The organism is Nonomuraea sp. NPDC049129, from assembly GCF_040648495.1.
GTDB lineage: Bacteria > Actinomycetota > Actinomycetes > Streptosporangiales > Streptosporangiaceae > Nonomuraea.
The window spans coordinates 115,344-229,686 of sequence record NZ_JBEZDU010000014.1 but is presented as its reverse complement, the minus strand read 5'-3'; the positions used below and the strand labels follow the sequence as shown (position 1 = coordinate 229,686).

General features: G+C 70.0%; 100 protein-coding genes (1 of these 100 running past the window's edge). 43 read left to right on the top strand and 57 right to left on the bottom strand.

All coding sequences use genetic code 11. The features are described from left to right. Both rraA and AB0B64_RS37065 read right to left on the bottom strand, forming a co-directional pair. Positions 1–162: the 5' portion of a ribonuclease E activity regulator RraA gene (gene rraA, locus AB0B64_RS37070; protein WP_358183423.1), read on the bottom strand. 318 nt of this gene lie to the left of the window's left edge; the window shows 162 of its 480 coding nt (coding positions 1–162); the start codon lies at positions 160–162; the stop codon falls past the left edge of the window. Between the two features lie 102 nt (positions 163–264). After that, entirely contained in the window at positions 265–465 is a 201-nt protein-coding gene (locus AB0B64_RS37065) for a hypothetical protein (RefSeq protein WP_358183420.1), read from the bottom strand. A gap of 240 nt (positions 466–705) precedes the next feature. Here AB0B64_RS37065 and AB0B64_RS37060 point away from each other — a divergent pair, with 240 nt between their 5' ends. Genes AB0B64_RS37060 through AB0B64_RS37050 form a run of 3 tightly spaced genes read left to right on the top strand, consistent with a single transcriptional unit; the run spans position 706 to position 3,349 of the window. Then, the gene (locus AB0B64_RS37060) at positions 706–1,539 is read left to right on the top strand and encodes a type II CAAX endopeptidase family protein (protein WP_357953789.1); all 834 of its coding nucleotides are present in this window, start codon (positions 706–708) and stop codon (positions 1,537–1,539) included. Then, positions 1,536–2,690 (top strand): histidine kinase, encoded by a 1,155-nt coding sequence (locus AB0B64_RS37055; protein WP_357953787.1) that lies wholly within the window; start codon positions 1,536–1,538, stop codon positions 2,688–2,690. Before AB0B64_RS37060 ends, AB0B64_RS37055 begins: the two co-directional genes overlap by 4 nt. Further along, positions 2,687–3,349 (top strand): response regulator transcription factor, encoded by a 663-nt coding sequence (locus AB0B64_RS37050; RefSeq protein WP_358183417.1) that lies wholly within the window; start codon positions 2,687–2,689, stop codon positions 3,347–3,349. The genes AB0B64_RS37055 and AB0B64_RS37050 overlap by 4 nt, the downstream gene beginning before the upstream one ends. A gap of 43 nt (positions 3,350–3,392) precedes the next feature. On the opposite strand, the gene AB0B64_RS37045 is transcribed toward AB0B64_RS37050, so the two are convergent. Continuing rightward, positions 3,393–3,692, bottom strand: a complete 300-nt coding sequence (locus AB0B64_RS37045; protein WP_358183414.1) for an SDR family oxidoreductase — start codon at positions 3,690–3,692, stop codon at positions 3,393–3,395. Between AB0B64_RS37045 and AB0B64_RS37040 the strand changes: the two genes are divergently transcribed. Next, positions 3,691–3,888: a hypothetical protein gene (locus tag AB0B64_RS37040; RefSeq protein ID WP_358183411.1), complete on the top strand. Its 198-nt coding sequence runs from the start codon at positions 3,691–3,693 to the stop codon at positions 3,886–3,888. The genes AB0B64_RS37045 and AB0B64_RS37040 overlap by 2 nt on opposite strands. Positions 3,889–4,116: 228 nt before the next feature. Then, a complete protein-coding gene (locus tag AB0B64_RS37035; protein ID WP_358183408.1) occupies positions 4,117–5,508 on the top strand; it encodes a three-helix bundle dimerization domain-containing protein in 1,392 nt (463 codons plus the stop codon). Positions 5,509–5,609: 101 nt separating this feature from the next. Here AB0B64_RS37035 and AB0B64_RS37030 read toward each other — a convergent pair whose 3' ends face one another. The 6 genes from AB0B64_RS37030 to AB0B64_RS37005 all read right to left on the bottom strand — a co-directional run bounded on the left by AB0B64_RS37030 (position 5,610) and on the right by AB0B64_RS37005 (position 13,361). Further along, positions 5,610–8,546 (bottom strand): CBM35 domain-containing protein, encoded by a 2,937-nt coding sequence (locus AB0B64_RS37030; RefSeq protein ID WP_358183405.1) that lies wholly within the window; start codon positions 8,544–8,546, stop codon positions 5,610–5,612. Between the two features lie 32 nt (positions 8,547–8,578). Then, on the bottom strand, positions 8,579–9,802 hold the full coding sequence (locus AB0B64_RS37025) for an extracellular solute-binding protein (protein ID WP_358183402.1): 1,224 nt from the start codon (positions 9,800–9,802) through the stop codon (positions 8,579–8,581). Beyond that, positions 9,799–10,620, bottom strand: a complete 822-nt coding sequence (locus AB0B64_RS37020; RefSeq protein WP_357953773.1) for a carbohydrate ABC transporter permease — start codon at positions 10,618–10,620, stop codon at positions 9,799–9,801. The genes AB0B64_RS37025 and AB0B64_RS37020 overlap by 4 nt, the downstream gene beginning before the upstream one ends. Continuing rightward, on the bottom strand, positions 10,617–11,546 hold the full coding sequence (locus tag AB0B64_RS37015) for a sugar ABC transporter permease (protein ID WP_358183399.1): 930 nt from the start codon (positions 11,544–11,546) through the stop codon (positions 10,617–10,619). The genes AB0B64_RS37020 and AB0B64_RS37015 overlap by 4 nt, the downstream gene beginning before the upstream one ends. Positions 11,547–11,631: 85 nt before the next feature. Continuing rightward, complete coding sequence (locus AB0B64_RS37010) at positions 11,632–12,645, bottom strand: Gfo/Idh/MocA family oxidoreductase (protein WP_358183396.1); 1,014 nt, start codon at positions 12,643–12,645, stop codon at positions 11,632–11,634. Then, positions 12,615–13,361, bottom strand: coding sequence for a ThuA domain-containing protein (locus AB0B64_RS37005; protein WP_358183393.1), 747 nt, complete (start codon positions 13,359–13,361; stop codon positions 12,615–12,617). The genes AB0B64_RS37010 and AB0B64_RS37005 overlap by 31 nt, the downstream gene beginning before the upstream one ends. Positions 13,362–13,547: 186 nt before the next feature. On the opposite strand from AB0B64_RS37005, the gene AB0B64_RS37000 reads away from it, so the two are divergent. Next, on the top strand, positions 13,548–15,716 hold the full coding sequence (locus tag AB0B64_RS37000; RefSeq protein WP_358183390.1) for an alpha-galactosidase: 2,169 nt from the start codon (positions 13,548–13,550) through the stop codon (positions 15,714–15,716). Then, positions 15,713–16,942: an ROK family protein gene (locus AB0B64_RS36995; protein WP_358183387.1), complete on the top strand. Its 1,230-nt coding sequence runs from the start codon at positions 15,713–15,715 to the stop codon at positions 16,940–16,942. Before AB0B64_RS37000 ends, AB0B64_RS36995 begins: the two co-directional genes overlap by 4 nt. On the opposite strand, the gene AB0B64_RS36990 is transcribed toward AB0B64_RS36995, so the two are convergent. Next, positions 16,929–17,162 (bottom strand): hypothetical protein, encoded by a 234-nt coding sequence (locus AB0B64_RS36990; RefSeq protein WP_357953761.1) that lies wholly within the window; start codon positions 17,160–17,162, stop codon positions 16,929–16,931. The genes AB0B64_RS36995 and AB0B64_RS36990 overlap by 14 nt on opposite strands. Positions 17,163–17,406: 244 nt before the next feature. Between AB0B64_RS36990 and AB0B64_RS36985 the strand changes: the two genes are divergently transcribed. Beyond that, the gene (locus AB0B64_RS36985; RefSeq protein WP_358183384.1) at positions 17,407–18,714 is read left to right on the top strand and encodes a cellulose binding domain-containing protein; all 1,308 of its coding nucleotides are present in this window, start codon (positions 17,407–17,409) and stop codon (positions 18,712–18,714) included. A gap of 9 nt (positions 18,715–18,723) precedes the next feature. Here AB0B64_RS36985 and AB0B64_RS36980 read toward each other — a convergent pair whose 3' ends face one another. After that, positions 18,724–21,561, bottom strand: a complete 2,838-nt coding sequence (locus AB0B64_RS36980; protein WP_358183381.1) for a beta-L-arabinofuranosidase domain-containing protein — start codon at positions 21,559–21,561, stop codon at positions 18,724–18,726. 248 nt (positions 21,562–21,809) lie between these two features. On the opposite strand from AB0B64_RS36980, the gene AB0B64_RS36975 reads away from it, so the two are divergent. Continuing rightward, positions 21,810–22,040, top strand: a complete 231-nt coding sequence (locus AB0B64_RS36975; RefSeq protein ID WP_225292445.1) for a DUF6289 family protein — start codon at positions 21,810–21,812, stop codon at positions 22,038–22,040. 28 nt (positions 22,041–22,068) lie between these two features. Here the strand turns inward: AB0B64_RS36975 and AB0B64_RS36970 are convergent, their stop codons facing one another. The 5 genes from AB0B64_RS36970 to AB0B64_RS36950 form a co-directional block, all read right to left on the bottom strand. Continuing rightward, positions 22,069–23,736, bottom strand: coding sequence for a glycosyl hydrolase family 28-related protein (locus tag AB0B64_RS36970; RefSeq protein WP_358183376.1), 1,668 nt, complete (start codon positions 23,734–23,736; stop codon positions 22,069–22,071). Between the two features lie 79 nt (positions 23,737–23,815). Next, positions 23,816–24,949 (bottom strand): FAD-binding oxidoreductase, encoded by a 1,134-nt coding sequence (locus tag AB0B64_RS36965; RefSeq protein WP_357953751.1) that lies wholly within the window; start codon positions 24,947–24,949, stop codon positions 23,816–23,818. 77 nt (positions 24,950–25,026) lie between these two features. Next, on the bottom strand, positions 25,027–25,791 hold the full coding sequence (locus tag AB0B64_RS36960; protein ID WP_357953749.1) for an amino acid ABC transporter ATP-binding protein: 765 nt from the start codon (positions 25,789–25,791) through the stop codon (positions 25,027–25,029). After that, positions 25,788–26,639 (bottom strand): amino acid ABC transporter permease, encoded by an 852-nt coding sequence (locus AB0B64_RS36955; protein WP_358183373.1) that lies wholly within the window; start codon positions 26,637–26,639, stop codon positions 25,788–25,790. The genes AB0B64_RS36960 and AB0B64_RS36955 overlap by 4 nt, the downstream gene beginning before the upstream one ends. Next, positions 26,636–27,523 carry an ABC transporter substrate-binding protein gene (locus tag AB0B64_RS36950; RefSeq protein WP_357953745.1) on the bottom strand — a complete coding sequence of 296 codons (888 nt, stop codon included), beginning with the start codon at positions 27,521–27,523 and terminating at the stop codon, positions 26,636–26,638. Before AB0B64_RS36950 ends, AB0B64_RS36955 begins: the two co-directional genes overlap by 4 nt. A gap of 231 nt (positions 27,524–27,754) precedes the next feature. Between AB0B64_RS36950 and AB0B64_RS36945 the strand changes: the two genes are divergently transcribed. After that, positions 27,755–28,681, top strand: a complete 927-nt coding sequence (locus tag AB0B64_RS36945) for a LysR family transcriptional regulator (RefSeq protein WP_357953743.1) — start codon at positions 27,755–27,757, stop codon at positions 28,679–28,681. Positions 28,682–28,738: 57 nt separating this feature from the next. On the opposite strand, the gene AB0B64_RS36940 is transcribed toward AB0B64_RS36945, so the two are convergent. Further along, entirely contained in the window at positions 28,739–29,074 is a 336-nt protein-coding gene (locus AB0B64_RS36940; protein WP_358183370.1) for a hypothetical protein, read from the bottom strand. Between the two features lie 39 nt (positions 29,075–29,113). Next, on the bottom strand, positions 29,114–30,013 hold the full coding sequence (locus tag AB0B64_RS36935; protein ID WP_358183368.1) for an ADP-ribosylglycohydrolase family protein: 900 nt from the start codon (positions 30,011–30,013) through the stop codon (positions 29,114–29,116). A gap of 428 nt (positions 30,014–30,441) precedes the next feature. On the opposite strand from AB0B64_RS36935, the gene AB0B64_RS36930 reads away from it, so the two are divergent. After that, a complete protein-coding gene (locus AB0B64_RS36930) occupies positions 30,442–30,873 on the top strand; it encodes a calmodulin-binding protein (RefSeq protein ID WP_358183365.1) in 432 nt (143 codons plus the stop codon). A gap of 204 nt (positions 30,874–31,077) precedes the next feature. Here the strand turns inward: AB0B64_RS36930 and AB0B64_RS36925 are convergent, their stop codons facing one another. The 4 genes from AB0B64_RS36925 to AB0B64_RS36910 all read right to left on the bottom strand — a co-directional run bounded on the left by AB0B64_RS36925 (position 31,078) and on the right by AB0B64_RS36910 (position 35,007). After that, positions 31,078–31,929, bottom strand: a complete 852-nt coding sequence (locus tag AB0B64_RS36925) for a DUF4352 domain-containing protein (protein WP_358183362.1) — start codon at positions 31,927–31,929, stop codon at positions 31,078–31,080. Between the two features lie 389 nt (positions 31,930–32,318). Further along, complete coding sequence (locus AB0B64_RS36920; RefSeq protein WP_358183359.1) at positions 32,319–32,519, bottom strand: ferredoxin; 201 nt, start codon at positions 32,517–32,519, stop codon at positions 32,319–32,321. Between the two features lie 28 nt (positions 32,520–32,547). Further along, positions 32,548–33,762, bottom strand: coding sequence for a cytochrome P450 (locus tag AB0B64_RS36915; protein ID WP_358183356.1), 1,215 nt, complete (start codon positions 33,760–33,762; stop codon positions 32,548–32,550). Positions 33,763–33,813: 51 nt separating this feature from the next. Beyond that, the gene (locus tag AB0B64_RS36910; protein WP_358183353.1) at positions 33,814–35,007 is read right to left on the bottom strand and encodes an FAD-dependent oxidoreductase; all 1,194 of its coding nucleotides are present in this window, start codon (positions 35,005–35,007) and stop codon (positions 33,814–33,816) included. Between the two features lie 124 nt (positions 35,008–35,131). Here AB0B64_RS36910 and AB0B64_RS36905 point away from each other — a divergent pair, with 124 nt between their 5' ends. Together AB0B64_RS36905 and AB0B64_RS36900 are read left to right on the top strand one after the other, a co-directional pair. Continuing rightward, complete coding sequence (locus tag AB0B64_RS36905) at positions 35,132–35,758, top strand: TetR/AcrR family transcriptional regulator (RefSeq protein WP_357953727.1); 627 nt, start codon at positions 35,132–35,134, stop codon at positions 35,756–35,758. A gap of 119 nt (positions 35,759–35,877) precedes the next feature. Further along, on the top strand, positions 35,878–36,738 hold the full coding sequence (locus AB0B64_RS36900; RefSeq protein ID WP_358183350.1) for an SDR family oxidoreductase: 861 nt from the start codon (positions 35,878–35,880) through the stop codon (positions 36,736–36,738). A 9-nt stretch (positions 36,739–36,747) separates the two neighbouring features. On the opposite strand, the gene AB0B64_RS36895 is transcribed toward AB0B64_RS36900, so the two are convergent. Together AB0B64_RS36895 and AB0B64_RS36890 are read right to left on the bottom strand one after the other, a co-directional pair. Then, on the bottom strand, positions 36,748–37,710 hold the full coding sequence (locus AB0B64_RS36895) for a DUF6461 domain-containing protein (protein ID WP_358183348.1): 963 nt from the start codon (positions 37,708–37,710) through the stop codon (positions 36,748–36,750). Between the two features lie 78 nt (positions 37,711–37,788). After that, positions 37,789–38,940, bottom strand: coding sequence for an NAD(P)/FAD-dependent oxidoreductase (locus AB0B64_RS36890; protein WP_358183345.1), 1,152 nt, complete (start codon positions 38,938–38,940; stop codon positions 37,789–37,791). Between the two features lie 127 nt (positions 38,941–39,067). Here AB0B64_RS36890 and AB0B64_RS36885 point away from each other — a divergent pair, with 127 nt between their 5' ends. Further along, positions 39,068–39,733, top strand: a complete 666-nt coding sequence (locus AB0B64_RS36885; protein WP_358183342.1) for a TetR family transcriptional regulator — start codon at positions 39,068–39,070, stop codon at positions 39,731–39,733. Here the strand turns inward: AB0B64_RS36885 and AB0B64_RS36880 are convergent. After that, positions 39,681–40,844 (bottom strand): hypothetical protein, encoded by a 1,164-nt coding sequence (locus tag AB0B64_RS36880; RefSeq protein ID WP_358183339.1) that lies wholly within the window; start codon positions 40,842–40,844, stop codon positions 39,681–39,683. The genes AB0B64_RS36885 and AB0B64_RS36880 overlap by 53 nt on opposite strands. Between AB0B64_RS36880 and AB0B64_RS36875 the strand changes: the two genes are divergently transcribed. Further along, positions 40,830–41,147, top strand: a complete 318-nt coding sequence (locus tag AB0B64_RS36875; RefSeq protein ID WP_358183336.1) for a hypothetical protein — start codon at positions 40,830–40,832, stop codon at positions 41,145–41,147. The two genes, AB0B64_RS36880 and AB0B64_RS36875, sit on opposite strands and share 15 nt — an antisense overlap. Positions 41,148–41,195: 48 nt before the next feature. Here the strand turns inward: AB0B64_RS36875 and AB0B64_RS36870 are convergent, their stop codons facing one another. Next, entirely contained in the window at positions 41,196–42,035 is an 840-nt protein-coding gene (locus tag AB0B64_RS36870; protein WP_357953715.1) for a calcium-binding protein, read from the bottom strand. A gap of 263 nt (positions 42,036–42,298) precedes the next feature. On the opposite strand from AB0B64_RS36870, the gene AB0B64_RS36865 reads away from it, so the two are divergent. From AB0B64_RS36865 to AB0B64_RS36855, 3 genes are all read left to right on the top strand, one after another. After that, positions 42,299–47,002 (top strand): amino acid adenylation domain-containing protein, encoded by a 4,704-nt coding sequence (locus AB0B64_RS36865; RefSeq protein ID WP_357953713.1) that lies wholly within the window; start codon positions 42,299–42,301, stop codon positions 47,000–47,002. Beyond that, positions 46,999–56,676 (top strand): amino acid adenylation domain-containing protein, encoded by a 9,678-nt coding sequence (locus tag AB0B64_RS36860; RefSeq protein ID WP_358183333.1) that lies wholly within the window; start codon positions 46,999–47,001, stop codon positions 56,674–56,676. Before AB0B64_RS36865 ends, AB0B64_RS36860 begins: the two co-directional genes overlap by 4 nt. A gap of 130 nt (positions 56,677–56,806) precedes the next feature. Then, positions 56,807–58,138 (top strand): M1 family metallopeptidase, encoded by a 1,332-nt coding sequence (locus AB0B64_RS36855; protein WP_358183330.1) that lies wholly within the window; start codon positions 56,807–56,809, stop codon positions 58,136–58,138. Positions 58,139–58,545: 407 nt separating this feature from the next. On the opposite strand, the gene AB0B64_RS36850 is transcribed toward AB0B64_RS36855, so the two are convergent. The 6 genes from AB0B64_RS36850 to AB0B64_RS36825 all read right to left on the bottom strand — a co-directional run bounded on the left by AB0B64_RS36850 (position 58,546) and on the right by AB0B64_RS36825 (position 64,492). Beyond that, entirely contained in the window at positions 58,546–58,695 is a 150-nt protein-coding gene (locus AB0B64_RS36850; RefSeq protein ID WP_357953707.1) for a hypothetical protein, read from the bottom strand. 180 nt (positions 58,696–58,875) lie between these two features. Then, a complete protein-coding gene (locus AB0B64_RS36845) occupies positions 58,876–59,592 on the bottom strand; it encodes a lasso peptide biosynthesis B2 protein (protein WP_358183327.1) in 717 nt (238 codons plus the stop codon). Beyond that, entirely contained in the window at positions 59,586–61,229 is a 1,644-nt protein-coding gene (locus AB0B64_RS36840; protein WP_358183324.1) for an asparagine synthase-related protein, read from the bottom strand. Before AB0B64_RS36840 ends, AB0B64_RS36845 begins: the two co-directional genes overlap by 7 nt. Before the next feature lie 88 nt (positions 61,230–61,317). Then, positions 61,318–61,452 (bottom strand): lasso RiPP family leader peptide-containing protein, encoded by a 135-nt coding sequence (locus tag AB0B64_RS36835; protein WP_357953947.1) that lies wholly within the window; start codon positions 61,450–61,452, stop codon positions 61,318–61,320. A gap of 127 nt (positions 61,453–61,579) precedes the next feature. Beyond that, positions 61,580–62,770, bottom strand: coding sequence for an ROK family protein (locus AB0B64_RS36830; protein WP_358183319.1), 1,191 nt, complete (start codon positions 62,768–62,770; stop codon positions 61,580–61,582). A 555-nt stretch (positions 62,771–63,325) separates the two neighbouring features. Beyond that, positions 63,326–64,492, bottom strand: a complete 1,167-nt coding sequence (locus tag AB0B64_RS36825) for an acyl-CoA dehydrogenase family protein (protein ID WP_358183316.1) — start codon at positions 64,490–64,492, stop codon at positions 63,326–63,328. Positions 64,493–64,654: 162 nt separating this feature from the next. Here AB0B64_RS36825 and AB0B64_RS36820 point away from each other — a divergent pair, with 162 nt between their 5' ends. Both AB0B64_RS36820 and AB0B64_RS36815 read left to right on the top strand, forming a co-directional pair. Beyond that, positions 64,655–65,533 carry an alpha/beta fold hydrolase gene (locus AB0B64_RS36820; RefSeq protein ID WP_357953700.1) on the top strand — a complete coding sequence of 293 codons (879 nt, stop codon included), beginning with the start codon at positions 64,655–64,657 and terminating at the stop codon, positions 65,531–65,533. A gap of 106 nt (positions 65,534–65,639) precedes the next feature. Further along, positions 65,640–66,572, top strand: a complete 933-nt coding sequence (locus tag AB0B64_RS36815; RefSeq protein WP_357953698.1) for a GNAT family N-acetyltransferase — start codon at positions 65,640–65,642, stop codon at positions 66,570–66,572. Between the two features lie 25 nt (positions 66,573–66,597). On the opposite strand, the gene AB0B64_RS36810 is transcribed toward AB0B64_RS36815, so the two are convergent. Next, positions 66,598–68,037, bottom strand: coding sequence for an MFS transporter (locus AB0B64_RS36810; protein ID WP_357953696.1), 1,440 nt, complete (start codon positions 68,035–68,037; stop codon positions 66,598–66,600). 83 nt (positions 68,038–68,120) lie between these two features. Between AB0B64_RS36810 and AB0B64_RS36805 the strand changes: the two genes are divergently transcribed. Then, positions 68,121–68,609 (top strand): hypothetical protein, encoded by a 489-nt coding sequence (locus AB0B64_RS36805; RefSeq protein WP_357953694.1) that lies wholly within the window; start codon positions 68,121–68,123, stop codon positions 68,607–68,609. 7 nt (positions 68,610–68,616) lie between these two features. Here the strand turns inward: AB0B64_RS36805 and AB0B64_RS36800 are convergent, their stop codons facing one another. Together AB0B64_RS36800 and AB0B64_RS36795 are read right to left on the bottom strand one after the other, a co-directional pair. Beyond that, positions 68,617–69,297, bottom strand: coding sequence for a phosphatase PAP2 family protein (locus tag AB0B64_RS36800; protein WP_357953692.1), 681 nt, complete (start codon positions 69,295–69,297; stop codon positions 68,617–68,619). Further along, a complete protein-coding gene (locus tag AB0B64_RS36795; RefSeq protein ID WP_358183310.1) occupies positions 69,284–70,030 on the bottom strand; it encodes a phosphatase PAP2 family protein in 747 nt (248 codons plus the stop codon). Before AB0B64_RS36795 ends, AB0B64_RS36800 begins: the two co-directional genes overlap by 14 nt. Positions 70,031–70,128: 98 nt before the next feature. Here AB0B64_RS36795 and AB0B64_RS36790 point away from each other — a divergent pair, with 98 nt between their 5' ends. Continuing rightward, a complete protein-coding gene (locus AB0B64_RS36790; RefSeq protein WP_358183506.1) occupies positions 70,129–71,037 on the top strand; it encodes a diacylglycerol kinase family protein in 909 nt (302 codons plus the stop codon). A gap of 3 nt (positions 71,038–71,040) precedes the next feature. Here AB0B64_RS36790 and AB0B64_RS36785 read toward each other — a convergent pair whose 3' ends face one another. The 3 genes from AB0B64_RS36785 to AB0B64_RS36775 form a co-directional block, all read right to left on the bottom strand. After that, on the bottom strand, positions 71,041–72,252 hold the full coding sequence (locus tag AB0B64_RS36785) for a dipeptidase (RefSeq protein WP_358183307.1): 1,212 nt from the start codon (positions 72,250–72,252) through the stop codon (positions 71,041–71,043). Positions 72,253–72,363: 111 nt separating this feature from the next. Then, entirely contained in the window at positions 72,364–73,155 is a 792-nt protein-coding gene (locus tag AB0B64_RS36780) for a DUF1206 domain-containing protein (RefSeq protein ID WP_357953686.1), read from the bottom strand. 86 nt (positions 73,156–73,241) lie between these two features. Further along, complete coding sequence (locus AB0B64_RS36775; RefSeq protein ID WP_357953684.1) at positions 73,242–74,129, bottom strand: hypothetical protein; 888 nt, start codon at positions 74,127–74,129, stop codon at positions 73,242–73,244. Positions 74,130–74,303: 174 nt separating this feature from the next. Between AB0B64_RS36775 and AB0B64_RS36770 the strand changes: the two genes are divergently transcribed. Further along, the gene (locus tag AB0B64_RS36770; protein WP_358183305.1) at positions 74,304–74,561 is read left to right on the top strand and encodes an antitoxin; all 258 of its coding nucleotides are present in this window, start codon (positions 74,304–74,306) and stop codon (positions 74,559–74,561) included. 63 nt (positions 74,562–74,624) lie between these two features. Here AB0B64_RS36770 and AB0B64_RS36765 read toward each other — a convergent pair whose 3' ends face one another. Further along, positions 74,625–76,793: a helicase-associated domain-containing protein gene (locus AB0B64_RS36765; protein WP_358183302.1), complete on the bottom strand. Its 2,169-nt coding sequence runs from the start codon at positions 76,791–76,793 to the stop codon at positions 74,625–74,627. 113 nt (positions 76,794–76,906) lie between these two features. Between AB0B64_RS36765 and AB0B64_RS36760 the strand changes: the two genes are divergently transcribed. Beyond that, a complete protein-coding gene (locus tag AB0B64_RS36760) occupies positions 76,907–78,142 on the top strand; it encodes a PP2C family protein-serine/threonine phosphatase (protein ID WP_357953679.1) in 1,236 nt (411 codons plus the stop codon). A 56-nt stretch (positions 78,143–78,198) separates the two neighbouring features. Continuing rightward, on the top strand, positions 78,199–79,683 hold the full coding sequence (locus AB0B64_RS36755; protein ID WP_358183502.1) for a cobyric acid synthase: 1,485 nt from the start codon (positions 78,199–78,201) through the stop codon (positions 79,681–79,683). Here AB0B64_RS36755 and AB0B64_RS36750 read toward each other — a convergent pair. Both AB0B64_RS36750 and AB0B64_RS36745 read right to left on the bottom strand, forming a co-directional pair. Then, positions 79,670–80,680 (bottom strand): 1-acyl-sn-glycerol-3-phosphate acyltransferase, encoded by a 1,011-nt coding sequence (locus tag AB0B64_RS36750; protein ID WP_358183299.1) that lies wholly within the window; start codon positions 80,678–80,680, stop codon positions 79,670–79,672. The genes AB0B64_RS36755 and AB0B64_RS36750 overlap by 14 nt on opposite strands. Positions 80,681–80,709: 29 nt before the next feature. Next, complete coding sequence (locus tag AB0B64_RS36745) at positions 80,710–81,522, bottom strand: patatin-like phospholipase family protein (protein WP_358183295.1); 813 nt, start codon at positions 81,520–81,522, stop codon at positions 80,710–80,712. A 359-nt stretch (positions 81,523–81,881) separates the two neighbouring features. Here AB0B64_RS36745 and stsA point away from each other — a divergent pair, with 359 nt between their 5' ends. The 6 genes from stsA (at position 81,882) to AB0B64_RS36715 (ending at position 86,480) form a co-directional block, all read left to right on the top strand. After that, positions 81,882–82,001, top strand: coding sequence for a StsA family sactipeptide RiPP (gene stsA, locus AB0B64_RS36740; RefSeq protein ID WP_357953671.1), 120 nt, complete (start codon positions 81,882–81,884; stop codon positions 81,999–82,001). Between the two features lie 179 nt (positions 82,002–82,180). Beyond that, positions 82,181–83,626, top strand: a complete 1,446-nt coding sequence (stsB, locus tag AB0B64_RS36735) for a StsB family radical SAM/SPASM domain sactipeptide maturase (RefSeq protein ID WP_358183292.1) — start codon at positions 82,181–82,183, stop codon at positions 83,624–83,626. Further along, positions 83,623–83,937 (top strand): PqqD family protein, encoded by a 315-nt coding sequence (locus AB0B64_RS36730; RefSeq protein ID WP_357953667.1) that lies wholly within the window; start codon positions 83,623–83,625, stop codon positions 83,935–83,937. Before stsB ends, AB0B64_RS36730 begins: the two co-directional genes overlap by 4 nt. 19 nt (positions 83,938–83,956) lie before the next feature. Then, positions 83,957–84,706, top strand: coding sequence for a S24 family peptidase (locus AB0B64_RS36725; RefSeq protein WP_358183289.1), 750 nt, complete (start codon positions 83,957–83,959; stop codon positions 84,704–84,706). After that, positions 84,703–85,656 carry an ABC transporter ATP-binding protein gene (locus AB0B64_RS36720; protein ID WP_358183286.1) on the top strand — a complete coding sequence of 318 codons (954 nt, stop codon included), beginning with the start codon at positions 84,703–84,705 and terminating at the stop codon, positions 85,654–85,656. Before AB0B64_RS36725 ends, AB0B64_RS36720 begins: the two co-directional genes overlap by 4 nt. After that, entirely contained in the window at positions 85,653–86,480 is an 828-nt protein-coding gene (locus AB0B64_RS36715) for an ABC transporter permease (RefSeq protein WP_357953661.1), read from the top strand. The genes AB0B64_RS36720 and AB0B64_RS36715 overlap by 4 nt, the downstream gene beginning before the upstream one ends. Before the next feature lie 264 nt (positions 86,481–86,744). On the opposite strand, the gene AB0B64_RS36710 is transcribed toward AB0B64_RS36715, so the two are convergent. The 4 genes from AB0B64_RS36710 to AB0B64_RS36695 all read right to left on the bottom strand — a co-directional run bounded on the left by AB0B64_RS36710 (position 86,745) and on the right by AB0B64_RS36695 (position 90,600). Further along, the gene (locus AB0B64_RS36710) at positions 86,745–87,041 is read right to left on the bottom strand and encodes a LysE family transporter (RefSeq protein WP_358183282.1); all 297 of its coding nucleotides are present in this window, start codon (positions 87,039–87,041) and stop codon (positions 86,745–86,747) included. An 18-nt stretch (positions 87,042–87,059) separates the two neighbouring features. Next, positions 87,060–88,007, bottom strand: a complete 948-nt coding sequence (locus AB0B64_RS36705; protein WP_357953656.1) for a quinone oxidoreductase — start codon at positions 88,005–88,007, stop codon at positions 87,060–87,062. 61 nt (positions 88,008–88,068) lie between these two features. Beyond that, entirely contained in the window at positions 88,069–88,923 is an 855-nt protein-coding gene (locus AB0B64_RS36700) for a virginiamycin B lyase (RefSeq protein ID WP_357953653.1), read from the bottom strand. Positions 88,924–88,929: 6 nt separating this feature from the next. Next, on the bottom strand, positions 88,930–90,600 hold the full coding sequence (locus AB0B64_RS36695) for a serine/threonine-protein kinase (RefSeq protein ID WP_357953651.1): 1,671 nt from the start codon (positions 90,598–90,600) through the stop codon (positions 88,930–88,932). A 172-nt stretch (positions 90,601–90,772) separates the two neighbouring features. Between AB0B64_RS36695 and AB0B64_RS36690 the strand changes: the two genes are divergently transcribed. Together AB0B64_RS36690 and AB0B64_RS36685 are read left to right on the top strand one after the other, a co-directional pair. Beyond that, positions 90,773–91,144: a type II toxin-antitoxin system RelE/ParE family toxin gene (locus AB0B64_RS36690; RefSeq protein WP_358183279.1), complete on the top strand. Its 372-nt coding sequence runs from the start codon at positions 90,773–90,775 to the stop codon at positions 91,142–91,144. Continuing rightward, positions 91,141–91,476 (top strand): helix-turn-helix transcriptional regulator, encoded by a 336-nt coding sequence (locus tag AB0B64_RS36685; protein WP_358183277.1) that lies wholly within the window; start codon positions 91,141–91,143, stop codon positions 91,474–91,476. Before AB0B64_RS36690 ends, AB0B64_RS36685 begins: the two co-directional genes overlap by 4 nt. A gap of 127 nt (positions 91,477–91,603) precedes the next feature. Here the strand turns inward: AB0B64_RS36685 and AB0B64_RS36680 are convergent, their stop codons facing one another. From AB0B64_RS36680 to AB0B64_RS36660, 5 genes are read right to left on the bottom strand one after another with little or no spacing between them, the layout of a single operon-like run. Continuing rightward, positions 91,604–92,248, bottom strand: a complete 645-nt coding sequence (locus tag AB0B64_RS36680) for an HAD family phosphatase (RefSeq protein ID WP_358183274.1) — start codon at positions 92,246–92,248, stop codon at positions 91,604–91,606. A gap of 46 nt (positions 92,249–92,294) precedes the next feature. Then, complete coding sequence (locus AB0B64_RS36675) at positions 92,295–93,371, bottom strand: ABC transporter ATP-binding protein (RefSeq protein ID WP_358183271.1); 1,077 nt, start codon at positions 93,369–93,371, stop codon at positions 92,295–92,297. Then, a complete protein-coding gene (locus AB0B64_RS36670) occupies positions 93,368–94,219 on the bottom strand; it encodes an ABC transporter permease subunit (RefSeq protein WP_358183268.1) in 852 nt (283 codons plus the stop codon). The genes AB0B64_RS36675 and AB0B64_RS36670 overlap by 4 nt, the downstream gene beginning before the upstream one ends. Continuing rightward, positions 94,207–95,025, bottom strand: a complete 819-nt coding sequence (locus tag AB0B64_RS36665; protein ID WP_358183265.1) for an ABC transporter permease — start codon at positions 95,023–95,025, stop codon at positions 94,207–94,209. Before AB0B64_RS36665 ends, AB0B64_RS36670 begins: the two co-directional genes overlap by 13 nt. Continuing rightward, the gene (locus AB0B64_RS36660; protein WP_357953635.1) at positions 95,022–96,173 is read right to left on the bottom strand and encodes an ABC transporter substrate-binding protein; all 1,152 of its coding nucleotides are present in this window, start codon (positions 96,171–96,173) and stop codon (positions 95,022–95,024) included. The genes AB0B64_RS36665 and AB0B64_RS36660 overlap by 4 nt, the downstream gene beginning before the upstream one ends. A gap of 112 nt (positions 96,174–96,285) precedes the next feature. Between AB0B64_RS36660 and AB0B64_RS36655 the strand changes: the two genes are divergently transcribed. From AB0B64_RS36655 to dnaE, 3 genes are all read left to right on the top strand, one after another. After that, entirely contained in the window at positions 96,286–97,032 is a 747-nt protein-coding gene (locus tag AB0B64_RS36655; protein ID WP_357953633.1) for a GntR family transcriptional regulator, read from the top strand. Positions 97,033–97,111: 79 nt separating this feature from the next. Then, positions 97,112–97,378: a DUF6504 family protein gene (locus tag AB0B64_RS36650; protein WP_357953631.1), complete on the top strand. Its 267-nt coding sequence runs from the start codon at positions 97,112–97,114 to the stop codon at positions 97,376–97,378. Continuing rightward, positions 97,378–100,968, top strand: a complete 3,591-nt coding sequence (gene dnaE, locus AB0B64_RS36645) for a DNA polymerase III subunit alpha (protein WP_358183500.1) — start codon at positions 97,378–97,380, stop codon at positions 100,966–100,968. The genes AB0B64_RS36650 and dnaE overlap by 1 nt, the downstream gene beginning before the upstream one ends. A gap of 171 nt (positions 100,969–101,139) precedes the next feature. On the opposite strand, the gene AB0B64_RS36640 is transcribed toward dnaE, so the two are convergent. Beyond that, complete coding sequence (locus tag AB0B64_RS36640; RefSeq protein ID WP_358183262.1) at positions 101,140–101,871, bottom strand: DUF4328 domain-containing protein; 732 nt, start codon at positions 101,869–101,871, stop codon at positions 101,140–101,142. Between the two features lie 63 nt (positions 101,872–101,934). Further along, positions 101,935–102,585 carry a response regulator transcription factor gene (locus AB0B64_RS36635; RefSeq protein ID WP_358183259.1) on the bottom strand — a complete coding sequence of 217 codons (651 nt, stop codon included), beginning with the start codon at positions 102,583–102,585 and terminating at the stop codon, positions 101,935–101,937. A gap of 134 nt (positions 102,586–102,719) precedes the next feature. On the opposite strand from AB0B64_RS36635, the gene AB0B64_RS36630 reads away from it, so the two are divergent. Continuing rightward, positions 102,720–103,397 carry an ABC transporter ATP-binding protein gene (locus tag AB0B64_RS36630; protein ID WP_358183256.1) on the top strand — a complete coding sequence of 226 codons (678 nt, stop codon included), beginning with the start codon at positions 102,720–102,722 and terminating at the stop codon, positions 103,395–103,397. Next, complete coding sequence (locus tag AB0B64_RS36625) at positions 103,394–105,346, top strand: ABC transporter permease (RefSeq protein WP_358183253.1); 1,953 nt, start codon at positions 103,394–103,396, stop codon at positions 105,344–105,346. Before AB0B64_RS36630 ends, AB0B64_RS36625 begins: the two co-directional genes overlap by 4 nt. Positions 105,347–105,436: 90 nt before the next feature. Here the strand turns inward: AB0B64_RS36625 and AB0B64_RS36620 are convergent, their stop codons facing one another. After that, entirely contained in the window at positions 105,437–106,438 is a 1,002-nt protein-coding gene (locus AB0B64_RS36620) for an LLM class F420-dependent oxidoreductase (RefSeq protein WP_358183249.1), read from the bottom strand. Positions 106,439–106,636: 198 nt separating this feature from the next. On the opposite strand from AB0B64_RS36620, the gene AB0B64_RS36615 reads away from it, so the two are divergent. Beyond that, positions 106,637–107,962 (top strand): sulfatase, encoded by a 1,326-nt coding sequence (locus tag AB0B64_RS36615; protein ID WP_358183246.1) that lies wholly within the window; start codon positions 106,637–106,639, stop codon positions 107,960–107,962. Here the strand turns inward: AB0B64_RS36615 and AB0B64_RS36610 are convergent. Then, positions 107,951–108,712 (bottom strand): helix-turn-helix domain-containing protein, encoded by a 762-nt coding sequence (locus tag AB0B64_RS36610; RefSeq protein WP_358183243.1) that lies wholly within the window; start codon positions 108,710–108,712, stop codon positions 107,951–107,953. The two genes, AB0B64_RS36615 and AB0B64_RS36610, sit on opposite strands and share 12 nt — an antisense overlap. 52 nt (positions 108,713–108,764) lie before the next feature. Between AB0B64_RS36610 and AB0B64_RS36605 the strand changes: the two genes are divergently transcribed. After that, positions 108,765–109,607 (top strand): NAD(P)H-binding protein, encoded by an 843-nt coding sequence (locus tag AB0B64_RS36605; protein ID WP_357953616.1) that lies wholly within the window; start codon positions 108,765–108,767, stop codon positions 109,605–109,607. On the opposite strand, the gene AB0B64_RS36600 is transcribed toward AB0B64_RS36605, so the two are convergent. Further along, positions 109,600–110,292: a FadR/GntR family transcriptional regulator gene (locus AB0B64_RS36600; RefSeq protein ID WP_357644562.1), complete on the bottom strand. Its 693-nt coding sequence runs from the start codon at positions 110,290–110,292 to the stop codon at positions 109,600–109,602. The genes AB0B64_RS36605 and AB0B64_RS36600 overlap by 8 nt on opposite strands. Before the next feature lie 69 nt (positions 110,293–110,361). Between AB0B64_RS36600 and AB0B64_RS36595 the strand changes: the two genes are divergently transcribed. Genes AB0B64_RS36595 through AB0B64_RS36585 form a run of 3 tightly spaced genes read left to right on the top strand, consistent with a single transcriptional unit; the run spans position 110,362 to position 113,058 of the window. After that, entirely contained in the window at positions 110,362–111,099 is a 738-nt protein-coding gene (locus AB0B64_RS36595) for a (Fe-S)-binding protein (protein WP_357953613.1), read from the top strand. Continuing rightward, on the top strand, positions 111,096–112,487 hold the full coding sequence (locus AB0B64_RS36590) for a lactate utilization protein B (protein ID WP_358183240.1): 1,392 nt from the start codon (positions 111,096–111,098) through the stop codon (positions 112,485–112,487). Before AB0B64_RS36595 ends, AB0B64_RS36590 begins: the two co-directional genes overlap by 4 nt. Then, a complete protein-coding gene (locus AB0B64_RS36585) occupies positions 112,474–113,058 on the top strand; it encodes a lactate utilization protein C (RefSeq protein WP_358183237.1) in 585 nt (194 codons plus the stop codon). The genes AB0B64_RS36590 and AB0B64_RS36585 overlap by 14 nt, the downstream gene beginning before the upstream one ends. Here AB0B64_RS36585 and AB0B64_RS36580 read toward each other — a convergent pair. Both AB0B64_RS36580 and AB0B64_RS36575 read right to left on the bottom strand, forming a co-directional pair. Beyond that, the gene (locus AB0B64_RS36580) at positions 113,048–114,061 is read right to left on the bottom strand and encodes a Vms1/Ankzf1 family peptidyl-tRNA hydrolase (RefSeq protein WP_358183234.1); all 1,014 of its coding nucleotides are present in this window, start codon (positions 114,059–114,061) and stop codon (positions 113,048–113,050) included. The genes AB0B64_RS36585 and AB0B64_RS36580 overlap by 11 nt on opposite strands. Before the next feature lie 3 nt (positions 114,062–114,064). Further along, on the bottom strand, positions 114,065–114,334 hold the full coding sequence (locus tag AB0B64_RS36575; protein ID WP_357953607.1) for a DUF2795 domain-containing protein: 270 nt from the start codon (positions 114,332–114,334) through the stop codon (positions 114,065–114,067). Positions 114,335–114,343 lie beyond the last annotated feature (9 nt).

Sequence of the window (114,343 nt, the reverse complement as noted above, 5' to 3'; positions counted from 1 at the left end):
CTCTCCCAGGACGGACTTGAGCAGCGCGTTGTCCTCGTGGCAGCGGACGGTGACGACCGTGCCGGCGAAGGCCCGGCGGCCGCCGTATTGGGAGAGCTGAAGGTCGCAGGAGTCGAGCTCGTCGCCCCGCTCGTCGTAGAGGTCTGCGGTCACGATGGTCACAGCGCGGCCTTTCTGCGAATCGGCAGGATACGAGTGGCGAATTGCCGCCGCTGGCACTCCGCCGTTGTGGTTTGGGCACATCTGTCGCGACTGTACAGGCGGTCAGTCGTCAGGGCCTTCCATCTCGCCGCTCCGGGGGTTGGGGCCCTGCGGGTTGGGGCCGGGGCCGGAGGCGGGCAGGCCGAGGGCGCGCTTGACGCCCGCGTTGTCGGCCGACCGGCGTCCCCGCTTGTCGTAGACCCAGGCGTCGAAGTAGTTGATCGGCGGGACGAGCGTGACGTCGAAGTCGGCGAGGACCTTCATCAATTTGGGGACCTCGGCGGCGTCGAAGGCGGCCTGGCCGCACTGCTGGATGCCATCGCGGCCCGGATCGCGCCCCGGCGTCCCGGCTGAGGTCGTGCGCGGCGCGCTTGTCCCCCGTGCGAGCTACCCGCGAGTGTCCACCGCGCGGTGACGATTCCCGGTCGGCACATCCCTAGCGTTCTCGGCGTAGCCGCGGCGCTCCGGTCGCGGAAGCTCGTGGAATCTCGCAGAGGAGTCGTCATGCGGCTGTTGAAGCAGCTCGTGGCCGTCGCGGTGGTCGCCTTCGTCGGCAGCCTGGGTGTGGGCGCGGTACAGGGGAACGCGTTTCTCACCCTGGTTCTCGGTGTCGCGACGGCCGTGCTCGCGGTGTTCGTGTACGCCCGGGTGGTGCGGTGGTCCGAACGCCGCGAGCCGGTGGAGGTGGCCGCGAAAGGCGCCGCCACCGCCGTCGGCCGAGGGGTTCTGATCGGCATCGGGTTGTTCACGGCCGTCATCGTGAACATCGCCTTCATGGGCGGCTACCGCGTCGACGGCGGCGGCTCGCTGGCGGGCGCTATCGGGCTGGTCGGGTTCATGGCCGCCGCCGCCGTGACGGAGGAGCTGCTCTTTCGCGGCGTTCTGTTCCGGATCGTCGAGGAACGCACCGGTACGTGGATAGCGCTGACGCTGACGGGTCTGGTGTTCGGCATGGCGCATCTGTTCAACCAGCACGCCAGCCTGTGGGGCGCGCTCGCCATCGCGATCGAGGGCGGTGGCATGCTCGCCGCGGCGTACGTCGCCACCCGCACCCTGTGGGTGCCGATCGGCCTGCACTTCGGCTGGAACTTCGCCGCGGCCGGCATCTTCAGCACCGAGGTCTCCGGCAACGGCGCGACGGAAGGGCTGCTGCACGGGGTGACGTCAGGTCCGGCCCTGCTCACCGGTGGCGACTTCGGGCCGGAGGGCAGCCCGTACTCGGTGGTCTTCTGCGTGCTGGCGACGATCGCGTTCATGTGGCTGGCCCGCCGTCGCGGCAACCTGGTCCCTCGCCGGCGCGCCGCCCGGCCCGGCACGACCGCTACGCTCTCCCAGTGATCGGTCTCCATCGGGTCCCGGATCTGTGGCGGCGGTGTGACGTCACGGTCCGGGATTCTCCGCTCGCGCTGCTGTTGGCCGTCGCGTCGTTCCTGCCGGGATTGCAGAGCGCCGGGACGCAGGTGGGCGACATGCCGCTCCGCCCCTACGACGCGCTGGCCGTCGTGGCGGTCGCCCTTCAGAGCCTTCCGCTCGCCGTGCGCCGGCGGTGGCCGGCCGTCTGTCTCATCCTGGTGTCGCTCGGCTTCGCACTCGACCAGCTGCGCGGCTACCACGCGTTGGCGGGCACCGGGCTGCCCATCGCGCTGATGAGCGCGGGCGCCCATCTGGAGCGTCACCGTCGCGTCATCGTGGTCCTCCTCTCCGTGGCGTACGTGCCGCTGGCGGTCGCGCTGGACCGGCCCGGCGGGCCCGAGAGGCCGGAAGGATTCGTGCTGTTCTACCTGGCGCTCGTTCTCGCTTGGGGCATGGGGGCTTGGCTGCGCTCCACCCGGGCCGCCGAGGCCGAACTCCGCCGCCACGTCGCCGAGGCCACTCGCACCGCCGAGCGCACCCGCATCGCCCGCGAGCTCCACGACGTCGTGACCCACCACGTGACGGCGATGGTCGTGCAGTCCGAGGCGGCCCGCTACCTGACCGCCGTACCCGATCGCCTCGACGAGACGCTGAGCGCCGTCACCGACACCGGCCGGCGGGCCATCGCCGACTTGCGACACCTGCTCGACCTGCTCAACCCCGGCCACGACACCGACGTCAGAACGCCGTCCGTCGGCGAGCTTCACACGCTCGTGGAGCAGACACGTCAGGCCGGGCAGCCGGTGGAGTTCACCGAGGAGGGCCGGCCGGCGGAGTCGGCCGGCAGCGCCGAGTTCGTGACCTACCGGGTCGTGCAGGAGGCTCTGACGAACGCCCTCAAGTACGCCCACGGCAGCCGCACCGTGGTCCGTGTGCGCTATGGCCGGAAGGAGATCAGCGTGGAGGTCACCACCGATGGTTCCGGCGCACGGAGGGGTTCCCCTGGTGGGAGCGGGCGGGGTCTCGCCGGGCTCCGGGAGCGGGTCGACGCCTTGGGGGGCGAGTTCAGCGCGGACCGGCCCACGGGCGGCGGCTTCGTCGTGCGGGCACGGGTCCCCGCGGGGAGCCCGTCGTGAGCGCTCCGGTTGTTCGGGTCCTGATCTGCGACGACCAAGCGCTGATCCGTACCGGGTTCGCGACGATCATCGGTGCGCAGCCCGACCTCGAGGTGGTGGGGGAGTGCGGGGACGGTCGCGCCGCGGTCGACCTCGCCCGCCGGCTGAAGCCGGACATAGTGGTGATGGATGTACGGATGCCGGTGCTCGACGGGATCGAGGCGACCCGCCTGCTGGCCGGTGCCGGGGTGGCGGATCCGATCAAGGTGCTCGTGGTGACGACGTTCAACCTGGACGAGTACGTGTACGAGGCGCTGCGCGCGGGCGCGAGCGGGTTCCTGCTCAAGGACGCCCCACCGGCGCAGCTGCTGAACGGCATCCGCACCGTCGCGACGGGTGCCGCGCTACTGGCACCCGAGGTGACGCGGCGGCTGGTCGGCAGGTACGCGTCGCGGATCCGTCCCGCCGAGGACACGCCGGACGGCATCGCGCTGACCCCGCGCGAACTGGAGGTCCTGCGCCTCATCGCCGACGGCCTGTCCAACAGCGAGATCGCCGCGACCTTGGTGATCAGCCAGGAGACCGTCAAGACGTACGTGTCGCGCATCCTCACCAAGCTCGACCTGCGTGACCGCGTGCAGGCCGTGGTCTACGCCTACCGCAGGGGCCTGGTGACCTGAGACGCACCACGCGGCCATCACGCATGCCGATCCTGTGCGGCCGTCAATGGCCGGCGCTCATACCTCCGTCGACGTGCAGGATCTCGCCGGTGACGAACGGGGCCGTCTCGAGGTAGACCACCGCGTCGGCGATGTCGCTCACCTCGCCCATCCGCCCGACCGGGTGCAGCGCGGCGAGGGTCTGGTGGGTCTTGATCGTGCCCGGTGAGACGGCGTTGACGCGGACGCCACGGGTCGCGTACTCGATGGCCAGGGACTTGGTGGCGGACTGCAGGCCGCCCTTCGTCAGCGAGGCCGGCACGAAGGGGACGTTGGCGCAGATCTTCGGGTCCCAGGTCGACATGGTGGAGAAGGTCGTCACCGAAGCCCGGGAGCGCGGCGAGGTCACGGTCGCCGACGCCCACGAGGCGGCGCGATCCGTCGTCGCTCAGCTCGAAGGTCAGGTGCTCTTCGCCAAGCTCTACAACAACACCCAGCGCCTCGACGCTCTGTGGACGAACTGCCTGGCCCTTCTCGGCGCCACCGCCCCCGCCCGGTGATGAACGGACATAAAACATTTGTGTATTTCGCTTGACGAATGAGCCCGGCGAATATGAACAGATGATTTCCCGGGGTGTGGTCGTATCGCCCTTACCTGCGGGTTTTAAATAACAGCCGACGTGGTTATCAACGCGGCCGAAACCCCCTATATGGTGGGGTCTCGCATGATCGGGCGGGCATGGCGGCTCGCTGCGATAACTGATAATTAATAGGTCGGGGAGTTATTGGTGAGCGGCGATACCCTCCGCGAGGAACAGGCGATCCGCCGGACCACCGACCACCTGGTGCAGGTCTTCGCCGGCACCCATTCCGCCGAGCACGTCGAGAGTGTGATGCAGGCGGCTTATCGCCGCTTCGACGGCCTTCCCGTCCGTGACTTCGTCCCCGTCATGGTCGAACGCATCGCTCGCGGTGAGCTGACGGCACGGGTGGAGGCGCCCGTGCCCACCGAGTCCGCGCCCACCGAGTCCGCACCTACCGAGGCCGCGCCCACCGAGCCTGCGCCCGCAAAGGCCGGTGTGATGGCGAGAATGCCCAGCCGCAAGGTGCTGCTCCCGATCGGCCTGGGTGTCGCGGTCGTCGTGGTCGCCGCTGTGGTGGTCGTGAACCTCGGGAAGCCGGAGGCCCCGCCCCCGACTCCGCCGCTCACGGTCGTGCGTGGCGTGATCGGCTCCGAGAAGAAGGCGTTCTTCGAGGATCCGCAGGTGGTGCGGGCCTTCGCCGACAAGGGCGTGAAGGTCGAGATCGAATCGGCCGGTTCCCGTCAGATCGCCACCTCGGTAGACCTCAGTCGCTTCGACTTCGCGTTCCCGTCGAGTGCGCCGGCGGGTGAGTTCATCCAGCGCAAGCGCAAGGTCAGTACGAAGTACACGCCGTTCTCCTCGCCCATGGCGATCGCGACGTTCCAGCCGATCGCGGACCTGCTCACCAAGGCGGGTGTGGTGAAGCAGGGCCCCGTGCCGACCTTCAACATCGGCCGCTACCTCGAACTGGTCACCACGGACACGAAGTGGGACCAGCTCACGGGCAACTCCGACTACCGCGTCGACAAGAACGTCCTGATCTCCACGACGGACCCGCGCACCTCGAACTCCGCGGCCATGTACCTGGCGATCACCAGCTATGTCGCGAACGGCAGCAAGGTCGTGCACGGCGCCACCGCCGAGAAGAACGTGCTGCCCTTGGTGACCCAGCTCTTCACCAGCCAGGGCTACACCGACAACACCTCCGAGGGTCCGTTCAACGAATACCTCACGGTGGGCATGGGCCCGTCGCCGATGGTCTGGATCTACGAGGCGCAGTTCGTCGACGCCGCCACGCGAGGGCAGATCAAGCCGGGGATGGTGCTGATGTACCCATCCCCGACGGTGATGTCCAAGCACACGCTGGTGCCGCTCAACGCATCAGGCGACCGCGTCGGACGCCTGCTCAGCACCGACTCGCAGCTGCAGCGGCTCGCCGCCGAGCACGGGTTCCGGTCGGCGGACGCCGCCGACTTCGCCAAGGTCGCCGCGGATCACAAGGTAAGCGTCGCGACCGACCTCATCGACGTCGTGGACATCCCCTCCTACGACACCCTTGAGCACCTGCTCGACAGCGTCGGCAAGTCATACGGCTAGCCGCGCCACCGGCCGCCGTTGCTTCCGGGCATGGACCCCGGCGCGGAAGATCCGGCCGGGGTCACGCCTTCTCGCCAGAGATCACCCGAGATAGCCCGAGATCACCCGAGAGAGATGCGGTCCAGGTCCGGGGCCGGGGTCGTGTCGTTGTGGAGCTTGATGGTGTTCGGGCCGGCCTTCAGCGTGACGGGGACGCTGACGGTGTAGAGGGTGTTGTTGCCCGCCCCGTTCACCTTCACCTCGGTCGGCGTGCCGCCGTTGACCGTCACGGAGTACGACTTGGGGCCGTTCACCGTGAAGTCGATGTACAGCGTGTACGCCCGTGCCTCGGGGACCGTGACGTCCTCGAACAGCACGTAGGCGTTCGGCTCGCTGCCCTGGTCCGGCCCACCGCCGATGTTGCGTACCTTCTGACCGCCCGAGCACGCCGCGCAGGCGGTGATCCCGGCTTCGCCGATCTTGTTGCGTGAGTCCTCGGCCTCCCGCATGAACACCCGGTCGGCGGGACGCGGACGCACTCCGACCTGGTTCGTGACCGTGTAGGGGCGGCCGAGCGACTGGAAGGTGGCGGTGATCGGGATGTCTGTCGCGGTCACGTCCTTTCCGGGGGGTGAGGTGAGCGTCCACGAGCCCGCCAGCGTCTGCCCGAGCCGGACGGCCGCCGCCTTGATCGTCTCGCCCTCGACGGTCCAGCCCGCCAGCGTCTGCCCGAGCCGGACGGCCGCCGCCTTGATCGTCTCGCCCTCGACGGTCCAGCCCGCCGGGACGGCCGGGGCGAACGCGACCTGGTCGAGTACGTCCTCACTGTCCAGGCGCAGCGTGGCCGAGACCCGCAGCGACTGCCGGCCGGGGCTGACCCACTGCAGGCCGGCCGGGTCGACGGTCATGGTGGTCTTGGGGGTGTACGAGGCGGGTGGCATCGGGGCGACGGCCAGGCGGTCCACTCCCGCGTCCCCGGACAGGGTGATCGTATTGGTTCCCGCCTTCAGGGTGACGGGCAGGGCGCTGGAGGCGGGGACGCCCTTGTTGTCGCCCGGCACCCGCACCTGGACCGGCGCCGCGCCGTTGACGGCGACCGACAGCGTCGCGGGTGTGGCGGAGGTGTGGTCGATCTGCAGGCGGTACTCGCCCGCCGCCGGGACGCTCACGTCGCGGTAGGTGAGCGTGCCGTCCCGCAGCCCGATCACCTGGGCCCCGCCCGAGCAGGCGGCGCAGGACTCGACGCGGGCCCGGCCCGTCCGCTGCTGCCGCTCCGCCTCAAGCGGCAGGCTGTCGCGCGAGACCGGGTACGAGTCCGCGACCTGGATCTCGTCGATCCGGAGCTTGCGGTGGAAGCGTGGCGCCTGCGCGCCCGCCCAGGTGTTGAGCACCTCCAGCTTCACATAGCGGCCGTGCTGCTCGCCCAGGTCGAGGACCTGCGTGCCGCGGGCGCTGCGCATCGCACCGGCCCGCACCGGCTTGTCCCAGCGGCGGCCGTCGTCGCTGACGTAGACGCGGTAGTCCTTGATCCGGGCGGAGTCCTCGGGCCGCCCGAAGGTCACCCTGGCCAGGACAGGCGACCATTCGCGCTGGTTGACCGCCAGATAGGCCACCTTCTTCCGCTTGCCGAGATCCAGCGTCACCGACACCGGCAGGTTGCCGTCTGAGTCCCAATATTTCGTGAAATCACCGTCTACCAGGGCGGCGGCGGGATGCTCGGCCTGCTCGGCGGACGCGGTGGCCTTGACCCCGGTGAGGAAGCCCTGGCGGCCGGCCGTCTCGACCTTGAACACCGTGTCGTAGTCGTCCCACCGCGTGATGCCGAGGATCGTGAGGGAGCCGCCGGACTGGGTGAACCGCATCCGCTCGCCCGTACGCAGGTCGCTCACCCCGGTGATGCGATAGCCGTTGTCGCGCAGCCGTACGCGGTCGGTGCTGGGCTTGGTCAGCACGTGGACGTACTGGACCTTCCCGCCGTCGTCGCGCCGGACGGTGATCACGCCGTGCGCGCCGTCGTTCCAGAAGCCGGGCTGCAGGCCGCCGTACATGTAGCCGCCGCCCTCGGTGGCGTGCAGTGACTCCTTGATCGGCGGGACCCACGTGGACATGAAGGAGTTGAAGGCCTCCTGCTGCGGCGGGAACCTGCCGTTCACCATCGCGGTCTCCGCCATGAGCGACTTCATCGACGAGCCGGCGTTGGTGATGTACCGGCCGGTGGACAGGCGGGCGTCCACGGGGTGGTCGGCGCCGTCGTACCACCAGTCGCCGACCGTGGGCAGCTTGTAGTCCGCCTCGACCAGGCGCGGCATCGGGGTCCACGCCGCCTGCGGGTAGTCGTAGGCGGGGGTCATGCCGGTCTTCTGCTCGTTGCTGACCGTGTCCATGATCGGGGTGTCGGTGTTGTTGTTGCTCAGCAGCCAGTCCGGGCGCCGTTCACGGACCTTGTCGTACAGGCCGTTCTGCTGCCAGTACTCGTTCTCGTTGTCGATCCAGAACCCCGCCAGGTCCGGATATTTCTCCATGACCTCCAGGAAAAGATCCTGGCTGTACATCCCGAAGCCGGGTCGCGTGGTGATGTCGACCTGCCGGCCCTTGTAGGCGGAGTAGGCGGCCGAGTCGAGCATCTCGACGCCCGTGTTGTTGTGCCATTGCGGGTCGTCGGTCATGTAGAGCATGACCCGCACGCCCTTCGCCTTCCCGGCGTTCACCAGTTCGCCGAGGAAGTCGCGGCGGGTGGCGCAGCTGCCCGGGATCGCGGACGGCCAGGGGCGGGCGTAGCCCAGCGCGCTGTGGAAGGTGGCCAGGACGATGTAGGAGGCGCCGAGGTCGCGGGCCTGGTCGATCCAGTAGTCAGGGGTCCAGCCGCCGTCGGTGACGTCGCGTTCCCATGAGGCGCAATCCAGGTGCCGGGGCGCGGTGAACATGCCCCAGTGCAGGAACAGGCCCGCGGTGGAGTCGCGTAACCACTGCTGGCGAGGATGGACGACTTCGGCGTGGGCCGGCACGGTGGTGAGCAGACCGACCAGCATCGCGAGGGCGAGGATGGCGCGCAGGCGCATACGAATCTCTTCCTACTTGACGCTATTTGGCGCTATTTGGCGACGCGCTGGATGGCGGCGACCGCGGTGGTGGCGGCCTCGCCCGGGGAGGACTGTCCGGCGAGCACGGCGCTCCACGCCTCGGCCACCGGCTTGCGCATCTGCGTCAGCTCGGTGCCGAACCCGGGCAGCAGGTACGGCACGCCGTTCTCCAGTGCCTTGTTGAACTGGGTGTAGATCGGGTCCTTCATGCCCTCGGTGTCGGCCAGGTCCTTGCGCACCGGCATACTGCCCGCCTCCAGAGCGGCGAGCTCGCCCTCCTTGCTGAGGAACATGGCGGCCACGGCGTTGAAAGCGGCGTCCTTGTCCTTGGTGAACGCGCTGACGTGCACGTTGTCGCCGAACTGGTAGACCTTGGCCGGGGCGCTCCCGTTGGGCACGGGCACGACGCCGTACTTGAAGGAGGCGGCCTTCTTGGCGTTGCCGTACTGCCAGTTGCCGCCGAGCACGAAGGCCATGCCACCGGCGGTGAACTTCTGGAAGGCGACGTCAGGGGTCCAGGTGGCGGCGTCCCTGGGCACGTAGCCCTTCTCGGCCCAGCCGCCGACCAGCTTGAGCGAGGTCTCCAGAGCGGCGGCGTCGGGCTTGGCGTAGTCGAAGCCGTACGCGGTGATGAAGGAGAAGGCGTTGACGTCCTGGTCGCCCTGGCCGGGCAGGCCGATGCCGATGTACTTCTTGCCGATCTTCTCCAGAGCGGCGCTCAGCTCGTCCATCGTCGTGGGCGGCGTGATGCCCAGCTCGTCGAGGATCGTCTTGTTGTACCAGAGGGCGGTCGTGTTGTTGAAGCCCTGGACGCCGTAGACCTTGCCGTCCTTCTTGATGACGTTCGCGTCGGGGATCTGCGCCTTGTCGGGGAACTTGTCGAACTGGGGGGTGATGTCGGCGATCGCGCCGGCCTTGATGAGCTGGAGCAGGTCGGCGCCGCCCTGGACGAAGACGTCGGGGCCCTGCTTGGTGGCCGCCGTGGCGATCACCTTCTGGGTGAGCTGCTCGCCGGGTACGTACACGCTGTTCAGTGGCTTGGACAGCTTGGCCTTGGCGTAGATGTCGTTCAGGTCCTTGGTGAACTTCGCGGTGGCGGGGATGCCCTGGGCGTAGTAGTGCCAGAACGTGACCTTGTTGGCGTCGCCCGAGCCGCCGGAGCCGGAGGTGCCGCACGCGGCGAGGGCGCACAGGGCCGCCGCGGCGGCGACGACGCGGAGTCTTGCAGAGATCAACGGACGCTTCCCATCGTGATACCGCCGACCAGCAGGCGCTGCCCGAACAGATAGATCAATACAGTCGGGACCGAGACCAGGACGGAGACCGCCATGAGACCCGGCCAGTTCACCCCGTAGGAGGACATTTGCTGCGCCAGCAGCGCGCTCACCGGGTACTGGCCCGGGTCGTTGAGAAAGGTGATCGCGTACAGGAACTCGCCCCACGCGCCGATGAAGGTGAGGGTGGCCACGGTGGCGATCCCGTTGCGGGTGATCGGCAGCACGATCTTGACGAACCGCTGCCACCTGCTCGCGCCGTCGCTGGCGGCGGCCTCCTCGATGGCGATCGGCACGCCGGTGAAGAACGGCCGCAGCAGCAGCATGCTGAACGGCAGGTTGGTCGCGGCGATGGCGAGCGCGACGCCGTACAGGTTGCCCGTCAGCCCCCATTGGGCCAGCAGCCGGTTCAGGGGGATGAGGGTCGAGGTGGCCGGCACCATCTGCAGGATGATCAGCGCGGCCAGCCCGCCGGTCACGATGGCGCCGTTGAGCCGGGCCAGTCCGTACGAGGTGGGTACGGCGACGACGAGCACGATGACCGTGGTGGACACGGCGATGATCACGGAGTTGACGGCGGAGGTGGCGAAGCCGCCGTTCCACACATCGATGTAGGCCTGGAGCGTGGGCTTGAAGATGACCGCCGCCGATCCGGCGAACACGTCCTTGAGGCTCTTGAACGAGGTGGCCAGCAGCCAGTACAGCGGCAGCGCGTAGATCGCCAGCAGGACGACGCAGCCGAGCACGGTGACCGGCGTGTTGCGCTTGGCGTCGGTCATGCCTGCTCCCGCCGGTTCATCCGCAGGTAGACGGCGCTCAGGAAGAGCACGATGACCAGCGACAACGTCGCGGTGAACGACCCCTGGCCGAACTCGTAGAACTTGAACGCCTGCTGATAGCCCAGGTACGGCAGCGTGGTCGTGGAGGTGCCGGGCCCGCCGCTGGTCATCACGAAGATGAGGTCGAACGAGCGGAAGGCGTTGATCACGACGAGCACGCCGAGGATGGAGATGACCGGGCGCAGCAGCGGCAGCACGATGTGCCTGGTCACCTTCCAGCCGGCCGCGCCGTCGAGCGCGGCGGCCTCCAGCAACTCCTGGGAGACGTCGAGCAGCGCCGCGCGCAGCACGAGCGCGCAGAACGGCACCACCATCCAGGCGTTGACCAGCCCGAGCACGACGATCGCCAGCGTGCCGTTGGCCAGCCAGGGGATCGGCTGCTGGATCAGGTGCAGCCAGAGCAGCACCGAGTTGACCGGCCCGCCCGACTCAAGCAGAAATTTCCACAAATTTCCGGCGACCACCGCCGGCAGCGTCCACACGAACACCATCGCGCCCAGCGTCACGCCGCTCAGCCGGGTACGCGGCCGCAGGATCAGCGCGGCGGCGAACCCGCCGGCCAGCCCGACGACCAGCACGATCACGACGATGGCCAGCGTCTGGAGCACCACATGACCGAACGACGGGTCCTCGATCACCCGCCACATGTTGTCCAGGCCGTTGAACGGCCGCTCGCCCAGCAGGTTCTCCGCGGTCACGTCGGAGAACGCCGTACGGAACAGGTCGATGAGCGGATAGACGGACAGCACCGCGAGATAGATCGCGCCCGGCAGCAGGAACAGCATCGTCTTGGGGCCGAACAGCGTGCTGCCCGCCCGCTGCCGCGCTCTGCGCGCCGCGACCCGGTCGGCGGCGGCCGTCACCATCGCCCGGCCCTCGTCCGCTGCCCAGCACGAGCGGAGGTGAAGACCGTCGCTCGACCCTCGTCCGCTGCCCAAGTACGGGCGGAGGTCACCATTGTTCGACCTTCGTCCGCTCCCCGGTACGGGCGGAGGTCAGCGCGGCCTCCAGCATCGCGACGCTGTGCGCGTTGTCGGCGGCGGGCGAGGTCGGCTCACCGGTGCCCGCCACGGCGTCGACGAACGCCCGCAGCACCCCGGCCCGCTCGAACAGCGGCAGCTCGGGCACCTCGACCGCGCGCACATTCCCGGCCGCGTCGGTGATCGACACGGCCCGGTGGTCGTCCGGCGCGGCCCCCCACGTCAGCAGCCCTTCGTCACCGGAGATCCGCCACACGCCGGGCCACGGCGTCTGCGGGCCGACCCCCTGGCTGGACAGGACGTAGTCGATCGTGAGCCCGCCGTCCAGCTCGACGATGAGGCTGGCTCCGGGGGTGTGATCCTGGGCCGAGCGAACGGGCGTGACCGGTACGCAGGTGATCGCCATCCCCTCCCGCCCGAACAGGTACCGCATCAGGTCGAAGTGGTGAATGGCCAGCTCGATCAGTGAGTTGGCGTCCCGGACACCGGCGTGGTCGCGGTGCCATTCGAGCGAGACCCGGCGGACGGCGCCGACGGCTCGCCGCTCGAGCAGGTCGCGGACGACCGGGGCGCCGGGGAAGATCCGGTAGTTCTGGTCGATGCCGAAGACCAGGCCCTTCCGTTCCGCGAGGCCGGCGAGCTCCCTGGCGGTCGCGGCGTCCAGGGTGAACGGCTTCTCCAGCAGCAGATGCGCGCCGGCCTCCAGGACCTGCCGGGCGACGGCCGCGTGCGCGCCGATCGCGACCGGCGCGATGGCGGCCACGGCGCCGGTGGCCCCCAGCGCCTCCTCAACGGTGGCGAACACGTTGTCGGCGCCGGTCTTGGCGGTGAACGCGGCCCGCGCCTCGGGGGAGGCGTCCACCCAGCCGGTCACCTGGACGTCGGGGAGCCGCGGGAGGATGTTCGCGGCCCAGTCGAGCCCCCAGGGGCCGAGGCCGATCTGGATCAGGTCGGTCATGCCTCGGCCCACCAGTTCCGCGGCCATTCGCCCTTCCTGGTGACCTTCGGCTGGGGCTGGGTGGGCGGCGTCGCCCACTGGACCGCGTTGGCCAGCACGCGCCTGATCTCGGGCTGGAAGTAGATCGGGGACTCCTCGTGGCCGGGGGCGAAGAAGAAGATCCGGCCCTTGCCCCGCTGCCACGCGCAGCCGCTGCGCAGCACCTCGCCGCCCTCGTACGAGCTGATGAAGACGAGCTCGTCCGGCTCGGGGATGTCCATCGGTTCGCCGTACATCTCGCCCTTGGGGATGACGACCGGGTTGGGGACGCCGCGGACGATGTCGTGGCCGGGCAGGATCGTCCAGAGCAGCTCACTGTCGTCGTGCCGCCAGCTGGCGATCTTGCAGGAGGTGCCCAGCAGGGCCTGGGCGACCTTCGACTCGATGGCGGAGTGCAGGATGAGCAGGCCCATGCCGCCGAGCACCCGCCGCCTGACCCGCTCGACGACCTCGTCACTGACCTCGTCGTGCTTGAGATGGCCCCACCAGAGCAGGACGTCGGTCTCGTCCAGTACGGCCTGGGTCAGACCGTGCTCGGGCTCCTCCTGGAGCGCGACCCGTACATGTGCCTCGGGGCCGAGGTGTTCGGCCAGCGCCTGCCCGAGCACGACGTGCAGCCCGTCGGGATACACCGACGAGACGCTGGGATACGTCCGCTCCTCATAGAACTCGTTCCACACGGTCACGTTCATTCGTTCGCGCACCCATCCGATGTTTCTGTGAGCCTGCCTCTATTTATGCAAGGCTTCTGCATATTAAGATGGGGTGACTCTAGGCACAATGCCTGGACTCCAGCAAGGTGAAAGGTCTCACATCCTGAGACTTGTGCCGGTGAGTCCGCTCCTTGTGGGTGCTGGAGACGTCCGATGACATAGCGAAGAAAGGTCAGGATGACGAAGACCTCCGACGTCGCGCGGCACGTTGTTCAGCTCCGAGCCGCCGGCGTGGCCCTGATCCTCGACCTCCGGTCCGCCGGGCTGCCCACCGTCGTCCACTGGGGTGCCGATCCGGGCCCGTGCGACCAGGCCGAGCTGGACGCGATGGCCGAGGCCGCCATCGCGCCGCACGTCATCAACCTCATCGACGGACCCGTCTCGCACTCGGTGCTGCCCGAAGGCCACACAGGATGGTTCGGCATTCCCGGTCTGTCCGGCTCCCGCTCGGGTGCGGCGTGGGCGTCCCGCTTCACCGTGAGCAAGGCCGTCCAGGAGGAGCGTCGGCTCACCGTCGAGGCGGCCGATCCGGGCACCGCGCTCGGGCTGTGCCTCGTCATCGAGCTGACCGGCAGCGGGTTGGTCCGGTTGCGCACGTCCGTACGCAATGACGGGGAGGACGACTACCGGGTGGACGCGGTGTCGGCCGTCCTGCCGGTGCCCGAGCGGGCGGCGGAGCTGTTCGACCTGGCCGGGCGCTGGTCGCGGGAGCGGCAGCCGCAGCGGGGAGCGTTCAACGTGGGCGTGCACCTGCGCGAGGGGCGGCGCGGCCGGACCGGGGCCGACGCCGCGACCGTGGTGGTGGCCGGGGTGCCCGGGTTCGGGTTCCGGTCGGGGGAGGTGTGGGCGGTGCACACGGCCTGGAGCGGCAATCACCGCACCTGGGCCGAGCGTACGGGCGAGGGCTTCAGGACGCTGGGCGGCGGCGAGTCGCTGCTGCCCGGTGAGATCGTGCTGCGGCCGGGGGAGAGCTACGAGTCGCCCGAGCTGTTCTTCGGGTACGCGGACGGGCTCGACGAGCTGGCCGCCCGCTTCCACCGGCACCTCAGGGAACGGCCGAACCATCCCGATTCCCCCCGGCCGGTCAACCTCAACGTGTGGGAGGCCGTGTACTTCGACCATGACCTCGGCAAACTCCTCGCCCTGGCCGAGCGGGGAGCCGCGATCGGGGTGGAGCGGTTCGTGCTGGACGACGGCTGGTTCCACCGCAGGAACGCCTCCGACCGTGGGCTTGGTGATTGGTTCGTGGACGACCAGACCTGGCCGGACGGGCTGCATCCGCTGGTCGACCGGGTCAAGGAGCTCGGCATGACGTTCGGGCTGTGGTTCGAGCCGGAGATGGTCAGCCCGCTCTCGGAGCTCGCCGTCAAGCACCCGGAATGGATCATGCGGGCCCGTCCCCAGCTGCCGCCGGCCTCGCGCTGGCAGCAGGTGCTCGACCTGGCGCACCCGGAGGCGTACGAGCACGTGCTCACCCGTATGTCCGAGGTCATCGCGGAGTACGGCGTCGGCTACCTCAAATGGGACCACAACCGCGACCTGATCGAAGCGCCCCACGTTCACCGGCAGACGCTGGCCGCCTACCGGCTGATGGACGAGTTGCGCGCCACCTTCCCCGGCCTGGAGATCGAGTCGTGTTCGTCCGGGGGCGCCCGCGTCGACCTCGGCGTCCTGGAGCACACCGACCGGGTGTGGGCCTCCGACTGCATCGACCCGCTCGAACGGCAGACCATCCAGCGCTGGACCAGCCAGCTCATCCCGCTCGAACTCATCGGCGGCCACGTCGCCTCCACCGTCTCGCACACCACCGGCCGCCGGCACGACCTCGCCTTCCGGGCGATCACCTCGCTGTTCGCGCACTTCGGGCTGGAACTCGACCTGACCAGGCTGGACGACGCCGAGACCGCGGAGCTGGCCGAGTGGATCGGGATCTACAAGCGCTACCGGGCGCTGCTGCACTCCGGCACACTGGTCCGCGACGAACACCCGAGCACGGGCCGCTGGCTGACCGGCGTGGTGACGCCGCGCCTGGCGCTGTACTCGGTGGCGGCGGTGCGCCGCTCCGACGAGGAGCCCGCGGGGCGGATGACCTTCCCCGGACTCGACCCGGCCCTGCGGTACGCGGTGCGGCTCGTCGGCCCCAACCGGGACGACCTCGGCCCCCGGCCCGGCTGGCTGGACGCGCCGGGCCTGCTCAGCGGCGCGACGCTCGGCACGGTCGGGGTACGGCTGCCCACGCTACGGCCCGAGACCGCCATGCTCATCGAGATCGCGGCACAACCGGCGCTTGACGGGCAAGCTGTAGGCAACGCCGAGTGGGAAACAGAGCAGAAAGCGAACGGATGACCTCCTCCAGGGTTCGGCCGAGCACGAGCACGCAGCTCGGCGGTGACACCTCCGCCCTGCGGACGCTCAACCTGCGCTCTGTGCTGCGCGTGCTCTACGGCGGCGGCAGCCACACGATCGCCTCGATCGCGGCGGCGGCCGGCATCTCGCGCCCGACCACGACCCAGGCGATCTCCGACCTGCTCGCCGCGGGCTGGATCCAGACCGCCGACCAGGTCATCGACAAGGTCGAGAAGAAGGACGGGCGGGGACGGCCGGCACAGCGCTTCGAGTTCCGTCCGGGCGCGGGCCACGTGCTCGGGGTCGACATCGGCGGTCACAAGGTGCTGGTGCTGGTCAGCGACCTGTCCGGGGAGATCGTCGCCGAACGCCGCGAGAGCCTGCGCCCGACCTCCCCACGGTCCAGGCGTCTGACGATCATGAACGAGGCGATCAACGCGGCCCTGGAGGCGGCGGGCCTGTCCGCCGCCGACATCTCATGCGCGGCGATCGCCACCCCCGGCGTCGTCGGCCCGGACGGCAAGGTCGCGCACGCCCCGGCCATCCCCGAATGGGCCGGCGTCGACCTGGGCGGGCACGTACGGAATCGGTTCGGCATCCCGACCCAGGTCTTCAATGACATGCGGATGGCCGCGCTGGCCGAACACTGGAAGGGCGTGGCCCGTGACGCCTCCGACGTGGTGTACGTCCATGTCGGCCGCCGCATGGGCACCGGCCTGCTGGTCGCGGGCAGGCCGCACGCCGGTCGGCACGGCGCGGCGGCCGAGATCGGTCTGTGGCGCGGGTTGCCGTGGGCGCACGCGTACGAACGGCTGCTGGATCTGGCACCGGGGCGAAGTACGGACCACGAGGACGCGATCCAGGCCATCTTCGAGGCGGCCAAGGCGGGCGACGCGGCCGCCCAGGCGGGCATAGACGGGTTCGCCGACCTGCTGGTGGAGGGTTTGGCGCCGGTGATGGTGACGATCGACCCCGAGTTGGTGATCATCGGGGGCGGCATCTCGGCCGCCGGCGAGGCCATCCGCGAGCCGGTACGCGTCCGCGTCGAACGCGAGACGGACTTCCCGCCCAAGGTGGTCTGCTCGGTGCTGGGCGACCATTCCTCCGCGATCGGCGCCGTGCGCTGCGCACTCGATGTCGCGGAGGAACGTCTCTTCGCCGAGCTCAAGCCGGGTCCGGGAACGCCGGCTCAGCAGGGGGCAGGGGTGGCGCTCAGCAGGGGGTGAAGTAGTACTTCGCCTGGCCGTCCGTCGTCCCCCACTGGCCGGGCGGCTGAGAGCATCCGGACCAGCGCTGTCCGACGATCTGGTCGCCCACGAAGTAGCTGATGACGAGGAGGAGGTCGCCCCCCGGCGGGGGAGGGGGAATGGCCTGGGCCGGGGTGGAGCCGAGGGCGAGGGCGCTGAGAGCCAGCGCCACCACTAAAACGCCGCGCTTCATTTTCATGCAGGTTCCTCCAGATCAGCCGATTTTCGGGCCAGAGCGAACGCGAAGCCATTCGCCTGAATGAGATCACGATAAGCGCTGTCGATCAAGGTGTCGGCAGCAGTCGCTTCTCCGCCGCGATTTTCGGGGACTCGATGAAAGTTTCACCATTTTTGGCGAGTTTCCCCAGCTCAGGCGCATCTCGGCTTGACCAGCCGCCGCTCTGCGAGGACGTTCGTGTCGAACCTTCTGAGTTGGGAGTCCGATGAGTCACCCCCGTCGCCGGTTGCTCGCCATTCTGCTCTCCGCTTTCCTGGTCGCGCTGGGCGCCTTGGCGCCCTTCACGGAACAGTCCGCCAGCGCGGTCAGCGACCCGCCCGGCCCGGTGACGGGCAACGCCACCTACTTCGACGGACTCGGCATGCCCTACGGTGGCTGCGGCCTGCCTCAGGCGAACATCGACTCACCGGACTTCGTCGCGCTCAACGTCTACAACACGCCCGGCGACTACTCCTTCTACCCCCGGCCGTTGACCGGGGCCAACCTCAGCAAGGCCGGGTTGTGGAACAACGGCCTGAACTGCGGCCGCTACGTGCAGGTAGAGATCGGCGACTACTGCACGGGCACCAACGACGGCGCGCAGAACCAGGCGTTCTGCCGCAACGGCTCCTGGGTCGCCGACGCGTACAAGGGCGCGAAGCTGACCATGCTGGTCGCCGACAGCTGCGGTGACTCCAACGCCTGGTGCCGCGACGATCCGTACCATCTGGACCTGTCCAAGGACTCGCTCAACCGGTTCGTGAAGAACGGCGCCCCGATCGGGGACATGTATCCCAGCCATTGGAACAACCGGCACGTCACCTGGTCGTTCGTCCCCGCGCCCAACTACAGCGGCGACATCAACATCGGTTTCCTGCAGTCCGCCCAGGTCTGGTGGCCCGCCATCTCCGTCTCGCACCTGGCCAACGGCATTCACGGCGTCGAGTACTTCGCCAATGGGGCGTGGCAGACGGCCCAGATGAATGGTGACATGGGCCAGTCGTACATCATCGGCGGGACCACCTCGGGCGGCAACCAGTACCAGATCCGGGTGCGCGACGTCACGGACACACTGATCAACGGCGGGCGCGTGTACAGTTTCACGCTTCCGTCCACCTGCAACCCGTGCGGCACCCCGTACACCAAGGTCGGCTACACCACCTCAACCGGCTCGACCTCCACGCCCACCCCGACCCCCACCCCCACGCCCACGCCCACTCCCACGGGCGGCACCGGTGTCTCGTGCGGCGTGGACTACCAGGTCCCCAACGCCTGGCAGGGCGGCTTCACGACCAACGTCACCGTACGGAACACGGGCGCCACGACCTGGAACAACTGGACGGTCACGTGGACCATGCCGTCCGGCGTGACCCTGACCAGCGCCTGGAACTCCACCATCACGCCGTCGGGTACCACCTGGACGATCAAGGCCCCGAGCTGGGCCACGACCCTGGCGCCGGGCGCCTCGACCACCTTCGGCTTCCAGGCCAACGGCCCATCGACACCCGGCCCGACCAACATCACCTGCTCCTAGGCCGGGGAGCTATCTGCGGAGCCTGGCCTTGGTGGCAGCGGAGACCACCGCGTTCTTCTCGGCGGTGGTCATCAGCCCGGCCCGGATCCAGTCGTCCGCGGTACGGGTCACCGCCGACACGAAGCAGCCCTGGTTGTCGAAGGGGGCCAGGGCCCAGAGTGCGTCCAGGAAGGTCGCCGAATCCGCTCGCGCGTAGTTCGGCACGCCCGAGTCCACCTTGCCGAAGACGATCTTCGGCTCGACGCGGTGGAAGTAGGCGTGGTAGCGGTCGGTGTCGCCGCTGTAGAACGGCACCAGCGGCAGGCCGTGCGTGGTGAAGGTCATCGGGGCGGTGGACGTCATGGTCTGCGCGAGATCGCCGGACAGTGTGAAGTCCTTGAAGAAGGAGAAGTCGCGGAAGGTGGTCTCGTCGCTCTTGGCGACCATCGGCACCGGGCCGTACGCGATGCTCTGGGTGGTCGGGACGTCCAGCGCCTTCTCCACCCGCAGGGAGAACGGCATCGACACCCTGATCTTGTCGCCGCGCCGCCAGTTCCGGTTGAGCGTCACGTACTCGCCGGGCTTGGCATTGACCTTCTGGTCGGCACCGTTGATCCGGACCGTGAAGCCCTTCTCCACCCAGTAGGGCACGCGTAGCTTCACGGCCAGGCGGCCCGTGCCCTCCACCGTGAGTGTCGTCACCCCCGCCGGGTCGGTCGGGTAGTTCGTGGCCTGTTTGATCGTGAAGCCCTTCTCCGGCCAGCGCAGTTCCGAGGCCAGGTAGAGGTTCACGTAGAGCGCCGAGTCGTCCGCCGACCGGAAGTAGATCGAGTCCTGGAACTTGGTGTGGCTCTCCAGCCCGGTGCCGCCGCAGCAGGTGCCGAGGTTGCCGTAACTGCGGGCGGCGCCCGGCCGCATCGGGATGAAGTAGGTCAGGAGCGGATCCGTGGTGCTGTCGATGTTCCGGCGCGAGGCGAGGATCTGGCCGTAGAGGGCCCGCTCGTAGTACTGCATGTACTTCGGGTTCGCCGTGTGGAAGAACAGGCCCCTGCTCAGTTTCAGCATGTTGTAGACGGGACAGGTCTCGGCGTTGTTGGTGCCCAGGGTGCCGACGATGACGTCGCGGGCGCCGAAGAGCTCGCCGTTGTCGGTCGGTCCGGCCGTGCCGCCGTCGGTGAAGGTGCGATGGGGTACGACCATGTCCCAGAAGTTCACGGCGGCGTCGAAGTAGTGGCGTTCCTGGTCGCGCTCGAAAATGGACAGGTAGCCGATGAACTGGGGGATGTGCTGGTTGGCGTGCTTCCTGTTCAGCGTGTCCTCGTTGTTGACCGTGGCCGTGAGGAGCGCGGTGTTGTCGAAGCACTTGGCCGTCGTCAGGTGTTCCGCCTTGCCGCCGAGGGCGTAGAGGTCGGCCATGACGGTGTTCATGCCGTTGTACTCGCCCGCGATGTAGATGCTCCACATGCGGTTGAGTTGCTCCCGGGGAAGCGAGCCCAGTCGGCTGTGCACCCAGTCGCCCATCTTCATCACGATGGTGCGCGCCTGCTCGTTGCCCGCGTACTGGTAGGCGTCGAGCAGTCCACGCATGATCATGTGGCAGGTGTAGTAGGGCGCCCAGATGGTGGGATAGGTGGCGTACTGCTCCAGCAGGATGAACTGCGTCTCGGGATAAGCGGCCAGGAAGCCGGGGTAGCTCGGCCCGGGATGGCCGGTGGGCTCGGAGACCAGCCGGGCGTCCTTCCCCTTGCCCGAGGAGTCGCCCGCGCTCTCGCCGCTCTCCTCGTCGAAGCGGTACCACGCGACGTCGCCGCCGCCCAGCCCGCCGTCCGCGCTGGTCGTCAGGGCCACGATCTCCGCCTCGGTCAGCGCGCGGCCGTAGATCTGGAACTCGTCCACCGAGCCCTTCAGATACGCGTCGCCGTACTGCGACTTCCCGATCCAGTTGTTTCCGGTCGGGCCGAGGCTGGATGGTTTGAGGGTCATGGCGGTGTTCGTGCCGACCGGTGCGCCGTTCACGTAGAGGGTCCCGGTGCCGCCGGACAGGGTTACCGCCAGGTGGGTCCATTGGCCGGTGGGTAACTGGGCGGTTCCGTTGATGCGCTGCTCGCCGCTGCCGCCGCTGGTGGTGATGGCGAATCTCGGCGCGGCGCCCGCGCTCACGGTCAGGAACATCGTGCGGCTCGTACCGGTGCCGAAATCGAAGATCCGCGACCAGGTGGAGATCGCGGCCGGGTTCAGCCAGACGGCGATGGTGAAGTCGTCGAGGCCGCTCACGATGTCGGCGGGCAGCGACACGTACTGGGGGCCGTCGAGTTTCGCCGCCTTGCCGAACTTCCCCGCCACCCTGACGACCGGGTCCGGAGCCGGCGCGGGCTGCCCGACCCGGGCGGCCAGCGCGTCCTGGCACTCGCCGAGCGCCTTGACCATGTAGTCGACCTTGTCCTTGAAGAAGGTGTCGCCGGAGCCCGCGTAGGCCAGGGCCAGCGCGCTGAGGAAGTGCCCGCTGTAGTGGCCGCGCAGGTTGCCCGTGGCGTCGTCCCAGCTGCCGGGCGGTTGGGCGCCCAGCGTGTCCAGCCCGGCGTTGGCCCGGAAGTTGGCCAGCATCCGGTCGGCGGGATAGGCCCGCAGGAAGTTCAGGATCCGGTCCCGGTTGACGCTGAACAGGCTCTCGCCCAAGGTGACCTGGCTGTTGGCGAACGGTTTCACGATCCAGGCGCCGGGCACCGGCGGGTTATGTTGCGGCGGCGGGGCCAGTGGCGTACGAGCCGCCTGGGCGGTGCCGAGGGGGAGTGAGGCGAGCGCGGAGGGGGTGACGGCCGCCAGCACCGCCAGTCGCAGGGCCTCTCGCCTGGGCATCATGTTCGACATCGCACTGTCCTGTCCATGCTCGGGTCCGATGGATGGTAGCGCTAACATTTCTGGCCGAGCACCCTGGTGGTTGCGTGCTCGGTGGGAGTGTTAACGATCTCGTCGTACCCGTCAAGGCGCCGAGACGGCACTCTCACTCTGACAGTCGTTTTGACCCTTTGAGTACTGGGATTGACCTTATTGATCTATTCACTTCGACGAACGATCATCGAGGGCAGTAGCGCTTCCGCACCTCAGGAAGGATCTTCATGATTCGCCGCGCATCGCTGGCCGTCCTGGTCGCCCTCGGCGCCCTCACCGTCATCAGCTCACCCGCGCACGCCCGCGCCTGCATGATCGACTACCACTGCGAGACGTACTACTACAGCGACTCCGCCCACACCACGCTGGTGGGGGTCAAGTACGAGAACTGCGTCGGGGATGAGGAGTGGGTGGGCAGGCGCGGGTCGTACGCGGTGTTCAACGAGACCCCCTGCTGAGACCTTAAAAAGCCGCAGCCGGCCGCTCTCAGCCCAGGTTGAGGCGGTCGCGCTGGGCCGTGTACAGGTCGGTGACCCGGGGGCGGGTGCCGTGGTCGGCGAGCAGGTTCTCCAGGTCTCCGGTGAAGTCGGGAGCCAGCTCGCCGGCCGTCCCCGTGGTGCCCTGCACCCCGATGGTGAGGCTGCGCGGCGCGACGTCCGCGATCGTGATCGCGTACGGGCTGCCACTGGTGACGCGGATGTTCCAGTGCGCGATCCGCGCCCCGAACAGCGGGCCCGAGGCCGCCGAACCGCCGACCCGGCCGTTGTTGACCAGGGTGATGTTGGTCCGCGCGTTCTCGAACGGCAGCGCCCGGTGCGAGTCGAACGTGCCCTCCGCCATCGTGCCCCGCCGCCAGACGTTCCCGGATGACAGTCCCTCCAGGTTGAGGCCGTGGTGGACGGCCCCTGCGGGGACGGGCACGGTGAACGCCTCGATCTCGAAGTCGTCCACGAGGTTGTCGTGCGACTGCATCCGGCAGGCGAAGCTGTGGTGCGCGGAACGGCCGCCGACCGCGACGCGGGTGAGGGTGTTGGACTTGGCGGTGGTGAAGCCGAAGCCGAGGTCGCAGTTCTCCACGCGTACGTCCCTGGCCCAGCAGTCGTGGACGGCCTGGAAGCACACGCCGTTCGAGCCGGGGTGCTTGTTGTGGGCGGTCATCGGGACCAGGTCGTTGCGGATCGTCAGGTCCTCGACGCCGCTGTCGTGCACGGTGGGGCCGAGGGCGCGCAGCCGGGCGGGCCAGCCGGGGCGCAGGTCGTACCTGATCGGCTGGGCCAGCCTGACGAGGCGGGTGCCCAGAACGGCCTCGATCCGCACCGGCCATTGGAGGAGCGCGTACTGGATGTACTGACCGCCTGATCCGGTGACGAGCTGGGGTGCGCGGCTCGGCCAGTCGTACGACCGAGTGCCCGGAATGTCGCCCGCCAGGTGCTTCAGCAACGTCGCGTCCGGCGGGTTGTCGCATTCGAGCACGACCAGGTCGCCCGCGCGCAGCTTGCTCGTGTCGGACACCAGCAGGGTCCGCTGGCCGCGCGAGGCCGCGCCGACCTCGGCGAGCGTGTCGCCGAGCAGCCAGCCCTCGGTGCCCGCGTAGTCCTCGGACTCGGAGCGGGCGCGCCGCTCGGCCGCGATGAACCAGACCTGGCCGCCGCTCCACGACCAGCGGCTGTTGCCGTTGGACTGCCTGGCCGGCCGGTAGCCGTCGTCCAGAGTGCGGGTGAAGCGCAGGATGGTGGAGTCGCGCCCGGCGCCGCGCAGGACCACGTTCGACCAGTGCATGAACACCGGCGACGACAGAAGGTAGGTCCCGCCCGGCACCAGCACCGCGCCGCCGCCCCGTTCACCGGCGGCCCGGACGGCCGCGTTGAAGGCGGCGGCACAGTCGGTCGTCCCGTCCGCGCGGGCGCCGAAATCGGTAACCTTCGCCACCACCCGAGGTCGCGGTGGCCGGGCCCCGAGCCGGTAGCCGGCCCGCGCGATGTCGGGCACCAGCGGGTGCCCGCCTTCCGCCGCCGCCCACTCCTCCAGCAGCGCCGCCGACGTGTCGCCCTGGGGGGCTCGGGTCTCCGCCTTGGCGGGGGACGGGGGGAGCGCCGGTACGGCGGCGACGCCGCCGATCAATGCTCGGCGGCTCAGCGTGAAAGGCTCAGGCACACATCGGAGGATTACATCAGCAATGATCGCGGTCAAGGTGGTATGGCCGTTGGAACGCGGCAATCCATCGGATGACTCGTCAGGACGTGGTCATGAGGGTGAGGCTTTCGTCCTTCACGGATGCCGTGATGTCGCGGGTGACGCGGTACGGGGCCAGGTCGGGGCCGCCGCCGTTGGTGATCTCCGCGGCCACGAGACGGCCGAGCTCGGGGGCGAGGTTGACGCCGCTGTGGGTGACCAGGTGATAGAGGCCGGGGGCGTCGGGGTGCGTGCCCGCCAGCGGCAGGCCGTCCGTCGGCACCGGCCGGACGCCGAGGCGGACACCGGCCAGCCGGGCGGTGCGCAGCGCGGGCAGGATCCGCTGGCCACTGGCGTGCAGCCGTTCGGCCAGGGCGTCGTCGCCCTGGCCGGGCAGGAGCGCGTCCACGGGCCAGGAGATGGAGCAGATCCGGTCACCGGGTGCGGGGCGCAGGTCCACCTGGGGCGTGGCCAGGATCGCGCCGAGCCGAAGGCCGGGGATGGGGGTGCTCTCTCCGACCAGGCCGGGGATCCGGGTCATGGGGAGGTCGGTGCCGGCGAGCGCCGCGACGCGGTCGGCGTCCGGGCCGGTGCAGTTGACCACCCAGTCGGCCGCCCAGCGTCGCGTACCGGTCTCGACGCCGGTGACGGCGTCGCCGCTGCGGATCAGCGCCTCTGCCCGCAGGCCGTACCTGATGTCGGCGCCGAGCGTGGCGGCACGATCGAGCAGGCGCTCAACGAAGAGCGGGGCGTCGTACCACGCGCTCTGGTCGTGCACGACGAGCTCGCTCGCCGTGCACGCCGCGGGGTCGACGTCGGGGGCGAGTTCGCGCAGCTCGGACGGGTCGGCGATGCGGCAGGCATGCCCCCAGGACTTGAGGCGGACGGCCCGCTCCCTGAGGCTCCGCCGGCTCTCCTCGCTGTCACCCCACTGAATGGCGGGCATGGGGTGCCGCCACGACGGGCCCCCGAGCTCCTCGGCCAGCGTGGTGTGCAGGGCGGAGCTGGCCCGGTTCAGGTCGTAGTAGGTGCGCGGGGTCTTCAGATGGGTGACGTCCATGGAGAAGGTCGCGCTGGAGGTGCCCGCGGCTGGGCCGCCGGCCTCGATGACGACGACCTGGGCCCCTGCGACGGCCAGATGGTAGGCGACGGAGGCACCGAGCACTCCGGCACCGAGAACGATGACGCGGGACACGTGGATATCTTTCCTTCGGAGTCTTCGGGGGCTTCAGGGTCTCTTCGAGGTCTTCGAGAGTCTTCGAGGTCTTCGGGTCAGAGGACCTTGCTGAGGAATGCCCGGGTGCGCTCGTGCCGGGGCTCGCCGAGCACGGCGCTGGGCGGCCCGGATTCGACGACGACCCCGTCGTCCATGAAGACGATGGTGTCGCACACCTCGCGGGCGAAGCCCATCTCGTGGGTGACGATGATCATCGTCATGCCGTCCTCTTTCACCAGGTCGCGCATGACGTCCAGGACCTCGCCCACGAGCTCGGGGTCGAGGGCCGAGGTCGGCTCGTCGAACAGCATGAGACGGGGCCGCATCGCCAGGGCGCGGGCGATGGCGACGCGCTGCTGCTGGCCGCCGGACAGCTGGTCGGGGCGGCTGTGCGCCTTGTCGGCCAGTCCCACCCTGGTCAGCAGGGCGTGGGCGCGCTCGCGTACCTCGGCCTTCGGCTCCTTCTTGACCATGATCGGCGCCGTCATGATGTTCTCGAGCGCGGTCATGTGCGGGAAGAGGTTGAAGCGCTGGAAGACCATCCCGATGTCCACCCGCTGGGCGGCTATCGCCTTGTCGGGCAGCTCGTAGACCTTGCCCTCACGCTCCTCGTAGCCGATCAGGCGCTCGCGGAAGTAGAGGCGGCCGGCGTCGATGCGTTCGAGGTGGTTGACGCAGCGCAGGAAGGTGGACTTGCCGGACCCCGAGGGGCCGATCACGGCCAGCACCTCTCCTTCCGCGACCTCCAGGTCGATGCCTTTGAGCACGTCGACCGTTCCGTAACGCTTGTACACGCCTTCAGCGCGGACGAGGGTCTTCATCGGCTGAACCTGCGTTCGATGTAGTGCTGCCCGGCGTTCAGGACGGTAGTGGCCACGAGGTACCAGAAGCAGGCCACCGTGAGCAGGGCCACCTGCTGGAAGTTCCTGGAGTAGATGCCCTGGATCGAGGTCAGGAGCTCTGGTACGGCGATGGCGAAGACGAGTGAGGTGGTCTTGAGCATGGAGACCACCTGGTTGCCCGTCGGCGGGATGATGACCCGCATGGCCTGCGGAAGAATGATCTTGCGCAGGGTCTGGAAGCGGGTCAGGCCCAGGGCGTGGGCCGCCTCCGTCTGGCCGGGGTCGACGGAGGTGATGCCGGCCCGGACGATCTCCCCCATGTAGGCCGCCTCGTGCAGGCCGAGGCCCAGCACCGCCGCGGTGAGCTGGGTGATGATCATGTTGGTGTCGAACTCGACGAACGTCGGTCCCCAGGGCACGCCGAGCCCGATCGTCGGCACCACCGCGGACAGGAAGTACCAGAACAACAGCTGCACCAGCAGTGGCACGCCGCGGAAGACCCAGATGTAGAACGCGCTCAGCGCCGACAACAAGGGGTTGGGCGACATGCGCAGCACCGCGAGGACGATGCCGCCCGCGACGCCGACGACCATGGCGAGCACCGTGAGCAGCAGCGTGGTGCCGAGCCCGGTCAGTACCGCCGGGGAGAAGAGGTACTCCCCGACCACCTTCCACTCCATGCGCGGGTTGGCCACCCAGCCCTGCAGCAGGAAGATCGCCAGGAAGCCGAGGACGCCCGCGCCCACCCAACGCCCCGGATGACGGAGCGGGACGGCCTGGATCCGCGTCCGCGCATCCGGGCCCGCCGTCTGCCGGGTCGTGGTCACGACTCGCCGCCGTTGATCACCGCTTTGTCGAGGGCGCCCGACGCCATCTCCCACTTGGCGAGGATCTTGGCGTAGGAGCCGTTGTCCATCAGCTTCTGCAGCGCCTGCTGTACGGCCTTGGACAGGTTCTGGTCCTCTTTGTTGACGAGGATCCCGTACGGGAGGAAGCGGTACGGCTGACCCACCTGCTTCATCCGGCCACTGGACTGGGCGGCCTGGTAGGTGATGGTGGGTGTGCCGCCGATGAAGGCGTTGGCCCGGCCGGTGGAGACGGCCTGCAGACAGCCGGCCGTGTCGGGGAACACCAGAACCTTGACCGCCGGCTTGCCCGCGCCCGTGCACTTCGTGTTCTGCTGCTCGGCGTCGTCGGCCTGGGCGGTGCCCTGCTCGACGGCCGCCGTCTTCCCGCAGAGGTCTTCGAGGGACTTGATCGCCTGAGCGTCCTTCTCCTGGACCAGGAGCGAGCTGCTGGTCTTGAAGTAGTCGACGAAGGTGACCTTCTCGCGGCGTTCCGGCTTGTCGAGCATCGCCTGGACGGCCAGGTCGTAGCGGCGGGCCTGCACGCCGGCGATGAGGCTGTCGAAGCTGGCCTGGTTGAAGGTGACCTCGACGCCGAGCACCTGGCCGATGGCCTTCATCAGCTCGGGTTCGAGGCCGATGACCGTCTTGTTGTCGGTGTCGAGATAGACCAGGGGCGGGTAGTTGTGGCCCGCCGCGACGTTGAGCGTGCCACTCTTCTTGATCTTGTCGGGCAGAAGCTCGTGGAGCTCCTGATTCTTCTGCTGCGCTGGCGCGGCCGCCTGGGACGTGCCGCTTCCAGAACAAGCTGTCAGGGACAGGAGTCCCACCAGGCCGAATGCGGCGGCTGTTCGGGTGAACCGCATGGAGCAGGACACCCCCTCTCAGGCGTAGTACGACGTTCCGTAAACACCAATATTGGGGGTCCGTTTGGAAACGACAAGGTGAGCGAGCATTCGCATTGGTGCACAGGCTGTTCAGCCTTGCTTATCCTTTTACCCGGCTCGACCAGCCAGCCGACCCAGGCGGCCGGTCGCATCGCCTCTTGTCGGCTAGTGGTCTGGTGATGCTAGTCGCCGGACTGTTAAGTTGGCCCGATGCTTACCCCGGGCCAGTTGCAGGCCATCCGTGAAGTGGTCGCCACCGGTTCGCTCAGGACTGCCGCCAAACGCCTCGGATTCACCCCGTCGGCCATCTCGCAGCAGGTCTCCTCGCTGGAACGGAGCCTGGGGGTCCAGCTGTTCGAGCGTCTGCCGCGCAGCATCCGGCCCACGGCGGCGGGGGCCGAGCTGGCCCGCAAGGCGGCCAGGCTGCTGGCCGATCTCGAGGCGGCGGAGGAGGAGATGCGGTCTTTCGCCGCTGCCCACCGGGGCAGACTGCGGCTCGGCAGCTTCTGGTCGGCCGGATTCCGGCTGGCGCCCGCCGTACTGGCCGAGTTCCTCCGCGACCACCCCAACGTGGACATCCGCTACGAGGAAGGCGATCCGCACCGGACCATTCCCGCCGTGAACGAGGGGCGGCTCGACCTGGCCGTGGTCTTCGAATACGGCATGGTGCCGCACACCTGGCCGAAGGACCTCAACATGACGTTGATCATGGAGGAGCCGCTGTACGTGCTCGTGCCGACCGGCCATCGGCTGGCCGCCCGCAAGCGCATCCAGTTCGGCGAGCTGTCGGCCGAACGCTGGATCTCCTACACCGAGGGGATGGACGCCTCGCTCAACCTGTCGCACATCTGCGCGGCCAGCGGCTTCGACCCCGACGTGCTGTTCCGGACCAACGACTACAACCTGCCGTTCGAGCTCGTACGCAAAGGGCTGGGGGTGGCGATCGTGCCGGAGCTGGCGATGATCGAGTCGCACGACGTGTGCGTGTTCCGGCTCGGCGACGCCTCCCACATTCGCCGGGTCTTCACCGTGTGCCGCGCCACCGACCCGAACCCGCTGCTCAGCCACGCGACGAGCATGCTGATCAGTGCCGCCGAATCCCTGCACCGGCGGACGGATCTCCCCGTCGCCGTATGAGCCCGGCCGCTTGTTCAACCGCCCTCACGTACCGCTTGTTCAACCGCCCTCGCCGCTTCAGCCGGCGAACCTCTTCGCGACGTCCCGCGCCCATTGCGCGGCCTCGGCCGCCTGGTCGCCGGTGAAGGGCGCGCCGGGCATCCGGCTCAGGCGCTCCACCTGCTCGGCGTAGCGCAGGTGCTCCTGGTGAGCGTGCTCGCGGCAGGTGAGGCAGGTGACGCTCTCCGGACGCGGCGAGGTCATCGCATAGGGCACCTGGAGTCCGCAACCGGTGGTGACGACGCTCGGTGCGTCGGGCACGCGGCCCAGCATCGACACGATCGCATTGCGGTAGGCGGCACCGGCCTGCATCACCTTCTGCTCGACGTGGATGTGCGGATCGGCCTCGCTCATCTGCGTTCGCGCCTCCGTCCGAGTCGTCCGGGAATCAGCCTAACGCGCGGACTCACGTGGGGCGCCTGACCAGTCCGGCAGCGGTTCGCAGCTGCTTCTCCACTGCGGCGGCAGTTGAGTGTTCTCGGCGGCCGCGATGATCCCGCCGACGATGGCGCACGTGGTGTCGACGTCCCCGCCGGCCGCCGCCGTGGTCCACATGGCCGTTGCGAAGTCGTGGCGTTCGCGAGCCGCCACCCAGAGGGTGAACGGGACCGTGTCGTGCGCGCTGACCTGCCGGCCGTTGCCGAGCATCCGGGCGGCCAGCGTGGGGTCGCTGATGGTGAGGAGCTGCCGGGCCTCGGCGATGCCGTCGCGGACCATGCTCGCGGGCACGTGTTCGCTGACCCGATCGAGGAAATGCCCGGCGGACAAGTCGGGCTCTTTTACGGTGACGGCGGTGGCCACGGCGACGGCTATGGCGCCGGCCACCGCTTCGGGATGGGTGTGGGTCACCTGGGCCGACAGGGCGGCCTGCCGTACGACGTGGGTCAGGTCGTCGGCGAGCCAGGCGCCGAGCGGAGCCACGCGCATCGCGGCACCGTTGCCCCACGAGCCCATGCCGTCGAACAGCTCCGCCGAGAGCGTCCGCCAGTCGCCGCCCTCACGCACCAGCCGGAGCATCCGGTTCGTCGCGGGGCCGTAGCCGCGGTCGAAGTCATGACGGGCGGCGAAACTCGCGGCTAGCTCGTCCTGGTCGATGGTGCCGTGGTCGGCCAGGACGCGATAGATGGAGCAGGCCATCTCGGTGTCATCCGTCCACTGCCAAGGGCCGGGCGGAAGGAGGCGGGAGGAGAGGGTGCGCTTGTTGTCCGGTACGAAGAATTGGGCGCCGAAGGCGTCGCCGAGAGCCAGGCCAAGGAGAGAGGCGGTGCTTCGCGCGAAGAGGTGAGCTGACATCACTCCCATTGTGAAGCACGCGGCCGGACGGGCCGCGCTCCAAGGGCCGGAGCGCGGCGCCGACCGGGACCAGCGGGCGGTCATCACGCGAGCCCCTGCCCGATGCGGCCCGCCAGGAGCATGCTCGGGGGGAGCACCGGCGCGTGGGCGGCAAGCAGACCCAGAAGTGGGCGTTCGAAAGGGAGGACGTCCCCGCGCTGGTCCGGGCCGTCCACGCAGAGAACCAGGAGTTGCGCGCGGCTGGAGTTTGCCGACCCGAACGTCACCCCGCTGCACCGCCGACGCTGAAAGGGGGCGCCTCAGGGAAGCCTGGGTGCAGGCGGTGACTGCGTTATCACCGTGACGTTAGGGGTTGTTCTCATCCTCGCATGATTACTTAGCGTATGCGACAGCAACTCAAAGTAATCACGCGTAGTGAAAGGGTCTCCATGCGCCGCATCCTGACCAAGATCCTCACGGTTGGCACCACCATCGCGACAATCGGTGTCGTCGCCCCTGCACCCGCCCAGGCGGCCGACTCGGCCTACTTCGTGATGACCGACGTCACCCGCGCGGAGTTCGTCGTCAAACTCACCGACCCCGGCAAGATCCAGCACGCCCGCGACCTGCTCAGCGGCGCCACCGCGAGCGAACCACACGTCATCGGACGCATCGACAAGAGACCCGCTCCCTACAACTGGCGCTGGAGTTACCATCTGAGGCCCGAAACGGTCGACTTCTTCGACTTCGCCATCGAGGTCTGCGACGCGACCATCCCGTACGTCGAGGATCACCTGGACGAGGCCGGCGGGGCGTTCCTGCCGGGCCTTGTCTGGTGCCCCTGGAGTTCCCAGCTCGTGCGCGAAATCCCGGCGCCATAGCCCCGGACGTCATCTGTCATCGCGGCCCCCGAGACAACCGCTCCGGGGGCTGCCCCATCCGCTGACGCGATCTCCACGGCGAGCAGGCAACGTGAAGTGAAAAGAATGAGAATCCTTCAAAGCCGACGGGCTCGATTGACTACGTGATAATCAAGATGGCCGAGCTCGGTGCTGGTGTGACGACGGTCGATTCGGTGCTGATCGTCAGGCCGGGGACGCCAGCTCACTGTCCTTGACCAGATACATGAACGTCCCATCCGAGCCTTCGGCGCCGAACATGGCGATTACGACGGGCTTGGCTTTCTTCGGCAGGTCGAACACCAGCACCCTCGTGACCTTCTGGGCGGGATTGATCTCGTCGTAAAGGCCCTGGCCGCCCTCCAGGTTCTGGCTGATAGTGGCGTCGGAGTCGACGTTGTACTGCTTGCCGTCGCTATCCAGGATGCCCGAGTCGGTGCCATCGAACGCGGCAGGGCTGTTGCCGGTGTTTTTCACCAGGACCCGCACGACCACGTAGGAACCCTGGGCCTTATGGCTGTCGATCGAGCTGCTCACGGTCTGCTCGCGGCTGACGGACAGGACCTTCAACGAGAATGGCGGCTCTTTGGCGACGGCGCCAAGCGCGAGGGGTTTGGGCGCCTGGCTCTTCGACGGGCTGGGATCGCCCGGCTCTGCGGACGCGGTGGCGGAGGCGACGATCTGGTCGATCTTCGTCGCCGCATCGCCCACGGCATTCACCGTGATGACCAGCCCCCAGGTGGCGAGTGCCATGGAGATCAGGCCGAGTATGGCTCCCGAGAGTGCCGTCCCGCCGTTGGAGGCGGCGCCACGGCCCGCGCGGGCACGGCCGACGAAGCCGAAGATCACCGCCAGCAGGCCGAGAGTGCCGGCGATGAAGAACAGCACCGGGATCAAGCCGACCAGTGCCCCGATGATGCCGATGACCAGCGCGGCGACGCCTAGCCCATTGCGCATCTGCTGATGGTGGTAGGCGGGCCCTGGAGGCATCATTCCGTAGCCTGGAGGCGGCGTACCGTACGCCTGATGGTGCGCCATGTTCGGCGCATGCTGCTGCTGCTCGTATGGGTTGGACATGTCGAATCCCTCCGCGACGGACCGGGTTTGGCCGTGCCACCGCAGAGCGATTCCATCCCCGTATAGACCCCGTGCGATGCGCCTACAAGATCGAATGGCGCGATCCAACAAGCAAAAGGCTTGCGCCGTATTTTGCTGATGGTCAGCCATTGGAGTCGGCAGGAATGAAGCGTCTGCCGCTGGAGTTCATGGCCGCGACTCGCCGAGGCGTCGAATGGACGACAGGACTTCGCGAATTGCGCCATTTCGTTGAACGCCCCCGGATCTCATTCCGGGGACGTTCATGTGGGGGTTACCCCGGCATTCCATCGCGTAATGCACAGTGACGGGGAGTATGGAGCGTTTCGTGCTTACGCCTGCTCGGTTACCTCGATGGCGGCGCCGGGGCAGACGGCGGCGGCCTCTCGGACCGCGCTGTTCTGGTCGGCCGCGGGTTCGGGTTCGAGCAGGATGACGATGCCGTCCTCGTCGCGCTGGTCGAACACCTCCGGCGCGATCAGTACGCACTGCCCGGCGCCGCAGCACTTGACCTCGTCCACGATGACTTTCATCTTGGGTACTCCTCCTTGTCGATCAAGATCACCAACGGACCGGCACCGTACGCAGACCGCCCACCGCCAGCCCTTCCACGCGCTCCAGCTCCTCCACCGGCACCGCCAGCTCCAGCGTGGGCAGCTTGCGCAGCAGTACCTCCAGGACGACCTGCAGCTCGGTGCGGGCCAGCGCCTGACCGAGGCAGGAGTGCGCGCCGGAGCCGAAGGCCAGGTGGGGGTTGGGGCTGCGGGTCAGGTCCATCTGGTCGGCGGCCTCGAACGCGCTCTCGTCCCGGTTGGCGGCGGCCATGCTGCAGATCACGGTGGTGCCCTTGGGCAGTACGGTGCCGCTGACCTCGGTCTCCTCCTTGAGGTAGCGCGGCAGTCCGAAGCCGGAGTTGGCGTCGAGGCGCAGCGTCTCCTCCACCGTGGAGCGGATCAGCGAGGGCTCGGCCAGCAGGCGCTCCCACCGGGTGCGGTCGGCCAGGAGCATGGAGACCATCTTGCCGATCATGTTGGCGGTGGTCTCGTGGCCGGCGACCAGCAGCGCCATGCCGGTGACGAGGATCTGGATCTCGGCCAGGCCGCCGTCTTCGGGGCCGCCGGCCGCGATCAGCTCGCTCAGCAGGTCGTCGCCCGGCTCGGTGCGCTTGGCGGCGAGATGGTCGGACATGTACTGGAAGAACTCGGCCTGGGCGGCCTCGATCTCCTCCTTGCTGTAGCGGGTGAGGTTGAGCAGCGTGTCGGACCAGTACGAGAACCGGTCCCGGTCCTCGGCGGGCACGCCGAGCATGTCGCAGATGACGTACACCGGCAGCGGGAAGCCCAGGCCCGCCCTGAGGTCGCCGGGGGCGCCGCGCTCGACCATGTCGTCGATCAAGCCCTCGGCGATCTGCGCCATCTGGGGCCGCAGGGCGTTCATGCGCTTGGCGGTGAACCACTTGCCGACCAGGCGCCGCCAGTGCAGGTGCTCCTCCCCGCTGTCGGGGATGATCGCCGCCATGTCGCTGTTGAACAGCCCGCCGTCGTCCGTGGCCGACATCCGGGCCGCGTCGGGGGCGTTCAGCAGCCGGGTGAAGCGCGGGTCGGCCAGCACTTCCTTGACGTCCTCATAGCGGGTCAGCAGCGTCGCCTGGTCGCCGCTGGGCAGCTTCACGTGCGCCACCGGGCACTTGCCGCGTAGCTCGGCCCACTCCGCGGGCGGGTCCAGCGCCGCGTCGTTGGGGATCGGATAGCTCAGAACCTGCTCATTGACGCTCAACGGACATCTCCTCGTGGATGGATAGTGGTGGTCTTCTGGTCGTGCGGGTTCTCACGCGGGCGTGAGTGGTGGGGTGGGCTGCCAGGTGCCCAGGAGTCGCTGCCGTAGGAGGCGGGCCTGCTTGGGCATGTTCCAGCCGAGTACGCCGGTGACCTGGCCGCCCTCGCGGTAGACGGCGGCGAAACGGTGCTGCTCCGGGTCGCCCTCGGCGATGGTGACCTCGGCCGCCGGTGAGGGCAGGCCGTGGGCCTGGATCTTGATGTCGTACTGGTCGGTCCAGAAGTACGGGATCGGCGTGTACGGGCGGTCGGCGCCGAGGAGGTTGGCCGCCACCACCTGGGCCTGCTCGGTGGCGTTGGTGCGGTTCTCCAGCCGGAGGCGCCTGCCGAGCCCGGCGTGCTCGAAGGAGGCCACGTCGCCGACGGCGTACACGCCCTCGGCGGCGCGGCAGCGCGCGTCGCATTCCACCCCGTCGCCCAGGGTGAGGCCACTGCCGGTCAGCCAGCCGGTCGACGGGCGGGACCCGATGGCGACCACGACCGCGTCGGCGGGCAGCAATTCGCCGGTGGCCAGCCGCACGCCGGTGACCCGGCCGCCGGCGCCGGTCAGCCCATCGACCGCGACACCGAGCCGCAGCCGGACCCCGCGCTCGGTGTGGGCGCGGTTGAGCAGGCCGCCGACCATGTCGCCGAGCTGCTCGCGCAGCAGCGTCTGCCCCATGCCGACCAGGGTGACCTCCAGGCCCATGGCGCGGGCGGTGGCGGCGAGCTCGGCGCCCAGTACGCCCTCACCGACGACCACGAGCCGGGTGCCGGGGGTCAGGCGAGCGCGCAGGGCGAGCGCGTCGTCGAGGCCGCGCAGCACGTGTACGCCCGTCAGCCCGTCCTGGCCAGGCAGCCGGTACGGCGTCAGACCGGTGGCCACGACCACGGCATCGGCCCGCAGCACGCGGCCGGCGGCAGTGGTGACCGTCCGCTCCGCCGCATCCAGCGCAACGGCGGGCTCGCCCCGGACGAACTCGGCGGCCAGGGCGTCGAGCTGGACCGCGGTACGGAGCTGAGCGCGGGCCGGCTCCCAGACACCGGCCAGGACCTGCTTCGACAGCGGCGGCCGATCGTAGGGGAGGTGGGGCTCGGCGTCCACCAGGGTCAGCCGGCCCTCGTGGCCGAGCCGTCGCAGTGCCTCCGCGGTGCTGAGCCCGGCGGCCGACGCGCCGACGATCAGTACGTGTCCGGGCGAGGTCACGAGGCGCTGCCCGGGGCGAGGGCCTGAGCTGCACTTATGCACATAAGTCGAGATCCCTTCATCGTCCCGGTCACACATTAGCCTACAGCTGCAAGGAAACTTGCACCTGTAGGCGTTCGATAGGATGGCGACTGTGGACACCGCCAGAGAGAGCAAGGCCTCATCAGGTGACCGGCGCGTGCGCCGTACCCGGACAGCGCTGGCACGTGCGCTGATTCAGCTGGTCGAGGAGCAGGACCTGTCCCGGATCAGCGTCTCCGACGTCGCCGAAGGCGCCGGCGTGAGCCGCTCGGCCTTCTACGACCATTACCGCGACGTCCACGAGCTGGCCGAGGACGCCTGCACCGCGATGATCGACGGCTTGATCGAGTCCTTGCCCGCTCCCGAGCTCGATTCGCCGGACCTGGTGCAAGAGGCGATCCGGTCGCTGGCGGCGTTCTTCGCCAGCCTCGCCGAACACGCGGGGTTGTATCGCGCGTTGCTGGGGCTGGAGGGCAGTGCGCGCGTCGTCGGCCACATTCGCCACCGCATGGCCACGGTCATCCGTGATCACCTGGTCGCGGCCGACGCCGGGCAGTGGCCGGAGCTGGTTCCGCATGACGTGACGGCCGCGTTCACCGCCGGGGCGCTCCTCGGTGTGGCCGTCGACTGGCTCGAAGGCGGATGTACCCGCACCCCTGCCGAGATGGCCGAGGCGATCTGGCCGCTCCTGAACGCGCATTACCGCATCAACGAGGGCGGACGGAGATGAGGCCGACGGACCCGTCGGCCTCTGGACCGCTCCGGTCTTACAGATGAGGCCGACGGACCCGTCAGCCTCTGGACCGCTCAGGTCTTACACGCGCACGTTTTCCCCCGAAGGAGAGCACCATGTCCACCGCTGATGTGTCGAGCAGGTCCCTGGCCGAGCTCGTTTCCCTGACGGGCCGCCGCGCGGTCGTGACCGGAGGCGGTCGCGGACTGGGCAAGGCGATCGCGTCACGCCTGGCCGAGGCGGGCGCCGACCTGCTGATCGGCGACATTGACGAAGAGCTCGCCTTGACCGCTGCCGAGCAGCTGGCGCAACGCCACGGTGTACGCGTGATCGGCGCCGCCATGGACGTCACCGACGCGGCGTCCGTCGCCGCTACGGCCGACCGCGCGGTCGCCGATCTCGGCGGCCTGGACATCTGGGTGAACAACGCCGGAATCTTCCCGGCCGTCCCCCTGCTGGAGATGACCGAGGAGACGTGGGACACGGTGTTCGCGGTGAACGCGCGCGGCGTCTTCGTCGGCGCGCGTGAGGCGGCGCGGCGGATGGCGGCCGCGGGCACGGGCGGTGTCATCGTGAACATCGTCTCGACCGCCGGTTTCCGCGGCAGCGCGCCCGGCCTGGCCGCCTACGTCGGATCGAAGCACGCCGTGCGCGGTGTCACGCGCGAGCTGGCCCTCGAACTCGCTCCGCTCGGCATCCGCGTGCTCGGGGTCGCACCGAGCTTCGTCCCCACCGAAGGCAACATGATGGCCGCCGCCGCTGTGATGACCGACGCCGTCCCGCCGACCGACCTCCCGATCCCGCCGACCGAGATCCCACCGACCGAGATCCCGCCGACCGACCTCATGTTGAACGGTCCGATCGGGCGGCTCGGCGTGCCTGATGACATCGCGCGCGTCGTCCTGTTCTGCGCGTCGGACCTGTCGACCTTCATGACGGGCAGCACGCTGCTCGCCGACGGCGGCGACACCGCCTGACCGCCTTGGTCAGTGCCAGTAGTCCCGTTCGGGCAGCCGCAGGTGCATGTCCGGACCGCTGATCGCGCGGGCACTGGTCGGGCGCAGGTCCGCGCCGGCGAAGCAGTAGGCCTCGGCGTGGCCCACGTACAGGTATTTGAGCAGGATCTCCTGGGCCGAGTCATCGCCGGACACGCTGCCACCGCCCGGGTGGGTGTCCCACTCCATGACCTCGCCGTCGCGGTAGACGCAGCCCTGGTTGCCGCTCTTGGGGTTGGCGTACATGCCGTAGGCGACCGTGCCCGCCGACAGCACCTGCATGACGACGGGAGTCGAGGCCATGTAGCCCCATTGCTGGCTGACGAGGCAGCCGCCGGGTACGTCGGTGAAGCCGATGAACTGCATGGCCTCCTCCTCGAACGGGTCTTCCATGGCCTCTTCCAGCTCTTCCTCGCCGACGGGTGTGGCGGCTAAGCGCTGTGCCGCCTCGGCGGCGCTGATGCCGCGTACACACGCCAGGCTGAATCCGTCGTTCACGATGCCGTCCAGCGCGCCGATCAGGCGGTCGGCCTCCGTCACGGCGGCGGTCTCGGCCTCGGTCAGCCTGGCATGACCCGGCGGGAACGGGAAGAACAGGCCGGGCGTGGGGCCCGCCAGGCTGAGCCGGCCGGGCGACCAGCCGGCCATCATGGGCCGCCACGGGTCCGCTCCGGCAGCGACCAGGGCGAGGGCGTTCTCGGGCCGGTCGCTGAAGACCGCACCCCAGAGCGCGGTGCGGCCCTCGCACTCCGCGTCGACGTCATCGACCCGGCCGGCCAGTTCGGCGACCACCTCCGGCGAACCGCGCTCCGCCGCGGCGTGCAGCGGCCGCTCGAAGATGTAGACCCCTTCGTTCGGGTCGGCGCCCGCGTCAAGTTTGGCGCGGACCAGAGCGAGGTGCTCCCAGGAATTCCACCCGAAATCTGACCAATCTGCGCTTTCCTTGGCGGTCATGACAGCCCCCTTCGAGATCACATACGTGGACACGAGCGGGGCCATCATGGCGGAGGGCAAGGACAATTTCGGCGCGCGTCAGCCGGACGTGCCGAACATCTGGGCGGCCATCCGGAGCGAGGCGTCGACGGTGTCGAAACCGCGCGGGATCATGACGCGTTCGTACGCAGCGACCGCGTCGATGAGTGACTTGTCGCCGCGTGCGGCGGCGAGCAGTTCGCCGGCCAGTGTCGCGGCGTCTTGCAGCGCGGTGTTCGCGCCGACGCCGCCGGTCGGCGGCATGGTGTGGATGGCGTCGCCGAGGAGCGTGACCGGGCCGGACGTCCACGGGTCGACCCGCTCACCGGCCCGGATCGTGATCGAGAAGAACCTGTCCGAGTCTGCGTACGCGAACAGCTCCCGGAGCGCCGGATGCCAGCCGGCGGTCACCTCGAGAGCGAGCTTCCACAGGGCCTCCGGCGAGAGCTCGAACAGCTCCTCGTCCGGCGAGCCGAGCCGCTCGGAAGTGGCGAGCAGGGTGGTCATCAGGTAGTCCGACGCGCCCTCCGGCCGGGAGCGGAACCGCACCGGCGCGAACCCGGCGCCGCACCCGCTCTCGTCGTAGACCCAGGAGAAACCGCGGCTGATGGCCTCCGGGATGAGGGCCTCGGTCGTCTCGTTGATCGTCATCCGGCCGTAGACGCATCGGAGGCCGATGTCTTTCACGGTGGCGTTCGGAAGCAATTGGCGGCGTACCGGCGAACCGACGCCCTCCGCGCCGACCAGCAGATCGCCCTCGTCGTCGCCGCCCTCGGCGAACTCCACCCGTACCCGGCCGGAATCGGTGATTCGGTAGCCGGTCAGCGTCCGCCCGAAGCGGACGGTGTCGGCCAGGCCGGTGAGCAGGCCCTCCCGGAAGGTCTCGCGGTCCACGTTGGTGATCAGGTCGTCGGTGATCCCCGGGAAGGTCCGCGTCGTCACCTGCCGCAACTGGTGGGTGTAGCCGGCCACCACGTCGTCGTTGACCCCGCTGGTGCGGCGGACCAGGTCGAGTGTCCGCGCCGGCAGGCAGGTCCGCAGCGCGGAGTTGCCGTCCGGGTCGATGTGGATGCGGTAGCCCTGGCTGCGGATCTTCGGTGTGGAGTCCCGCTCGTACACGGCGACGTCCAGGCCGCCGTGACGCAACGCCTGCGCGAGCGCCAGCCCGCCGACGCCGGCGCCCGCGATGAGGATCCGTGGTGAATCTGGCATGTCATTGTCCTTCGCTGTCCAAGGGCTGTCCTCGTCATCGTCAAACGTCCGAAGGACTCTGTCAAGCGTTCATTTGATTAAGTCATAGGAGTGCTTGATATTGCCAGGCGTATGTATAGTCCTGCGTGTGTCTCCGTCGTCGAGTCCCCGTAGGTCGCCCAAGCCGCAGGAGCGGCAGCGCGATCCCGAACGCACCCGCAAGCGGATCCTGGACGCGGCATCGGCGGAGTTCGGCGCGCACGGCTACGCGGGCGCCCGGATCAGCGCGATCGCCGCCAGAGCGGGCGTCAACGTGCAGCTGATCTCGTACTATTTCGACGGCAAAGAGGGCCTGTACGAGGCCGCGTCGCAGCAGTGGCAGCAGCGGCGCCGCGAGCTGGCCCCACCGGGCACGCCGCTGCCCGAGCAACTGCGCCGATACGCGATGGAGGCGTTGCACAACCCGGAGGGCACCCGCCTGCTCGCCTGGAACGGCCTGCAGTACACAGGTCCGGACGACGACCCCGACCACGCGCCGCGCACCCGGATGCTCGCCGAGAGCGTCGACGAGTTGCGCGCGCTGCAGGCTGCCGGCCGGCTGCCGGCCGAGGTGGACCCGGCGAGCCTGCTGGTCATGCTGATGGCCGCCGCCATGGCGACCACCACGCTGCCGCATGTCATCGAAGGCGTCTGCGGCACCGATCCGACCTCGCCGGAGTTCATCGCGCACTTCGCCGACCAGGTCGCCGTCCTGGCTCGGCTCATTGGGCTCGATGGCAGCGCCGCACCACCGGGCAGGGCCGAACGGACCTGAGCCAGGACCTCCTGGACGATCTCCGGCCGGGTGCACTGCCGGGCGGTCTTGCCGAACAGGACACCGGGAGTGCTCCAGTCCGAGAGGTCGAGGGACAGGCAGTCGGTGACCGTGCCGTCCCCGTAGCTGGTCGCGAAGTCGCCGCGCCAGAACTGTGCCTGGCTGATCGAGGTGAGCGCCCACGGCGTGCCGCGTAGATGAGGTGGCCGTTGGCGATCGGGCGGGGCTCCTTGAGGTAGATCATGACCCCGTTCATCCAGTCCGTCTCCAGATGATCCAGCCGGGCCAGGGCGGGGTCGGCCGCCTTCATGGCGGAGGTCAGCAGGGGGCGCAGGCGCTCGACGGGGAGGGCGGCCACGTAGTGGTCGGCGGTGACGGTGCCGGCGGCCCCGCTGGGATCACTCACCCGCGCGCCGGTGATCCGGCCGCCGGAGTAGTCGAACCCGGTGGCACTCCAGCCGACCTTGAACTGCACGCCGAGGCTGGTGAGGTAGCCGATCCAGGGGGTGAGCCAGACATCGTTGGATGGACCGCCGAGCACCCGGTCGGGCGGGCCATACGGGCCGAGGCCGAGCCCGCTGTAGACCAGCGCCTCGAACATCAGGCCCATGGTGCGGGTGTTGGCCTTGTTCGGCTGGGCCGCGACCAGCGACGCGGTGAACAGCCTGACCAGCAGATCCCGATACTCCTGCGACATGATGCTCGCCTTGATGAAGTCGGCGAAGCCCATGTTCTCCCACTGGCCGAGCCGCCGGCGCGGACCGCTGGTGACGAAGGTGACGAGCTTCGAGGCGAAGAAATCGACCTGCGTCAGCGGGACCGTCGTCACGGCCGTGAGAGCGCTGCGTAAGTAGTCCCTGATCGCGTCGGGAGTGAGGACTCCGCCGACGTTGCCCGGCACCGGGACGCGTAACTTCTTCCCCTTGTACGCGATCACCTCCAGGCTCGCCGGGACCAGGTTGTCGCGTACGGTCCCGCTGCCGATGCCGTACGGTTCGGGCGGCTGCTGGGCGAGGGCGTCGCGCCCGTGCTGGACGACCCCGCCGCGCTCGACCGGGCCACCCGCGCGTGGGAACGCACCCGCGACGCGCAGTGCGTGGACACCTACCACTGGACGAACCTGCTCGGCCGCGGTGACGGCCTGGCGCACGTACAGTTCGAGCTGCTCCGCGCGCTGACCGACCGGCCGGACGGCGTCCGACGCGTCCTCGACGTCTACTCCCGGATCCGCGACCCGCGCGAGACGCTCGCCCTGCCCGGCCTGCTCAAGGCGACGACCCGCGCGCTCCGGAGCGGCGCCGGCGCACGCCCCGCCATCGTCCGGGCGGTCGGGGACACCCTCCTCGAACTCGCCGGTCACCGGGCGGAGGCCAGGCGGCTGCTGACCGGTGAGGCGGCAGCCGCTCAGCCGTGAAGGCGGGTCTCTCATGTGAAGACGCCAACCACGGACTCGGGCCTCGCGCTAGTTCACGATCTCGGTGGTCTCGCAGCCGGTGAAGGCGTCCGCCGCTACCGGCAGGCCCACCAGGTTAGACGTGCAGTGGTCGGTGCCGGCGCCGCCGTCGATGGTGCCGCCGCCCCTGCCAATGAGCTGGTCGTCGCCGCCCAGGCCCTGGATCTGGTCGTGGCCGTTCGAAGCGTTGATGACGTTCGGGCCCGCGTTGCCGATGAGTACGTCGTCGGTGTTGGTCCCTTCCAGGTTCTCCACGTCCGCGGCGATGGTGTCCCGGGCACCCACGGGCCCGTCCTCGGAGCTGCCGTCGTCGCCGGTCGCGCCGTCGAGGTCGGCTCGGACGCCGAGCCTGCTCGATATCTCGGAGTAGGTGACGGTGTCGGAACCACCGTTGCCCTGCAGCACGTCGCTGCCGAATCCGCCGTTGAGCGTGTCGGCGCCGGAGCCGCCGACGAGCCGGTCGGCGCCGTCGCCGCCCATCAGATGTGCGGCGAGGCCCGTGGAGTTCGTGATCACGTCGTCGCCGTCCAGCCCGCGGATGACCATGAACCCGACGTTCGTCGCCGAGCAGCGCGCCTCGTGCGGGGTCACCAGGGTGCATCCGGCGCCCACGGTGAGCGTGGCGGCGGGGTCGGCGACCGTGAGGAACCCGCCGCCCGCGCTGATGGTGATCTGGTCGTTCACTCCCACGGGGGCGTCGTACTTGAGGACTCCCGCGGAACGCACCACACCAGGCTGACAGTCGCCGTAGCAGGGCGCCGCCATCGCCGGCTGCATGGACAGAACGGCAGGCAGGGTGGCCAGCGCCGCCGCGCCCATGAGCACGCGCATCACGCGACCTTTTGACATGGGGGACCCTTTCATCGTGCGAGACGGTGCCCCTTCGGCACCCACCCAGGAGGCGTTCCGGCGCGTTCCATCACGTGGCACGCGCGTCCCACAGATCGATACGTCGCTGCTGGAGAAGCCGTCCATCACGCCCTCGGGCCCCGGCCTCCGCCGCTCCTCAGCTGCATGATCCAATTAGGGTTGACACGAATCTGGCGACCAGGTCATCCTGATCCGCGGCGTGCCCAGAAACTCGCAAAACTCAACAATCGGCAGGCGCGACAATGACGTCAGATGCATCACCCTTAGCATCTGTTCTGCAGCTTTATCAGGACCAGCTGTCCAGGGCCTCAGAAAGGGTCGCTGTTTCGGCCGGTCAAGAACATCTCACCTACCGAGAGTTAGATCGCCTCGCGAACGGCATCGCCGCTCAGCTGCTTCGTCTCACGATGACCGGGCAGCCCTGGGTGGCCGTGCTCGCGAGCCGCTCGATCCGGCTGGTCGCGGGCCAGCTCGGTGCGATGAAGGCGGGTCTCGCCTTCGCGCCGATCGACCCCGCCACGCCCGCCGAGCGGATCCGCGCCATGCTGGCGGGAGCCGCGGCCGTGGTCACGGCGCCGGAGTGGAGAGCTCTGGTCCCCGACGGCATCCCGGTGATCGACACGCCCGACGTGGCGGACGCGTTACCCCTACCGGACGTCAAGCCCGGCGATCTCGCGTACGTCATCCACACCTCCGGCTCGACGGGGACTCCCAAGGGCGTGCTCGTCCCGCACCGCGCGCTGACCAACCTGATCAGCTGGTCGCACGACACCTTCGGGACCGGCGGCCGGGCCCCGCTGCTCACCAGCCCCAACTTCGACCCGTCGGTCTGGGAGATCTGGACGTACCTGACCGCGGGCACCACGATGGTCATCCCCAGCGAGCGGACCAGGCTCTCCCTGCCCGCGTTACGCGACTGGATCGTGGATCAGGAGCTGACCACCTGCTACGCGCCCACGCCCATCGCTGAAGGGCTGCTCGGCCTGTCCTGGCCGGAGAAGACCACGCTGGCGACGCTGAGCACCGGCGGCGACCGGCTCACCACGTATCCGAGACCCGAGCTGCCCTTCCGGCTGATCAACCTCTACGGCCCGGCGGAGTGCGCCGTCAACGCGATCGCCGGCGAGGTGCCGGTCGCCGACGGCCAGACCCGCCCGCCCGCGCTCGGCTCGCCACTGCCCGGCGTCACCGTCCACCTGCTGGACGAGGCGATGCGGCCGGTCGAGGAGGGCGAGATCTACCTCGGCGGCGTGTGCGTCGGCCTGGGCTACCTCGACCGGCCCGACCTCACGGCCGAGCGCTTCGTCCACGACCAGGACGGACAACTCCTGTATCGCACCGGCGACTTGGCCCGCCATGACCAGGCCGGCCAGATCGAGTTCCTGGGCCGCGCGGACGACCAGGTCAAGATCCGCGGCAACCGGGTGGAGCTCGGCGAGATCGAGACCGTGCTCGGCCGGCACGAAGGGGTCCGGGCCGCCACCACCGCCGTCCGCGGCCACGAACTGGTCGCCTACCTCGTGGGCACGGCGAGCGAGCAGGAGGCGCGCGCCCACCTGCGCAGGTACCTGCCCGACTACATGATCCCCACCGCCTGGGTCTTCCTGGACGAGCTTCCACTGACCCATAACGGCAAGGTGGATCGCGCCGCGCTGCCCGACCCCGTCCGCGAGCCCCGCTCCATCACGCCGCCCGGCACCGCCACCGAACAGCTGCTCGCCGAGCTCTGGCAGGACGTCCTCGACGCCGGGCCGATCGGCGCCGACGACGACTTCTTGGCGCTGGGCGGCCAGTCGCTGCTGGCGATGCGCATCGCCGCCCGCGCCTGCGGCAGGCTGAACAAGCCGGTCGAGCCCCGGATGCTCTTCGAACATCCCACGCTCGCCGCGCTGGCCCGCGCGATCGACGACCTCCCGCGGATGACGTCGGTGACCGCCGCCGAGGGCGGGCTCACGCCCGCACAGCGCCGGCTCTGGTACATCGACCAGGTGGCGCCCGGCGCGCAGTACAACGTGCCCATCCTGTACGCCCTGGACGGCCCCCTCGACACCGGCCGCCTGCAGAACGCGATCAACGAGATCGTGCGCCGGCACCCATCCCTGCGCACCCGTTACGAAGAGCGCGACAGCGAGCCGGTGCCCATCGTCGTCGAGCCGGCCGACGCGCTCATCACGATGAAGGTCATGGACGCCACCCCGCGTGGCGCGACCGCGCTGGCCCAGCACGCCGCCCGCGACCCCTTCGACCTGCGCAACGGTCCCGTGCTGCGGGCGCTGCTGCTCCGGCTCGCCGACGACCGGCACCGACTGCTGGTGACCGTGCACCACATCGCCTTCGACGGCTGGTCGGCCGGGGTCTTCCTGGACGAGCTGGCCCGCCTCTACACGGGGGAGAGCCTGCCCGCGCCGATCGCGCCGTACGGGCGCAGGCAGGGTCTCGACGGTCTGCCGTACTGGCGAAAAGTCCTGGAGTCGGCGCCCGAGCGGCTGGGGCTGCCCGCCGATCGCCCGGGGTCGACGGGGCCGCTCCGGCCCGGCGGCCGGGTCCGGGCCACGCTGCCGGACGGGCTGCTCGCCGAGGTGGAGTCGCTCGGCAGGAGCGCCGGGGCCAGCCCGTTCATGGTGCTGTTCGCGGCCTTCCAGGCGTTGCTGTACCGCTACACCGGCCAGGACGACATTGTGACGGGCGTGCCGTTCTCCGGCAGGGAGGCACCGGGCGCGCACTCCGTGATCGGCTTTTTCGTGGAGACGCTGCCGATCAGGACCGGCCTGTCGGACGACCCCTCCTTCGAGCGCCTGCTGGCACAGGTGCGGGCGACGGTCCTGGCCACGCCCACGGATGTGCCGCTTGAGGACATCGTCCGGGAGCTCTGCCCCGACGGCCGGCCGCCCTTCGACGTGATGTTCGCGATGCAGGAGCCGCCGGACGTCAAGCGGGGCGACGGAGTGACCTTCCGGATGCTCGAGGAGGTGGAGAACGGCGGCGCCAAGGCCGACCTGGTGCTCTACGCCGAAGGGCGGGAGATGAGCCTGGAGTTCGCCGCCGACCTGTTCGAGCGCGGCACCGCGGAGCGCCTGCTGGGACATTACCTGCGGGTCCTGGAGCAAGTGGCGGCCGACTCGGCCGCGCCGATCTCCACGCTGCTCGCCCGGGAGCACGAGCCCGCCGGTCGCGGTCCTGACCAGTGCCTGCACCGGCTCTTCGAACAGCAGGCGGACAGGACGCCCGACGCGGTCGCCGTCGAGTTCGACGGCGCCGCCCTCACCTACGCCGAGCTCGACCGGCGGGCCAACCAGCTGGCCCACCTGCTGCGCGGGATGGGGGTGGGCCCGGAGGTGCCGGTCGCCCTGCACGTACGGCGCTCGCTCGACCTGCCCGTGGCGATCCTCGGCATCCTGAAGTCGGGCGGCGCGTACGTACCGCTCGACCCCTCCTACCCCGAGGGCCGCCTCACCCAGGTGCTCGGCCGGGTCGACACCCCCGTCCTGGTGACGCACCAGGCGCTGGCCGGCGCACTGCCGCACGAGCGGCCCGTCCACGTCGATACCGACCTCGACGGCCAGCCGGAGCACCGGCCGGACAGCGGCGTCACGCCCGACGACCTGGCCTACATCCTGTTCACCTCGGGCTCGACCGGTCAGCCCAAGGGCGTGGCGATGCCGCACCGCCCCGTCGCCAACCTCATGGCCTGGCACAGCGGTACGTACCGGAGCCTGCAGTTCACCGCGCTCGGCTTCGACGTCTCGGTGCAGGAGATCTTCAGCACCTGGGCGTACGGCGGGACGCTGGTCATGGTCAGCGACGAGGTGCGGCGCGACCCGGCCGCCCTGCTCGACCACATCGCCCGGACCCGGGTGGAGCGGATCTTCCTCCCCTTCGTGGCGCTGCAGTCGCTGGCCGGCGCCGGGATCGAACCGCCCGCCACACTGCGCGAGGTGATCACCGCCGGCGAGCAGCTCCAGGTCACCCCGCAGCTAGAACGGTTCATCAAGCCGTGGATGACGCTGCACAACCAGTACGGCCCCACCGAGGGCGCGATCATCGACATCGCCCACACGCTCACCGGCCCGCCGGAGAGCTGGCCGCGGCTGCCGCCCATCGGCAGGCCGGTCACCGGCATCCAGACGCCGATCCTGAACCGCCTGGGACACGAGGCACCCGACGGCGTCCCCGGCGAGCTGCACCTCGGCGGCGCCTGCCTGGCCAGGGGCTACTACAACCAGCCCGAGCTGACCCAGGAACGGTTCATCACCTGGCGGGACGGGCGCCGGCTCTATCGGACCGGGGACCTGGCCCGCCGCGACGAGGCGGGCGAGATCGAGTTCCTGGGACGCGCGGACGACCAGGTCAAGATCCGCGGTTACCGGGTCGAGCCCGGCGAGATCGCCGCGGTGCTGGCCGGGCACCCCGCCGTGCGAGAGGCGTTCGTCATGGTCCGGGACGGCGCCCTGGTGGCCTACGTGGTCGCCGACGGCAGCCCCGAGCTACGCCCTTACCTGGCCGAACGGCTGCCCGAGTACATGGTGCCGAGCACATTCGTCACGCTCGACTCCTTGCCGGTGAGCCCCGCGGGCAAGGTGGACCGGCAGGCCCTGCCGGAGCCCGGCCGGAGCGCGCGGGTCGTCACGGCCCCGGCCACCCCGGTGGAGCAGGCCATCGCCGCCATCTGGCAGGAGGTGCTGGGCGGGCCGGTCGGGCGGCACGACAACCTGTTCGAGCTGGGCGGCAACTCGCTCAACGCCACCCAGATCGCCTCCCGGGTGCGCGAGGCGCTGGAGGTGCAGGTGCCGCTGCGGACACTCTTCGCCCACCCGACCGTCGCCGAGCTGGGGGCGCAGCTCACGTCGCCGGACGTGGAGGCGGCCGCGGAGCTCTATCTGATGGTCGCCGCGTATTCGGACGAAGAGGCCGAGGCCCTGCTGCGCTCGATGGAAGGTAATCAATGAGCCTGTCAGCCCAGCAGCGTCAGCTCCTGGAAGCGTTACGCAAGAAGAAACAGCGGCAACAGACCGAACGGCCCAGGCCCGACCGGCTGCCGATGTCCTTCACCCAGCTGCGCGCCTGGTATCTGGACAAGATGGCGCCGGGTGCCGCGCACTATCTCATCCCGCTCGCCTTCCGCGTCGAGGGCCCGCTCGATCGCGAAGCGCTGCACCGCGCGCTGAACGCCCTGGTGGCCAGGCACGAGAGCCTGCGCACCACGTTCGCCATGGACGAGGACGGCCCGTACCAGATCGTGGCCGACTCGCTCACGGTCGACCTGGCGGACGCCGAAGACGGCACGCCGATGGACCTGACCACCGGCCCGCTCATCCGCGCCCACCTCGTGCGCGAGGGCGCGGAGCGGCACGTCCTGCACCTGTTGCTGCACCACATCGTCGCCGACGCGTGGTCGCTGGACGTGCTGCGCCGGGAGCTGAGCGCGTTCTACAACGGCCAGGAGCCGCCGGCGCTGTCGCGGCAGTACCCCGACTACGCGATCTGGCAGCGAGAGAAGGACTACAGCGGGGATCTGGCCTACTGGCGCGAGCGGCTGGCGGGCGCGCCGCCGTTCACCGAGTTACGGACGGACCTGCCGCGGCCGGCCGTCCAGACGTACGCGGGCGCCGAGCTGCCCTTCTCCCTCGACCTTCCGCGCGAGGAGTTCGCGGCCTACTGCCGCGGCCTGGGCGCCACGCCGTACATGGTGCTGTTCGCGGCCTACCTGGTGGTGCTCTCGCGCCGCTCCGGCCAGCGGGACCTGGTGGTGGGCACGCCCATCGCCAACCGGGACCGGATCGAGGACGAGGGCCTGATCGGGTTCTTCACCAACACCCTGGCCATCCGCGCCGACCTGTCGGGCGAGCCGTCGTTCGCCGAGGTGGTCGAGCGGGTCAAGGAGGCGGTGCTCGACGCCCACGACCACCAGGGGATGCCGTTCGAGCGGCTGGTGGAGGAGCTCAACCCGGAGCGCCGCCTGGACCGTACCCCGGTGTTCCAGACGATGTTCAACATGCTGCCCGAGGCCACGGCGGCGTTGGACCTGGCCGGTCTGACGGTCACCTCCGTCGACATCCCCGAGCACACGGCCAAGTTCGACCTGACCGTGGGCGTCCGCGAGACGCTGGACGGGCTCGTGGAGTACAACACGGACCTGTTCCACGCCGGCACGATCCGCGGCCTGGTCGCCGACCTCCAGCAAGTGCTGGCCGGGGCGATGAGCGGGGAGGAGAGGCCGAGGGAGCTGCCGCGCCGCGAGATCTCCCAGCTCGTCACCCGGGCCTGGCGCGAGGCGCTGGGCACCGACGCCTTCGGCCCCGACACCAACTTCTTCGAGGTGGGCGGCCATTCGCTGCTGGTCCTCGAAGTGCACGAGCGACTGCGCAAGCGGTTCAGCCTGACGGTCACCGACCTGTTCAGGTACCCGACGATCGCCTCACTGACGGCCTACCTGAGCGACGACGGCCCGGCCCCGGCGGCGGTCTCGACCACCGCGCCCGCCGCCGACGGCGCGCTCGCCATCGTCGGCATGGCCTGCCGTTTCCCCGGCGCCACGGGGCCCGAGGAGTTATGGGCGGCGATCCGCGACGGCGTGGAAGCCGTCCAGGACTTCACCGACGAGGAACTGCTCGCCGACGGCGAGGACCCCGACCGGCTTTCGGACCCCGCCTACGTCAGGTCGGGTACGGTGCTGGACGGCATCGACCTGTTCGACGCCACGCTGTTCGAGTTCACCCCACGCGAGGCCGAGATCCTCGACCCGCAGCAGCGGCTGTTCCTGGAGAGCGCCTGGGAGGCGCTGGAGGACGCGGGCTGCGACCCCGCCCGCCACCCGGGCCAGATCGGCGTCTTCGCCGGCTCGGCGATGAGCAGCTATCTCATCGAGAACCTGCTGGCCGCGCCCGATGTGCTCAAAGCGGTCGGCGACTACCAGGTCATGCTCGGCAACGACAAGGACTCCCTGCCGACCCGGACCTCCTACAAGCTCGACCTGCGCGGGCCGAGCATCAGCGTCAACACCGCCTGCTCCACCTCGCTGGTCGCGCTCCACCTGGCCAGGCAGAGCCTGATCGCGGGAGACTGCGACATCGCGCTGGCCGGGGCGGTGCGGGTCAACGCCTGGACCCGGCGCGGCTACGTCTACCAGAGCGGCGGGATCGGGTCGCCCGACGGCCACTGCCGTCCCTTCGACGCCGAGGCCCGGGGCACGATCGGCGCCAGCGGCGTCGGCGTCATCGTGCTCAAGCGGCTGGAAGACGCCATCGCCGCGGGCGACACCATCCACGCCGTCGTACGCGGCTCCGCGGTCAACAACGACGGCACCAGGAAGGTCGGCTACACCGCGCCGGCCGTGGACGGCCAGGCCGAGGTCATCACCGCGGCGCTCGCCTCGGCCGGCGTCGACCCCGGCACGATCGGCTACATCGAGGCGCACGGCACCGGCACCGCGCTCGGCGATCCCATCGAGGTCGCGGCGCTCTCCCAGGTCTTCACCGGCGATCGGCGGATCGCCCTGGGCTCGATCAAGTCCAACATCGGCCACGCCGACGCCGCCGCCGGGATGGCCGGGCTGATCAAGACCGTACTGGCGCTCAAGCACCGCACGCTGCCGCCCACGGTCAACTTCGCGACGCCCAACCCGCGCATCGACTTCAGTCCGTTCTACGTGCCCACCGCCAGCGCGGAGTGGCCGCAGGGGCCGGGGCCGCGCAGGGCGGGCGTCAGCGCCTTCGGGATGGGCGGCACCAACGCCCACGTCGTGCTGGAGGAAGCACCCGCACAGCTCCCCGTCCCGCAACTCCCTGCCTCGCAGCTCCCCGCCGCACAGCCGCTCGCCTCCCCGGAGCCCCTCGCCCCATCGGTGAGCGGCCCGCACCTGCTCATCCTGTCGGCGGCCAGTGACCCGGCGCTGGGGGAGATGGCCACGCGACTCCGCGCCCACCTACGCGCGCGTCCGGACACGGACCTGGGCGACGTCGCCGCCACGCTCCGGCACGGCCGCCGTCAGCTGCGGCATCGCGGCATCCTGGTCGCCGAGGACCACGACTCGGCGCTGGACGCCGAGTTCGTCACGGGCGAATCGCGCCCCCGCGAGGTCGCCTTCGTCTTCCCCGGCCAGGGCGCTCAGCGCCGGGGGATGGGCGCGGGCCTGTACCGATCGGAGAGCGTCTTCCGCGCCACCGTCGACGCCTGCTCCGGCATCCTTGAGCCGTACCTCGGCCTCGACCTGCGCGAAGTCCTGTACGGCGAGGCCGACGGCCAGGCAGCCCTGTACGGCGAGGCCGGTGACCTCGACCAGACCTGGCTCACCCAGCCCGCGCTCTTCGTCACGGAGTACGCCTTCGCCCGCGCGCTGATCGAGCGCGGCGTCCGCCCGGCGATGATGGCCGGGCACAGCATCGGCGAGTACGTCGCCGCCTGCCTGGCCGGAGTCTTCACCCTGGAGGACGCCCTGCGCCTGGTCGCCGCGCGCGGCCGCCTGGTCCAGAGCCTGCCCCCCGGCTCGATGCTGGCCGTGCCGCTGCCCGAGTCCGAGGTGGGTGACCTGCTCGGCGCGGACGTCTCGCTGGCGGCGGTCAACACCCCCGAAATGTGCGTTCTGGCCGGGCCGGAGGGGGCCATCGCGGAGGTGAAGCGGCGGCTGGAACGGCAGGATGTCGCCTGCCGCACGCTGCGCACCTCCCACGCCTTCCACTCCGCCATGCTGGACCCGGTGCTCGACGCCTTCGCCACCGAGGTCGCCTCGGTGCAGCTGGGCACGCCCGAGCTGCCGTACCTGTCCAACGTCACCGGCGGCTGGGCATCCGGCGCCGAGACCAAGGACCCCGCCTACTGGGTGCGCCATCTGCGGGAGACCGTGCGGTTCGCCGACTGCGCCCGCGCCCTCGTGGCGGCCGACGCCGCGGTGGTGGAGGCGGGGCCGGGCCGTACCCTGACCACCCTGGTACGCCGCCAGGGCGGCCAGGCGACGGTCGCCACCCTCGCCCCCGCCCCCGCCCCCGCCGAGCCGGAGAGCGGGCGGACCGCCCTGCTGGAGGCCGTCGGGCGGCTGTGGGTGCACGGCGCCGACGTCGACTGGACGGCGTTCGGACCATCGGGCAGGCGGGTGCCGCTGCCCACGTATCCGTTCGAGCGGCGCCGCTACTGGATCGGGCCGCGCACCCGGCGCTTCGAGGTCGCGGCCGCGCCGGTGGCGGAGGCGGTCCAGGAGCTCGACGTGGTCGCCGCAGTCTGGCGGGACGTGCTCGGCCTCGCGCCCACCGGACCGGAGGACGACTTCTTCGACCTGGGCGGCGACTCCCTCGTGGCCACCCAGCTCGCCTCCCGCCTCGGCCTGCCCATCGAGGCGGTCTTCGACCACCCCACGCTGGGCGGCCAGCGGGCGCTCGTCGACTCGGCGGCCTCCCGTGAAGCGATCCCGGCCGTCGCGGCGGGCCTCCGCGAGGTGACGCCGGCCGTCACGGCGGCCCTCCGTGAGGGGACGTCGGTCGTCGCCTCGGCGGGCCAACCTGAGGTGACGCCGGTCGTCGCCTCGGCGGGTCTCCGTGAGGTGATCCCGGTCGGTGAGGAGCCCGCGCCCGTCTCGTTCATCCAGCGGCGCATGTGGTTCATCGACCAGGTGCACGGCTCGGCCGCCTACGCCGTGGCCACGGCGCTGGACCTGCGGGGCGAGCTGGATGTGGCGCGGCTGCACGAAGCCCTGCGTGAGCTGGTGCGGCGGCACGAGTCGCTGCGGACCGTCTTCCGCGCCCCGGACGGCGAGCCGGTGCCGGTGGTGCTGCCCGCGGGGGAGACGCCGCTGCCGGTCGAGGACTGCGACGACGCCGAGCGGGCGCTGAGCGCGGCCGCGACCGAGCCGTTCGACCTGGCGCACGGGCCTCTGTTCCGCGCCCGGCTGCTGCGGCTCGCACCGGATCACCATGTTCTGTCGCTCAACTTCCACCACATCGTCGTGGACGGCTGGTCGATCACCTTGCTGAGGAGCGAGCTGGTCGCGCTGTACAACGGCGAGACGCTGCCCGAGCCGCAGGTCAGATACCGCGACTACGCGCGCTGGCAGCGGGAGCAGGTCGCCGACCTCGGCTTCTGGAAGGAGCGGTTGCGCGGCATCCCGCACAGCCTGGACCTGCCCACGGACCGGCCGCGCCCGCCGATGCAGACCTTCGAGGGGGCGGTCGCCACCCACGTGCTGCCCGCGGAGCTGGCCCGAGGGCTGCGGAAGCTGAGCCAGGAACGCGGCGCCACGCTCTACATGGCCCTGCTGACCGCGCTCCACACGCTGCTGTACCGCTACAGCGGCCAGGAGGACATCTGCGTCGGCTCGCCGGTGGCCGGGCGCACCCGCCCCGAGCTCGAAGGCATCGCGGGCTGCTTCATCAACACCCTGGTCATGCGGGCCCAGATGGACGGCGGCCTGCGATACACCGAACTCCTGGCGCAGGTACGCGAGTACGCGCTGGGCGCGTACGCCCATCAGGACGTGCCGTTCGAACGGCTGGTGGAGGAGCTCAACCCGCCCAGGGACCTGTCGCGCAATCCGCTCTTCCAGGTGCTGTTCAACCTGCTCAACCTGCCCAAGAGCGACCTGGACATGGCCGGGCTGGCCGTCGGGGAGCTGGCCGTGGAGGTCGGCACCGCCCAGGTGGACCTGGTGTTCTACGTCAACGAGCAGGACGACGAGCTGGAGTGCCGGCTGGAGTACAACACCGCGCTCTATGACCCCGGCACCGTCCAGCGGCTGCTCCGGCACTACGAGGCCCTGCTGTCCGCGATCGTCGCGGCGCCCGAGACCACGCTGTCCGAGCTGGACTTCCTCACCGGCGAGGAGCTGGCCGAGCAGCTGGACAGCCAGGACGTCGAGGTGCCCGACCTGTGCGTCCACGAGCTGGTGGAGGCCCAGGCCGACCGGACGCCCGACGTCGTGGCCGTCACCTTCGAGGGCGACTCACTGACGTACCGGGAGCTGGACGGGCAGGCAAACCAGGTCGCCTGGCGGCTGCGCGCGGCGGGTGTGGGGCCCGAGACGCTGGTGGGCGTGGCGATGGAGCGCTCGGCCACGATGCTGGTCACCCTGCTCGGCGTGCTGAAGGCGGGCGGCGCGTACGTGCCGCTCGACCCGATGTACCCGCAGGACCGTCAGGACTACATCCTGGACCACTCCGGCATCGGCGTCCTGGTCACCGAGCGCGAGCTCGCCGGGCGCTACACCGGTTACCAGGGGGAGCTCATCCTGACCGACGGTGGCTTCTCCGGTGAGAGCCCGGAACGGCTGCCCGCCCTGGCCACCCACGAGAACCCCTGCTACGTCCTGTACACCTCCGGCTCCACCGGGCGGCCCAAGGGCGTGCGCGTCCAGCACTCCTCGGTGGTCAACTTCCTCACCTCCATGAGCCGCGAGCCCGGCCTGACCGGCCAGGACACCCTGCTGGCCGTCACGACGACCGCCTTCGACATCTCGGTGCTCGAGCTGTTCCTGCCGCTCACAGTCGGCGGCCACGTGCTGATCGCGAGCCGCGAGGCGGCCTACGATCCGCTGCGGCTGGCCGCCCTGCTGGACGGCGCGACGGTCATGCAGGCCACTCCGGCGACCTGGCGGCTGCTGCTGTCGTCGGGATGGGCGGGCAAGCCGGACCTGAAGGCCCTGTGCGGTGGCGAGGCGCTGCCCGCCGACCTGGCCGCCGACCTGCGCGGCCGGGTGGCCGAGCTGTGGAACATGTACGGCCCGACCGAGACCACCATCTGGTCCACTCTCACCCGAGTCACCGACGGACCGATCACCATCGGGCACCCGATCGCCAACACGCAGATCCACCTGCTCGACGCCGCGATGCAGCTGGTGCCCACCGGCGTGGTCGGCGAGCTCTACATCGGCGGGGCGGGCCTGGCCCGCGACTACCTCGGCCAGCCCGAACTGACGGCCGAACGCTTCATCACCTGGCGCGACGGGCGCCGGCTCTACCGGACCGGTGACCAGGCCCGCCGCCGGGCCGACGGCTCCATCGAGTTCCTCGGCCGGGCCGACGGCCAGGTGAAGGTCCGCGGCTACCGGATCGAGCTGGGCGAGATCGAGTCGCTGCTGCTGGCGCATCCCGCGGTCCGCGAGGGGGCCGTGGTGGTGCGCGGCTCGGATGATGACAAGAGCATCGCCGCCTATCTGGCCGCCGACGCCGAGCACGACTGGCGCGAATATCTGCGGCGCAAGCTGCCCGACTACATGATCCCCTCAGCGTTCGTGCTGCTGGACGCCCTGCCACTCACCCCGAACGGCAAGGTGGACCGCAAGGCGCTGCCCGAGCCGGTCGCCCAGGTACGCGCCGAGGGCGCGGCGCCACGAACGCCGGCCGAGGTCAAGCTGGTCGAGCTCTGGTCGGCGATCCTGGGTGTGAAGGGGATCGGGATCGACGACGACTTCTTCGCGCTGGGCGGCGACTCCTTCAAGGCCGTACGCGCCGTACGGGACTCGGGGATCCAGGCGACCGTGCTGGACCTCTTCAAGAACCCCACCATCCGCACCTTCGCCACACTCGACGGATCATCCCGAAATATCGGGTTATTGCATGAACTGACGCCGCCACGACCCGCGGCCTCGCTGACCCTGGTCTGCGTGCCGTTCGCGGGCGGCGGCGCGATCACGTACCAGCCGCTGGCCTCGGCCCTGCCCGCGCACATCACCATGCTCGCGCTGCAGCCGCCGGGCCACGAGACCGGCAACCCCGGCGAGCCCGTGCTGCCCTTCCACGAGCTCGTCGAGGGCTGCGTCAAGGAGATCAAGGAGAAGGTCGACGGCCCCCTCGCCCTGTACGGCCACTGCATGGGCGGCGCGCTCACCGTCGAGCTGGCGCGCCGGCTGGAGGAGGAAGGCGTCGTCCTGGAGAAGGTGGTCATCGGCGGGCACCTGCCCGCGCCCCGCCTGCCGGGCAAGACCTTCGCCTGGTTCCGCAAGGTCTTCCCGATGGAGCGGTGGACCTCCAAGCGGCAGGCGCTGGAGTTCCTGCGGGCGATGGGCTTCTTCACCGAAGCTCTGGACCCCGCCGAGCGCGACTTCATCATGGGCGTCTTCCTCCACGACACCCAGGAGGGCGAGGACTACTACACCGAGCTCTACCAGGCGCCCATCAAGAAGCTGTCCGCACCGCTGGTCTGCGTGGTCGGCGAGAGCGACCGCGCCACCGAGCTGTACGAGGAGCGCTTCCGCGAGTGGGAGGCCTTCTCCGACGAGGTGTCGCTGGAGGTGATCCCCAAGGCCGGGCACTACTTCCAGAAGCACCAGGCGCCCGAGCTGGCCGAGATCCTCGATGGCGGGGACCGGTCACCGGCGCCGCTGCCGCCCCGCTACCAGCAGGCCAGCCTGAAGACGTTCTTCCTGGTGGCCTTCGGCCAGCTGGTGTCGCTGATCGGCACCGGGCTGACCACGTTCGGCCTGGGGCTTTGGGTCTACCAGCAGACGCGGTCGATCTCGATGTTCGCCATCGTCTCCGTCATGGCGCTGCTGCCCGCCGTCGTGCTGGCGCCGGTCGCCGGAGCGGTGGCGGACCGCTGGAACCGCCGGCTTGTCATGATCACCGCAGACTCGGCGGCCGGGGTATCCTCCGCCTCGCTGGCCGCCCTGCTGTGGACGGGCGGGCTCCAGCTCTGGCACGTCTACCTCATCGTCGCCGTCGGCGCGGTGTCGACGGCCTTCCACCAGCCCGCCTACATGGCGGCCGTGGCCCAGCTGGTGCCCAAACGCTATTACGGCAGAGCCAGCGGCCTGGCCCAGCTGGGGCAGGCGGCGGGGACCGTATTGGCGCCGCTGCTGGGCGGCGCGCTCGTGGCCGCCATCGGGCTGCACGGCATCGTCGTGATCGACCTGTCCACCTTCGCCTTCGCCGTCACCGTGACCCTGGCGGTCCGCTTCCCGAACACGCTGTTCAAGAAGCGGGAGGAGTCGTTCTGGCAGGAGATGACCGGCGGCTGGCGCTACATCACCCGCAGGCACGGGCTCCTGGCGATCATCCTGTTCACCTCGTTCCTGAACTTCCCCTTCGCCATGGTCGAGGTCCTGTCCACGCCGCTGCTGCTCAGCCTCACCGACACCCGCGGCCTGGGCATAGCGCTCTCGATGACCGGCATCGGGCTCCTGGTGGGCAGCGTGATCATGACGGTGACCGGGGGTCTGGCCCGTCGCACGTACGGCATCCTCGGTTGCTTCATGGCCCTGGGCGTCTCCTTCGCCGTCATCGGAATCGCGCCCCATCCGGTGCTGCCCGCGATCGGGCTGTTCTTCATCGGGCTGTTCACCGCGCTGCTGAACGCGCACTGGTTCGCCATCGTGCAGCAGAAGGTCGGACTCGACCTGCAGGGCCGGGTCATCGCCACGAACCTGATGCTCAGCTGGGCCATGGTCCCGGTGGGGTTCCTGCTGGCCGGGCCGCTGGTCGAGCGGGTCTTCGACCCGATCGCCGGCGCCGCGCAGGGCAGGGGGATCGCCCTGCTCACCCTCGTCGCGGGCGCGGTGACCGTGCTGATCGGCCTGGCCGCCTACCGCTACCGGCCGGTCCGCTTCCTGGAGGACGACCTGCCCGACGCGATCCCCGACGCGGTGGTCATCACCGACAAGGACCTGATCCAGCGGGCGGCCGACAAGCAGCTCGTCGCTTGACCCGCTTTCCCGGTACGGCGGCGACGCCGTACCGGGAAGTCCACCTGCCGGGGATATTGACGGCCCTGACGGAGGAAGTTACGTTTCGTCGGCAGATCGGGGGCCCGAGCGTCACACAAGGAGCCAGCCCATGATCCGAAGAATGCTGACATTCTGCACGATCGCCATCGCGTTAGCCGCCGGACTCCCCGCTCCGGCCTGGGCGGTCGACGCGACCCGGACGCCGGGCTCGGCCTCCTACACCGTGAACCTCACCAGCAACGCCTCGGGCACCACCTGGACCGGCCACGAGAGCGTCAGCTTCACGAACCTGTCGGCCGACCCCCTCACCGAGGTCTACCTGCGCCTGTGGGACAACTACCACGGCAGCTGCCCATCCACCCCGATCACGGTCACGAACGTCACCGGTGGTACGGCCGGCTCGCTGACCGTCGCCTGCACGGCGCTGAAGATCACTCTCCCCGCGCCGCTGGCTCAGGGTCAGAACGGCTCGGTCGGCTTCGACCTGAGCATCGTCGTGCCCAGCGGCGCCGACCGGTTCGGCCACGACGGCGCGTACAACTTCATCGGCAACGCCCTCCCCGTCCTGGCCGTACGCGACGGCGCCGGATGGCACCTGGACCCCTACACCAACAACGGCGAGTCCTTCTACCAGCTCGCCAGCGACTACCGGGTCACCCTGGACCACCCCAGCTCGCTGCTCGTCCCCGCGACCGGCACCTCCGTGGACACCCCCGGCACCTCCGGCCGGACGATCACCACCGCGACCGCCAGCCACGTCCGCGAGTTCGCCTGGGGGGCCGGCGCGTTCACCAAGACCACCGGCACGACCACCACGGGCGTCACCGTGAACGTCTACCGCGTCAGCGGCATCAGCTCCGCCAGCGCCACCTCGATGATGAACACCGCCAAGAACTCGCTCGTCGCCCACGCCGGCCGCTTCGGCGCCTATCCCTACGGCGAGGTCGACGTCGTCCTGGACAACAACTTCTGGTTCGGCGGCATGGAGTATCCGGGGTTCGTGCTCGACCTGGTCAGCTCCACCGCGCTCGCCCATGAGCTGGCCCACCAGTGGTGGTACGGCATCGTCGGCGACGACGAGTACAATACCCCGTGGCTGGACGAGTCCTTCGCCGACTACGCCACCGACCTGTATCAGGGCATCAGCGGCACCAACTGCTGGAACAGCGTCTCCTGGCAGTCGTCGGCCGAGAAGATCAGCAACTCGATGGCCTACTGGGACGCCCACTCCAGCCGCTACGGCACGGTCGTCTACACCTACGGCAAGTGCGCCCTGCACGACCTGCGCCGCCTGATCGGCACCACGGCCATGCAGACGCTCCTGCACGACTACGCCGCTTCACACTGGTACGGCATCTCCACGGTGGCCGACTTCAAGGCCGCCGCCCAGGCCGCGACGACGGTCGACCTGTCGTCGTTCTGGACCACGCACCGCATCTAGGAGTCCTGCCGGGTCAGCGTGAAGTCGATCTCGAACGAGCGCTGCCAGGGGAAGGTGACGTCTTCGAGCGTCCAGCCGACCGTGCCGGCGCGCGGTGCACGAGGCCAGCGTCTCGGTGTGGCCGCCGATGCGTGTCGTCCTCGCCGCCATGACGGCGAACGTCGCCCAGGCGGTCGTGGACCCGCACGACTGGGACGGTGTGCTCCACAGCGTCCATGGCGCGTTACGGCCCAGCGGCGCCTGGTGTTCGAGACGCGCGATCCGGCGCGGCGCTGGTCGCGCACGGCTACGCCGTACAGGAAGTGCGCGACGCGCCGGACAGGCCGGGCGGGGAGTTCATGCTCTTCGCCCGGAGGTCGGAGGGATGAGCCGCGGCCGGACGGTCAACGCGACTCGGCTGTGGAGAATCAAGGGAAGACCAGCTTGATCAGGCTGAGGTCGCCGGCGGCGACGACGATGATCGCGATGAATGCGAGAGCGATGATCACCCGGAACATCTGATTGGACCGCCTCTTTCCCTCGAACTGGAGCTTGAGCTTGATGCGGGAGTGGAACATGGTGTCCTCCTTTCCTATGCTTCGACGGTAATCCACGCAGTCGGCAATGGCCACGAATTAGAAAAACGCAGTTTTAGAGTTACGCCACCCGATTTCCGCAATAAATGACCGGCCGCACGGCTTTTTCGCAAATTGATATGTCGGGCGCGTTTCCCCTGCCACGCACGGTCGCAATTTGCGTCAGATTGTCAGCACCCGGAGGTAGGCGGAGTCGGCGGCGATGGGGTGTCCGCCGAGTTCGACCCAGGCGTGGAAGCGATAGGGGTCGGTGGCCGCGCCCAGACACCAGTCGAGATGCCGCAACGAGGCCGCCGCGAACAGCACGGTGGCCAGCGAGGTCTCCAGGCAGGCGGCGCGTCCCGGATAGCGCCGGGCGGCACGCCGTACGGCATGCGCGGCGGCCTCGGCCGACGCGGTGCTCATGTCACGTCTCCTGGCCACCCCGCGGATCCAGCCGACCACGGCGGCCGTGACACGGAACGGGAGCACGAGCAGGAGCACGGCCAGCACGAGGCAGCACCAGGCCAGCAGCGCCACACCCCAACCTGGCCGGAGATCGTGATCGAGGGACGTCGTCGCGTCCGCGGCCTCGCGCGAAGGGGCGGACCGGGGGCGGGTGCTTCCGCGCGCCCCGGTTCCCACGAGACCACGTCGCAGCAGGTCGTGGAGGAGGTTGACGGCGTCCTCATGGATTTGCTCCGGGGCCACGCCCGGATGCCGGGCGGAGATCTCCGCCACGCTGCGCTCGAAGTCCGCTCCCTGGGCCCAGCTCGCCCAGAGCCTGCCGGCGGTCGGGTTGAGTGCGTGCCAGTGGCCCGTGGCGGTGTTGATGAGGACGACTCCGCCGTGTTCGTAGGCCCGGTAATGGACATGGCGGGGAATCCTGACCTTCAGCATGGGCCCGGCCGGGAGCCTCGCAGCCAGCATTCGGTCGCCACGAACTGGGCCATCGCGCCCAGCGGCGCAGGCGCTCCGGCGAGCAGCCAGTCGAGGCAGGCACGCACGGGCCCGGGCTCGACCACGCCGAGTGCCGCGAGCCGGGAGTCGTCGATGAGCCGGTGAAGCCGCTCCGCCGAGGCGCGGGCGCCGTGGTACTCCTCGGCGCTGTAGTCGCCCTTGGTCCGGCGCGCGAACACGCGCTCGGGCACGAGGTCGCGCAGCGCACGGGCGAGCAGAGGCTTGCCGGCGGTAGGACCCACGCGCCTGTGGGCCGGCACGGCGAGGCAGGCGCGGACCACGGCGTCGTCGAGGAAGGGCGCGTGGACCCGGGTCCCGGTCAGCACAGCCCCGAGCTCACGTAGCTGGCGTTGGGCGTCGGCCGACTGCCTCAGCTCGGCCCTGGTCGCCACGTGAGTCGGCCCCAGGTCCGGATCTACCCGCTCGGCCAGTGCGGGGTCTGCCAGGCGGATGGCGAGTTCGGCCCGCATCGCCCGGGTCAGCCAGCCCAGGACCGTGCCGTCGACCGGCCACCAGGCGACGGCATCGAGCCAGGTCAGACTCCCGGCACCCGGCCGACTCGACCTCCAGGCACCATGCGAGGTCGGGCTCCCGGCATCTGGATCCAGGAGGCGGCGTGCGAGCCGGATCAGGGCCTGGCGCGGGCTCGTACGCGAGACCCGCCAGGCACGGGTGGCGAGGCCGAGCGGCGAGGCATGCTTGAGAGCCGCGTTATGGGCGCAGTGCCTGGCCAGCTCGCGCAGCTCCCCCGGACGCGCGAGTTCCGCGAGGTAGGACGGGGCGGCGCCGAAGAGAGCGTCCCCGCCCTCCCCGGTGACATGCATGGGCGCCGCCTCCGCGAGGCGTAGCAGGGAACGCCGCCAGGCGAGATTGCCGCGAACGGGTTCGCCGTCGAGCGGGTAGGTCAGCTCGGCATAGGGAAGGGTGCTCTGATCTCCTGCCACGGCGGTCAGGTCCATGCCGTGTCCGGCCAGGCTGCTCGCGTGGGCCAGGTCGGTGGTCGGGAGGTCCGGGTGGTGGTAGACGATCCCCTTGACCTTGGTGTGCCGGGCGGCGAGGAAAGCCAGCGAGGTGGAGTCGAGCCCGCCACTGAAGTCCGCGGAGATCGGCGCCGCGGAACATCTGGTCGCCACGGCCTCGGTCAGCGCGGCGCGGAGATCGGGTGCCGGGCCGGCCGTGCCGTACCGGATCGTGCTCTGTCCCACGTGGATCAGGCGGCCGCCTGGAAGGCGGCTCACGCCCTGGTACGGCGAGCGATGCTCCCACAGCGGCAACACGCTCGGGCAGGCGATCGTGACCGCGAGGGTGACCGGATCGACGGACCTCTCGTGCAGGTCGGACAGGACCCCGGGGTGCGAGGCGAGCGCGGTCCGCCCGCCGAGCCGCGACAGGTAGAGGGGAAACTGGCCGGCGAGATCGGTGTACGCGATGAGCTCGCCCTGCCTGGCCAGCACCCATGCGTACGACCCGGGCAGGCGCGTGAGCGCACCGAGATCGTCACGCTCGAGCGCGGCCGCGATCGAGCGCCGGTCGGCGAGGCAGTGACCGACGACCAGGAGCCGATCGATCTCGGTCACCTCTGAAGCGTGCCAGGCGCCGTAGGGGCGGAGAGCCGCCTCGCCCTCGGCAAGCGTGGCGATCAGGCCGGGGACGCGTGCCGGTAACTCAGGCCCAGTAATACTGGGAGTTGGCGTCCGCTGAGCCATTGCCCGAGCTTCCCTTGGTGAGCTCTCGTACGCTGCCGAAATCGAGGACCGCGGGCGGGAGATATGGGGATTCCGGCTCGTCGGCGTCGGGCATGGTCCCATCCAATCGCGCTGGCGGTATTGAAGCCAATGATAGTACCGCCGCCGTATATGAGAAAGCCGCGAGGCTTTTGCTCAATTTGAGGTCATTATCGGGTCGACGAGGTCCCGAAAGCCACAATTCATGCTCGGCCTTCGCCGTCGATTCCCAGCAGAAGCGCGCCGTGCGCGGTCGCGCGGGGCGACTCGGTGGCGACGACCAACGGCCTCTCCGACTGGGCGGCGGCCATGGCGGTCCTGCTGATCCCTTCGTTGCACGCCTTGATGGCGAGGTCCCCCGCCCGGCCGAAAACCCCGCCGAGGACGATCACGTTTGGGTTGAGCAGGTTGCACACGTTGCCGATGCTCTGGCCGAGCAGAGTCGCGGCGTCGCGCACGATGCGCCGGCAGATCGGATTTCCGGCCTCCGCCTGATCGACGAGCTGGTTGACGCTGAAAGGCCTGGTGAAGATCTTGTCGCCCAGCATGGCCTGGGCGTCGCGCAGCATCGCGTCCGCGCCCACTAACGTCTCCAGGCAGCCGCGCCCGCCGCACAGGCAGAAGCGGCCGTCCGGCTGGACCATGGTGTGGCCGATCTCCCCCGCGCACCCCTTGGCTCCGCGGAAGAGCTTTCCGCCGATGATGATCCCCGCGCCCACCCCGGTGGACGCCTTGATGTAGATCAGTGTCTCCAGGTGCGGGTGGGTGTAGACGTGTTCGGCGTACGCGCCGAGATTGGCGTCGTTGTCCAGCCGTACGCGCAGGTTGGCCGGCACGCTCATGTCCTTGGCCCGGGCCAGCTGATTCGTCAGCGCCGCGGCGGGATTCTCGCCCTCCTGCCAGGGTGGCAGCACCGGCGGCACGAGGGTCTGCTGCTGCGGATCGACCACCCTCGGGATGCCCATGCCGATGGTGGCCAGCTCGTTGGGACCGCCGCCGACCTTGATGACCACCTTGCGGATCGCGCTCACCAGGTCGGGCAGCCAGCTTTCCCGGCCCTGCGCCGCGCCGTTCTCCAGGAACTCGGTCTCGGCCTCGTCGAAGGACTGGTGCGCCAGGCGCGCGGCGACCACCATGTGCTGGTATCCCAGCTCGACGCCGACTGCGACGCCGGTGAGCGGCATGAGCCGGATGTCCTCCCTGCTGCCACGCTTCGCCGGCGCGATGATGTTGCGGCCGCGCAGCTCGTCGATCGCAGTGCTGATCGTGTTGGCCACCCGACCGGTCGGCCTTGCCAGGTCTGCTCTCAGATACGGCCGCGCCATGAGCGCCTTGACGATCGACAGCTGCGTTTCTTCCTTGGGACCGTGCGGCGGCTTGAGGAGATCGAGCATATTGGGCACGGGAACACCGTTCGCTGTACGGACCTACGATGTGACATATACACCACCCGGGCGGCTCGTGCGCGTCGCAACAGGATCCGGCGCTGGTGCGCCGCCTCAACTCCGCCGCCGTGCCGCGTGATGTCCACGGGCTATTGGATGCAAGCTTCTCCCCGAAGGTTCTGGCACTCAAGGGGATGGCCTGGCCTGAGTCCCGGGTACGGGTGGATCATGGCGTCCATCGCCGAGGCCGGGACGCGCACCCCGGATCTCACCAGAGACCACTGTGGCCCGAAGGCGCCCCCCGTACCCTGGCTGAGATGGTCCTCATCGCGTTCGCCAACCCGAGCGAGACCACCCTCCGACTGCTGTCGCAAGCGGTCGCGCCCATGGGCCCCCGCGACCGCACCGGGACCGGTATCGACACCGCGTGGGCCGCTCGCGCCTGCGAGACCGCCATCGACGTCCTGGCCGAGGTCGACTCGTTGGCGCCCGGGCGAGCTGTCACCGCTCCCGAGCGACGACCCGAGCCCTGGGTTCGGGTGCCCCTCACGCCTCCAGGGCGCCTCACGCCTCCAGGGCGAAGAGCATCCAGGACTGGCCCGGCGCCAGCCCGGCCAGTTCCCGGCCGCACTCCTGAAGCACCTGCGGGCCCGAGGTGATGTGCGCGGTGCCGGCGTGGACGTCCCTGAACAGCCGCTGGATCAGCCCGTCGCGCAGTGCCGAGGTGCCGCCCGACGCGTAGACGAACCGGGCAACCTCGGCGATCGTCGACGTGATGTGGTTGAGCGCGAGCCGCACCATCGTCTCCTGGCGTACGTCGAGCGTCCGGCCCGCGTCCAGGGTGCGTTCGGTGTCGTCCCACGTCTCGCGCACCAGGGCCTTGGCCGCACGGAACGCCGCCTCGGCGCGGGCGAAGTCGGCGTGGAAGGCATCGCTGGCGGCGATCTGGCCGGGCCGCCCGGCCCGCGCCGCGGCGTGCCGGCTCAGCTCGTCGAGCAGCCGGCGGCCGACACCGAGCGCCCAGCCGGAGTGACAGATCATCGCCTGGTCGAGGACGCCGAGCCGGAAGATCGCGCCGCCGCGCAGCGGTTCGTTGTGCGTGAAGATATGCGTCTGCGACTCCGGTACGAAGGCGCCGTCGATGGCGTAGTCGATGCTGCCTGTGGCGCGCAGGCCCAGGACGTCCCAGTTGCCGAGCATCTTGACGTCTTCGATCGGGGTGATGAAGATCCGGGCCTCGTCGGTGCCCTCGACGGCGCCCAGGCTGTGGGCGTACTGGGCGTGCGGCATGCCCGAGGCGAAACCCCACTGGCCACTGAGACGGAAACCGCCGTCTTCGCGTACGGCGGTGCCCGGCCGGGTGCCCTGGCCCGCGATGACCGGCATCCGCGGGCCCGTGAAGATCCGCGCGACGGCCTCGTCACCCAGGTAGGCGCCGGCCGTGCCGTTCTCCAGAGTGGTGGCCATGACCACCCAGCCGGTCGAGGGGTCGGCGTACGACAGCTCCTCGAAGACGGCGAGCAGCTCCCTGGGGGACAACTCGGCGCCGCCCAGCGGCGTAGGCACCCATATACCGAAAAGTCCCGCCTCATGCAGGGCATCCACGACGGGCGTGGTGAGCCTGCCCTGCGCCTCGGCGGCGGCCGCCTCACGCTCGATCAGTGGGCGCAGGTCACGGGCTCGCTCCAGCAGGGCGGGGCCGGCGGTGTGGAGTCGCAGCGTGTCGCTCATGTCCAGGTGCTCCTGTTCGTGATCGTTGACGCTCTTACTCCGTCAGATCACGTGGGCAGCACATTGTCCAGAGCCGCGGCCGTTCTTCCTCCCCGTACGGATGTGGCGCCACTAGTAGTTCTACAGAAGGCGCCCGTAGCCGGGGACGGCATGCTTTGAGGCATGCAAAACGTGAACATCTGGAGCGAAGAGTTCGGCGCCGAGACGGATGCGCCGATCCTGTTGATCATGGGTTCGATGTCGCAGGGCATCCTGTGGCCGGACGAGTTCGTCGGCCGGCTGAGCGCCGGGGGCCGCCGGGTGATCCGGTACGACCACCGCGACACCGGCATGTCGGGCACCGTCGACTTCGCGGCGCAGCCGTACACATGGGATGACATCAAGAACGACGTCTACCGCGTGATGGACGACCACGGCCTGGCGAGCGCGCACCTGGTCTGTCACTCGGCGGGCGGCCTGCTCGGCCAGTTCGCCGCGGTGGAGCGGCCGGAGCGGGTGCGGTCGCTGACCGTCATCGGCTCCTCCCCGCTGGGCGGCGGCGAGGGCCAGGTGATCATGCGGGCTCTGATGGGGCAGCCGCAGCCCGAGGGGAGCCTGCCGGAGCCGGCGCCGGAGTTCGTGGACTTCTACCGTAGGTTGATGGCCGCGCCGCCACCGGCGGATCGGCGCGCGCGGATCGACGGCATGATCGCTGAGCAGCGGCTGCTGCACGGCACCGGGTTGCCGTTCGACGAGGACGCGGCGCGGCGGCTGCAGGAACGGATCTACGACCGGGCCCGCGACCTGTCGGCGGTGGCCAACCACCGGCTGGCCGCCATGGCCAAGCCCGACTTCGAGCCGGTGGGCGTACTCCATCAGGTGAAGGCACCCACCCTGGTCATCGAGGGCAGCCACGAGCCGGCCAAACCGGGCCACAGCGCGATCATCGCCGAGCAGATCCCAGGGGCGCGGCTGATGATCGTGGAGGGGATGGGCCACACACTGCCGCCTGAGGTGCACGAGGAGCTGGCCGCCGCCATCGTCGCACACACGGCCGAGTGACGCGTGTTCAGGCGCCGCCGCGAATCTCACCCCTCACCTGTGCGGGCTTCAAGGAATGACCGGACATTTAGCTCAGATGATGACAAAAGTTAGGTACTTTCTTTAGATGATCTCCTACCGCCCTACCGTCCCCGCCGACCTCGACCGCGTGACCGCGTGGAGCGTGACCGAGCCCGTCGGCTGGATCCCCGCCGACCGTTACCTCGCGGATCTGGCCGAGAACATGTACCGGCCGGAATGGACCTGGATCGCCGAGGTCGACCACCAGGTCGTGGGACGGGCACTGTGGTGGGGGCCGAGGGACAGCGCGCACCCGGTCGCGCTCGACTGCCTCGACGTGGACCCTGCGGCGGGTGACCGCACCGCCGTCGCCGCCGAGCTGATCAGGGCCGCGCTGACCGGATTCCCGCGGCCGGTGCAGTACGCGATCAAGGCGGCCGGTGGCTGGCGCGACGATCCGGCCACTTCGATGGCCGTGGAATGGCGGCGGGCGGCAGCACACGCGGCCGGCCTCACCCGGGAAGTGGAGCGGCTGCAGTTCGAGTGGACACCCGCCGACGGGGTGCCCCCGGCGACCGGCGTGCTGCGGTTCGCCGAGGCGTCCGATGAGGAGTTCCTGACGGTGTTCACGAGAATCGCCGAGGGCAGCCTGGACGCCCAGACCCGTGCGAGCCTGGCGGCCAAGGGCGTGGACACGACCGCGCGCGAAGAGATGGACTTCTATCTCAGGGCGCCGGGCAAGCGGGAGTGGTGGCGGATCGCCTACACGCATGAGGGCGAGGTGGCGGGAATGGCGATCCCCTCGGCGACGCCGTACAACGTGAACGTCGGATATCTGGGGGTGGTCCCGGAGCTCCGGGGGCGCGGCTACGTGGACGAAATACTCGCCGAGATCACTCGCATCCACGCGGCCAACGGAGAGCCACGCGTCACCGCCACCACCGACGTGGGCAACGCGCCGATGGCGGCCGCGTTCGGGCGCGCCGGATACCGCAACACGGAGATCCGGATCAACCTCTCCAACGACCTCCGGCCCTAGCCCGTCCGCTGCCCATGGCCGGTCGTCATGCCGCCTGGCCTGTCTCGGCGGCAGTCAGGGGAGTGGCGATCTCCTCCAGGCCCTTGCGTTCGGCCTTGACGCCCAGGAAGAGCTCCACCAGACCCGCCAGGATCATGATGATGGCCCCGATCGAGAAGGCCAGCGCCGTGTCGCCCGGCACACCCGTCTCGACCAGGTGGGCGAAGACGAGCGGGCCCGCGATGCCGCCCGCCGCCGTGCCGATGGCGAAGAAGAACGCGATGGCCATCGCCCGAGTCTCCATCGGGAAGATCTCGCTGACCGTCAGATACGCCGAACTGGCTCCCGCAGAGGCCACGAACAGCACCACCGACCAGCAGGCCGTCAGCGTCACCGCCGTGAGCATCCCCTGGTTGAAGAGCCAGGCCGTGCCGAGCAGCAACAGCCCCGATCCGATGTACGTGGCGGAGATCATCGGGATCCGGCCGACCGTGTCGAAGAGCCGCCCGAGCAGCAGCGGGCCCAGGAAGTTGCCGACCGCGATGACCGCGAAGTAGTAGCCGGTATGGGTGTCGATCTTGAAGAACGTGGACAGGATCTGCGCGTACCCGAAGGTGATCGCGTTGTACAGGAACGCCTGGCCGATGAAGAGCGACAGGCCGAGCACCGTCCGCTTGGGATAGAGCGCCACCATGGTGTGCGCGATCCGGACGAACCCGATGGACTTGCGCTGATGGATCGTCATCGACTGCGCCGGCTCCGGCAGGTCCCCGCCCACCTGGCGCTCGATGTCGTCGACGATCTCCTCGGCCTCCTGGCCACGGCCGTGGATGAACAGCCAGCGCGGGCTTTCCGGTACGTGGCGCCGTACGAGCAGAATGGCCAGACCAAGCACCACGCCCAGCCCGAAGGCGACGCGCCAGCCGATGTTGACCGGTAGGTCGTTCAGCAGCGGCACGGTCAGCAGGGCGCCGCCCGCCGCCCCGAGCCAGTAGCTGCCGTTGATGATGATGTCGATCCGCCCCCGGTGGGCGCTCGGGATCAGCTCGTCGATGGCCGAGTTGATCGCCGCGTACTCCCCGCCGATGCCGAAGCCCGTCATGAACCTGAACAGGAAGAACCACCACGCGTCGAACGACAACGCGGTCATCAGGGTCGCGACCAGGTAGACGACCAGCGTGATCAGGAACAGCTTCTTCCTGCCGAACCGGTCGGTCAGCCAGCCGAAGAACAGCGCCCCCGAGCAGGCACCCGCGACGTACAGCGCGGCGGCCAGGCCGGCGACCTGCGCCTGCGTGATGTCCAGGCCGCTTCCGGGTTTGGCGAGCTGGGCCGAGAGGTTGCCCACGATGGTCACTTCGAGCCCGTCCAGGATCCAGACGGTGCCGAGGCCGATGACGATCATCCAGTGCCAGCGTGACCAGTGCAGCCGATCGAGTCTCGCGGGCACCTTGGTGGTGATGGTGCCAGTCTCCAGGTCGCTCATGAACTCAACTCGCTACCCCGAGGCCGGCTCGCAAACGTCCCACGAAACTGCCGCGTGATCTTCACCTGCCATCATCCGGTCCCATGACCCGTCCCTTACTCGCGGGCGTGTGCCTGCTGGCCGCACTCTTGGGCTGCAGCGCCACGCCCCCCGCCGTAGCGACGCCTCCAGCCGTATCGGCGCAGCCCGCCCCGTCCGCCGAATCTTCCAGCGGGGCGGCGAGCCCGGCAGCCGGGGTGCAGTATCACGCCACCGAACTACGCCCCGGCGACTGCATCGAGCCCATGCCCGAGAGCTTCATGGTGACCGTGGTGCCTTGCACGGTGCCGCACTCGGCGGAGTACGGGGCCAGGTACGTCATCGCCGACGGCCCATGGCCGGGCCTGGCCGAGATGCGACGGCTGGCCGAGAACGGCTGCGCGCCCAGGCTGCGGTACGTGGCATCGAGGAGGGAGGAGGTCGGCTTCATCGAGATCGTCCCAGCGGAGCAGGACTGGCCGAAGAGCAGGACGGCGTACTGCCTGGCCGTCGCCGGGAACGGCGGGAAGCTCGTCGGCCACGTTCTCAAATAGGAGCCATCTACGCCGGTCGAACGAGCTCCGGCGCCTGATGCCCACGCTGCCTGTCACGCCGGTACAAGATCGCCCGAGCGGCCATCACCACGCAGCCGATGCCGAGCAGCAGGCCCCAGGTGATGTCGGTGAGGAAGTGCATGCCCCGGTACAGGCGGGAGAAGGCGACGATGAGCGGGGCGGCGATGCCGAGCACCCAGATCACCACCTGGAGCGCCCTGTTGCGGACGTGCATGCTCAGGATGAGCGCGACCGAGCAGTAGAACCCGACGGCGGCGCTGACGTGCCCCGACGGGAAGCTGGAGGTGGGCGGGGCCGGGTCGATGTGCTGTACCGGCGGCCGGTGCCGGCCGACGGGTGTGGTGGTGGCCAGGAAGATGAGCGACTGGCTCCAGACGGCCGCGATCAGGAAGATCGATTCCCGCCAGCGCTTGTACACGAGTCTGAAGACGATCGCGGCTATCGCGGTGAGTGCCACGATGTAGGGAGTGTCCGAGAGGCTGGTGCCGAAGTCGGTGAGCGTGTTCCACAGCGGGGTGCGGCCGGCGGCCAGGCTCCGGCTCACCTCCGCCTCGCCGGTGGGCCAGGCGACGATCAGCTTGCCCACGCCGAACGTCACCGCGGCCATCAGCAGCATCGGCAATAAGATCGTCAGCGCGTAATACTTCACGTGCTCAGCTTTGGTCATGGGTCACCTTCTCTGACTCGGGTTCCACTCCTTCGGCCAGCGGCGAGTTGGGCCTGCGGCCCTGCTCGCGCCGCCACGTCTCGAATCCCGCCGCGGTGGCGGCGACCACGGCCACGCCCAGGATGATCCCGGCGACCACGTCGCTCACCCAGTGCACGCCGAGCGCGATCCGGGTGTAGCCGACCGACAGCACCAAAAACCAGGCGACGGCCCAGGTCAGGCGCCGCCCCCACCGGGGCAGCATGGGCAGGAGGAGCAGGACGACCACTCCCGCGCCGAGCGTCACGTTGACCGCGTGGCCCGACGGGAAGGAGTCGCCGGGCGCGAGCGCGACGGGATCCGGCAGGTGCGGTCTGGCGCGGGCAGTAATGATCTTGAGTGCCAGGCCGAGCAGCCCGCCCACGGTGATGGTGGCGATGGCCCAGACGGCCAGCCGTCGCGCGCCCTTGTGCCACAGCCAGGCGGCGAACACGATGACCGCGATCCGCCACGGCCACGGGCCGAACAGATCCGTCCACACGATGAGCACCCTGGTCACGCCTGGATGGGTGATCGCGTACGCGTGCAGATCATCGGCGACGTGCTTGTCCAGCCCGTTGACCGGCATCTTGGCCACGACGAGCAACAGACTGAACGGGACCATGATGAGCGCCACCGCGAGGCTGGCGATCGTCAGCCGCAGCCCCAGACTGCGGTCAGGATCGACGCGAGCTTTGACCCATTGGCGGCTCACTGTCCTGATCCTCCCTCGTTCGGCATTCGCGCTCGGCTACCCAGACAGCGGCCATTGATTCCTGCCTGAAAACCGGTGCCGAGGGTAGTCCGGTGACCATGTCCCCCACCGTGGCGGTCGTCGCGCACCGCAAGAAGACTCTCGGCGCAGGCCTGGACAGGCTGCGCGTGCTCATCACCGAAGAGGACGTCGGCGAGCTCCTCTGGTACGAGGTGCCCAAGAGCAAGAAGGCGCGCAAGAAGGTCCGCGAGGCGCTCAAGAAGGGCGCCGACCTGGTGTTCGTCTGGGGCGGCGACGGCATGGTGCAACGGTGCGCCGACGTGATGGCCGGCTCCGGAGTGCCGATGGCGGTCCTCCCGGCGGGGACCGGGAACCTGTTCGCCAACAACGTCGGCATCCCCATCGACCTCGAAGAGGCGGTACGCATCGGCTTCCATGGCCGCCGGGAGAAGCTGGACCTGGGAGTGCTGAACGGCGAGCACTTCGCGGTGATGGCGGGGGCCGGGTTCGAGGCCGAGATGATCGCCGACGCCGACAGGCAGGCCAAGGAGCGGCTCGGCAGGCTCAGCTACGTCAAGGCGGCCGTCCGGCACGTCGGCGGGCCGCTGGTGCCGATGGAGATCAAGATCGATGGGACGACCTGGTTCGACGGGGAGGCGAGTTGCCTGCTGCTGGGCAACGTGAGCACGATCGCCGGCGGCATCGAGGCGTTCGACGACGCCCAGCCGGACGACGGCTGGCTGGACGTCGGGGTCTCCACCGCCCAGGGGCCGGTCCAATGGGCCCGGGTGATCGGCAGGATGGCCACGGGACGCTCCGACGACTCGCCGTTCGTCCGGATCACCCGCGCCAGGAAGGTGTCCGCCCGGTTCGGCGCTCCGCTGACGTACGAGCTCGACGGCGGCGACCGCGAGGCCACCACCCGCCTCAAGGCGAAGGCCGTCCCGGGCGCCCTCACGGTCTGCCTGCCACCGGACGGGCGCTCAGACGAGATCTGGGACGGGTAGTCGTTATGAGCCGGCGGCCGCGCTGAACCGTACCGTGCTCGGCTGCTCGCGATCCCGCAGGTCGGCGGCGGTGGCCTCGGCGCCGCGCAGCGCCCGCAGCACGTTGCGCCCGGCCACCTTCGCCAGATCGTCGTCGGACCAGCCCCGGTCGGCCAGGGCCGCGAACAGCCGAGGGTAGCCGCGCACGTCTTCCAGGCCGACGGGCAGCCCGTCGCACCCGTCGTAGTCGCCGCCGATGCCGAGATGGTCGATACCGGCCACTTCGCGGATGTGCTCGAGGTGCGCCACCACGTCGTCGAGCGTGACAGCGGGCTTGGGGTGCGACTTCTCCCAGGTGGCCAGGAACTCGTGGGTCGCCTCGTAGTCATGGGTGTTCACCCCGGCCGTGCGGGCGGCGTCGGTGCCCGCCTGCCGCCACTCCCAGTTGGCCTGCGACACGAAGGAGGGCACGAACACGGCCATGCACACCCCGCCGTTGCCCGCCAGCGTCTCCAGCACGTCATCCGGTACGTTGCGCGGCGCGGAACAGATCGCGCGCGCCGACGAATGGGAGAAGATCACCGGCGCCCGCGTCACGCCCAGGGCGTGCCGCATCGTGTCGGCCGACACGTGGGACAGGTCGACCAGCATGCCCAGCCTGTTCATCTCCCGTACGACCTCCTCTCCGAACGCGGACAGTCCATGGTTCACCGGCTCGTCGGTCGCGGAGTCGGCCCAGGGGGTGTTGTCGTTGTGGGTCAGCGTCATGTAGCGGACGCCGAGGGCGTACAGCATCCGCAGCGTCCCCAGCGAGCAGTCGATCGAATGACCGCCCTCGGCGCCCATCAGCGACGCGATCCGCCCACCGGCGAAGATCCGCTCTACCTCGTCGGCTGTGGTCGCCAGGGCCAGCTGGTCGGGGTAGCGCCGGACCATGGCTCGTACGCAGTCGATCTGCTCCAAGGTCGCGGTGACCGCTTGCCCACCGGGCAGCCCGCACGGCACGAAAACCGACCAGAACTGCCCGCCGACCATCCCGGCCGCCAGCCGGGGCAGGTCGGTATGGGTCCGATCGGAGGTGTCACCGCTGATCTCGAGCCGGTCGAAGTCGTAGCCGACGAGCTGGCGCGCCGCCCAGGGCAGATCGTTGTGCCCGTCGATCAGCGGGTGCTCGCGCAGCAGCTCGGTCACGTGACGCAACGAGTCGGTGGACGTGCTCAGAGAAGGTGCTTCCATGCCGATCAGCCAATCACAGGGCACGCCGTCGTGGCGGATCGACCTACGTCCGGCTCGCTCGCCACGGCGCACCGGGCGCGCGCCGCCCGGTGCACCGTAGGAAGCGACGGCTCAGGTACGCCGCCAGCGGGCCTCTCCCAAGCAGTACACGGCGAACAGCAGCAGCCCCAGCGCCACCACCGCCAGCAGCCAGGGCCCCGCCGGGGTGTCGGCGAACGCCCTGAGCGTCGCGTCGATGCCCCCGGCCTTGTCGGGGTCGAAGGTGATGGCCGCCTGGATCACGAAGACCCCGGCCAGGCCGGCGATCAGGCCGCGCGCGATGTACCCGGCGAGTCCCAGCCGGTCCATCACCGCGCCGGCTCGCGGCGGCATCGGCCTGAGCTGTTTGCGGAACTCCTTCTTGATGCCGTACCGCACCCAGTAGACGCCGAGCGCGACGATGCCGAGCCCGATCAGGCCCACGATGATCTGCCCGGCCGGCAGCGCGAGCAGCTTGCCGGTCAGATCCTGGGACCGCTTGTCATCGGACCCGGTCTTGCCGGTCAGCAGCATGGTCAGCAGTGCGGCGCAGATGACCACGTAGACCACGGTCCGGCTGGCCGGCTCGACCCGGTCCTTGAGCTTGTGGGCGCCGAAGATCGCCTCGGACGCCTGCCACAGTGCCAGCGCGGCGAACCCGACGACCATGATCCATAAGAGCACGGCCCCGAACGGCAGCGCGGCCACCGTACTGATCGCCCCGTTCTTGTCGGCCTGCTTCCCACCGCCGCCGAACGCGATCTGGATCGCCAGCACCCCGATCAGCCCATAAAGCACGCCACGACAAACCAGCCCAACCCGCGCGAGTTTGTCCATAGCCGGGCTGTCTGCCGCCCGGCGTGCCATCGCCTCAGCTTCGCTCATGGATTCTCCCGAGAGTCGTCAAAGACCCTCGGACTGCCCCGGATTCCGCGCTTCAGACCTTCACCCGAGCAGACCAGGGACGGTGCTCAATCCCGATCGTCCATGACGCCGTAGGTGGAGGCCCGGAACAGGAAGGAGGCCCAGGAGCGGTAGGGCCGCCACGCCTCGGCCAGTTTCCGGTACGCGGCCGGCGGCGCGTCCTCCGGCAGGCCGTACGCCTCACGCAGGATCGCGAACAGGCGCGGCTCGTCGCCCGGGAACGCGTCCGGCGCGCCCGCGCCGCGAATGAGGATGAGACCGGCGGAGAACGGCCCCACGCCGGGTAGGGCCCGCAGCTCGGACAGCGCCTCCTCCGGGGCGAGCGAGCGCAGGTGCTCGGTGGTGAGCAGGCCGTCGAGCGCCGCGCGGGCCAGCCCGCGCACCCACTCCTCCTTCTGCGCGGGCAGGCCCAGGCCGCCGGCCTCCAGCAGCGTCACGGGCGGGGGAAATGCCGGGTACACCTGTCCGTCCAGGGTGACCTTCGCGCCGTACCGCTCCGCGATGCGCTGCTTGAGGCGGGCGGCGATGAGCATCGACGAGCGCTGTACGATCACCGCCCAGCACGCCGCCTCCCACGGGCTCCAGAAGCACACCGGCCGCAGGCCGGGCCGGGCCCGCTGCAGGTCGCCGAGCACCGGGTCGGCCTCACCGAGCCGGGCGAAACCGGCGCCGTCCACGTCGAGGGACAGGATCCGTGCCACCTCGCCACGGATGCCCGGCCCCGCGGGCCGCGTCGTGGCGACGGCGACCCCGCCCGGCGCGCCCGTCACGGTCACGCCGATGGGCAGCCAGTCGGACTCCGCGCAGTAGGCGAAGCGCAGCGCCCGCCCGTCGGAGGGCAGCGCGCTGGTGGCCGGCCAGTCCTCGACGAAGCGCAGCGAGGCACCGAAGTCGAACGGGCCCTCGGCGGTGAGCGTGAATCCGTGCGTGGTCATGCGCCGTATCGTAGGAGCCCGAGCGGGCCGGCCGGGACTCAACGTCGGTCCCGGCCATCGTGCTCGCCGGCATCATGCCCTATGTCCTGCGAGCTCTCATGTCGCGGACACCGGTGTGACCTCGCGCCGCCTCTGGGTAGGGGCCGACTGTAAGGCACGAGGAGGGGAACACTTATGAGCCGCATCGGAGAATGGCTGAAGAAGGCCGAGGACCTGGCCAGAGGGCACTCCAAGCAGGCTGACCAGGTGCTGGATCGCGCCGAGCGGTTCGCCAAGGAGCGGACCGGCCACAAGTACGACGACCAGGTCGAAAAGGGCGCGGACACGGTCCGGCGCCGTTACGGAGGAGGCGAACCGCAGCCCGGTCAGCCGCCGACGCAGCCAGGTCAGCCACCGACACAGCCCGGTCAGCCGCAGCAGCCACCGGAGTAGCCCGGACTGACGACGACTTGCCGAAGCGCGAGCGGCCGGCGCGGCGTCCGCTGCTAGCGGGTCCTAACGGCGACGCCTACGTGGATCAGGGGCGCGCCGGGTGGCGGGCTGTTCCACCAGCGTGGCGCCCGTCTCGGCCTCCACTGCCGGGGCGTAGCCCGCCGCTCGCAGGGCGGTCACCGTCTCCCGCTCCGGGCTGGCGCTGATCAAAACGGTCGGGGCGATCAACCGCAGGCCGAGCGCGCGCAGCGGCTTGGCGTGGACGAGCTCGGCCAGCAGCGCCTCGTCGTCGGAGCGGATGCAGCAGCCGGATCGCACCACCCGCATCCGCCCATGCGTCCGTCCCACGTCCTTGATCAGATATTCCAGCGGCTGCGGCAGCTCGCCCTCCGCCACGGCCCGGAGCTGGTCGAGCAGGGCGTCCGGCTGGTGGCCGGAGTCGAGGGCGTGGCGTACCGAGGCGTGGCTGATGCGCCACACCACCGCGTGGCCTTCCGATTCGCGCACGCCGACCGCGTTGAGCAGGGCGGCCAGTTTCGCCTCAGGGGCGCCGCTCACCACGGCGGTCAGGTCGGTCTGGAAGCGGGCCGTGGTCCGGGGCGCGGGCAGCATGTCGGTCAGGACCGGGGCGAGCGCGGCGTCCGCGCTCTTCCATGCCTCGCCGGTACGGAGCAGGTCGAGCACGGTGTGGCCGAGCCGGGTCAAGGCGCCCTGGCCGATGACGCCGAGGAGCGCGGCCTCGCGGAGCGTGGACTCGATGCGCTGGGCACCGGCCGCCCCCTGCGGTATCCGTGCGGGGCGGTGCCAGGTCGCCGCGGGCACCAGGTACGGCAGCGCGTCGGCCGCGCGCAGCGAAGGGGCGGCACCCAGGGCCTCCAGCAGCGCGTAACGCAGGCTGACGGCGTCCGGGTCGTCCAGGCCGGCCAGGGCGACGGGCGTCTGGTCGGGGTCGGGCCACCAGAGCGGGATGTCGCGGCACACGGTCCAGGCGGCGATGATCGGCACCAGCCGCTGGGCGGGAGTGCGCGACAGCCAGCGGTCATAGGCCGTGGTGGGCAGGACGACCTGGGTGGGCGGCGGCACCTTGGCGCGGCGGTTCGCGGGCGGCTCGGTGGGCTCGGCCAGGAGGCCCAGCAGGCCGGCGCGGAAGCAGAGCTCCAGCAGGAAGCGGACGGTCTCCGGGTCGGCGATGTCCTTGGCCAGGCGTTTGGTGTCGCGCACCGCGACACCGCCGGATTTGCGGAGGGTGAGCGGCTGTTCGGCGCAGCCGGTGAGCAACCGTTCGAGTTGCCAGGTGAGCGTGGCCAACGCCGCCGCGGCCGCTGGCTCGATGCCCTCGGCCCGTTCCAGGTCGTGCGGCTCGGGAGGGTAGGGGGTGAACGTCGCCCGCAGCTCGCCCCGGACCGCGATAGCGACCTCGGCCGGCAGTTCGGCTATGTGGGGCACGCCCGCTGGGAGCAGCAGCCCGCGCGCCGCCAGCCAGTCCGCGCCGGCGTGTCCCGAACCGCCGGCGAAGACGTACTTGTTGCTGCCGTACGACCCTGCCTGGTGGAAACAGTGGGCCTCGACCATGGGCCCCTCGTACGTGAGCCGCTCCAGCAGCTCCGTGGCCGAGGCGGGCGCCTTGTCCAGCAGGGCACGCAGGCGTACCGGATCCGTCAGGTACGCCACGACGTCGCGTTCGGCGGCTTCCCGGCTCGGCGCCTTGTCCAGCCCCAGCGCGGTGGCCAGGCGATGAACCTCGGGCGCGTTGAAATAGCGGGCGACGAGGTAGGCGACGGAGCGGCCCAGCCCCATGCCGTCCGCCAGGTTCCGGTGGACGTAGGGCGCCACCGAGCACTGCTCGCCATGGGGCGGCTGGAGCAGGGCCTGGTCGGCCAGCCGTGCCAGGGCGGCGTCCGCCTCCGCCCGCAGGTCCTGGTCCTGTCCCGCCAGGAGGGTCAGCAGCTCGGCCCGGGGAACCGGGCGTGGGTCGGGGGTGCGCCAGTAGTCGTCGGGGAAGGGGCCGTAGCGCTGGGCGGCCAGCCAGGCGATCGCGCGCAGGACCTGAAGCTCCGGGAGCGTGCAGAAGCCCACCAGCCGGGAGACCACAAGATCCTGGTTGAGCAGATGGGCGTAGTCCTCCAGCGACGGCTCGCGACCGCGAACGCGTAGCGCGCCGCGATCGGCCACGAGCGCCAACTGCTCGGGAGCGCGCGTGGAGAGCCAGTCCATGAGGGCGTCGCGGGGCATGCCTGGCAGCGTAGTACGCGGCGGCCGCCAACTCTTCCTCCTCGCGGAGAACCAGCAGGTCTAGGGGCTCTCATCGGGGTATGAAGCCTCAGGGAGACGTAGGAGGCGCGCCCATGCGAGGTGAGGGAGAGGCCATGCTGGGCGCCCTGCTGGACGCGAGTCACCTGGCCACGATCGAGGACCTGCCGGCCCTGCTCGCTCTGCACGCCGAGCCGGCCGGGTTCTCCCACGCCACGATCTACGTGGTCGACCTGCAGCAGCAGTATCTCGTCCCGCTGCCCGGCCAGCGCGACGCGGCGGGGGAGTCGCTGCAGGCGATCCGCATCGACTCCACCCTCGCCGGGCGGGCCTATCGCAATGTGGAGATCGTTCAGGCCAAGCACGCCGTCGAAGGAGAGCCGGAGCCGCCGCCCGACGAGGACCGGCGGCGGCTGTGGGTGCCGCTGCTCGACGGCACCGAACGGATCGGCATGCTGGCGGTGACCGTCTCCGCCCACGATGAGGCCGCCGACCTGCTGGTGAAGCAGCTGGCGGGCCTGGTCTCCCTGATGGTGATCAGCAAGCGCTCCATCAGCGACACCTACGCCTCGCTGGTGCGCGCGGAGTCGATGACCCTGTCGGCCGAGGTGCTGTGGAACCTGATGCCCAACAGCAGCTTCGCCAACGACAAGGTGGTGGTCAGCGCCGCCCTGGAGCCCGCCTACGACGTGGGCGGCGACGCGTTCGACTTCGCCATCGCCGGAGACACGCTGCATCTGTCGATCTTCGACGCCATGGGGCACGACATCTCCGCGGGGCTGACCGCGACGATCGCCGTCGGCGCCTGCCGCAACAACCGGCGACGGGGGACCGGCCTGCTGGCGGCGAGCGAGGCCATCGACGAGGCGATAGCCGACCAGTTCGACATGACCCGCTTCGCCACGGGCATCCTCGCCGACCTGAACCTCAAGACCGGCGAGCTGACCTGGGTCAACCGCGGGCACTATCCGCCGCTGGTGATCCGGCGGGGCCGCCGGGTCGCCATCCTGGAGACGGTGCCGTCGCCGCCGATGGGCTTCCGGCTGGGCCTGTCCGCCGGTCTGGAGCACTACCAGCTCGAACCCGGCGACCGCCTGCTCTTCTACACCGACGGCATCGTCGAGGCGCAGAGCCCGGAGGGGGAGATGTTCGGGCTTGAGCGGTTCACCGACTTCGTCGTGCGCCGCGAAGCCGACGGGGTCTCGGCGCCGGAGACGCTGCGCCGGCTGATCCAGTCGATCCTCGCGCACCAGCACGGCCGGCTCCAGGACGACGCCACGGTGCTGAGCGTGGAGTGGCGCGGCGAGAAGGAGCACCGGCTCACGATGTGAGCGGCTTTGACGCGCGATGTGAGCAAAAGCAGCACCGCCCTACGATGTGAGCCATGATGAGCGGAGCGCTGTTGGTCGCGGGCACCACGTCGGACGCGGGCAAGAGCGTCGTCACCGCCGGGATCTGCCGCTGGCTGGCCCGTAAGGGTGTCCGCGTGGCGCCGTTCAAGGCCCAGAACATGTCACTGAACTCGTACGTCACCGCCGACGGCGCCGAGATCGGCCGGGCCCAGGCCGCGCAGGCGCGGGCCGCGGGCCTCGAACCCGTCGCCGACATGAACCCGATCCTGCTCAAGCCGGGCAGCGACCGCCGCAGCCAGGTGGTCCTCATGGGGCAGCCGGTGGCCGACGTCGACGCGATGGAGTATGGCCGGCTCAAGGACCTGCTCCGCGAGAGCGCGCTGGCCTCGCTCGACCGGCTGCGAAGCTCGTACGACGTGGTCATCTGCGAGGGCGCCGGCAGCCCCGCGGAGATCAACCTGCGCCGGGGCGACATCGCCAACATGGGCCTGGCCAGGGCGGCGAACCTGCCCGTGATCGTGGTGGGCGACATCGACCGCGGCGGCGTCTTCGCCGCCTTCTACGGCACAGTCGGCCTGCTGGACGCCGCCGACCAAGCCCTCATTTCCGGATTTGTCGTGAACAAGTTCCGAGGCGCTGTCGAGCTGCTCGAACCCGGCCTGGACCAGCTCAGAGACCTCACCGGCCGCCGCGTCTACGGTGTGCTGCCCTGGCTGGACGGGCTCTGGATGGACGTCGAGGACTCCCTGGCCCTCAGCAGCCGCTCGATCGCCCCGCAGCGGCCCCACGGCGACCAGACGCTCCGCGTGGCGGTGGTCAAGCTGCCGCGGATCTCCAACTTCACCGACCTCGACGCCCTGGCCGCCGAGCCCGGGGTGCTCGTCCGCTTCGTGACCGACCCGGCGGAGCTCGACGACGCCGACCTGGTGGTCCTGCCCGGCTCGCGCGCAACGGTCGACGATCTGGCCTGGCTCCGCGACACGGGACTGGCCGCCGCCGTCCAGCGGCGTACCGGGCCCGTTCTCGGCATCTGCGGCGGTTACCAGATGCTCGCCCGCGAGATCCACGATGACGTCGAGTCGGGCGCCGGCCGGGTCGACGGCCTGGGCCTGCTTCCGGTCCGGGTGCGGTTCGCCGCGGGCAAGACGCTCGGCCGCCCGGCCGGTCACGCGTACGGGCATCCGGTGAGCGCGTACGAGATCCACCACGGCGTCGCGACCGTCGAAGGCGGCGAGCCGTTCCTCGACGGCTGCCGCGTGGGCGACGTGTGGGGCACCACCTGGCACGGCGCGCTGGAGAACGACGGCTTCCGCCGCGCCTTCCTCACCGAGGTGGCCGAGCGGGCCGGGCGCGCCTTCGTCCCGGCGCCGGACACCGACTTCGCCCTGCTGCGGGAGAGCCGCCTGGACGCGCTCGGGGACCTGGTCGAGCAGCATCTCGACACGGACGCCCTGCTCGACCTCATCGAGAACGGCCCGCCCGCCGTCCCGCCGCTGCCGCCGGGGGCTAGTGCAGGGTGAGCCGCTGGGCGCTGATCCAGTCGTCGATGAGCTCCCACTGGTCGTACAGCCAGCGGATGCGCGCCTCGCGGTCCTTGGGGATGCGTGCGGCGGGCACCCGCCACCACTTCGCGGTGATGTGCGCGCTGACCGGGAGTTTGCGCCACACGTCGCCCACCGTGATGAGGTCGTCCAGGCCGGTGTGCGCGACGAAGACGACGTCGGCCGACGGGCAGGACTCGATGGCCGCGATGGCGCCACCGGGGCGCGGCGGCAGCAGGTGATCCATGCCGCGGGCCCGTGACGCCTCCTCGTCCAGCCCCTTCTCCTCCAGCCGCCTGATCGCCAGCCGGCGGCGCCGCGGGGTGAAGTTGCCGCCCTCCGGGAAGATCACCAGCGCGTCGTCCTCGTCCATGGTCGAGGACAGCCGCTTGATCTCGTCGATGATGCCGCTCTCGGCGGTACGGCGGGGCACGAAGGCGTTAGGCAGCCGGTTGATCACCACGTCCAGCGACGGGTCGATCTGCAGCGCCGCCTTCATCACGATCCGGGGCCGCCGGCCGTACAGGGAGAGGAGATGGTAGATCAGCAGGAAGGAGTCGCCGGGACCCGCGTGCCGGGCCAGGACGATCACCGGGCGGGTCAGACGGGCGGCCCGCTCCTCTTCGGTGAGCGGCGGTTCGTGGATGTCGACGGTGAGCCGGAAGATCCGTACGGCGGCGCCGTACACCTTGGTCAGGAACCACCTGATCAGCGCGTAGTGCCGCTCCTGATCCCGGTCGCGGCCGAACGCCCCCGCCACCCAGAGCCCGAGGCAGGCGATGAGCACCGCCGACTCCAGCGTCAGCCAGGCCACCCCGAACCAGACGAAGCGCAGCCCACGGCGCTGCGGCGGCGGCAGCCGCAGTGAGGCGGCGAACGTCACCCCGACCCACACCGGCAACGTGATGAGCACGACCACGGTCACCACGATGACCAGGGGGGCGAGGATGAGCCGTCGCAGGATGCGTGGGGGCAACAACGTCGGCCTCCAGGATGTTCAGGTCTTCATCGTCCTCCTGTCCGCAGGTATCGGGAAGATGCGTGATAGGCGCGTTCGATGTAGTGAGAGATCTGGGACAGGTCGCGGTAGCGCAGGTTCGACAGCGGCCGCGTCACTCCGGCGGGCAGCACGTGCACCTCGACGTCGGGCGGCAGCGTGGCCATCTCCTCGGCGAACCGGTGCCGGCGCGCGATCTCGAAGGCCACCATGCCCACCTCCCAGGGCCGCCGCGGCACGCTGAGCGGCCGCTCGATCCGCCCGACGTGCAGGACGTAGACGCGCTTGGCCCCCAGTTGCACGGCCCGGCCGACGGGGATGCTGTGCACCAGGCCGCCGTCGAAGAAGTGCTCGCCGCCGATGGACACGGGCGGCAGCAGCCCGGGCACCGCGCACGAGGCCAGGACGGCGTCGACCAGCGGCCCCTGGTCGAACCAGTGGGCGGTGGCCCGCTCCACCGAGGCCGCCACGCACTGGAACGGCACCACCAGGTCCTCGATCTCTGAAACCGGCAGCATCTCGCTCAACAACGCTCGAAGCGGTCCGATCGGGTGCAGATGGGTACCGGTCTTCGCCAAGGTGGACAGCCGGGTGACCCACGAACCGGCGAACGCCGTACGGACCACATCGGACCGCCACAGCGACGACAACCGCTGCACCGCGCGGCCGGGATCGGCGGCCAGCAGCACGCCGTTCAGGGCACCGACGGACGTGCCGACCACGAGGTCGGGCACGATGCCCTCCTCGTCGAGCGCCTGAAGCATGCCCACCTCGTGCGCGCCGAGCACACCGCCGCCACCGAGCACGAACGCCGTCTGCACAGCAGCACGTTACCGGGATCCGGAAGGGAGCCGACCGGAGGGGCGCCGGACCCGACGGCGCCCGGATCGCTCCCGGCACATGGAACAGCCGGTGGAACGCCGATGGAACGCCCTACTAAGAGGAGTATCCAGCCGGTCGGGATCGGCGATCCCTCCGGCACACGACCGGTACGCGAGGGAGGTGGAAGCAATGACCACGTGGTCCACGCCCGAGATCAGGCACGACGACTTCTCGCTGAGCCTGGCGGTTATCAACTGTCTTTGCCTGTGCGGCTCGAACAGCGGGTCCGGGTCCGGCACCTGACGAGCGTTTCAAGGTCCGAGCACGCTTTCTGACGGGCTGAGGGAGGTGAAAGACGATGACGAGTGCATGGGTCACACCGGAGATCAGGTTCGCGGAGTTCTCCGCGCAGATGGTGGAGCCGAACTGCCACTGCGAATGCCACGGTGGCGCCGGAGCGGGCTCCGGGACTTCCTGAAAGTGATCTGATCCGCGGTCCGGGGGCGGAGTTCTGTTCGCACGACGGCGGGTCGGCCTCCCTGGTACGGGCGCGTTTCCCGACTTTCCGGCTGACCGAGGCGTGGACGGTCAGTGGTCACACGTCCCGGCCGGCTCGCTCCACCTTTCTCCAATCTGCCCTCGTTGAAGGGGAATCCCTTGCTTGCCGAACTTCTGACATCCGCGTCAGTTCCCAAGGACCTGGTTTATTTCAAGGACCGTGCACGAAACCTCGTCGTCAATCCGGAGCTCGGCGCCTGGGCGGTGCTCGACGACTCCGAGCTCGACCTGCTTCGCGCGCTGGCGAACGACGAGCCGTTCGCGGACGCGGTGCGGCCGCAGGCCGAGCGGGCACTCGCCCGGCTTGTCATGGGCTGGCTGATCTACCTGCCGGGAAAGCAGCCCGCCCTGCGCCAGGTCGACGCGCCGCTGAAGATGGTCTACTACGCGATCACCGACGGTTGTAATCTCCGTTGCCCCTACTGTTACGCCTCCTCCGAGAAACCCCTGCCCGGGGAGCTGAACACGGCGGAGTCCCTGGACCTGGTCACCCAGGCCGCCGAACTCGGCGCCGAGGTGGTGATCTTCACCGGCGGGGAGCCCATGCTGCGCAAGGACCTGTTCGACGTCGCCGGCCGGGTGAAGGAGCTCGGGATGCGTGCCAACATCATCACGAACGGCACGATCATCCGTAAGCAGGAGACCGCCCGCCGGGTCGCCGACACGTTCTCGACCGTCACCGTGAGCATGGACGGCGGGACCGCCGAGATCCATGAACGGACCCGTGGAAAGGGCACCTTCGCCAAGACGGTCGCGGCGCTGCGGATGCTCAACGCGGAGGGCGTTCGTCCCATCATCAACCACGTGGTCACCCAGGAGAACGTCGACCACATCTCCGAGCTGGCGGAACTGCTGTCCGACATCGACGTCGCCCTCGTACGCTCCATGCACCACAGCGATCTCGGCCGGGGCGCCCAGGACGGCGACTCGTTCGGCTGGGCCGAATACAAGCGCTTGCACAAGTTCTCCTGGACCGATCCGCGGGCCAAGAACCTCCTGCCGGACGGGCCGCTGGGCCAGCAGTCCTGCCAGACCCGGATCAACTGCGGGCTCGGCGGTACGGAGATCTACGTCAACTCGCTCGGGAACGTGTACCCGTGCAAGCTGGTCACCGGCACCGAGCACCTGGCGGGCAACGTCCGCAGGAGCTCGCTCCGGGAGCTGTTCGCCTCGCCGGTCCTGGCCGATCTGCGGAGTAACGCGGTCTTCGCCGGTGACAACCTGACCGACTGCCGCCGCTGCTACATCCGGGGCGCCTGCGCCGGTGGCTGCCGCGCCTACCACATGGCCGAGTCGGGCAGCCTGAAGCGGAACTCGCGGGCACTGTGCCGCATCCTGCGGCATCAGATGATCACGTCGATGTGGGTGGGCGCGGGAGCCGGCCGGGAGGTCATCATCGACAACGAGGAAGAGGCGTTCCGCCCGATGCTCGTGGCGACCGGGGAGGAACACCCGGTCTACGACGACTGGAAGGGCTTCCAGCCGGTCGGAGCGGCCGCACCTGGGCGCAGCCTTCCGCTCCACGTCGTGGGGAGCGGGAAATGAAGTGGATCGTCAGCCCGAACGTGGTGTGGTCCGACGCGGGCACCGAGATCCGGTTGTACGACACAGTGGCGGGTGAGTTCCAGACCCTCAACCCGACCGCGGCCGCGATCTGGCGGCACCTGGTGGACAAGGGCGACCAAGTCGCGATCGTGGCTGCCCTCACGGAGGAGTTCGGAGCACAGGATGACAAACAGCGGGACCTCATCGCCGGTGACGCGGACCGCTTCATCCGCACTCTCGCCGAAGCCGGACTCCTGGTCGAGCAGCCCGTGGCGGAAAGCGTCCCCGCCCAGCGGCGCGACGGCGACTGATCCCCTCTCCGCGCAGCTGATGGACCTCGTCGTGAGCGCGCTGGCGACGCATGGGACCGTGGCCGTTCCGGTCACCGGCGCCAGCATGCTGCCGACGCTGAGGCACGGCGATCGGGTGACGCTGAGCGCCGTGGACCCGGACGCGATCACGGCGGGCGACGTGATCGCGTTCCGTGCCGACGGCCGGCTCGTGCTCCATCGCGTCCACGCGGTCGGGCGGGACCGGCTCATCACCGCCGGGGATCATCACCTGCTCTTCGACCCGCCCGTGCCGTGGCCGGACGTGGTGGCGCTGGCCGAGGGGATCCCGCCGCGGCCGGAGCCCTCCCGGTGGCCGCTTCTGCGGGGCCCGGCTCCCGTCGACGTCTGGCTGGTCGAGCCCACGACCGGCCGCGAGGAGGACCTCGTCCCTCCCTGGTGGACCCTGCACCGGCGGCCCCGTGAGGGGGTCTGCGCCTCGGCCGCGGTGCTGAAGGAGATCATGACCGCGGTCCGGGACCGGCCGTGCGTCGGCGTCACCGAGCACGCCGTGCACTCGGCGTACGACGTGCTGGGCCCCGGCGGTCTGCCGCCGGGGGCGCAGGTGCTGGTGGGCTGCTCCTTCGGCCGGCTGCACGAGCCGATGCCGGGTCACCTGATCCCCGGCGAGGCCGCCGACGTCTTCGTACGGCTGGGTGAGCCCGAGGAGCCACTCGACGCCGCCGAGACGTTGCGCAGGCTGTCCGCCCTGGTGGCGCCCTCACCCCGAGTGACGGGGGACGATTCATGACCCCGGTCCCGGCTGTCGCGACCCGGTCGCTGACCAAGCTGTACAAGCCGAAGGTTCGTCCTGCCGTAGACGCTGTCACGTTCACCCTTGAGGAGGGCTCGGTCGTCGGCCTCCTGGGCCCCAACGGCGCGGGCAAGACCACCCTCGTCAAGCTGCTCTGTGGCGTGACGACGCCCACCGCGGGACGCGTCCAGGTCCTCGGCGGCGACCCGTTCGCCGAGGCGGCGACGGTCAAGCAGCGGGTGGCGGTGATGCACCAGTCGATGCCGGTCGACAACATGCTGTCGGCCAGGGACAACCTCCGGATCGCGGCGTCGTTCCGCGGCCTGCGGTGGCGGACGGTGCGCTCCCGGGTGGACGAACTGATCGCGCAATTCGGTCTGGAAGGCGCCATGGACCAGCTGGCGTTCACGTTGTCCGGCGGCCAGCGGCGGCGGTTGCAGCTCGTCCGTGCCCTGCTCGTGGTTCCCCGGCTGCTGATCCTCGACGAGCCCTCCACCGGTCTGGACGTCCAGGGCCGGCGGCAGATGTGGGAGGTGATCGGGAAGCTGAACAGCGAGCACGAGACGACGGTCATCTGGACCAGCCATTACATCGAGGAGATCGAACGAAACTGCACGCGCGTCCTCATCATGGACGGTGGGGCGCTGATCCGTGACGAGTCACCGTCCGTGCTGGTGAACGAGTTCGGCGAACGCTCGATCAGGCTGCGTCTGCCGGAGACGGCGGATCGTGATCGCCTGTCCGCGCTCATCCCGGCCGACTGCGTCATCGCCTGCGCGCACGATGAGATCGAGATCGGCGGTTCGCTCGCCGACGGGGACCTGAGCGCCGTGATCGGGCTGGTACGCGACGCCGCCGAGCGCGGGGCGACGGTGGAATTCCGCGTCCCGTCGCTGGAGGACGCCTATGTCGCGCTGGTGGATCGCCGACGGGGGGAGAACGGATGACGAGCATCCCGGCCCAGGACATCGCCGGTACGCGAAGGCCACCCGGTCTCCAGATCCTGCGTGACTCGGGGATGCGCGCGGTCATCTACCGGGAGTTCCTGCTCCTGACCAGGAATCGGACGAACCTCCTCCTGGCGGTGCTTCCGACGGCGATCTATCTTCTGGTGTTCTCCACCTCTCTGACCGGGCTGGTGGGAAGCATCCGGTATCACGGGGTCCTGGTGAGCTACCCCGAGTTCACCATCCCGGCGATCATGCTGTCGTCGATGCTGGCCGCGTCGTCGACGACGGGCACGTCCCTGTTCCAGGAAGAGGTCGGGGGCATGGCGGTGGAGCTCTGGTCCTATCCGCTGAGCCGGACGGCCTACATCGCCGGGAAGATCATCGCGACCACCGGGCTGGTACTCGTCCAGAGCACCGCGGCCCTGCTGCTCGGGGTCCTGATCTTCCACGTGGACTGGCCCGTGGATCACTGGCTGGCGCTGGCGGTGGGAACGGTCGCCGCGTCCCTGGTGTTCAACGCGTTCTTCCTCATGGTGGCCACATTCGTGCACGACTTCCAGCGGTTCATGGTGATGATCAATGTGCTCGGGCCGTTGCTGCTGTTCTCCAGCCCGTCCTTCTACCCGGTCGAGCAGATGCCCGCGACGTTGCGCGTCCTGTCCGTCCTCAATCCCGTCACGTACGGGATCGGATGCATCCGGGACGGAGCCCTTTTCGGGCTGCGCTCGATCTGGCCGACGGCGCTCGGCCTCCTGGCCGTGGCGGCCGGTCTCATCGCGGTGATCGCCGCGGTGATGAACCGCCGCATCCGCCGGCTCTGACCCGACGAAGCGGTGGGAGGAGGTGAACAACCATGTGGCAAACCCCGCAGATCCAGGCACTGGACTTGCAGGCGGTCGAGATGGCGGTGATCCACTGCACGTGCATGTGCGACGCCAACACCGGTGCCGGCGCGGGCTCCGGCTGAGCTGGTGCGAGCGCCTATCCGGGGGCGGAGCGGGATTCCCGTGATCGCCGCCCTGTAGAAGATGACCGGCCGGTCCCGGGTGTGAGGGGGATCTCCCTCTCACACCCGGGTCACGACCTCAGCTGTCCATGGCCAGGCGGATGCCGAAGGCGACGATCACGATCCCCGTCACGCGATCCAGCAGGCGTTTGACGGCCGGGGTGCGCAGGGCGCCGCTCATGAGGGCGGCGAAGCCGACCAGCACGGCGCTCCACAGAAGCCCCTCGCCCACGTGCACCCCGGCCAGCAGCAGCCCCATGGCCGCGTGCGGAGCGTCCGCCGGGATGAACTGCGGCAGCATCGCCACGTAGAAGGCACCCACCTTGGGGTTCAGCAGGTTCGTGAGCAGGCCGCGCCGGAAGCCGGTGCCGAACACCTCCCGACGCCTCAGGGCTCAGGGGATCAGAAGCAGCTTGCCCGTCGTACGGCGGGCGGCGAGGTCCTCGTGCGCACGGCCCGCCTCGGCCATCGGATACCGGTGCGAGATGTTGATCTTCAGCTCCCCGGCGGCGATCCACCCGAACAGGTCGGAGGCGCGCCACAGCAGCTCCTCCCGCTCGGCGATGTAGTTGACCAGCGTCGGCCTGGTCAGGAAGAGCGAGCCCTCCTTGTTGAGCCGCTGCGGATCGACCGGCGGCACGGGCCCGCTGGCCGCCCCGTACAGCGCCATGAGCCCGCGCGGACGCAGCGCCGCCAGCCCGCCGTCGAACGTGGCCGCCCCGACGCCGTCGTAGACCACGTCCACCTGATTGCGCAGCACGTCGACGAAGTCGTCGTAGCGCAGCACCTCGTCGGCCCCGGCCGCGCGGGCCACCTTCTCCTTCTCCTCGCTGGAGACGGTGGTGTGCACGGTCGCGCCCCTGAGCTTGGCGAGCTGGATGAGCAGCTGGCCCATGCCGCCGGCGCCCGCGTGTACGAGGACGCTGTCGCCCGGCTTCACCTCGTACGTGGAGTGCGTGAGGTAGTGGGCCGTCATGCCCTGCAGCATCGCCGCGGCGGCCACCTCGGCCGGCACGCCGGCGGGCACGGGCACCACCCGGTCGGCCGGGACCACGGCCTTCTCGGCGTAACTGCCGAGCACGCTGGCCCAGGCCACGGTGTCGCCGACGGACACGTCCGACACATCGGGGCCTACGGCGGAGACGACACCCGCCCCCTCCGACCCGATCGAGCTGGGCAGATTGAGCGGGTACGCCCCGGACCGGTGGTAGATGTCGATGAAGTTGACGCCGCTGGCCGCGACGTCGACCACGATCTCCCCGTCACCTGGCTCCGGGTCGGGACGCTCTACGTACTCGAGGACCTCTGGGCCGCCCTGGGCGGTGATGACTATGGCACGCATGCCCCTAGTCAACCTCTTGTCCGCACCCTCGATTCCACCTTCCGACAGAACCTTGGGTGTTTCACTCGATCTTGGCCAGTGCGCCCGCCTCCAGCGCGACCCAGATCGCGCCGTCGGGGCCCACCGTGAGCCCGTGCGGCTCGGCCTGGACGCCGCGCGAGGGCAGCTCGTACTCCTTGAGGTCGCCCTCGGTCGTGATGCGGCCCACGCGGTCGGCCGCCCACTCGGTGAACCAGAGGGCGCCGTCCGCCCCGGCGATGATGGCGTGCGGCCGGCAGGCCCGATCCGGCAACGGATATTCAGTAATTTTTCCGGAAAGGTCCACGCGGCCGATCTGGCCCGCGCCGATCTCCACGAACCACAGCGCCCCATCGGGACCCGCGGTGATGCCCACCGGCGCGGCCCCCTCCGTCGGCAGCTCGTGGATCGTCACCGCGCCCGACAGCGCGATGCGGCCGATGGCGTTGCCCTGATTGAGGGCGAACCAGAGGGCGTCGTCCGGCCCCGCGGTGATGGCCGCGGGCATGCCGCCCATCACCGGGATCTCGAACTCGGTCCGCGCCCCGTCCGCCGCGATCCGCCCGATCTTGTCGGCCTGCATCCGCGTGAACCACATGGCCCCGTCCGGTCCGGCGGCGATACCGTAGGCGCCCTCCGCCTCGAACGACGTCACCTCACCCGACCCGGTGATCCGCCCCACCCGGCCGCCCTGGAACTCGGTGAACCACATCGCCCCGTCGGCTCCCGGCACGATGACCGTCGGCCCGCCGTCCGCCGGGTCGAGCTGGTGGATCACGGGTTCCGCACCCGGCACCAGCCTGCCGACCCGGCCCTGGTGCACGAGCGTGAACCAGAGCGCGCCGTCAGGGCCGGTGGCGATGCCGTACGGAGCGCCGTCAGAGATCTCGATCAGCATGTGTGGTCAGGGTTCCTTTCTCCCACGTAGCTCGAAGTCGTCGAAGGTGGTCTTGAGCACCGACGTCGCGTCCTTGGACGTGCGCGCGAACAGGCCCACATAGCCGTTGCCGATGCCGTTGGGGTCGTCGACCTGGTGGACTTTCTCGCCGTTCACCCACATGGTCAACCGCACGGCGCCGCCGTCCTGCTCGCAGGAGGCCTCGATCCTGGCCTTCCTGTCCTTCTGCAGCCCGTCCACCTGGACCGGCTGGGCCAGCGTGCCGCCCGAGCCGTCGGAGATGCGCCGGATGCGGGCCATGCCGGAGGTGTTCAGGGCGAACTCGTAGTACGTGCCGTCGGCGCTGTTGTGGCAGAAGACGCCGTACTCGCCGGTGCCCACGGACCGCTTCACCTGGGCCGTCACGCCGACCACCACCGTGTGGGGCAGCATCGGCGTGGGCGTGGCCGACGGGCTGGGCGCCGGGGTGGGCGTGGCGATCAGGAAGGGCGCCGGGGCCTTCACCAGGTGCTCTTCGTCGTCGTCGGCCACGTCCAGCCCGTACATGCCGTCGGTGCGGTAGCCGTAGCTGTACTCGTCGGTCGGATCGTAGGTGCCGTCCCAGCCGCCACCGGTCTGCGTGAAGTCCTCCCGGTAGAGGACGGAGAGCTGCGGCGGCCCACTGTCCCGGAGCGTCGCCCAGGCGGTGACACCCCCGGCGACCAGCACCGCCACGGCCGCGGCGATCCCCCCGACCACGACCCGGCTGCTCCGGCGCTTTCCGACCGGCCGCTCCTGCTCCGCGGTGAACGCCGCGGTCCCGTGCTGCCAGGCCACCTGAGCGGTCTGGGCGGCCTGCTCAGGCCGTACTCCCTGGACGGCCTGGACGGTCTGCTCCGGGGCGACCGAACGCCCCACGAGATGGTCGAGCAACTGCTGCGCGGTCGGCCGCGCGGCCGGATCCTTGCGCAGCGCCGCCCTGACCAGCTCCCGCAACCCCGGCTCGACCGCGTCGAGCACCGGCTCGGTGTTGAGCACCTGGTAGACGGTCGCGGGCAGCGTGTCGCCGCCGAACGCCGCCTTCCCGCTCGCCGCGTACACGATCAGCGAGCCCCACGAGAACACGTCGCACGCGGGCGAGACCGGCTCACCACGCAGCACCTCGGGCGCCATGTACCGGGGCGTGCCGATGAGCTCGCCGGTCCCGGTGACCCCGCCCAGCGTGTCGAGCGCCCGCGCGATGCCGAAGTCGATCACCCGCGGCCCGACGGGGGACAGCAGCACGTTCGACGGCTTGAGATCGCGGTGCACGACCCCCGCCCCATGGATCGCGGTGAGCGCGGTGGCCACGCTGACCGCCAGCGCGTCGAGACTGGACCCCTTGAGCGGCCCCGACTGCCGGACGGCCTCCTCCAGATTGGGCCCCGGCACGTACTCGGTGACGACGTAGAGCTGATCACCGTCGAGCGCCGCCTCGAGCACCGCGGCCGTACAGAACCTGCGCACCCGCTGCGCGGCATCGGCCTCCCGCCGGAACCGCATCCGGAACTGCTCGTGCTGGCTGAGCTCCGGGTTGATCACCTTGATGGCGACCCGCTGCCCAGCGGGATCCTCGGCCAGGTGGACAGTACCCATCCCGCCTCGGCCCAGCACGCTCAGCAACCTGTAGCGCCCGATCTGGGGGGATTCACCGCTCACGGCGGGCAAGCTTACCGACTTCTACCTGATTGGCGGATGACCTCGGCGCTTGTACCCGATCAGCCGCGGACCCGCAGCCCTCGGCTGAGCATCGCCACCAGAGCCCGATTGACCGCTTTGCGGCCGTGATCGAACCCCATCCCCGAGTGAAGGATTTGCTACACTTCTGTGTGTGGAGGAATGGGAGATCCGCGTCACCAATGAGATCCGCGACTGGATCTATGCCCTGGACAAACGCTCCCGGCTCCAGGTGGTCGACGCCATCGACCGGCTGGCCGAGGCCGGTCCCGGATTGGGCCGCCCGCTGGTCGACAAGCTCGAAGGCTCGCGGATCCACAACCTGAAGGAGCTCCGTCCCGGCTCGGCGGGGCGCTCCGAGATCCGGATCTTGTTCGCGTTCGATCCGTGGCGCTCGGCCATTCTGCTGATCGGTGGCGACAAGTCCGGTGACTGGTCGGGCTGGTACCACCGAGCCATCCCCCGCGCGGAAGTGCTGTATGCGGAGTACCTGGCAGAACGCGAGTCGGAGGAGAAGGACCGATGACGAATTTTCCCAAGTGGAACGACATCCGCGCCGACATCGTCGCCAACTCCGGCGGCGAGGAAGCCGTGACTGAAGCACGACGCCACAATCAGGCATACATCGACGGCTACCGGTTGGCCGAGCGCCGCAAGGCAGAGGGCCTGACCCAGTCCGAGGTGGCCGAACGCATGGGCGTGACCAAGAGCCGCGTCTCCCAGATCGAGCGGGGCGAGGTGTCTACCATCGAGACCATTGCCCGCTACGTCCAAGCGCTCGGCGGGCAGATCCAGGTCTCAGCGGTGTTCGGCGATGACCTGTACATCCTGCGCGGCACCGACACTCACGCCGCGTAACTCTTTTGCCCTTACCCTGATCGCCGCCAACGGGACGGCCAAGGCGCGAGGGCTGCGCCTTGGACTCATGATGTTTCGTCGTGGCCCCTCATGAAGATCTCGTGGACGCTGTCGAAATCTCCCTGTATCAAGACTTGAAAGCGCGCAGCGACTGGAGGCTAGGCAGGCCCCGTCCGGCGTCGATCATCATGACGCGGCAGCCGGCGGCCGTGGCGGCGGCGATTCCGGTGGGGCTGTCTTCGATCGCGACGCAGCGACGAGGGTCCACGCCGAGCCGGTTCGCGGCCATCAGGTACGGATCCGGGTGCGGCTTGCCGCGGGCGGTGTCCTCGGCCGTCACGATCAGGTCGAAGTCGTGGTCCAGGAGGGGCAGCACCAGGTGGACGATGCTTCGCGGTGAGGCGCTGACCAGGGCGGTCGGGATGCCTTCGGTGTGGAGTTCGCCGAGGAGGTCAAGGGCGCCGGGGATCAGCGGCACGCCTCCGGGCTGCCTGGCGATGCGCGCGGCGAAGGCATCGATGAGCTGCCGGGCAATGTCGGGGAGGTGGCGGGCCCCGCTGGGAAGGCTGGGGTGGGGCTCGGCGGTGGCCAGCAGGTGGGCCGCCACGTCCTCGGCCGCGCGGCCGAGGATGTCCGGGGTGTCGGTGGGGCCCAGTTCGACGCCCAGGGTCCGGGCCACCGCGGCCGTGGCCTGCCACCACAGCCCTTCGGTGTCCACCAGCGTGCCGTCCATGTCGAACAGGACGGCCTGCGGCGCCTCCGACGACGCCACTCCCGATGACGGTGCCCCTGAAGTCGGCGCCTCCGGTGACGGCGGCTCAGATGGCATCGGCCGGTTCCGAGGCGGGGGAGGGGACCGTGACCGTTCTCTCGGCCACCAGTACGGGGCGCTCCACCAGGCGGACCGTCACCCGGGTGCCGGGTGCCAGGCTCAGCGCCTCGTGGCCCGGTACGTCGGCCAGCACCTCGCCCCCCGACAGCGCCACCCGGAGCCGGACCGAGGCGCCGCGGAAGGAGGCGGCGAGCACCTCCGCCTGGCCCTCCGGAGCGGGGGTCACCTGTATGGCCTCGGGGCGGATCAGTACGTCCACCTCCAGGGTGCCGGGGGGCTCGCCGTCCACGGGCAGCAGTTGGCCCAGCACCGTCACCTGGTCGCCCGAGATGTGCCCGGCCAGGTGGTTCATGGTGCCGACGAACTCGGCCACGAACGGGGTGGCCGGGCGGTCGTAGACCTCGGCGGGCGGCCCGCACTGTTCCAGGCGGCCGTTGCGCAGGACCGCGACCCGGTCGGCGATCGACAGCGCCTCCTCCTGGTCGTGGGTGACGAAGATGGTGGTGATGCCGAGGTCGAGCTGGAGGCGCCGGATCTCCTCGCGCAGCGAGACCCGTACCTTGGCGTCGAGTGCCGACAGCGGCTCGTCGAGCAGCAGCACCCGCGGCTCCAGCGCCAGCGCGCGGGCCAGGGCGACGCGCTGCTGCTGGCCGCCGGAGAGTTGGTGCGGGAAGCGGTCGGCGTGGGCGGGGAGGCCGACAAGTTCGAGGAGTTCGTCCGCCTTGGCGCGCCTGGTGGCCACGGGCACCTTGCGTACGCGCAGGCCGAAGGCGACGTTGTCGCGGGCGTTGAGGTTGGGGAAGAGCGAGTAGGACTGGAAGACCATGCCCGCGTCGCGCTTGTTGGCGGGCACGTCGGTGATGTCCGAGCCGTCGATGAGCACGGCGCCGGAGTCGGGCCGTTCGAACCCGGCCACGCACCGCAGCGCCGTCGTCTTGCCGCAGCCGGAGGGCCCCAGCAGCGCGACGAACTCGCCCGGCGCGATCGTCAGGTCGAAGCCGTCCAGCGCCACCGTCTTGCCGAACACCCGCCGCAGCCCCCGGAACTCCACCTGAGCCGTCATTTCCGCTCCTTTCCCGAGAACGCGGTGGACACCGCGAGCAGCAGCAGCCAGATGAGCAGCAGGCTGAGGATGGACACCGCGACCGACACCTGGCCCTTGGACCCGGAGATCGTCACGATCCACACCGCGAACGGCTGGTAGCCCAGCAGCCTGGCCACGGTGAACTCGCCCAGCACCAGGGCGAGCGTCAGGAACGACGCGCTGGCCAGGGCCGAGCGCAGGTTCGGGATGATCACCCGGAACAGCACATGCGGCCACGACGCGCCCAGGTTGCGGGCCGCCTCGACGAGCGTGCGCACGTCCATGGTGCGCAGCCCGGCGTCGAGCGAGCGGTAGACGAAGGGCAGCACGAGCACCACGTACGCGAGCACGAGCACGACGGGGAACGCCGGGTTCTGCACCGCGATCAGCGTGGCCCAGAACGGCGTCGGGGCGAGCACGTCCGTGCCGGTGCGCAGCGACGTGGTGAGCCCCGCCACGAACGTGATCGGCGGCACCACCAGCGGCAGCGTGCAGAGCACCTCCATCACCGGACGCAGCCGCGGCGCGCTGAGCCGTACGGCCAGCATCGCCGGCAGCGTGAGCAGCAGGGCCAGCACGATCGTCGCGACGGCCAGCGACATGGACAGCAGCAGCGACGACCCGAAGCCCTCGGCCGTCAGCAGCTCCCCGTAGGCCGCGAACGACACCCCGGTCGTGGGCGTGTCGATCGTGTACCAGAGCGAGGCCCCGAGCGGAATCAGGAAGTAAGCGGCGGCCAGCAGGAACACCGCCCCGCGCCACAACCTGGGCCGGGAGGGCGCGCGCGGCGGAGCGGTCACCGGCTCCAGCCCGGTCAGCGCAGCCATCGGGTGCTCCTCTTCTGCAGCGGCAGGTAGATCGCCATGACCAGCCCGGCCACCACGATCATGTCGAGGCTGAGCGCGAGCGCGATGTTCTCGTAGCCGATCAGCACGTCACCCGTGAGCGCGCTGGCGATCTTCAGGGTCACCAGCGGCACCACGGTCCCGACCATGGCGTTGGCCGTCGCGAAGGCCGCGAACGCGCTGCCGAACAGCAGCACCACCCCGCCGAGCATGGCCGGCGTGAGCACCGGCAGCCCGACGAAGCGCCAGAACTGCCAGGCCGTCGCGCCGTTGTTGGCCGCCGCCTCCCGCCACTGCGGCCGCAGCCCGTCCAGCGCGGGCGCCATGACCAGCACCATCAGCGGGATCGCGAAGTACAGGTAGACGATCACCAGCCCCCAGAAGGTGTACAGCGCGCCGGACGGCAGCCCGAGCAGCCCGCTGATCACGCCGGAGTTGCCGAGCGTGGCGATCCAGAAGAAGGCCAGCGGCACGCCGCCGAAGTTGGCCAGTACGCCGGAGGCCGTCAGCACCGCCTCGCGCAGCAGGGCGAACCGGGAGGTCACCACGGCCTGGGCGAGGAACGTGCCGAGCACGGCCCCGGCCAGCGCCACCACGGCCGAGAGCTGGACACTGCCGGCCATCGCGGTGAGGTAGCCGCCTTGGAGGCTCTGGCCGATGTTGGCCAGGCTCGGCCGGCCGTTCGCGGTGAACGCCCCCGCCACCAGCGCGATGGCGGGGATGCCGAAGACCAGCGCGAAGAAGACCAGCAGGGGCAGCGCGCCGAGCCACCCCTTGGCGCGGGTCATCCCGAGACAGCGGCGTCCCAGCCGCTGGCCAGCTTGGCCTTGGCCGCGTCCACCTGCTCGGGGGTGGGGAACGTGGGCGTGCCCTCGACCTTGGGCAGCGCGTCGGCGGCGGCCTTGTCGACCGAGCCGTCGGTGGTCATGGACGGCAGGAGCACCGGCCTGGCGAAGCCCTTGAGGTAGAGGTTCTGGCCCTCGGCGCTGTAGAGATATTCCTGCCAGAGGCGGGCGGCGGCCGGGTGGGGCGCGTCCTTGTTGACGGCCTGGGCGTACATCTGGAAGTACTTGCCGTCCGAGGGGACGTTCACCTTCCAGTCGAGGCCCTTGGCGGACATCTCGGGCGCGTAGGCGGCGTTGTTGTAGTCCCAGTCGATGCTGATCTGGGTCTCGCCCTTCTCGATCGTCGCCGGGGTGGTCTCGACCGGGTTGTAGTTGCCGGCCGCCTTCAGCTTCTTGAAGAACTCCAAGCCCGGCTGGATGTCGTCGAACGAGCCGCCGTTGGCGATCGACGCGGCGTAGACGCCGGCGAAGGCCGAGCCGGACTTGGTCGGGTTGCCGTTCATCGCGACCTTGCCCTTGTACTCGGGCTTGAGCAGGTCGGCGAAGCTCGTCGGGCAGGCGCTGATCTTCTTGGCGTCGCAGCCGATCGACACGTAGCCGCCGTAGTCGTTGGTCCAGAGCCCGGTCGGCTCCTTCTGCCCTTCGGGGATCTTGTCGAACGCCTGCACCTTGTAGGGCGCGAACAGGCCCTCCTTGGCGCCGCTGATCGCGAACGACTGGCCGAGGTCGAGCACGTCGGGCGCGCGGTCCTGGCCCTTGCGGGTCTTCACCGCGGTGATCTCGTCGGCGCTGGCCGCGTCGGGGTCCTCGCTCTCGATCTTGATCCCGTACTTGGCGGTGAATCCCTTGATGATCTCGCCGTAGTTGGCCCAGTCGGGCGGCAGCGCGATGACGTGGAGGTTGCCCTCCTTCTTCGCCGCCTCGACGAGTTTGTCCAGGCCACCGAAATCTGCGGCGGAGGTGGCGGTCTTCGCGTTCACCCCGCCCTCTGACGCCTTGGTCTCCTGTGTGCCAGGGGCGGCGCCACACGCCGCCGTGGCTACGGCAAGGGCTGCGATGACGCCTGCCGCACGGATGTGAGGTGTGAACACGTCGGCTCCACTCTCCGGGGGGTGTGGAAAGAATTTAAGGGAACTTGTACAAACAAGCCAGCACAAGTAAGTCCCATGAAGATTGCTCTTTCATGAATGCGGAAGGTCGCGGATGGTTGCGCGTTATGAACGGATCGCCGATGAGCTGCGGGACGACATACTCACCGGCGTACATCCGATCGGCTCGCAGTTGCCCACGGAGGCGGAGCTGGCCGCGCGCTACCGCGCCGCCCGCGGCACCGTACGCCAGGCGGTCGCGGTGCTGGTCGCCGAGGGGATCGTCGGCTCCCGGCAGGGGGCCAGGCGCATCGTGCTGGGCAAGGTACGCAGCCAGAGCTTCGCCGAGCTGCACAGCTTCGCGCAGTGGGCGCGCGCCAACGGCTACCGCTACGGCGGCCAGGTGATCGCCCAGAAGCGCCGGGCGGCCGGCCCCGCCGAGGCCGCCAGGCTCGGCACCGAGGAGGTGCTCGACGTGCTCCGGCTGCGCACACTGGAGGGCGAGCCCGTCCTGGTCGAGCGGACGGTGTACGCGGGATGGGTGGCCGCCGCCGTCGAAGGGCTCGCGCCCGGCTGCGAGTCGGTCACCGAGGCGCTGTACGACTCGATCGGGCTGGTCTTCGCCTACGGCGAGCACCTCATCGACGCCGTCTCCGCGGGCGTCCAGGACGCCGGTCTGCTCGGCGTACGGCGCGGCAGCCCGCTGCTTCGCCAGCGCCGCATCACCACCACGCACGAGGGCCGGCCGGTGGAGTGGTCGGACGACCGCTACCGGGCGGGCAGCGTGGTCTTCAGCATCCGCAACTCGATCGACGCCAACCCTCTGGTGCGGCAGGCAGGCGACTTGCGTTTCGGGGCGTAAGAACATATGTTCGAGACATAAGCGCCCGCCTTCCCCCGGGTGGCTCAGCATAGGCACCAGAGCCGCGGGGAGAAGCATCTTGAGCAGACTCTATGGCGATCCGATTGAGGTGTGGACCCGGGACGGGCAGCCGACCCAGTTCGTCTGGCGCGACCGCCTCTATCTCGTCCGCCGGGTCCTCGACCAGTGGGTGGTGGCCCGCGAGTGGTGGAAGATCGACGAGAACGATCCCGGTGAGCGGCAGTTCTGGCGGGTGGAGGCCAGCCCGGGACGCGAGCTCGGGTCCTACGAGTTGCGGTTCGACACCGCCAGTGGCGGGTGGCTGCTCCTGCGGGCGTGGGACTGATGGCGCCGCCGTTCCCTCACCTGAACGTGAGCTCCGCCTACTCGATGCGCTACGGCACCGCCTTTCCGCAGGCGCTGGTACGCCGGGCGGCCGAGGACGGGATGGACATCCTCGCGCTGACCGACCGCGACGGTCTCTATGGCGCGATCAAGCACGCCCAGGCGTGCGCGGAGGCCCGGATCGCCTCGGTTTTCGGGGTCAACTTCGCGCTGGCGGGTTCCATAGCGCGCCCAGGCGTGCACGGCGGCGCCGGGCCGGGCGGCCGGGGGCGGGCCAGGACCGGGCCGGGGGCTCAGGACCGGGTCACGGTGCTGGCCAGGGCGGGCGGCTGGTCCTCGTTGGTGCGCCTGGTCACGGCCGCCCACTACGCGGGCGAGCGCGGCGCGCCCGAGGTGACGCGCGACCTGATCGCCTCCGTGGCCGGGGGCGGGCTGACGGTGCTGCTCGGGCCGCGTTCCGACGTGGGCCGCGCCGTGGCCGAGCGGCGTGACGAGCACGCCAGGGCGCTGCTCGACCTGTGGCTGGCCACCGTGCCGGGCGTGGCGATCGAGCTGGTCGACCAGTACGGCTTCCGCGACGCCACCACCGCCGTCCGGATGCTCGCCCTGGCCGAGTCCCGGGGCGTGCCGGCCGTGCTCACCAATGCCGTCAGATACCTGGACCCCGCCGACCACCAGGTGGGCGATGTGCTCGACGCGGCGCGGCAGCTCGTACCGCTGCACCCGCGCCACCTGGAGCGCACCACCTCGCACGCCTACCTCAAGGGCACCAAGGAGATGTGGCAGGTGGCGGCCAAGATCTGCGGGGCCGACCCCGACCGGATCGGCCGTCTCCTGCACGCCACCCGCACGCTGGCCGAGGCGTGCGCGATCAACCCGGTGGACCTGCTCGCGCTGAAGCACGACCCGCCGAACCTGCACCTGCCCGAGGTCGGCCGCGACCCGGTGCCGCTGCTGCGCCACCGCGTCGAGGACGGGCTGAGCTCGCGCGGGCTGGATCGCTCCGCCGACGCCAGGGACCGCCTGCGGGCCGAGATGGACGTCATCGAGCGCAAACGTCTGTCCGGATATTTCATAGCCGTGGCTGGCATCACCGACATGATCCGCGGCATGGGCATCCGCTGCGCGATCCGCGGCTCGGGAGCGGGCAGCCTGGTCAACTACCTCATCGGCATCGGCGAGGTGAACCCGCTCGAACACGGCCTGCTCATGGAGCGCTTCCTGTCCGACGGCCGCATCGGGCTGCCCGACATCGACGTGGACGTGGAGTCCGCGCGCCGGCTCGACTGCTACAAGGCCATCTTCGACAGGTACGGCGAGTCGCGGGTGGCCTGCGTCTCGATGATGGAGACCTATCGGGCGCGCAGCGCGATCCGGGACGTGGCGGGGGCCATGGGGCTGCCGCCGTACGAGATCGACGCGATCGCCAAGGCGTTCCCGCACATCAGGGCCAAGCAGATCACCGCGTCGCTGAACGACCTGCCCGAGCTGCGCGACAGCCGGCTCGGCGAGGCCGGGCTGGAGCGGGTGTTCCGGCTGGCGGAGCGGCTCGACGGGCTGCCCAGGCACATCGCGCTGCACCCGTGCGGGGTGCTCATCGGCAACGCGGAGCTGCGGGACAGGACGCCGGTGGAGCGGAGCCTGCTGGAGTTCCCGATGTCGCAGTTCGACAAGGACGACGTGGAGGAGGCCGGGCTGCTCAAGCTCGACGTGCTGGGCGTACGGATGCAGTCGGCGATGGCCTACACGCTGAGCGAGATCCAGCGGGTGGACGACGTCGTGGTCGAGCTCGACACGCAGCACGGCTCGGAGCCCGGCGTCGAGTACGTACCCCACGACGACCAGGCCACCTACGACATGATCTGCGCCAGCCGTACGCTCGGCTGCTTCCAGATCGAGTCGCCCGGCCAGCGCGAGCTGGTCGCCAAGCTGGAGCCGCGCAAGATGCACGACCTGATCGTGGACATCTCGCTGTTCCGGCCGGGACCGGTGAACTCCGACATGGTCACCCCCTACCTGGAGGCCAGACATGGGTGGCGCAAGCCGCACTATCCGCACGAGCGGCTGCGCGGCGCGCTGAAGGAGACGCACGGCGTCGTGGTCTTCCACGAGCAGGTACTCAAGATCATCGAGGTGATGACGGGCCGCGACCTGTCCTTCGCCGAGTCGCTGCGGCGCACGCTGGCCTCGCCGGAGGGGCGCGAGCGGGTGCGCAAGCACTTCGTGCCGCTGGCCAGGTCCAACGGGTTCGGCGACGCGGCCGTGGACAAGGCGTGGAAGGTGCTCGACGCGTTCGGGGCATTCGGGTTCTGCAAGGCGCACGCGGCGGCGTTCGCGCTGCCCACCTACCAGTCGGCCTGGCTCAAGCGGCACCACGCGGCCGCGTTCTTCGCCGGGGTGCTCACACATGAGCCCGGCATGTACCCGCAACGCGTGATCATCGACGAGGCGCGGCAGTGCGGGGTGGAGATCCTGCCGCTCGATGTGAACAGGTCCGGCAAGGACTGGCGGGTGGAGCGCCTCGGCCCACGGGTGCGGCTCAGGATCGAGCCGGGCGACTTCCGGGTCGGGGAGATCGGGAAGGGCTACGCGCTGCGCGTGCCGTTCTCCGCGATCAAGGGGGTGAGCGAGGCGGAGGTGGGGCGCATGGTGGCCGGTCAGCCGTACACCTCGATCGCCGACTTCTGGGACCGCGCCCGCCCGTCGCGGCCGGTCATCGAGCGGATCGTCCAGGTGGGCGGCCTCGACGACCTGCACGACCTGCATCCGGGCGGAGCGCGCTGGCGGCCGGGGCGGCTGACCCGCCGCGACCTGATCGCCCAGGTCGGCGTCCTCGAACGGGCCTCCACATCGGGCGTCAAGCCGTCCGCCGCGAAGTCCAAGCGCTACACCCCGCCCGCCGCTCGTCTTGTTCCCAGGCACGAGGAAGCGGCGGTGCAGCTCCCGCTGGGCTTCGCCGAGCACATCGCACCCGGCGAACTGCCCGAGATGACCGAGAGCGAGATGGTGGAGGCCGAGCTGGAGATCCTGGGCATCGACATCAGCCGCCACGTCATCAGCTTCCACGACGAACTGCTCGACGCGATCGGGGTGGTGCGCTCCAAGGACCTGCTGACCCTGCGCAACGGGGCCGAGGTGCTGGTCGCCGGGGTCAAGGTGGCCACCCAGACGCCCGCCGTACGCTCGGGGCAGCGCGTCATCTTCACCACGCTGGACGACTCGACGGGGCCGATCGACCTGACGTTCTTCGAGTCGGTGCAGGGGCGGTGCGCGGCGACGGTGTTCGGGTCGTGGCTGATGGTGGCGCGGGGCGTGGTCCGGCGTACGGGGACGCGGGCGATCTCGATGCGCGCGGTGGACTGCTGGAACCTGGTCGACCTCGACGCCTTGTGGCGATCGAGCGGGATCGAGGCGGTCAGGGCGCTGCTCGACCAGGCGCCCGAGGATGCGGGCGGGGTCGGCGGGCGCCGCATCGAGTACGCCAACGGCTTCCGCCTGTCCCCGTACGCGGACCTGGGGCCGGTGGTCGCGCCGCCCACCCGCCGCCTCTGGCACGCCAGCCAGGGGAGCTCGGGTCCTAGTGCGGCGTGATCCTTGCTAGTGCGACGTGTTTTTTTTACGGCACAGCCGCCCCCACCGCCACCCGCCGACCGTGGCCAGGGGCCTCCAGGAAGACGCCCGCTGACCGGCACGTGGCCGGCCGCCGTTACGGCGTCTTCTCAGCCGTCTCCGGGGCCATGGCTTGGCATGAGGCTCCGGCTCTCAACCTGTCTGTTCGAGCGGGGTGGGCTCCGTGGGTGGTGTGGGGAGTTGGGTTACCGTGCCCGCGGTGCGGAGGCGGGCCCGGCCCCGGCTGTGGGCGCGGGAATGGGAGCACTGGATGCGGGTGATGTCGCGGACCGTGGCCGCGCACAGCAGGGCGGACACCGTCGCGCAGGCCAGCTCCGGGAGGCCGATGCCCGTCAGGTCACCCGATGAGGAGCCGAGCGGAAGGCGGACGGTCACCAGGGCGAGCATGGCGAGCCAGGTCAGCCACCAGGCGGCCAGCAGGGCGAGCCAGCGGGGCCGCCGGTCGTTGGGCGGGCGGGCGCCGCGCCACACCTGGTCCAGCAGGAGCGGCGGCGCGATCAGGTTGACGCCGGGGATCAGCCAGGCGGCGGCCACCGGACCCGTGGGGGCCGAGCGGTCATTGGCCTGTCGGGCCCGGACGAGCCAGGTGACGTAGGCCGCGGCGGCGGCGATCGCCGTGCCCGCGACCAGCATCATCAGCACCGCGAACACCGTCACGGCCCCGACCACCGCCTGGGCGTCGGCGCCGTGCGGGCGGCCGCCGAACGCCGCGAGCTGGGTGGCGAGGCGACGCCCGCGGGCCTGTTCGAAGATCACGAGAGCGCCCAGGGAGAGGACCTGTGCGGCAAGGGTCACATAGACGACAGAAGCGGCCCTAGTGGGCGGTGCCTGGGCGTAGCGCACGTTGTTCTCCCCCCGGGCCATGCGCTGAGGTTCTGCTTCACTTCTATCCCGCCAGGCTCCTTGTTAATCAGCTGACGCCATTTATCATCCGACGACACCGGATTCCCATGCCCAAGCTGCGATTCCCACCCGATTACGGACACGAAGCTTCCGTTGAATACTCCCAAGATGGGTCTTAACCGTCGAAAGTGAGACAAATAGCTCGCCGGCCACTTCCTGGTTCGTCCGGCCCCGCGCCACCAGCCGTACGACGTCCAGCTCGCGGTCGGTCAGCGGGTCGTTCAGCGGGACGGGGACGCGGACCTTGGGCTGGGCCAGGTGCTGCAGCAGCCGTACCGTCACCGAGGGCGACACCAGCGAATCACCGCTCGCCGCCGCTTTGACCGCCTCGATCAGCAGGGTGGGCCCGCTGTCCTTGAGCAGGAACCCGAGGGCTCCCGCCCGCAGCGCGCCGTAGACGTACTCGTCCAGGTCGAAGGTGGTGACGATGACGACCCGCATGGGGTTCTCGACGCCGGGACCGGCCAGGGCGCGGGTCACCTCGATGCCGTCCAGCTTGGGCATCCGGATGTCGAGCAGGCAGACGTCCGGCCTGAGCCGCCGGGCCTCGGACACCGCCTCCGCGCCGTCGGCGACCGCCGCCACGACCTCCATGTCCGGCTGCGCATCCAAAATCATCTGAAATCCGGTACGTACAAGCTGTTGATCGTCGGCGATGAGCACGCGAATAGTCACGCCCACAACTCTAGGATCAGCCGGCGCCGCCAACTCTGGGATCAGCCCGCCCCCTAGGATCAGCCGTTCGGCCGATGGGGAACCCGACGTCCGGCTGATCCGCCGGGCCCCTCCCCGGCGAGAGGCTCGACACCATGAACGACGTGCTTGTTGGACGAGCCCTGGCCAAGCGGTTCGGGCAGACGGTGGCCCTGGGCGGAGTGGACCTCGCGGTCCGCGCCGGGGAGGCCGTGGCGATCATGGGCCCGAGCGGCTCCGGCAAATCAACCCTGCTGCACTGCCTGGCCGGCATCATGAAGCCCGACTCCGGCGAGGTGCACCTGCTCGGCCAGCGCATCGACAACATGCGTGAGCGCGGCCGCAGCGCGCTGCGCCGTACCCGCTTCGGCTTCGTCTTCCAGTTCGGCCAGCTGCTGCCCGAGCTGCCCGCCGAGGAGAACGTGGCCCTGCCGCTGATGCTCGGCGACGTACCGAGGGCGCAGGCCGTACGGCAGGCCCGCGACTGGTTCGGGCCCCTCGGCCTGCACGGCATGGAGACCCGGCGGCCCGGCGAGCTGTCGGGCGGTCAGGCGCAGCGCGTCGCCATCGCCAGGGCGCTGGTCACCAAGCCCGCGGTGGTCTTCGCCGACGAGCCGACCGGCGCGCTCGACCAGACGACCGGCCAGGAGACGATGCGGCTGCTGGTCGAGGCGACCAAGCACAACGGCGCCTGCCTGATCGTGGTGACCCACGACCCCAACGTGGCCGGCTGGTGCGACCGCACGGTCGAGGTCCGCGACGGCTACCTCCTCGCGGGCGGGGTACGCGCGTGAACCTGGACCTGACCTGGCGGCTGCTCAAGGGCGGTGGGCGCAAGGGCCTGCTGGGCACCTGGCTGACCCTGGGGGCCGTGGCCGTCTCCATGGCGCTGCTGCTGTTCGCGGTGGCCGCCAACTACGCCTTCGAGGCCAGGGCCGACCGGAGCGCCTGGCGCAACCCCGTCCAGACTACGGGCGTTAAGGACAAAGGCAGGGCCGTGGCGATCGAGGCGTCCCGTCATGACTTCGTCCGCGACAAGGACATCACCGTCGTCGACCTGGCGGCGCTCGGCGCGGAGGCGCCCGCGCCGCCGCCCGGCCTGGCCCGCTTCCCCGCGCCCGACGAGGTCTGGCTCTCCCCGGCGCTGAAAGAGCTGGCCGAGCAACTACCCGCCGACCAGCTCGCCGCCCGCTTCCCGGGCACCAAGGGCGTACTCGGTGAGGAGGCGCTGCTCTATCCGGGCGAGCTGGTCGCGGTCGTCGGCCACAAGCCGGACGCGCCCGAGCTGACCGCGCAGCGGAGCGACGACTGGATCATCGCCAAACCGCCGGTGAAGGTGGCGAGCCTGGCGGGGGAGCCGACGGAGGACGCCGAGGCCTACCAGGTGCTGGCGCTGATCGCCGGGGTGCTCATGGTCGTGCCGCTGCTGGTGTTCGGGGGCGCGGCGGCCCGGCTCACCGTGGCCAGGAGGGACCAGCGCCTGGCCACGCTCAGGCTGGTCGGCGCCACGCCCGGCCAGGTGGTCGGGATGACCGTGGCCGAGGCGATGATCGTGGCCTTCGCGGGGGCGGTCACGGGCACGCTCGCCTACGCCTTGGCGGCGCCGCTGCTGGCCGGGATCCAGATCGGTGGCGGGCCGTGGTTCGTCTCCGACCTGTGGCCGAGCCCGCTGGTCCTGGGCGGGCTGCTGATCGCGGTCCCGCTGCTGGTGGGGCTCTCGGCCGTGGTGGGGCTGCGGCGGGTCGTGGTCAGCCCGCTCGGAGTGGCCAAGCGGGAGACGCCTCCCGCCATGCGCTTCGTCAGGGTCGTCGTCCTGCTCGCGGTGCTCGCCGCCGTTCCGCTGCTGAGCCGGGGCAACGCCGTGGGTCCCATCGCGGTGGTGATCGGCCTGGCCTTCCTCTGTGTCAACCTGGTCGGCCCGTGGGTGGTCGGGATCATCGGACGCGTCACGGCCAGCCGGGCGAACCGGCCCGCCCGGCTGCTGGCGGGCCGGCGGCTGGTGGACGATCCGCGCTCCGCGTGGCGCACGGTGAGCGGGGTGGCCATGACCGGCTTCGTCGCCGGGTTCCTCTGCCTGCTCAGTCCGGGCGCCTTCAACAGCACCGGCGTTACGGGGCAGCTCCAGGTAGCCGTCCCGGCGGATCAGGCGGCCGCCGTGGCCGAGCAGGCGCGTACCCGGCTGAAGGAGGCGGGGATCACGGCCACGGTGAAGCCGGTGAAGAAGGTCGTCGCCGTCGCTCTCGGCACCTCGGCCGACGCCGCGACCATCGACCGGGCCCGTACGGCGCTGGCCGGGCTGGTTCCCGGGCACACGCCCACCACGGACGCCGACGACGGGCACTTCGGCGTCCAGATCCTGGCCGACATCCGCGCGGGCACGGTGGTCGTCCTGTCGGTGTCGTTCCTGGTCGCCATCGCCAGCGCCGGGATCACGGCCGCGTCGTCGATCCTGGACCGCCGCCAGACGTACGGGCTGCTGCGCCTGGCGGGCACGCCGCTGGAGGTGCTCGACAAGGCACGCAGGGCCGAGACGCTCATCCCGCTCACGGTGATGGGCGGCGGCGCGATCCTGGTCGGGGCGTTCTGCGCGACACCCTTCATGATCGGCGCGGTGAACTCGACCGGGGTGATCACGCTGCTGATCTGCGTCGGACTCGGCTTCGCCGGCGTGATCGGAGCAGGGGCCCTGAGCAGACCCCTGCTCAACTCGGTCACCACCGACCCGGCTCCCCGCCCCGACTAGCGCGACATCCGCCGTCCTTCGCTCCCCGGAGGGGGCTTCCAGCCACGACGGACCGTCACAGGGCTCCAGACGGTCGATGGTCGCCAGCCGTCAGTTCAGGACCAAGTCGCGGATGATCGTCAGTGACCGCTCGTCCCTCGGCCCCATCACCAGCAGGCTGGTGACCGGGCTCTGGCGCCAGAGTTCGAGGCGTTCCTTGATCCGCCCAGGCGGCCCGACAAGCGAGATGCCGTCGGCCAGCTCGTCCGGGATCGCCCGGAACGCCTCATCCTTCTTCCCAGCCAGGTACAGCGCCTGGATGCGCTCGGCGGCCTCGGCGAACCCCATCCGGCCGATGATGTCGGCGTGGAAGTTGCGGTGCTTGGCGCCCATGCCGCCGATGTACAGCGTGAGCATCATCTTCACGCCGTCCAGCGCGGCCCGTACGTCGTCGGAGATCACCACCATGACCATGGCCGCGACGTCGAAGCCCGGCGCGGCGCCCGACAACGCCTCGCCGTACATCTCCTCGATCTTGGACGGGAAGGCGAACAGCGGGAGCCAGCCCTGGCCGAGCTCGGCGGCCAGGGCCACGTTCTTGGGTCCTTCCGCCCCGAGATAGAGGGGGATGTCGGGCCGCAGCGGGTGGGTGATGAGCTTGAGCGGTTTGCCCAGCCCGTCCGCCAGGGGGAGCGGGTAGTGCGGTCCGTCGCTGGTCACCGGCTCTTCGCGGCGCCAGACCTGGCGCATGATGTCGACGTACTCGCGGGTCCTGGTCAGCGGCTTGGCGAACGGCTGGCCGTACCAGCCCTCGACCACCTGGGGGCCCGAGGCGCCGATGCCGAGCAGTAACCGCCCGCCCGTGAGATGGTCGAGCGTCATCGCGGTCATCGCCGTGGTGACGGGCGGTCTGGCCGACATCTGGGCGATCGACGTGCCGAGCTTGATGCGCGAGGTCCGCGCGCCGTACCAGGCCAGCGGGGTGAAGACGTCGCTGCCGTACGCCTCGGCGGTCCATATCGAGTCATAGCCGAGCCGCTCGGCCGTCAGGACGGTTTCGGTCGCGTCGTCCGCGTTTCGCTGCCAGTAGCCAAGCTGCAAGCCGAGCTTCATGTGACACCTCCGGAATTTAGTTCTATTACGGCCGCGGCAGAGCCGGGTGTCAATGCATGATCTTCCGGGGAAATCCTCCTCGTGGTTAACGTTCTGTGTCGACTCGCTTGCGCAGTGCTGATTCTTTCGGCAGGCGCACTGCCGGTGATTCGTCCGGCGGTGGCCTCCGGGGCGAGCCGGCCGAACATCGTCATGGTGATGGCGGACGATCTGGAGAACGGGCCGCTCTCCTACTTTCCCGCGATAGACCAGCAGCTGGTGCAGCAAGGCGCCTCGTTCGAGCGGTTCTTCGTGTCCAACTCATGGTGCTGCCCGTCGCGCACGACGATCCTGCGCTCCCAGTACGTCCACAGTCACGGCGTGCTGACCAACACCGCGCCGGAAGGCGGCTTCGACCGCTTCCACACCCTGGGTCTGGAACAGTCCACGATCGGCACCTGGATGCAGCAGGTCGGCTACCGCACGGCGCTGATGGGCAAGTTCCTCAACCACTATCCGGGCGGCACCGCCACGCAGACGTACGTGCCGCCCGGCTGGCACGAGTGGGACGTGCCCGTGCGCAACCTCTATCAGGAGTACGGCTACCGCCTCAACGAGAACGGCAACCTGGTCGACTACGGCTGGGGCGAGCAGGACTACCTGTCCGACGTGCTGGCGGCCAAGGCCAGAGACTTCATCACCGCCGGCTCGGAGCCGTTCTTCCTCTATCTCGCCCCCATCGCGCCGCACAACCCGGCCAATCCCGCCGTCCGCAACATGGACGCGTTCCCCTGGTCGCAGGCGCCGCGCACGCCGTCGTTCAACCAGGCGGACGTGTCGGAGGAGCCGGAGTGGCTGCGATCGAGGCCGCTGATCTCGCCGGAGGGCATCGACGAGGTCGACGAGCGCTACCGCAGGAGGCTGCGGGCCATGCTCGGTGTCGACGACCTCGTCAACTCGGTGATCACCACCCTCCGCGACTCCGGCAAGCTCGACAACACCTACATCTTCTTCACCTCCGACAACGGCTTCCACCTGGGGACGCATCGCCTCCCTCAGGGCAAGACCACCCCGTTCGAGGAGGCCATCCATGTCCCGCTGGTGGTGCGCGGGCCGGGCATCGAGCCGGGCTCGAAGATCAACGAGATGACGGCGACGGTGGATCTGGCGCCCACGTTCGCCGCGCTCGGCGGGGCGGCGGTGCCGCCGTTCGCCGAAGGACGGTCGCTGGTGCCGCTGTTGGAGGGGAAGCACCCGTCGCCGTGGCGGCGGAACGTGCTGGTCGAGTTCAGCCGACCGGCCAACCGGTCGTCGGCTGCGCAGACGCCGGTGCCCTCCTATGAGGCATTGCGTACGGAGACGCATACCTATGTGAGATATGTCACCGGCGAGATACAGCTGTACGACCTCACCCGAGATCCCTACGAGCTGCACAACCTTGCCCGGTTCGCGGACCCGGGACTGGTGCTGCAGCTCCAGGAACGGCTGTCGAGGATGCACTCCTGCTCGGGCGCCGAATGCCTGGAAGCCGACTCAGCCGGCTGAGCAGGCGGCGGGGACCGGCAGGTGGCCCGCCCGGTAGGCGCTCGGGGGCACGCCCATCACCGCACGGAACTCCGCCGTCATGTGCGACTGGTCGTAGTAGCCCGCCTCGGCGGCCAGCGAAGCGCCCTCTTCGCGACACACCCTGGCCAGCACACCACGGACCCGGCTGATCCGGGCGAACCGCTTGGGCGGGACACCGACGCCTCCCGTGAACAGGTTGCGCAGGTGCCGCTCACTCACCCCCAGCTCCCTGGCCACCGCGACCACCGGAGGCGCCGCCGCGACGCCCACCAGGTCGCCACGGTCGAGCGCCGCCTCGGCCGAGAGCAGCGCCGCCGCCGCGCCCACCAGGCCGGCGCGGTCCAGGTCGGCGGGCGACTGCGCGGCCAGCCGGTCAAGGAAGGCCGCCTCCAGGCGCGTCATCACCCGCTCCGCCCAGTCGCTTCCCGTCACCATGCCCGTCAGTTCCTCGGCCAGCCGGTCCGCCCGTACCCCCCAAAGGTCCCGGAGCGGGACGACCTGGTCCACGAGCTCGCTCAGCGGCACCCCGAGCAGCGGCCGGGCGGTCCCCGGGCGCAGCCGTACCGTGACGCAGTGCGGCACGTCCTTGGGCACCAGGTACGACGCCCGCGTTCGCGGCCCCAGCACGTACAGCCGCCCACCCCCGTCCACCGTGCGGAAGGCCACCGTCGGCGTGGTGTCGGGCTCCCGGACGTGAATCCGCCGGGTTCTCAGGAGTGCTCCATCCATAGTGCCGATTCTTCCTATAAGCGGCGCCAGGTGCGCTGTCAGCCTGGCTGACATGATTCTGATCACCGGTGCCACGGGCACCATAGGCAGCCAGACCGCCCGCCTGCTCATCGAGCGCGGCGAGGCCGTACGGTCGATGACCCGGGACCTGTCCCGCGCGCCCGGCGGCGAAGCCGTCCAGGCCGACTTCGAAGACCCGCGATCGCTGCGGCGGGCGTTCGAGGGCGTGTCGGCCGCCCTCCTGCTGACCGGATTCGGCGGGCGGCTGAAGGAGCACGACCAGGCCATGATCGAGGCGGCCGTGGCGGCGGGCGTCAAGAAGGTGGTGAAGCTCTCGGCCATCGGCACGGGCGACTCCGACGATCCCGGCGATGTCAGGTCGTGGCACGTGCCGGGCGAGGAGGCCATCAAGGCGAGCGGCATGTCGTGGACCATGCTGCGCCCGGCCGGCTTCGCCTCCAACTCGCTGGGCTGGGCGGAAGCCGTCAGGTCGGGCGGCCCGATCCCCAACTTCACCGGCGACGGCACGCAGCCCATCATCGACCCGCGCGACGTCGCGGCCGTGGCGGTGGCCGCTCTCACGACGAGCGCGCACGACTCGCGCACCTACGACCTCACGGGCCCGGAACTGCTCAGCGTCCCCGACCAGGTGGCGATCCTGGCCAAGGTGCTCGGCCGCCCCCTGGAGACCGCCGAGATCCCCATCGAGGCGGCCAAGGAGCAGATGCTCGCCTCGGGCGCCGATCCGAGCCTGGTCGCGGTCGCGGCGACGGGCTGGACCATGCTCAAGGAGGTGGGCTGGCCGCATCTCTCGGACGACGTCCAGTCGGTGCTGGGCCGCCCGGCCACCTCCTACGAGTCCTGGGTCCAGGACCACCGGGCCGCTTTCAGCTAAGGGAGGGGTAGGCGTGGGCGAGGTGCTCGGCGACCGCGTTCGCGGCCTCGTCGGGATCGCCCGCCCGTACGGCCGCGAGGATGCGTTCGTGGTCGGCGCGCAGCACGGACGTGTCGCCGAGCCGCGTCACCGCCTCCACCGCGTAGCGTCTCATCGAGTCGCGCAGCGACCGCATGATGGCCGCGATCAGCCGGTTCCCCGACGCGTCGGCCAGCGCGCAGTGGAAGGCGGTGTCGTGCTCGACGAACTCCTCGGCCGACGTCGCCGCGTCCATGCCCGCCAGGGCCGTGGCGAGGCCGGAGGTGTCGGATCCGGCCGAGGCGGCGCGGGCCGCCGCCCAGCGTTCGATCATCAGCCGGGTGTCGATCACCTCGCGCAGCTCCAGGCTGGCCAGTCCCAGATGCAGCCGGAGCAGATCGGTGAGCGCCGTGTCGGGGCGGGAGGTCAGCACCGCCCCGGCATCCGGACCCCGCCCCACCTGCGACGACACCACGCCGAGCGTCTCCAGCACGCGCATGGCCTCCCGTACCGACGAGCGGCTGACCCCCAGCTGCTCGGCGAGGCTGCGCTCGGCGGGCAGCCGGTCGCCCGCCTTGAGACCGTCCTCGGCGATGCGCCGTTCGATCTGTGCGATGACGTCCTCGAACGTACGGGTCCGCCGGACGGGCTGCCAGTCGGCCACCATTGTCCCCCTCGTGCGGCTTCGATATGGTCAGACCATACTGTGGTCAGACCATACATCGGAAGGAGAGCCGTGCGAGTCGCCCTGTTCATCACGTGCGTGAACGACACGCTCTTCCCCGGCACCGGCAAGGCCGTCGTGTCGCTCCTGCGCAGGCTCGGCTGCGAGGTGGACTTTCCCACCGCCCAGACGTGCTGCGGCCAGATGCACGTCAACACGGGCTACCGCGACGAGGGAGTACGGCTGGCGCGCCGCTTCACCGAGGTGTTCGCCGGGTACGACGCGGTCGTCGCGCCGTCCGGATCGTGCGCCGCCATGGTGCGCGAGCAGTATCCCAAGCTGGTCCGGCAGGGGAGCAGGGGAGCGGCGGCGATCGCCGAGGTCGCGCCCAAGGTCTACGAGCTGTCCGAGTTCCTGCTCGACGTCCTCAAAGTCGACGACGTAGGCGCATATTTCCCACATCGAGTGACATATCACCCGACGTGTCACTCGCTGCGCGGGCTCCACCTCGGCGACCGTCCGACCAGGCTCCTCCAGAACGTCCGGGGCCTGGAGCTGGTCCCGCTCCCGGCGGCCGAGGAGTGCTGCGGCTTCGGCGGCACCTTCTCGGTCAAGAACCCGGCCGTCTCCGCCGCCATGGGCGCCGACAAGGCGCGCAGCGTGCTCGACACGGGCGCGGAGGTGCTGTGCGCGGCCGACAACTCGTGCCTGATGCACATCGGCGGCACGCTCGGCCGTCAGCGGACCGGTGTCCGGGTCATGCATCTCGCCGAGATCCTCGCCTCCACGGAAGAGGGCGGTGCCCAATGAGCGCGACATTCCTCGGCATGCCAGGAAATTTCCCGAAAAATGCGGCGGAGGCCGTACAGAACTCTCAGCTCCGCTACAACCTCCGCAAGGCCACGCACACCATCCGCGGCAAGCGCGCGAACGTCGTCGGCGAGCTCCCCGACTGGCAGGAGCTCCGCGCGGCCGGCAAGGCGATCAAGGACGACACCCTGCGCCACCTCGACCGCTACCTCCTCCAGCTGGAGGAGGCCGTGACCAGGGCGGGCGGCCACGTCCACTGGGCCCGCGACGCCGACGAGGCCAACCGCATCGTCACCCGGCTGATCCAGGCCACGGGCGAGAGCGAGGTGGTCAAGGTCAAGTCGATGGCCACCCAGGAGATCGGGCTCAACGACGCGCTGGCCGCCCAGGGCATCACCGCCTACGAGACCGACCTGGCCGAGCTGATCGTGCAGCTCGGCGACGACTTCCCGAGCCACATCCTGGTGCCCGCGATCCACCGCAACCGGGCCGAGATCCGCGAGATCTTCCTCGACAAGATGCGCCCGGTCCCGGCGGACCTCACCGACGAGCCGCGCGCGCTGGCCGAGGCCGCCCGGCTGCACCTGCGCGAACGCTTCCTCAAGAGCAAGGTCGCCGTCTCGGGCGCCAACTTCATGATCGCCGAGACCGGCACGCTGGTGGTGCTGGAGTCCGAGGGCAACGGCCGGATGTGCCTTACGCTGCCGGAGACCCTGATCAGCGTGGTCGGCATCGAGAAGCTGCTGCCCTCCTGGCGCGACCTCGAGGTCTTCCTGCAGCTGCTGCCGCGCAGCTCCACCGGCGAGCGCATGAACCCCTACACCAGCATGTGGACCGGCTCGGCCGAGGGCCAGGACTTCCACCTGGTGCTCCTCGACAACGGCCGCACGAACGTGCTCGCCGACGAGGTGGGCCGCCAGGCGCTGCGCTGCATCCGCTGCTCGGCCTGCCTGAACGTCTGCCCGGTCTACGAGCGCGCGGGCGGCCACGCCTACGGCTCGGTCTACCCGGGCCCGATCGGCGCGATCCTCACCCCGCAGCTCAGGGGCATGTCGTCGGAGCTGGACGCCTCGCTGCCGTACGCCTCCAGCCTCTGCGGCGCCTGCTACGAGGTGTGCCCGGTCGCGATCGACATCCCCGAGGTGCTCGTGGACCTGCGCGCCAAGGTCCGCCACGCGCCGGCCGAGCGGGCGGGCATGCGCGTCGCGGGCTGGATACTCAACGACGAGGTACGGCTGGCGAAGGCGCAACGCCTGGCCACCCGCTTCCGCAAGGTGGTGCCGAAACGCCTGCCGGGCCCCCTGTCGGCCTGGACCGACACCCGGGACCTGCCGGAGATCCCGGAAGAATCATTCAGAGACTGGTGGGAGCGGAATGAGCGCGCGTGACGAGATCCTGGCCAGGGTCCGCCGAGCCGTGGCAGGCGCCCCCGAGGTGACGATCCCGCGCGGCTACCGTACGGCCACGCAGGTAGAAGACCTCGTGGGGCTGTTCGCCGAGCGGGTGGACGACTACCGCGCCGTCGTGCACGTGCTGCCCGCGGCCGAGGTGCCCGGCAAGGTGGCCGAGCTGGTGGCCGGCCGCCGGATGGTCGTGCCCGACGGGCTGCCGCCGGAGTGGCAAGTGCCCGGCGCCGTCGCGGGCGGCTCCGTGGCCGAGCTGGACGCCGCCGACGGGGTGATCACCGGCTGCGCGGTGGCCATCGCCGAGACCGGCACGATCGTCCTCGACTCGGGCCCCGGCCAGGGCCGCCGGGCGCAGACCCTGGTGCCCGACTACCACCTGTGCGTGGTCCGCGCGGACCAGATCGTGGCCGGCGTCCCCGAGGCGGTCGCCCGGCTCGACCCGGTCCGCCCGCTGACCTGGATCAGCGGCCCGTCGGCCACCAGCGACATCGAGCTCAACCGGGTCGAGGGCGTACACGGGCCGCGGACGCTGGAAGTGATCATCAGTACCTGATGACCGCCGCCGCGTCCGAGATCTCCGGGCTGAACCACAGCTCGGCGTCCGTCATGGTCGCGGCTCTGGTCAACGCGGAGTCCGCGCGCTCCGGCACCGGATCCTCCACCCCCCAGCCGCGTAGCTCTTCGGGGGCGGTGGCCAGCTGCGTGCCGCCTCCGCCGCCGATCCACATGGGCTTGGTCACCTTGCCCGGCATCAGCACCGCGTGCACCCTGCCCTCCCGCAGGGCGTGCGCGACTTCGGCCAGCCCGGTGGGCCCGCCGGTCTCCCGGTAGCGGTCGAGCAGCTCCGCCCGCCGGCGGTCGAGGTAGGAGTCGAGCGCGGTCTCGACGTCTCGTGCGAACTGCTCGTGGTCGGCGCGGCTGCCGTGTTCGACCATCATCACGCGGTCCACGGACTTCGTACCGAGATGATCGCAGACCAGCGAACGCGACTTCGGGTCACCGGCCACCACGACGAGTTCGAGGCCGAGCCGCCGGACCTGCTCGTCGATCTCGTGCGCGACGGCCTTCGCGCTCTCATCCCACGTCTCCTCCATGCCGCGCTCGAACCGTTTCCGCGACCAGCCACCCCAGCTGGTCCTGTGCAGCGGCCACGGGGTGGGCGCCACGGTGGCCCGCCGGGGGGAGCCGCTGCCGAAGACGGTCAGCTCGGTGCCCGAATGGTCCACGATGGCCCGCAGGTGCGGCAGGTTCTCCCCGCGCAGCATCAGCATGGGCGTGACCAGGGGCAGCGGACTGTACGCGGCCAGCTCCGGCGCCTCGGCGAGCGTCTCAGCCAGCACCACGTCGCCATGGGTGGCGAACATCACCCGCGCGGCCACCGAGCCCGCCGCCTCCGCTTCCAGAGCGTCGAGCGTGTCCGGGTCCACCTCGCCGCGGAGCTGGGCGCGCAGGTCGTGCCAGTGCTTCTCGCGGTCGCGCCCGGCGAGGGTGCTCAGATAGACCGAGGCGTACGGCCCGCGGCGTTCATAGAGCGGCCGGATGAAGTCGAGCCGCACCACTCACCACCTCCGCTTCTCCATGCTGAGCCCAAGCGCCTCCGTGGCCTGCCCAATCGTGTGGTACTGCCGCTCCGGGAGCGAGTGCAGCAGCTCCAGCACCTCGTCGGGCGCGTGCCGGTGCTCGGCGTGCCGCAGCAGGTCCTCCCTGGATGAGGGGAAAGAGGTGTCATTGACCCATTCGAAGAGCTCGGCGCCCTCGGCGTGCGTGGGGCCGCCGCCCCTCTCGCGCTCGCGCTTCTCGTCAAGGTGTTCGGCGCTGCCACATTCCATGGTGGTCTC

Bases quoted from the DNA above. Each gene is read 5' to 3' on its own strand.
- AB0B64_RS37065 (WP_358183420.1), bottom strand. From the start codon at position 465: ATGAAGGTCCTCGCCGACTTCGACGTCACGCTCGTCCCGCCGATCAAC.
- AB0B64_RS37060 (WP_357953789.1), top strand. From the start codon at position 706: ATGCGGCTGTTGAAGCAGCTCGTGGCCGTCGCGGTGGTCGCCTTCGTC.
- AB0B64_RS37040 (WP_358183411.1), top strand. From the start codon at position 3,691: ATGGTGGAGAAGGTCGTCACCGAAGCCCGGGAGCGCGGCGAGGTCACG.
- AB0B64_RS37045 (WP_358183414.1), bottom strand. From the start codon at position 3,692: ATGTCGACCTGGGACCCGAAGATCTGCGCCAACGTCCCCTTCGTGCCG.
- AB0B64_RS37030 (WP_358183405.1), bottom strand. From the start codon at position 8,546: ATGCGCCTGCGCGCCATCCTCGCCCTCGCGATGCTGGTCGGTCTGCTC.
- AB0B64_RS37020 (WP_357953773.1), bottom strand. From the start codon at position 10,620: ATGACCGACGCCAAGCGCAACACGCCGGTCACCGTGCTCGGCTGCGTC.
- AB0B64_RS37015 (WP_358183399.1), bottom strand. From the start codon at position 11,546: ATGGTGACGGCCGCCGCCGACCGGGTCGCGGCGCGCAGAGCGCGGCAG.
- AB0B64_RS37010 (WP_358183396.1), bottom strand. From the start codon at position 12,645: ATGGCCGCGGAACTGGTGGGCCGAGGCATGACCGACCTGATCCAGATC.
- AB0B64_RS37000 (WP_358183390.1), top strand. From the start codon at position 13,548: ATGACGAAGACCTCCGACGTCGCGCGGCACGTTGTTCAGCTCCGAGCC.
- AB0B64_RS36995 (WP_358183387.1), top strand. From the start codon at position 15,713: ATGACCTCCTCCAGGGTTCGGCCGAGCACGAGCACGCAGCTCGGCGGT.
- AB0B64_RS36990 (WP_357953761.1), bottom strand. From the start codon at position 17,162: ATGAAAATGAAGCGCGGCGTTTTAGTGGTGGCGCTGGCTCTCAGCGCC.
- AB0B64_RS36985 (WP_358183384.1), top strand. From the start codon at position 17,407: ATGAGTCACCCCCGTCGCCGGTTGCTCGCCATTCTGCTCTCCGCTTTC.
- AB0B64_RS36980 (WP_358183381.1), bottom strand. From the start codon at position 21,561: ATGTCGAACATGATGCCCAGGCGAGAGGCCCTGCGACTGGCGGTGCTG.
- AB0B64_RS36975 (WP_225292445.1), top strand. From the start codon at position 21,810: ATGATTCGCCGCGCATCGCTGGCCGTCCTGGTCGCCCTCGGCGCCCTC.
- AB0B64_RS36960 (WP_357953749.1), bottom strand. From the start codon at position 25,791: ATGAAGACCCTCGTCCGCGCTGAAGGCGTGTACAAGCGTTACGGAACG.
- AB0B64_RS36950 (WP_357953745.1), bottom strand. From the start codon at position 27,523: ATGCGGTTCACCCGAACAGCCGCCGCATTCGGCCTGGTGGGACTCCTG.
- AB0B64_RS36945 (WP_357953743.1), top strand. From the start codon at position 27,755: ATGCTTACCCCGGGCCAGTTGCAGGCCATCCGTGAAGTGGTCGCCACC.
- AB0B64_RS36940 (WP_358183370.1), bottom strand. From the start codon at position 29,074: ATGAGCGAGGCCGATCCGCACATCCACGTCGAGCAGAAGGTGATGCAG.
- AB0B64_RS36935 (WP_358183368.1), bottom strand. From the start codon at position 30,013: ATGTCAGCTCACCTCTTCGCGCGAAGCACCGCCTCTCTCCTTGGCCTG.
- AB0B64_RS36930 (WP_358183365.1), top strand. From the start codon at position 30,442: ATGCGCCGCATCCTGACCAAGATCCTCACGGTTGGCACCACCATCGCG.
- AB0B64_RS36925 (WP_358183362.1), bottom strand. From the start codon at position 31,929: ATGGCGCACCATCAGGCGTACGGTACGCCGCCTCCAGGCTACGGAATG.
- AB0B64_RS36920 (WP_358183359.1), bottom strand. From the start codon at position 32,519: ATGAAAGTCATCGTGGACGAGGTCAAGTGCTGCGGCGCCGGGCAGTGC.
- AB0B64_RS36905 (WP_357953727.1), top strand. From the start codon at position 35,132: ATGGCGACTGTGGACACCGCCAGAGAGAGCAAGGCCTCATCAGGTGAC.
- AB0B64_RS36900 (WP_358183350.1), top strand. From the start codon at position 35,878: ATGTCCACCGCTGATGTGTCGAGCAGGTCCCTGGCCGAGCTCGTTTCC.
- AB0B64_RS36895 (WP_358183348.1), bottom strand. From the start codon at position 37,710: ATGACCGCCAAGGAAAGCGCAGATTGGTCAGATTTCGGGTGGAATTCC.
- AB0B64_RS36890 (WP_358183345.1), bottom strand. From the start codon at position 38,940: ATGCCAGATTCACCACGGATCCTCATCGCGGGCGCCGGCGTCGGCGGG.
- AB0B64_RS36870 (WP_357953715.1), bottom strand. From the start codon at position 42,035: ATGTCAAAAGGTCGCGTGATGCGCGTGCTCATGGGCGCGGCGGCGCTG.
- AB0B64_RS36865 (WP_357953713.1), top strand. From the start codon at position 42,299: ATGACGTCAGATGCATCACCCTTAGCATCTGTTCTGCAGCTTTATCAG.
- AB0B64_RS36860 (WP_358183333.1), top strand. From the start codon at position 46,999: ATGAGCCTGTCAGCCCAGCAGCGTCAGCTCCTGGAAGCGTTACGCAAG.
- AB0B64_RS36855 (WP_358183330.1), top strand. From the start codon at position 56,807: ATGATCCGAAGAATGCTGACATTCTGCACGATCGCCATCGCGTTAGCC.
- AB0B64_RS36850 (WP_357953707.1), bottom strand. From the start codon at position 58,695: ATGTTCCACTCCCGCATCAAGCTCAAGCTCCAGTTCGAGGGAAAGAGG.
- AB0B64_RS36845 (WP_358183327.1), bottom strand. From the start codon at position 59,592: ATGCTGAAGGTCAGGATTCCCCGCCATGTCCATTACCGGGCCTACGAA.
- AB0B64_RS36835 (WP_357953947.1), bottom strand. From the start codon at position 61,452: ATGCCCGACGCCGACGAGCCGGAATCCCCATATCTCCCGCCCGCGGTC.
- AB0B64_RS36830 (WP_358183319.1), bottom strand. From the start codon at position 62,770: ATGCTCGATCTCCTCAAGCCGCCGCACGGTCCCAAGGAAGAAACGCAG.
- AB0B64_RS36825 (WP_358183316.1), bottom strand. From the start codon at position 64,492: ATGAGCGACACGCTGCGACTCCACACCGCCGGCCCCGCCCTGCTGGAG.
- AB0B64_RS36820 (WP_357953700.1), top strand. From the start codon at position 64,655: ATGCAAAACGTGAACATCTGGAGCGAAGAGTTCGGCGCCGAGACGGAT.
- AB0B64_RS36815 (WP_357953698.1), top strand. From the start codon at position 65,640: ATGATCTCCTACCGCCCTACCGTCCCCGCCGACCTCGACCGCGTGACC.
- AB0B64_RS36810 (WP_357953696.1), bottom strand. From the start codon at position 68,037: ATGAGCGACCTGGAGACTGGCACCATCACCACCAAGGTGCCCGCGAGA.
- AB0B64_RS36805 (WP_357953694.1), top strand. From the start codon at position 68,121: ATGACCCGTCCCTTACTCGCGGGCGTGTGCCTGCTGGCCGCACTCTTG.
- AB0B64_RS36800 (WP_357953692.1), bottom strand. From the start codon at position 69,297: ATGACCAAAGCTGAGCACGTGAAGTATTACGCGCTGACGATCTTATTG.
- AB0B64_RS36790 (WP_358183506.1), top strand. From the start codon at position 70,129: ATGTCCCCCACCGTGGCGGTCGTCGCGCACCGCAAGAAGACTCTCGGC.
- AB0B64_RS36785 (WP_358183307.1), bottom strand. From the start codon at position 72,252: ATGGAAGCACCTTCTCTGAGCACGTCCACCGACTCGTTGCGTCACGTG.
- AB0B64_RS36780 (WP_357953686.1), bottom strand. From the start codon at position 73,155: ATGAGCGAAGCTGAGGCGATGGCACGCCGGGCGGCAGACAGCCCGGCT.
- AB0B64_RS36775 (WP_357953684.1), bottom strand. From the start codon at position 74,129: ATGACCACGCACGGATTCACGCTCACCGCCGAGGGCCCGTTCGACTTC.
- AB0B64_RS36770 (WP_358183305.1), top strand. From the start codon at position 74,304: ATGAGCCGCATCGGAGAATGGCTGAAGAAGGCCGAGGACCTGGCCAGA.
- AB0B64_RS36765 (WP_358183302.1), bottom strand. From the start codon at position 76,793: ATGCCCCGCGACGCCCTCATGGACTGGCTCTCCACGCGCGCTCCCGAG.
- AB0B64_RS36760 (WP_357953679.1), top strand. From the start codon at position 76,907: ATGCGAGGTGAGGGAGAGGCCATGCTGGGCGCCCTGCTGGACGCGAGT.
- AB0B64_RS36755 (WP_358183502.1), top strand. From the start codon at position 78,199: ATGAGCGGAGCGCTGTTGGTCGCGGGCACCACGTCGGACGCGGGCAAG.
- stsA (WP_357953671.1), top strand. From the start codon at position 81,882: ATGACGAGTGCATGGGTCACACCGGAGATCAGGTTCGCGGAGTTCTCC.
- AB0B64_RS36730 (WP_357953667.1), top strand. From the start codon at position 83,623: ATGAAGTGGATCGTCAGCCCGAACGTGGTGTGGTCCGACGCGGGCACC.
- AB0B64_RS36725 (WP_358183289.1), top strand. From the start codon at position 83,957: ATGGACCTCGTCGTGAGCGCGCTGGCGACGCATGGGACCGTGGCCGTT.
- AB0B64_RS36720 (WP_358183286.1), top strand. From the start codon at position 84,703: ATGACCCCGGTCCCGGCTGTCGCGACCCGGTCGCTGACCAAGCTGTAC.
- AB0B64_RS36715 (WP_357953661.1), top strand. From the start codon at position 85,653: ATGACGAGCATCCCGGCCCAGGACATCGCCGGTACGCGAAGGCCACCC.
- AB0B64_RS36705 (WP_357953656.1), bottom strand. From the start codon at position 88,007: ATGCGTGCCATAGTCATCACCGCCCAGGGCGGCCCAGAGGTCCTCGAG.
- AB0B64_RS36700 (WP_357953653.1), bottom strand. From the start codon at position 88,923: ATGCTGATCGAGATCTCTGACGGCGCTCCGTACGGCATCGCCACCGGC.
- AB0B64_RS36685 (WP_358183277.1), top strand. From the start codon at position 91,141: ATGACGAATTTTCCCAAGTGGAACGACATCCGCGCCGACATCGTCGCC.
- AB0B64_RS36675 (WP_358183271.1), bottom strand. From the start codon at position 93,371: ATGACGGCTCAGGTGGAGTTCCGGGGGCTGCGGCGGGTGTTCGGCAAG.
- AB0B64_RS36670 (WP_358183268.1), bottom strand. From the start codon at position 94,219: ATGGCTGCGCTGACCGGGCTGGAGCCGGTGACCGCTCCGCCGCGCGCG.
- AB0B64_RS36665 (WP_358183265.1), bottom strand. From the start codon at position 95,025: ATGACCCGCGCCAAGGGGTGGCTCGGCGCGCTGCCCCTGCTGGTCTTC.
- AB0B64_RS36655 (WP_357953633.1), top strand. From the start codon at position 96,286: ATGGTTGCGCGTTATGAACGGATCGCCGATGAGCTGCGGGACGACATA.
- dnaE (WP_358183500.1), top strand. From the start codon at position 97,378: ATGGCGCCGCCGTTCCCTCACCTGAACGTGAGCTCCGCCTACTCGATG.
- AB0B64_RS36640 (WP_358183262.1), bottom strand. From the start codon at position 101,871: ATGGCCCGGGGGGAGAACAACGTGCGCTACGCCCAGGCACCGCCCACT.
- AB0B64_RS36630 (WP_358183256.1), top strand. From the start codon at position 102,720: ATGAACGACGTGCTTGTTGGACGAGCCCTGGCCAAGCGGTTCGGGCAG.
- AB0B64_RS36620 (WP_358183249.1), bottom strand. From the start codon at position 106,438: ATGAAGCTCGGCTTGCAGCTTGGCTACTGGCAGCGAAACGCGGACGAC.
- AB0B64_RS36615 (WP_358183246.1), top strand. From the start codon at position 106,637: ATGGCGGACGATCTGGAGAACGGGCCGCTCTCCTACTTTCCCGCGATA.
- AB0B64_RS36610 (WP_358183243.1), bottom strand. From the start codon at position 108,712: ATGGATGGAGCACTCCTGAGAACCCGGCGGATTCACGTCCGGGAGCCC.
- AB0B64_RS36605 (WP_357953616.1), top strand. From the start codon at position 108,765: ATGATTCTGATCACCGGTGCCACGGGCACCATAGGCAGCCAGACCGCC.
- AB0B64_RS36600 (WP_357644562.1), bottom strand. From the start codon at position 110,292: ATGGTGGCCGACTGGCAGCCCGTCCGGCGGACCCGTACGTTCGAGGAC.
- AB0B64_RS36590 (WP_358183240.1), top strand. From the start codon at position 111,096: ATGAGCGCGACATTCCTCGGCATGCCAGGAAATTTCCCGAAAAATGCG.
- AB0B64_RS36585 (WP_358183237.1), top strand. From the start codon at position 112,474: ATGAGCGCGCGTGACGAGATCCTGGCCAGGGTCCGCCGAGCCGTGGCA.
- AB0B64_RS36575 (WP_357953607.1), bottom strand. From the start codon at position 114,334: ATGGAATGTGGCAGCGCCGAACACCTTGACGAGAAGCGCGAGCGCGAG.